Here is a 115,343-nt window from a genome sequence, read left to right as displayed (position 1 = left end):
ACGCGCGCTCGAACGCGAAGGCGGGGCGCGGAATCGCGCCCATCGAGGCCATGCGCGCGGCGGGCATCAAGGTCGGTATTGCCACCGACGGGCCGATGAGCGGCAACACTCTCGACCTGTTCAGCCAATTCGGCCCGGTCTCCATGTTCCAGAAGCTGCTCGGGCATAGCCGCAAGCCCATGCCGGCGGCCCAGGTGATCCGCATGGCGACGCTCGAAGGCGCGCAGGTGCTCGGCCTTGACAGCCGCATCGGCTCGCTGGAGCCCGGCAAGCAGGCGGATCTCATCCGTATCGACGTGTCGGCGCCGCGCATGCAGCCGGTCTACGACATCTACGCCACGCTGGTGTTCTCCGCGATGCCGGTCGACGTGCAGGATGTGATGGTCGGCGGCCGCTGGATCATGCGCGGGCGCAACGTCGAGAGCCTGGAGCGCAAGAAGATCCTGCGCGACGCGGGCCAGATCGCGACTGCGTTCAAGGCCGAGATGGCCCGCATCGACGCCGCCGGCTGATTCCTACCAGACGACCGGGTGAACCTGCCCGGTCGCCACATTGACGAAGCCCTGCGGCGCGGCCTCGCAGGGCGCGACCAGAACCCAGCGCCAGGGCGCGCAGGTCAGCGTCGCGAATTGCAGGCGTTCGGGAAAACCCGGATACCAGCGCGGCGAGAAGGTCGGCTCGTAAAGCCATTCGATTGTTTCCGCCGCCCCGTAAAGCTGCTGCATCTCGGCATCGAGTTCTTCGGCAGGACGCTGCGTCATCAGCCCGCCGATCTCGTAGCGCACTTCCGCCAGAACCTTGCCGCCGCTGACGAGAACCCAGCCGCCGCCGATCTCCGCGACGCGGTTCGCCACCATCGCCATGGCCTCGTCGGAAGAGCCGACGATCCAGAGATTGTGCTTGTCGTGCGCGACCGTGCAGCCAACAGCCGTATCGGGCGTCTTCGGGCCGCATCCGAGCCAGAACATCCGGGAGATTTTGGCCTCGCCGGAGAAGCGGTCGACGATGGCGAATTTCGTCACGTTCCGGTCAGGATCGCGCTGAACCTCGTCGTTCTCGGTCGAGAGCTCCATGGTGATGAACTCGTCGTGCCAGTGGAACGGCCGCAGCAAAGCCGCCTGCATGGTCTCCCGACCTTTCTCGGCAGCGATGGCGAAATCCTCGGGCTCGATTCTGCGCTTGATGTTTACGGTCTGCGAGGCCCATTCGGGCCAGTCGATAGCGGGCAGGGGTCCAAGATATTCCATCCCCTTCGAAATGGGCTCCCCATCGGCCCAGACCTCGGTAATGGAGAGCTTTTCCACATCGTCGAGCAGTACGATATCCGCAAAACGTCCCGGTGCGATGCTGCCGACCCAGGGTGTAAGCCGCATGTGGCGCGCCGGGTTGATCGTGACGCATTGGATCGCGATCTCCGGCGTGAGGCCGGATTGGATCGCAAGACGCACATTGTGATCGGTCGCGCCCCTCTTCAGCGTGTCGGAGGCGCTGCGGTCGTCGGTGGCGAAGGCCACCTGCGACCAGTCGGTGAGGCCGCGCTCGATCAGGCCCGCGATGATCTCCGGCATGGAATGCGGCCTGATCTCGATGAAGATGCCATGGCGCAGCTTGTCCCACACCTCCTCAGCCGTCCAACCCTCGTGGTCGGAGGCTAGGCCAGCCGCGGCGAAGGCGTTGATGGAATTGAGGTCGCGCAGGCCCGCGCCGTGGCCTTCGACCACGCCGCGCTTCTCGAACGTGGCCTGGATCATGCCCCAGAGACGCTTATGGGAGGGGTTCTCCGGGTTCCAGACGGCGGGCCAGTCCATCACCTCGTCGAGGCCGGCGACCATCAGGCTCTGCTTCAGGAAATCCGCCTGCTCGTCGTAGCCGTAATAGCCGCCGCCCCATTCATAGGCGGTGGGTGGTACTGCCGAGCCGGGCAGGGGGAAGATCTTCATCGGCGAGCCGTGCCGCCGGGCGGTGAGCCAGAACTCGAGATTGTGGGCGCCATCGACGTTGGAAAATTCGTGGCTCGCCTCGCAGGTCCAGGTGTTGCCGCGCGGGAGGACGAGGGCCGCTTCGTATTCCGGCGTGATGTGCGAGCTTTCGATGTGCTTGTGCACCTCGCCGAAACCGGGAACGGCGCTTAGACCGGGCCTCTCGGCCTGTGCCGCAGCGGTCCCGGGGAACGTTCCGGCGGGTCCCGTCCAGGCGATACGCCGGCCGCGGATGGCAATCTCCTGATCCTCCAACCAGGTGCGGGTGTGAACGTCGAGCAGGCGGCCGACGCGCAGGAGCATGTTGGCTGGGCGCTTGCCCAGCGCGACCAGAACCAGATCCTGGCGGATCTTCACCTCGTCCGCAGCATTCACGAGCAGGTCGTCGGGAAGCGGGAAGGAATGGGTCAAAGGTCACCTGTGGATATGGTCAAATGTCGCCCGCTGTCGGATAAGGGGCGGCCGATTCAAAGCAAGGTTTCTACCCCCATCATGCCCCATGCAAAACCCCGCCTTGTCGTCATCGATACGGATCCGGGAATCGACGATGCCATCGGCATCCTTCTGGCGCTCGTTTCGCCGGAGTTCTCGATTGCCGGGATCACCACGGTGGCCGGCAACATCGGCATCGAGACGACGACGCGCAATGCAGGCCGGCTGCTGGCCTTCGCGGGCCGGGAGGATATTCCCGTCTTCTCCGGCGCCGCAGCCCCCCTGTCGCGGCCGGGACCGGAGCCGCTCAATCTGCATGGAACGGACGGCATCGGCGGCGTGGCGCTGCCACAACCAGGCCAGGACCCCGAGACCCGACCGGCCGTCGCATGGCTCGCGGACCTCCTGCTCAGGGAGCCGGCCGGAACCGTCGATGTGCTGGCGCTCGGGCCGCTCACCAATCTGGCACGGCTCGTTCTCGAAAAGCCTGATGCGGCAAAGCGCATCGGCCGGATCGTCGCCATGGGAGGCGCGATCCACGAGCGCGGCAATGTCGGGCCGCGTGCCGAGTTCAATCTCTGGGCGGATCCCGAAGCGGCGGCGGCCGTCGTGGCATCGGGGCTGCCGCTCGTGCTTATCCCGCTCGACGTGACCCGCCGCGTGCGGGCTTCGCGCGAGTTTACGGAAGGTCTGTCGAAGAGCGGGAAGCCTGCCGCCGCGATGGTAGCACACCTCATCGAATCCTATTTCGAGGCTGCGACGCATCAGGAAAGCCGCCCTCTGCACGACCCTTGCGTGATGCTGTACGCCCTCGCGCCGGAACTCTTTCGTGTCGAAGAGCTGCGCCTGAGCGTCGATGTCGGGGCGGTCGAGGACGCCGGTGCTCTGACGATCGACGAGGATGGGTCTCCGGTGCAGGTCACCCTTGGGGTCGATGCGCCAGCCGCCCTCGACCTTCTCGCCAAGCAGCTGACCTCCGACTAGCCGATCCAGGAGCGCGCCATGCAGAACGACCCGCCCAAGCCAGCGCCGGAACTGGACGAGGAAACCATCGCCTTCGCGCAACGCGTCTTCCAGCATGCGCGGGCAGGGCAGGCGCAGGAGCTTGGCGAGTTGCTGCGCATGGGCCTGCCGCCGAACCTGCGCAACGAGAAGGGCGACTCGCTCCTGATGCTGGCGAGCTATCACGGCCACGCCGATACGGTGCGGGTTCTCATGGAGCACGGCGCCGATCCGGAACTTGCCAACGATCGCGGCCAGACACCGCTTGCCGGCGCTGCCTTCAAGGGCGACATGGCGACGATCATGGCCCTTCTGGACGGCGGAGCGGATGTCGATGGCCGCAGCGACGGCGGAAAGACGCCGCTGATGATCGCGGCCATGTTCAACCGCAGCGAGATCGTCGACGTGCTGCTTGAACGTGGCGCCGATCCTCAGGCGCGAGACGCCGGCGGACTGAACGCTGGGCAACTCGCCGCCGCCATGGGAGCGGCCGAGACGGCGGAGCGGCTTTCGCAGGCTTAAGCCCTGTCGTCGGCAGGCTTGGAGGCCATGAGCAGACCATAGCGCATCGAGCCCGCCACATAGGCCGCCCAGATGCGCAGCAGGCTCAGGGCAAAGACCCGGTTCTTCGAGCGGGCGTCGAGAAGGTAGCGTCGGTACTGCGGCTGAGTCGCGAGCTTCCTGGCAACGCGCCCCGCACAGAGTGTCCAGGTACGCCGTACCTTCCGGCTCAGATCCTCGAACCCGTCGACCATAAAACCCGCTCTCGCCGCGAAGTCGCGATAATCGGCCTCGCTGCCCATGCCCGGCAGGCGGCCTTCGCGGCAGATGGGCTCGAGCAGATGACGTTCCTCCCAAGGGTGCACGCGGTCGCGGGCAAGCCAGGCATAGATGCCGAGCCGGCCGCCGGGGCGAAGCGTGCGATAGGCCTCGTCGAAGAAACGCTGTTTGTCCGACATGTGCTCGGAGCTTTCGATGGCGACGATGCGGTCGAAGGCGTTGTCCTCGAATTTGTTCTCCAGCCAATCCTGCCGCATGAACCGGAGAAGGGGCGCTCCGGTCTCGCGCTTTTCCGCCTGCCGGAGCTGCGCGGATGAAAGGGTGATACCGGTCACATGCACACCATGATGCGTGGCGAGCCATTCCGCGGTCGCACCATAGCCGCAGCCGACGTCGCAGATGTGCTGTCCCGGTTCCATAGCCAGCCGGTCGGCCAGATGCGCGATCAGCGTCTCGACCGCCTGATCCGGAGTCTCATCCCCTTTCGTCCAGAGGCCGTGATGGACGTGCTCGCCCCAGATCTCGCGATAGAAGGGGTCGAGCTCATCGTAATGCTCGGCAACGTCGGCGGAGGTCTGGATCTGCCGAGGAGCGATCATCGGGCCGCCAGTGCTGCGGTCACGGATGTCTCCTGCACCCGGGTCAGCGATGTCAGGTGGCGCATGGCGGCGGGCCAGGCGCGGCAGAGATGAAACACAGCATGACGGCCCACCCGGTAACGCACGGCTGCGTTCAGGGCTGAGGAGAAGCGGAGCGAGCGTTGAACGTCCGCACGAAGTTGCCGGTGAAAGTTCGCGCCAGCCTGTCCCTGCGCGAGAAAAGTCGTGGCGGCGAGGCGGCCGCTATGAAGCGCGATCGACATGCCGTCGCCGGTAAAGGAGGGAATGACCGAAGCTTGGTCGCCGAGGCGGAACAGGCCGGGCGGCTCTCCCGCATCCGGGGCATGGAGATAGCCGTAAGGGATCTGGAAGATCGAGAGAGGACGCTCGAAGAGCGGCTGCGCGCCTCCCAAGCGCGTGCCCAGGTGAGAGCAATCATCGGCGATGCGGTCGAGCAGTCGGTCCCAGCTCTTGCCGACCTCGTCGAAGCCTTGTCGCGTGACCACGAGGCAGAGATTGGCGATGCCGCCTTCGACGAGCTGCAGTCCCGCATAGCCGCCTGAGAAAAGCATCACCTCGACACAGCCTTCGAGCGCAACCTGCTGCGCATGAGCCAGCCGATAATGTCCCTTGAAGCCGATAAGATCGTTCATCGTCCCGGCTGGCACCCGCTTGGCGCCTCGCACGTCGTGCTTGCCCGATGCCAGGAAGAGAGTTTCCGCCAGGATCGGCGCGCTGGATCCCATAGCGAGGCTGATGCCGGTGCCGTTCGTCGCGATCTCTCTTACCGAGACGCCGCGCAGGATCCTGGCTCCCCGGGATGTCGCCTGCCGCAGCAGAGCTTCGTCCAGGATCCTGCGTGACAGCCCGCGGGCGAGGAAAGGCAGGTCGGCTTCGGTCGTGCTCCGGCCGTGGGCAAGGCGGATGCGCGATATTCGGCTTGCTCCCAGCCTGTCGAGATCGAGACCGAGATCGGCCAGATATGTCTGCGCCTCGATGCTCAGGAACTCGCCGCAGACCTTGTGCCGCGGCTCGGGATCGCGCTCGATCAGCAGGTTCGGGCGTCCCGCATCGGCGAGGATGCAGGCGGCCGAGGCGCCGGCAAGGCCGCCGCCGACGATCACGATCTCCTCCTCGCGCACGTCGTTCATTTCAGGCGGCTCACGCAAAGGCGGAAGGGGATGTGCCAGCGGATTTTTGCTGACCCGGGCGGAATCCCGGCCGCTGCCAGGATGCGCTCCCATTCCTCGCGCCGGAAGCTGCGGGCGATCGAGACCGGCCCGTCGTGGCGGACGAAGCGATGCCAGCGCGCGGCCCATGACAGGGCGCGGAAGAAATGGAAAGGCACGGGATGGCGGTGGAGGTCGGCGATATACCAGCCGCGTGTTGCCACCTGTTCCATCCAGCGGATGAAGACGGCAAGCTCATCGTTCGACATGTGATGCGTCGTCTGCGAGCTGATGATGAAATCGATAGGGCATTCGGGCTTGAAATCGAAGACGTTGCCGGTTCGGTAATCGATGGCCATGTCGGCCGGGGTCGCCGCGCGGGCGATAGGCTCGCTCATGGGGTTGAGATCGACGCCGATCAGCTCGATGTTCCGGTTCCTGCGCCGGCTCCATTCGTGGATCTTTCGCAGCAGGTCGCCATAGCCGTAGCCGACATCGATCACGCTGACGCGCTCGCCCTCCTTGAGGCCGCGCGTGGCACGGTTGAGCCATTGCACTATGGGGCGGTGCGTGAGGGTCAAGGCGTTGACGGTGGAAAGGTCCTTCAGGCAGGCGCGGTAATCGTCGAGGCTGACGGTTTCCGTGTCCATCAGCTCCGTCTCGTGGCTGCGCTCCGCGAAGCTCCGGGCCATGGACGCGCTATCCGGTCAGGGTGAAGCGGAAGGTCTCGGCGACGAGCCCCGGTCCGAAGGCCATCCCGAAACCGTTCGAGGCCGGTGGAGCCTGCTGCATCATGCGGTCGAGCACGAACATCAGGGTCGCGGATGACATATTGCCGAAATCGCGCAGGACGCCGCGTGACCAGCGCAGGGCGTCGGGATCGAGGTCGAGCCCCTGCTCGACGGCATCGAGGATGGTCCGGCCGCCCGCGTGAACGGCCCACAGGTCGAAATCCTCCTTGTGCTGCCCGCGCAGGATGCCGTCGTCGTCGTTGCGGGTCGCCTCGCGCTGGAGCGCCCGCGCGATCTGCTGCGGGACCTCGCCCGAGAGGCTCATCTCGAACCCGGCATCGCCGATCCGCCATGTGATGAGGTCTCGCGTGTCCGGTATGGTCGCGACACGGAAATCCTTCAGCGCAATGCCCTGGGGCTCGGCCGACACGAGGCTCGCGGCGCATCCGTCGCCGAAGAGCAGGGCGCTCAGGATGACTTCGAGGTTGGACGTCTCCTGCAGGTGGAGCGTGCAGAGTTCGAGATTGACCACCAGAACCCTCGCCGCAGGTTCGGAGCGGACGATGTGATGCGCCACCTTCAGGGCGTTCACGGCGGCGGCGCAGCCCATGAAACCCACCATGGTGCGCTCAAGCGAGGGGTTGAGGTTCAGGCGCTCCATGATCTGCTGGTCGAGGCCCGGCGCGGTGAAGCCGGTGCAGGAGGCCACGACCATATGCGTGACGGATGTAAGGCTTTCTCCGAGGTCCAGGGCCTCGATGGCCTCTTCCGCGAGGTCGATCGCATGGGTTTCGAAGCGCTCCATCCGGGTCCCGGTGCCGACGAATTGCCCGGGCTGGAAGAAGCCCTCTCGGTCGGCAGCCAGCTCAAGATTCTCGCTCGGCGTGAGGGTCGAGTAGCGATGCTCGATTCCGGATCGCTGGACCATTCGTCTGAACAGAAGCTTGTCCTTCCGCTCGGATAGGAACTGATCGACGAAGCCGATGAAGGTCTGGTGGACGTCGTTCTGCGGCACCGCCGTGCCGATCCGGTTGATATACGCGCCTGTCACGGAACACCCTGTCAACCTCGGCCCTGCCCGGATATCGAGCGCTCGGGACCCTGGGCCCTGGGAGATAGGGCGGCAGGCATGGCGGGGAAACGAAGGCAGGCGCAGAAGTCGCACCCTGGATGGGTGTCAGTGCAGGCCGGGACTGGCCGCAGTTTCCGCCGGGGCCGGTTCGGCCGCCGCATTCGCCGGAGAATGGCCCCGCTTGAGCGTCTGCTCGCGGGCGAAGATGAACAGGCCGGCGGCCACGACGATGAAGATGCCGAGCAGGGCCAGGGCATCGGGCCATTCGTCGAAAAAGAGCGCACCGATCGCCAGAGCCCAGAGGATCTGGCTGTATTGCGCCGCTCCGAGCCGGTCGGCGGGGGCATACATCGTCGCCACGACGAACAGCGCCTGCGCCACGAAGGCGGTCGCGGCGAAGGCGAAGAGCAGAAGCCATTGATGTCCCGTCGGCCAGGCGAAGCCGGTAATCATCAGGATTCCGGCCAGGAGCGTGGTCGCGAGGAAGACGGTTCCGATCAGGGTGAAGCGCTTCTCGGACTGGCCGATCAGCCGGCCGGTGATCACGCCGCCGGCGGCGCAGAGGGCTGCAGCCAGGGCGGCGATGTGTCCGGGCAATAATTCCTTGAATCCGGGCCGGACGATGATCAGCACGCCGATGAAAGCCGCGCAGACGGCGAGGCCGCGCCGCCAGCGAACGTGCTCCTTCAGGATGAAGATCGAGAGGATCGTCACGAGGCTCGGCATGAGGAAGAGCAGCGCGAAGGCCTCGGCGAAGGGCAGGTTGCGGAATGCGATCACGCTGAGCGGCGTCGTCGCGGCGATCAGGAACACCCTGAGCCCCATGAGCCAGGGCCTGTTCCAGCGCACGATATCGATCAGCCGGTCGCCCGGCTTCATGAAGACGGGCGAGAGCAGGAAGGGGATGAGATAGCCGAAGAACGTCACCTCGAACGGATCGAGGCCATAGCCGATCTCCTTCACCACCGCGTCGCCCCAGGCGAAGACGGCAAAGGCGAGAAAAGCAAGGACGATACCTTTGGCCATCTTCGGGAGATTCCGCGGGAGGGGCGCGCTCACAGCCGAAGGCGCCGGCCGATGCGGCCGGCGCCTTCGGCTGGACAACAGAGTAACAGGCTTAGCGCGGCATGACGAGGCGAGGGCGCCTGCGCTCCACGACCACGACCTTGGGACCTTCGCTGCGCTCATGCATGGAAAAACGCTCGGGCAGACGCACGGGCCGGCGGATCGGCGCCAGGGGCGAGGCCTTCAGGACGACCGGCCGCACGTCGTCTTGCGACATGCCCATGAGCTGCGAGGCAATTTCGATCTGGCTCTCGATGTCGTCCGTCAGACCCTGAGCCGCTGCAACGGCTTCCTCAAGGACGGGCGGTTCGATCCTCGTGACGCGCCGGCCATGGTTCTCAGATGTTTTCTTCTTCGGTAGCATCGGGCTTCTCCTATAAACCCCTTAACCCATTGAACTTCCGAATGCGTAATGCGCGATTGAGACGGCAGGGCTGCGTCCAGTGCAAGCGCGGCAGCCGGCAGTGCCGATGCTCAAGAACGCAGCGGGAGAACGCCGGATCCACGCCCTATGCTAAAAAGGCGGGTGAGCCGATAATCTCTGCATAAAGCGCCCGATTTATGGGCAAATGCATGGGCTCTGTGCACCGTGATGTGCATAAGCCAGCTGCGTTGAAAGCGTGAGGACTCGACCCCGTCATCTCGATTTGCCATGGAGGATCGGCGCAAGCCCCTCCCAGCCGACGAAACAGACGAAAGGCACGCCCGTGTTCACAGCCAGACTCCTCCTCCTCGGCTCCGGCGAACTCGGCAAGGAGTTCGTGATCTCGGCCAAGCGCTACGGCTGCCATGTGGTGGCGTGCGACAGCTATGCGAATGCGCCGGCGATGCAGGTGGCGGACGAGGCCGAAGTCTTCTCCATGCTCGATCCGGACGCGCTCCGGGCAGCGATCGAGAAGCACAAGCCCGATTTCATCGTGCCGGAGATCGAGGCGATCCGCACCGAGGTGCTTCAGGAATTCGAGGACAAGGGCTTTACCGTCGTACCCTCCGCCCGCGCCGCCTCGCTCACCATGAACCGCGACCGGATCCGGGAGCTGGCTGCAACCGAACTCGGCCTGCGCACCTCCAAATATCGCTATGCGGAAAGTCTGGAGGAGGTGAGGGCGGGGGCCGGGCATACGGGTCTGCCCTGCGTCATCAAGCCGGTCATGTCCTCTTCGGGCAAGGGGCAGAGCACCGTTCGCAGGGCCGGTGAGCTGGAGCAGGCCTGGAACGATGCGGTGGCGAACATGCGCGGCGACCGCAAGAAGGTGATCGTCGAGGAGTTCATCGCCTTCGAATACGAGATTACCCTGCTGACGATCCGCTCCCGCGAGGGGGTATCGTTCTGCGAGCCCATCGGGCACCGGCAGGAGCGCGGAGATTACCAGGAATCGTGGCAGCCGACGCCGATGACGGAGAAACTGCTCGACGACGCCAAGGACATGGCCCGGAAGGTGGTCGACGATCTCGGCGGCTACGGGATCTTCGGCGTCGAGTTCTTCGTCACCAAGGACGAGGTGATCTTTTCCGAGCTGTCCCCGCGTCCGCACGATACGGGCCTCGTCACGCTCCTGTCCCAGAACCTCTCCGAGTTCGATCTCCACGCCCGCGCGATCCTCGGACTGCCGATCCCGCAGGTCCGGCTGCATGGCCCGACCGCCTCCGCCGTGATCCTGGCCGACCGGGAGGCCGAGCGCTTCACCATCGACGGCCTGAAGGAGGCGCTTGCCCTGGGTTCCGAGGAGGGCGAAGTCGAGGTGCGTATTTTCGGCAAGCCGACGACCCGCAAGCACCGGCGCATGGGCGTAGCGTTGGCTTCGGGCGACACGGTCGAAGAAGCGCGCGAGCTGGCCCGGCAGGCAGCGTCCAGGATGCGCATCACATACGAGCGATGATCGCCCATTCCTTCTGCGATCCAGCGGCTTTCCAAGCGGCGCCTCGGAACGAAACGTGTCTCTCCGGTCACAGGTCGGGACGTATCGGGTGCATCCTATGGCGCTCGACCGAAAGCTGCCTAAATATCGACACGCTCTGTTCGGCACCAACCTAGGGGGCGGGCTGCTGCCCAGCTTGAACGCTTGAAGACGATCAATTTCGAAGCGCTGTTCAGCGCATCGCCCAACCCCTATGTCCTGCTCGATCTTTCGCTCACCATCGTCGGTATGAACGACGCCTATCTCCAGGTCACGATGCGGGAACGCGAGGACCTGATCGGGCGGAACATATTCGACGCCTTTCCGAGCGATCCGGATTCGACGAGCTACCGTCAGCTGCGCGGCTCCCTTGAGAAGGTCGTCCGCGAGAAGGCGGCGGATCACCTGCCATTGATCGAGTATGCCATTCCTTTGCCGAACGGGCGGGGATTCGAGGAACGCTACTGGAGCGCGACACATACGCCGCTTTTCAACCACGCGGGCGAGCTGACCTTCATCCTGCAGCACACGGTGGACGTGACGGAACTGCACCGATTGCGGAACCTGGCGAAGAGCTCCGCACTGTCCTACGGACGTTCCGCCCTGATCGAGACGGACATGTTTCGCCGGGCGCAGGCCGTGCAGGAGGCCAACGAGGCTCTGAGCGAGGAACGGCAGCATCTGCGGGGATTGTTCGAGCAGGCGCCGGGCTTCATGGCCGCCCTCAGCGGGCCGGACCATGTCTTCACCATGGCGAATGCGGCCTATCTCCAGGTGGTCGGCCGCGAGAACGTCATCGGCAAACCGGTCCGGGAAGCGCTGCCGGAGGTGGTCGAGCAGGGCTTCCTCGATCTGCTCAATCGCGTCTATCGCAGCGGCCAACCCTTCGTCGGGCGAAGCATCCGCGTCGTGCTCGAGCAGGATGCTGGCGGCGGTCAGGATGAGCGCTTCCTGGACTTCGTCTATCAACCGATCTTCGACCCGAGCGGACAGGTGTCCGGCATCTTCGTCCAAGGCCACGACGTCACGGAGCAGAAGCGCACCGAGGAAGCCCTGCGCGAGAGTGAAGAGCGCTTCCGCGTCATCGCCAATTCCATCGACCAGATGATCTGGGCGACGCAGCCGGACGGCTATCACGACTACTACAACCAACGCTGGTACGAATTCACCGGCGTGCCGGATGGGTCCACGGAGGGCGAGGCCTGGAACGGCATGTTCCATCCGGAGGATCAGCCGCGCGCCTGGAAGATCTGGCGCCACAGCCTGGCGACGGGAGAGCCGTATCATATCGAGTACCGGCTGCGTCATCGCTCGGGCGAATATCGCTGGGTGCTCGGGCGGGCGCAGCCGGTTCGCGATGAACAAAGCCGGATCACGCGCTGGTACGGCAGCTGCACCGATATCCACGCGCTGAAACAGGCGCAGGACGAACTTCGCGAGAGCCGCGAGCAGGCGCTTCGGAACGAGGCCGAGACCGGCCGGCTCGCGTCGATCCTGGCGGAGCGGGTCGCGGAGCTCGATGCGGCGAACGACGAGATCCAGCGTTTCGCCTATATCGTGAGCCACGACCTGCGCGCGCCGCTCGTCAACGTCATGGGTTTCACGAGCGAGCTTGAAAGCGCTCAGGCGGTGATCGAGCAGTTCTATCGCAAGGTTCTGGACACGGATTCGAATCTGGTCTCTGCGGAAACCCGCACGGCCGTGGAAGCCGATCTTCCCGAGGCCATCGGGTTCATCCGGTCCTCGACCGTGAAGATGGACAAGCTGATCAACGCGATCCTCAAGCTCTCACGCGAGGGAAGGCGAGTCCTGGCGCCCGAGTTGATCGGGATGAGGCAGCTGCTCGAGGCTCAGCGCCAGAGCGTCGCACATCAGCTCCAGGAGCGGGGCGCGGAGCTGACCATCGAGCCGGTGCCAGACCTGACCGGCGACCGTCTGGCAATCGAGCAGATCTTCGGAAACCTGATCGACAATGCGGTCAAATACGTGGATCCCTCCCGTTCCGGGCGCATCGCGATCCGGGGACGCGATCTCGGAGCCAATGTCGCTTATGAAATCGAGGATAACGGCCGCGGGATCGATCCCAAGGATTTCGAGCGGGTCTTCGATCTTTTCCGACGCTCCGGCGTCCAGGATCAGCAGGGCGAAGGCATCGGGCTTGCACATGTGCGCGCCCTTGTGCGAAGGCTCGGCGGGACGATCTCCGTATCGTCCCGGCTGGGGGAGGGCTCGACCTTCACGGTCGTCCTGCCAAAATATGCCAGCATGAGTTCGGAAGCCGCCTGATGCCCCAGCAGCACCCTGTCACCATCATCATGGTCGAGGACGACGAGGGACACGCGCGCCTGATCGAGAAGAATATCCGTCGCGCGGGCGTCTGCAACGAGATCCGTACTTTCGCCAGCGGCACCGGCGCCATCGAGCACCTGTTCAGCGACGAGGTGCGCAATGCAGGACCTTTCCTGGTTCTGCTTGACCTCAACCTACCGGATATGAACGGCGTCGAGATCCTCGCCAAGTTGAAGGGCGACGAGAAGCTGAAGCGGGCTCCGGTCGTGGTGCTGACAACGACAGACGATCAGCGCGAGGTTCAGCGGTGCTACGATCTGGGCGCCAACGTCTACATCACCAAGCCCGTCGAATATGAATCCTTTTCCCAGGCCATCCGGCAGCTGGGACTGTTCCTCTCTGTCATCCAGGTTCCCGAAACCCTATGAGCCAAGGCGCCGCTGAGAGCCCATCGATCCGACTTCTGTATATCGACGACGATCCCGGCTTGGGCCGCCTCGTCGAACGCACGCTGTCGCGCCACGGCTTTCACGTCAGCCACGCCCTGAGCGGGGACGAAGGACTCAGCCGGCTTGTCGAAGGGCGCTTCGAGATCGTCGCACTCGATCACTTCATGCCTGGCAAGGAGGGCCTGGAGGTTCTTGCCGAAATCAGGACTCTCACCGACCCGCCGCCCGTCATCTACGTCACCGGGGCCGATGAAGGGCGGATCGCCGTCGCGGCTCTCAAGGCGGGAGCCGTCGACTATGTGATCAAGGATGTCGGCGGGGTCTTTCTCGACCTTCTCCGCTCGGCGGCCGAGCAGGCCCTTGCGGCCGAGCGGCTGCGCCGGGAGAAAGAGGCCGCGGAGCGGGAGATGCGCGAGGCGCGCGAGCGGGCGGAGATGCTGCTCCGCGAGGTCAACCACCGCGTCGCCAACAGCCTGCAGCTCGTCGCCTCCCTCGTCGCCATGCAGCAGCGGGCACTCGGCAGCGATACCGTTGCCAGGGATACTTTGACGGAAACACAGAGCCGCATCACGGCGATCTCGCAGATCCATCGCCGCCTCTATACGTCGAACGATGTGCGTTTCGTCGAGATGGACACCTACCTCGAGGGACTCGTCGAGGAACTGGAAGGCGCGATGCGCGCCGCCGGGCGCGAGCACACCATCACGCTCGTGGCGGAACCCATTTCGATCCCGACCGACAGGGCGGTTTCCGTCGGAGTCATCGTGACCGAGCTCGTCACGAACGCGTTCAAGTATGCCTATCCCCCGGGCGCGAGCGGCGAGATTCGCGTTGCGCTGTCGTCAGATGGAACGAAGGCGGCGCTGGTGGTCGAGGATGACGGGATCGGGTGGAACGGCACCGGGGAAGTGCAGGGGAGCGGACTTGGCACGAAGATCGTGAAGGCCATGGCGTCCAATCTGCAGTCCGCCATCGAATTCGACCGGCGCCATTCCGGAACGCGCGCCGTTCTTCCTTTCGCGATCTGACCGCTCGCCGGCCTCCGAACCTATCGCTGACTTCGACTGGAGCCGCCTGAGGTGAATCTCGCCCGGATTTCGCCGACGAGAATGTTCAGCTCGCGCTGCAGGCGGTTCAGTCTCGAGAGCAGTTCTCCATCCGGTATGCCTGTTGCAGGCGATGGCACCTCACCGTCAGGGACGGGAGTGGCCATGCTGCGCAGCTCCTCCAAGGTCGTCGGGCCGATATTGGGAACGGTCAGCCACTGCGCATCGGAAATGCTCGCCACTTCCCGGATGGTCGGGCAGCGCCCATGAAATTCCGTCAAGATTGCCCCCCGGACCCGTCCGGAGCATTTCTCGATTGGAAATGGATCGTCCAAACCCATCTCACGTCCTCGCACACTTACCAGTGAGATATTTTCCATCAACGCAGAACTGCCTTAGAACTTAGCCGGAGACTTCATGGGTACCGGCTCGCCGCGGAAAAGAGCAGACGACCTTATGGGGATGGCGGCATGCGTAAGGAGTAGCCAAATCGCTCCAAGCGAAATCTCTGCGAGCTTTGGAGTTGGCAGTGAATTCCTATGGATTAAGCCAAGCTTGCGAGCGGCGCGTCGAAGATCGCTTTCTACCGCTGCGGAAAGTCCCCTCCGGCGCCTCGATCCATGCATGAATCCGGGCATTTTGCGCAGATTATTCCAGCACATGGCCGTTATTAGCCGGCAACCCTTATTGCCGTCCCGCCCATTGGCCGGTAAGCAAGAGGATTGTGCAATTGTATTGAGTCCCGAGGATTGAATGTCCGCGACCTCCGTCCTGATCCATCTTCTCGGTGAAATCGCCCTGCTTCTGTGGGGAATCACCATGGTCAACAGTGGGGTTCAACGCGCGTTCGGCAGCGATCTGCGCTGGATCCTCGGAACGGCGCTCAGAACGCGCCTTCAGGCCTTCCTCGCCGGCGTCGGCGTTACGACGGTCCTGCAGAGCAGCACCGCCACGGCACTGATGGTGTCATCCTTCACCGCGGGCGGTGCTGTCGACATGGTGCCGGCCCTGGCCGTCATGCTCGGCGCGAATGTGGGTACGACGCTGATCGTGCAGGTCCTGTCCTTCGACGTCTCCCTGATCTTTCCGGCCCTGGTCTTCGGCGGCTTCATCGCCTACCGCAGAGGCAAGACAAGCCGCGTCAAGGACCTCGGGCGCGTGACCATCGGCCTGGGGCTGATGCTGCTCTCGCTGCATCTCCTCGGCGAGACGGTTCGTCCGATCGAATCGTCGAAGGTTCTCAAGGACCTTCTCGCGGTGATCGCTCCGGATCCGCTCATTCTCGTTCTTCTGTCGGCGGCCTTTGCGTGGCTTGCCCATTCGAGCGTCGCCGCGATGCTGTTCATCATGTCCCTGGCGACGGCCGGCGTGATCGACGCCCATTCGGCGATGGTGATGGTGCTCGGCGCCAATCTAGGCAGCTCCCTTAATCCGCTGCTTGAGGGCACCAGCGGCGATCCCGTCAAACTTCGGGTGCCGTTCGGCAATCTCGCCATGCGGGTCCTGGGCTGCCTCGTAGCCCTGCCGCTGATCGACCCGATCCTGTCGGCGATGTCGGTCTTCGATCCGAACCCGGCCCGTCTGGCGGCGAATTTCCATACGCTGTTCAATGTCGCGGTCGCGGCCATCTTCATCCTGCCGCTGCCATGGATCGCGGAGCTGCTGCTCAAGCTCTTCCCCGAGAGACTCCGGGCGTCGGATCCCGGCATGCCGCAATATCTCGACAAGGACGCGCTCGATACACCGTCCGTCGCCCTGTCGAATGCCGCCCGCGAGGTCCTGCGCATGGTCGACACGGTCGATTCCATGCTCCGCAGCTCACAGGATCTCTTCCGGCAGGGCGATATCGGCCGGGTCGATCAGGTCAGCCGCACGGACGACGTGCTGGACCGGCTCTTCAGCGCGATCCGCCGCTATCTGAGCTCCATCAACCATGAGGCCCTGAGCGAGGGCGAGGCCAAGCGCCTGTCGGACATTCTCGCCTTCGCCATCAACCTGGAGCACGTGGGCGACATCATCGACAAGAACCTGATGGAGCTCGCCGCCAAGCGCATCAAGAATCACCTGCGCCTGCCGAAGGACAGTCTGGACGACATCACCGGTATGCACGGGAAGCTCCTGGAGCACCTGCAGCTTGCGGCTTCCGTGCTCATGTTCCAGGACATCGGCTCCGCCCGCAGGCTCGTCTCCGAGAAAGAGCGATTCCGCGATCTCGAACGCGCGGTCACCCAGAAGCATCTCGACCAGTTGCGGTTGGGCCGGGCGGCCGGGGACACCAGCACGCTCCAGCTCGACATCGTGCGCGATCTCAAGCGCATCGAGGCTCACATCGCCTCGACCGGTCATTCGCTGCTCGAACAGAGCGGCGAACTCAAGCCGAGCCGCCTGACGTCCTGACCAACGTGCTTATCGCCGGTCCTTCAGGGTGTGCCAGTCCAGGGAGCGGACCGGCTCGCCATCCATGTAGCGGACCTGCTCGGGGAGGCCGATATCGCGCCTCTCGTGATCCGAGAGGTGGCTCAGGTCCGAAATGACCAGCCCCGCCTGCGGGAAAACGGGCCGGAACCAGAATTTCACGCGCATCCAAGCACTCTCGACGCCGCTAAGGCGGCGGGCATCTTCGTATCTCATGACAGCCTACTTGGTTGTTTGCCGAGGGCGTCCCCGCCCTCTGTGATGTCATGAGGATGCGCCTGCTCGGGGAGCTTGACAAAGCAATTGCCAATGGGCTGGCATAAGGAGCCCTTATGGATCGACGATGCCGAAACTGCCTTCCAAGCTTCCCCCCATGAGCGCCGTCAGAGTCTTCGAAGCGGCGGCGCGCCATCAGAGCTTTACCCGCGCGGCCGAGGAACTCGGGATGACGCAGGCCGCCGTGAGCTATCAGATCAAGATCCTCGAGGATCGGGTCGGCGCACCGCTCTTCATCCGCCTGCCGCGCCAGGTGACGCTAACGGCGAAGGGACGACAGCTTGCGCCGGCCGTGACGGAGGCTCTCGAGGCTTTGCGGAACGCATTCGCCGGCGTCGAGGAAGCGGTTCAGACGGTTTTGTCGATCACCACCCTCTCGACCTTCGCATCCAATTGGCTCGTTCCGCGCCTGGGACACTTCCGGCAGCTTCATCCCAACATTGCGGTTCAGATTTCCGTTTCGACCGAGATGGTCGAATTCGCGCAGAGCGAGTTCGACATCGGAATCAGGAGCGGTACGGGGGAATGGCCGGGGCTCGAGACGCATGTCCTGTTTCCCAATCAGTTCACGCCTGTTTGCAGCCCGGAGCTGCTCCAAGATGTCGAGTTGCGCGAGCCCATCGACCTTCTCAAACTGCCGCTCATCTCGCCGAGCGATCCGTGGTGGCTGGATTGGTTCGCTGCGGCAGGGTTGCACGACGTCGATCTATCCCGTCGCCCGGACAACTCGCTCGGGGTGCAGCAGTTCGAAGGCATGGCGGCCATTGCAGGTCAGGGCGTGGCACTCATCAACCCGTTCTTCTTCCCGGACGATCTGGCGTCAGGGCGGCTCGTCAAGCCCTTCGACCTGCTGGCCACCACGGATCGGAGCTATTGGCTGGTCTATCCGAAAGCGCGCAGGCGATCCGCCAAGATCGAAGCGTTCCGGGATTGGGTGCTGAGCGAGGTGGCGGGCGACAGCGAGAGGGCTGCGCCCGCAGCCAAAATGGGAACCGGGGCCTGAAGCTCCGGTTTCGATGAGATCCTTACTCGGCAGCCTGGGCTTCCGCCGGCTTGGGCTTGAGATTGACCAGCATGTCGAGCAGGGCGCGGTCGTGGAGCACGACCATGCGCTCCTTGTTATGCAACCATTCCACCGCATCCTCGACGGTCTCGGCATCGACGATCTTGGCCTCGGCCAGGGCCCGCTCGGTCTCGATGACGCCGCGCTTGCGCGGAGCGGCCTGAGGAAGCATCTCGACGTGGCGCTCCCGTAGAATCGGATCGGCAAAGATCGCCCGGAGGCTGTCGGCATCGTCGAAGCCGAAACCGGCGTTGCGGGCCTGAAGCTCGTTGGCGCGGGTGGCGATATCCGGCGGCCGATACTCCTCGGGCGTGCGAAGCAGTCCGAGACGCTTTAATGCCAGACCCGCGCCCAGCTGCCCGCTGAGCCAGGAGAGGGGAATCGCGAGCAGCAGGCCGATGATCGTGGGCGACATCCAAAGGAACAGGGACGTGGCGATCATGAAGGCGGAGATGCCTGCGAGCGCTCCAAGGACCGTGTGCGCGCGGTGACGGCGAACAATATCCTTGAAGGGGATCGACCCGTCGTCGCGGCGCTGCGGCTGCCAGCCCGTGTCGCGTCCGAGCAGGATCTGGAACACGGAGCCCGACTGGATCAGCATCAGGATCGGCGCCAGGAGAGCGGACAGGATAATTTCGATCGTCGATGAAACGATCAGCCGGATCGCACCTCCGGAGGCGCGGCGATCGTCGCCACGGATGAGCATCAGCAGGAGCCCGAAGACTTTCGGCGCGAGCAGGATGCCCATGGTGAGCGCGAACAGGGCGAGGGCTCGCTCGGGGTCGAACCGCGGCCAGATCGGATAGAGGCGGAAGTCGCGGGCGAAATATTCCGGCCGGATATAGGTGGTCTGAAGAACCAGCGCGATACCGACGATCAGCTGGAACAGCCAGAACGGCGAGGCCAGATAGGACATGATGCCGGTGGCGAAATGCTGACGCGTCGGAAGCTTGAGGCCCTTGGCGCCGATGACCCGCATGTGCTGGAGATTGCCCTGGCACCAGCGCCGGTCGCGGGCGGAGAGATCGATCAGCGAGGGCGGGCTTTCCTCGTAGGAGCCCTGGAGGTCGGCCAGCATGTAGACCGACCAGCCCGCGCGGCGCAGCAGAGCCGCCTCGACGAAGTCGTGGCTCAGGATATGGCCGCCGAAGGGCGGTTTGCCCTTCAGATCCGGCAGGCCGCCCTGGGCTGCGAAAGCCTTGGTGCGGATGATCGCATTGTGGCCCCAGTAATTGCCGTCGCGCCCCATCCAGACGGCAAGGCCCATGGCGATGACCGGGCCGGTGACCCGGGCGGCATATTGCTGGACACGCGCGAAGAGCGTGTTGCGGTTGATGATGAGCGGCAGCGACTGGATGATGCCGGCGTCGGGATCGGCCTCCATGGCGGCGGCGAGGCGCACGATGCAGTCGCCGGTCATGAGGCTGTCCGCATCGAGCACGAGCGTGTGCTCGTAATGCCCGCCCCAGCGCGACACGAAGTCGGCGATGTTGCCGGCCTTGCGGTGATGGTTCTTCGGCCGATGGCGATAATAGAACCGTGCGCCGGGGCCGAGGCGCTCCCTCAAGGCCAGGAAGGCGCGCTCCTCCGCGATCCAGGCATCCGGATGCGTCGTATCGGAAAGGATGAAATAATCGAAATGCTCGCCGAGCCCGGTCGCCTGGACCGACTCGTAGATCGCCTCGAGGGCTGCGTAGGTGCGGTCAGTCTGCTCGTTGTAGACGGGCATGACGATCGCGGTTCGGTGCTGCAGGGTGGCTGGCAAGGGGCCGCGATGGCCGGGGCGCCTCAGGAGAGCCAGGAACCCGAGCAGCGCGCTGGTGAAGGCAATCGCGATCCAGGAGAAGTTGACCGTGAATAATCCGACCAGCACCCACTGGAGGGCCGTCGTGCGGCTCACCGACACGACCTGGTACATCTCGTAGGTGCCGTAGGCGGTTAGCAGCAATCCACCGCCGAACACGAAGAGCCGGGCGAGCCAGGTGCCGAGCCGCGGATGCTGAAGAACAGGCTTGCGCTCCCCCGCGCTCGACCAGTGCCGGAGTGACTGGGTCGGCATGTCGAGGTGCTTTTCGGGGGGCATAGCGGATGCGGGCCGCTCGAGGGCAGCTACATTCGGGTTCGAGTCGGGGCTTACGGAGTCCAACGATAAAGCCATGTCTCGCTAATCGGTTTCCCGCCTGCTTCAAGGATCAGGCGCATCTCACACGCGTTTTCGTTGCCCGGGTCAAGCTCGAACGCAACACGTACTGTTTTTCGTTCCGGATATGGCAAAAGTTTGAGGTTCTGGAACGTTCCGGGGCCAACGGTTAGAACCGATTTAAGGTCCGCCGGCAAATTGTCACCCAACGTATCCCCGGTAAAGTCAACGGTGAACCGCCGCCGCCGGCCGCCTGTACCGCGGCCGGAGCGGGTGGCGGTTACGATGGCGAGCGGCGGGCGCTCGGGCGAATTCCAGCCCCAGTACTGCCGATAGGCCACCGGGACCTCGGATCCCGCCGCCATCGGAGCCTTCGGACGCCAATAGGTGAGGATGTTGTCGTTGATCTCGGCGTCCGTGGGAATTTCCAGCAGCTGAACGCTGCCCTGGCCCCAATCGCCGAGGGGCTCGATCCAGACGCTCGGGCGGCGCTCGAAGCGCAGGTCGTCGTCCTGGAACGCCTCGTAGGACCGCTCCCGCTGCAGCAGCCCGAAGCCGCGCGGCGAGTTGTCGACGAAAGCCGAGATCTGCAGGGTTTCCGGATTGTGCAGGGGACGCCACAGCCATTCGCCCGAGCCGTTCAGCATCTGCAGTCCGGAGGATTCGTAGACCGCCGGGCGGATGTCGTCGGAGTTGAGGAGGTCGTTCGGCCCGTAAAGATAGGTCGAGGCGATTCCGCCGAGACCCACATGTTCGAGATTGACGCGAGGGAAGAGCGTCGTTTCCACATCGACGATGGTCATGTCGCCGGGCCGGAACGTCATCCGGACGGCACCGGATGTGGATTCCGAATCGAGAACGCCATGCACGGTGATGGCATTGCTGCCCACGGCCGGGCGCTCGAGCCAGAAGGCGCGGAAGATCGGGAATTCCTCGCCTCTCGCTTCCGCGGGTCTGAGCGTCAGTGCGCGCGCGATCGCGCCGTAGGTCTGGCCCCGTGCGATGGCGCGAAAGAAAGTCCCGCCCTGGACGAATGCGAAATCGAATGGCCGGCCGTTTCCGATCTGGGCGATGAGCTTGAAGCCCGAATAGCCGATATCGGCTATGTTGTTCGGTAACGTGATGCGGCCGAAATCGAACTGGGATGGACTATAGGCGATCCGGCGAACGGCTCCGTCCTCGACGACGTATAGGTCGACCGCATCCCGGAACACGAAGCCGCGGTGAAGGGGCTCGACGGAAATGCCGCGGGACTCCGTGCTCCAGATCGGCGGCTGCGTATAGCGGATCGCGGAATATTGTTCCTGATTCAGGTTTCCGAACACGTCCGGCAGGTCGTTGGGGGTGGCCACGTACGGCTTCTTGGAGAGCTGTCGCGCGATGTCGATCACGACCGCCGGGTCGAACCGTTGTTTCTCGCCCATCCTTGCGGCAATCGTGGCCTGCGTCGTTTGAGCTTGGGCAACCGGCGCGTAGGCCAGCCCGGCGACGGAGGCGCCGATATAAGCCAGCATGTCGCGCCGGCGAGGATGAAAGGGGGACTGGCCCTCTGGCGGAACCGGCACGGCGATACTCTTGTGTGAACGAGGCTTTTCAGCCAGACAGTTGGAATGTCTTATACATATCGTCAATCGTGAGCATGAAGTAAACGACGCCCAGGCAGGAAAACCGCCTCATCGCTCACCAAATGTCTGCAGAGATACCTCTTCGGATCTAGCTCGAGCGCACTGCGCTACCGGATTGAAACTTTATGACCTCGACCGATCCCAACATGCCGTCTTCACCTCGCAGCTGCCTCGCCATCGTTCTCGCGGCAGGCGAAGGCACCCGGATGAAATCCAGCAAGCCGAAAGTGCTGCATCAGGTCGCCAACCGCTCCATGCTCGGACATGTGCTCGCGGCCCTGAAAGCGGCCGGCGCCACGGGCACCGCCGTCGTCATCGGACCCGATCACGAGGACGTGGCGAAGGAAACTCAGAAAGCCCTGCCGGAGGCTCGCATCTTCGTGCAGAGGGACCGGCTTGGCACGGCTCATGCGGTTCTGAGCGCGCGGGAGGCTCTGGAGCAACGGACGGACGACGTGATCGTCGCGTATGGCGATACGCCGCTCGTCCTTCCGGAAACCTTCGCCAAGCTGCGCGCGCCGCTTGCGGAGGGGGCCGCCGTCGTCGCGATGGGCTTCGAGGCGAAGGATCCGACGGGGTATGGGCGCTTCATCACGTCCGGCGACCAGCTTCTGGCCATTCGCGAGCACAAGGATGCGACTGAATCGGAGCGGGCGATCACGCTCTGCAACGGAGGCCTGATGGCCATCCGGGGCGATCTGGCGCTGGCCCTTCTCGACCGGGTGAAGAACGACAACGCCAAAGGCGAGTACTACCTGACGGACCTCGTCGAGATCGCCCGCGATCTCGGGCACCGGGCGGCCATCGCCGTCGTCCCGGAAGAGGAGGTCCACGGCATCAACGACCGGGCCCAACTCGCGGCAGCCGAGCGCATGATCCAGGACCGCCTGCGCCACGAGGCAATGGCGGCGGGCGTGACCCTCGTCGCACCCGAGACGGTCTTCTTCAGCCACGACACCCGGCTCGGCCAGGATGTGGTGGTGGAGCCGCATGTGGTCTTTGGTCCCGACGTGGTCGTGGAGGCCGGCGTCGTCATCCACAGCTTCAGCCATCTGGAGGGCGCGCGGATCGCCTCCGGCGCCGGCATCGGCCCCTTCGCCCGCCTTCGCCCGGGCGCCTCCATCGGGCCCAAGGCCAAGGTTGGCAACTTCGTCGAGATCAAGAACACGGAACTCGGCGCCGGCGCTAAGGTCAGCCACCTGACCTATCTCGGCGATGCCAGCATCGGGGCCGAGGCCAATATCGGCGCGGGCACCATCACCTGCAACTACGACGGCTTCGGCAAGCATCGGACGCAGATCGGCGAGGGCGCCTTCATCGGCTCGAATTCCGCCCTCGTGGCCCCCATCAGCATCGGCAAGGGTGCATTCGTGGGATCCGGCTCAGTTATTACGGACGATATACCAGATGACGCCTTGGGCCTGGGGCGCGGACGTCAGATTGTAAAGGAAGGCTGGGCCATAGAATTCCGGGAAAAGGCCCTCGCCGCGAAGAAGAAATAACACCACCTGTCACAATAGGTTACGCAAGTTGATTCCGCCCGGGGGCCGCGTCTCTATATGAGAAGCGATAAGCGTAGCGTTGACTGCATTGCATAAGGAAGTTGCTGGGGATGTGCGGAATCGTTGGAATTGTTGGGAAGACGCCGGTCGCGCCACAGATTGTGGAAGCGCTCAAGCGGCTTGAATATCGCGGCTATGATTCCGCCGGTGTGGCAACGCTTGAGGACGGCCGGCTCGACCGCCGCCGGGCCGAGGGCAAGCTGCGCAACCTGGAAACCAAGCTATCCCAGTCGCCCCTATCCGGCGTGATCGGCATCGGGCATACCCGTTGGGCGACCCACGGCAAGCCGAACGAGACCAATGCCCATCCCCATGCCACCGACAAGCTGGCGGTGGTCCATAACGGCATCATCGAGAACTTCCGCGAGCTGAAGACAGGTCTCGAGGCCAAGGGCATCCGGTTCGAGACCGAGACGGACACGGAAGTTGTGGCCCAGCTCGTCACCTACGAAATCCACCAGGGCCGCCTGCCGATCGAGGCCGTCGCCGTGACCCTACCACGCCTGCGCGGTGCCTTTGCCCTCGGTTTCCTGTTCTCGGGTGAAGAGGACCTTCTGATCGGCGCGCGCCACGGCGCGCCGCTCGCCATCGGCTACGGGGAAGGCGAGATGTATCTCGGCTCCGACGCGCTGGCCTTGGCGCCGTTCACCGACGAGGTCGCCTACCTGGACGATGGCGATTGGGCGATCCTGACACACAGGGGCGCCGATATCCACGACGAGTCGGGCAAGCCGGTGCATCGGACCCGCCACAAGATCCCCGTCGGCTCCTTCTTAGCGGACAAGGGCAATTACCGCCACTTCATGGCGAAGGAGATCCACGAGCAGGCGGAAGTCGTCGGACGCACGCTCGCGCACTATGTCAACTTCACCTCCGAACGAGTTGAACTGCCTATCGAATTGCCGTTCGATTTCAGGGATCTGAAGCGCATCTCGATCTCGGCCTGCGGTACGGCCTATCTCGCCGGATTGATCTCGAAATACTGGTTCGAGCGCCTCGCCCGTATTCCGGTCGAGATCGATGTGGCTTCCGAATTCCGCTATCGCGAGGCTCCGCTCGAGCCGGGCGGCCTTGCGCTGTTCGTCTCCCAATCGGGCGAGACCGCCGACACGCTCGCCTCGCTTCGCTACGCTACCTCTGAAAAGCAGCACACGCTCTCCGTGGTGAACGTGCCGACCTCGACCATGGCGCGCGAGAGCGGCGTCATTGCGCAGACGCTCGCCGGCGTCGAGGTGGGCGTCGCCTCGACCAAGGCTTTCACCTGCCAGCTGACGGTGCTGCTGTCGCTTGCCATTGCGGCAGGCCGGGCGCGGGGCACATTGAGTGTCGAGGATGAGAAGGAGCTGGTGAATGCCCTCATCGCCATTCCCGGTCAGATGACCGAGGCGATGAAGCGGGAACACCAGATCGAGATCCTGGCCCGCGATCTCTCGAAGGCCAAGGACGTTCTCTATCTCGGGCGCGGCACATCCTATCCACTGGCGATGGAAGGGGCCCTGAAGCTCAAGGAAATCTCCTACATCCACGCCGAAGGCTATGCGGCGGGCGAGCTCAAGCACGGCCCCATCGCGCTCATCGACGAGACGATGCCGGTGATCGTCATCGCGCCGTACGACAGCATCTTCGAGAAGACCGTGTCGAACATGCAGGAGGTCGCGGCCCGCGGCGGCCGCATCATCCTCATCACGGACGAGCGCGGCGCGCTGGAAGCCGGTCTCGACACGATGGCCACCATCGTGATGCCGTCGGTCCATCCCATCGTGGCGCCGATCCTCAACGCGGTTCCGATCCAGCTGCTCGCTTATCACACAGCCGTCTTCATGGGTAAGGACGTGGACCAGCCGCGCAATCTCGCGAAATCCGTGACGGTGGAGTGAGTTCGACTGCAACGCCCTGTCATTCCGGGCTCCGCTGCGCGGCCCCGGAATGACAGGGCGTTGCTACCCCGCCCGCAGCAGCCTGATGGCGGAATCCCGCTCGAACAGGTAGAGCAGCACCCTTAGCGCCTGACCACGCTCGCTCACGAGATCCGGGTCGCGATCCACGATCAGGCGGGCGTCGTCCCGAGCAGCGCCGAGCAGGTCGCCATCCGCCTCGAGACGGGCGAGCTTGAAGCCGGGCGTGCCGGATTGGCGGGTGCCCAGCACTTCGCCTTCGCCCCGCAGGCGCAGATCCTCCTCCGCGATGCGAAAGCCGTCCTCGGTCTGGCGCATCATTTCGAGCCGGGCCTGGGCAACCTGTCCGAGCGGCCCCTTGTACACCAGCAGGCAGGTCGAGGATTTCGAGCCGCGCCCGATGCGTCCGCGCAGCTGGTGGAGCTGCGCGAGGCCGAAGCGCTCGGCATGCTCGATCACCATGACGGTGGCGTTCGGCACGTCGACGCCGACCTCGATCACCGTGGTGGAGACCAGAACCTTGGTCTCGCCGCCGGAGAATCGCTCCATGGCGGCGTCCTTGTCCTTGCCGGCCATCTTGCCGTGCACGAGGCCGACCTGATCGCCGAAGAGGCTTTTCAGCATCTCGAACCGCTCCTCGGCGGCGGCGAGATCGATGGATTCCGATTCGCCCACAAGCGGGCAGACCCAGTAGACCTGATCGCCGTTGGCGATGGCCCGTCCTATGCCGCCGACGACCTCGTCGAGACGGTCGATGGAGATGAGCTTGGTTCCGATGGGCTTGCGGCCGGCGGGCTTCTCGCTCAGCACGGAGACGTCCATGTCGCCGAAATAGGTGAGCGCGAGCGTCCGCGGGATTGGGGTTGCGGTCATGACCAGGATGTCGACAGCCTCGCCCTTCGAGCCGAGGGCCAAGCGCTGGTGCACGCCGAAGCGATGCTGCTCGTCCACCACCGCAACACCGAGATCCTGGAACGCGACGCCCTCCTGGAACAGGGCATGGGTGCCGACCGCGATCTGGATGCTGCCGTCGGCGAGCCCGGCGAGAATGGTTCTCCGCGCGACGCCCTTCTCGCGTCCCGTCAATAAGGCGATGGTCAGCCCGGCCTGCCCGGCCATGGGAGCGAGACGCTCGTAATGCTGGCGGGCGAGAATTTCTGTCGGTGCCATCATGGCGGCCTGACGGCCGGCCTCGATGGCGCTCGCCATGGTGAGCAGGCCCACCACCGTCTTGCCCGAGCCCACATCGCCCTGGAGCAGGCGCAGCATCTTCTTGTCGGAGACGAGGTCGCGCCGGATGTCCTCGATGGCCTGCACCTGGGAGGCGGTGAGCCCGAAGGGCAGGGCGCGCTTCAGGCGCTCGACCAGATGCCCGTCGCCGGCATTCACGCGACCCGGCAGCCGCCGCATCCGGCTTCGCACGAGGGCAAGGGCAAGCTGGGAGGCGAGCAGCTCGTCATAGGCGAGACGCCTGCGCGGAGTCGATTTGGCGAAGGCGTCCTCGGAAAGCTGCGCCGCATTGTCCGGTCTATGGAGGCCGAGGAGCGCCTGCCGGAAATCGGGCAGGGCGTTGCGGCCGAGCCAGGCCTGGTCCTGCCATTCGGGCAGGTGGGGGACCTTGTCGAGCGCTGCGCCGATATAGCGGCCGACCATGCGCGATGAGAGACCTTCGGTGAGGCCGTACACGGCTTCCACAGCCGGCAGGTCCGCGATGCTACGCTCGTCGAGAATCCGGTCGGGATGGACCATCTGGCGCCGGCCGTCCCACAATTCGATCTTGCCGGAAACGTAGCGGCGCTCGCCCACGGGCAGGACCTTCTCCAGGCGGGCCTTCTGGCCATTGAAGAAGATCAGGGTCACGTCTCCCGTCTCGTCCTCCACGAGGATCCGATACGGCGCGCGGCGGCCCGGCGGTGGAGCACGGTGGGCGACGACGGTGACGGAGAGCGTCACGGGTTCGCCCACGGGAGCGTCGGCCACCGAGCCCTTCATCTCCCGGGAGATGCCGCTGGTCGGGACGTGGAAGAGCAGATCCGCGACGCGCGCAGGCTTGCCGGGCTCGCCGAGGAGCCGGTCGAGGAGGGGGGCGATCTTCGGCCCCACGCCGGGCAGGGAGGTGGCCGGGGCGAACAATGGATCGAGAATGGAAGGACGCAATGACATTCAATTGGGTAGCAAGTCGAAGGGAGATGGTTATATAGCGGCCAAGCCGCCCTGAGGCGACGCAATCTTATCAGATCGGAGCAACGCCATGAGCGGAACCACACGCAGCAGCGCCGGCCTCGACACCCGCCGCAGGCAGATCCTGTATCGCGCCTGGCACCGGGGCATGCGGGAGATGGACCTGATCATGGGCCGTTTCGCCGATGCGGAGATCGGGGAGCTTTCCGAGGAGGATCTCGCCGAGTTCGAGCGCCTGATCGAGGTGACCGACCGGGATCTGCTCGGCTGGATCACGGGCGAGATTGTAACGCCGCAGAACTACGACACGCCCCTGTTCCGGCGCCTCAAGGTGTTTCATACGCATACCTCGCCGATCCACAGCTGACGCCACCTTGTCATCCCCGGCGGCCGTAGGCCGGGAAGGGGATCCACGATCAGGCACAGCGGTATGGATTCCCTTCCCCTCCGCTGCGCTCCGGCCGGGAATGACAAGCGAAAACCTTTCCCTCATCCAACGAACCGGTCCCGCCAGCCCGCGTTCTTGTTATCTACGATCCGATAATCCGCTATGAAGCCAGCCCTGACCCGTGCCCTCGATGCCCTGAAGAAGGGCCAAAGCCTGACGCTGTCCGGGGTGCCCGACGGCTTCGACGCGCTTGCCGTCGCCGATCTCGCGCGCGGCCTCTCCGGACAGGTGGAGGGCCCTGCCGTTCTGGTTCACGTGGCGCGCGACGGGCAGCGGCAGCAGAACTTCGCCAGCAGCCTCGCCTTCATCGCGCCCGAGATCGAGATCCTGACCTTCCCGGCCTGGGATTGCCAGCCGTACGACCGTGTGTCGCCCAACACCGCGATCACCGCGCAGCGCATGACGACCCTGGCCCGGCTCGCCCGCTCCAAGACCTCCGAGGACAAACCGCGCATCCTCTCGACCACGGTGAACGCACTCGTTCAGCGGGTGCCGCCGAAGGCCCGCATCGCTGCGGAAACCTTTTCGGCCGCGCCCGGCAACGTGGTCGATACGACCCAGCTGATCGGCTGGCTGGAGGCCAACGGCTTCCTGCGCACCGGCACTGTGCGGGACACGGGCGAATATGCGGTGCGCGGCGGCATCATCGATCTCTTCCCCGCAGGCCTGCCCAATCCGGTCCGCCTCGACTTCTTCGGTGACGCGCTCGAATCGATCCGCGCCTTCGATCCGGAGACCCAGCGCACGGTCGGCACCCTGCGCTCCCTCGATCTCGTGCCCATGAGCGAGGTTCAACTCACCACAGAGAGCATCAAGCGCTTTCGGCAGGCCTATGTGGCGGCCTTCGGCGCGCCCACCCGCGACGACCGGCTCTACGAGGCGATCAGCGAGGGCCGGCGCTATCCCGGTCTTGAACACTGGATGCCGCTCTTCCACGACCATCTGGACACGCTGTTCGACTACCTACCCGGCATCCCGGTGGTGTTCGACACGCTGGCCGACGATGCCGTCGCCGAGCGCCTCTCCCAGGTGAAGGATTATTACGACGCCCGCCGCGAGACGATGGGGCAGAACCAGCCAGGCGTCGCGCCCTATCGCCCGCTGCCGCCTGACGCCCTGTATTTCAAGCCGGAGGAATGGTCCGAGCGCACCGCGAAACTCCCGCTCGCACGCCTGACGCCCTTTGCGATCCCCGAATTGCCGGGACGGCTCGTCATCGATTGCGAGGCGCGCCAGGGCCGCAACTTCATCGCCGAAAGGGCGGACGACAACGCCAACGTGTTCGAAGCGGTGATTCGCCATATCCGCGATCTGCAGGCCACCAAGAAGCGCGTGATGCTCGGCGCCTGGACCGAAGGCTCGCGCGAGCGGCTGTCCCATGTGCTGCAGGATCACGACCTGCGCCAGACCAAGCCGATCGCGCGCTTCTCGGATGCGCTGGCCTATCCGCGAAACGAAATCCCGGTCGGCATCTGGCCATTGGAATCGGGTTTCGAGACCGCAGATCTCGCCGTCATCAGCGAGCAGGATATTCTCGGCGACCGCCTCGTGCGCCAGAAGCGCAAGTCCAAGCGGCCGCAGGATTTCCTCACTGAGGTCGCGGCGCTCACGCCAGGCGATCTCGTGGTGCATGTCGACCACGGCATCGGGCGCTTCGAGGGGCTGAAGACCATCGAGGCGGCGGGCGCGCCGCATGACTGCCTCGAACTGCATTATGCCGGCGGCGACCGCCTGTTCCTGCCGGTGGAGAACATCGAGCTTCTGACCCGTTACGGGTCGGAAGAGACGGAGGTCCAGCTCGACAAGCTCGGTGGCGGAGCCTGGCAGGCGCGCAAGGCGCGCATGAAGCAGCGCATCCGCGAGATGGCAGGCGCGCTCATGAAGATCGCGGCTGCGCGCATCCTCAAGGACGCTCCGCGCCTGACGCCGCCGGAGGGGCTCTACGACGAGTTCGCCTCGCGCTTCCCCTATGACGAGACAGAGGACCAGCTCAACGCCATCGAGGCGGTGCTCGACGACATGGCCTCAGGACGTCCGATGGATCGTCTCGTTTGCGGCGATGTCGGCTTCGGCAAGACGGAAGTGGCGCTGCGTGCCGCTTTCGTCGCGGCCATGGGCGGCAAGCAGGTCGCGGTCGTGGTGCCGACGACGCTGCTGTCGCGCCAGCATTACAGGACCTTCTGCGACCGTTTCCGCGGCCTGCCGCTCAACATCGCCCAGGCCTCCCGCTTCGTGCCCGCGGCCGAGATGAAGAAGACCAAGGAGGGCTTGGCGAACGGGTCGGTCGACATCGTCATCGGCACCCATGCCCTGCTCGGCAAGACGATCAAGTTCAAGGATCTCGGCCTCATCATTGTCGATGAGGAACAGCATTTCGGCGTTTCCCACAAGGAGCGGCTGAAGGAGCTGCGCGCCGAGGTTCACGTGCTGACCCTGTCGGCGACGCCGATCCCGCGCACCCTGCAGCTGGCGCTCACAGGCGTGCGCGAGTTGTCGCTGATCACGACGCCACCCGTGGATCGTCTCGCGGTGCGCACCTTCATCACGCCGTTCGACCCGCTGCTCATCCGCGAGGCTCTGCTGCGCGAGCGCTACAGGGGCGGGCAGGCTTTCTACGTGGTGCCGCGCCTCGACGATCTCGGCGACGTGAAGGCCTTCCTCGACAAGGAAGTGCCGGAGGCGAAGGTGGCTGTCGCGCACGGCCAGATGGCGGCGGGCCAGCTCGAGGACGTCATGACGGCCTTCTACGAGGGCAAGTACGACATCCTTCTCTCCACCACCATCGTGGAATCCGGCCTCGATATCCCGACCGCCAACACGCTCATCGTCCATCGCGCCGACATGTTCGGCCTGTCGCAGCTCTATCAGCTGCGCGGCCGCGTCGGGCGTTCCAAGACCCGCGCCTATGCCCTGTTCTCGGTGCCGGCCAACAAGTCGCTGACGGTTCAGGCCGAGCGGCGCCTGAAGGTGCTGCAGACCCTCGACACGCTGGGAGCAGGCTTCCAGCTCGCCTCCCACGATCTCGACATCCGCGGCGCAGGCAACCTCTTGGGCGACGAGCAATCCGGCCACATCAAGGAGGTTGGTTACGAGCTTTATCAGCAGATGCTGGAAGAGGCGGTGGCGCAGCTCAAGGCCGGGATCGAGGAGCCGACGGAGGATCAGTGGTCGCCCACCATCGCGGTCGGCGCTCCGGTCATGATTCCGGAGAGCTACATCGCCGACCTGCAACTGCGGCTCGGCCTCTATCGGCGGCTTTCGACCTTCGAGACGGACCAGGAGATCGATGCCTTCCGGGCGGAGCTCGTCGACCGGTTCGGGCCGGTGCCGTCGGAGGTCGATCAGCTTCTCAAGATCATGGCGATCAAGGTGCTGTGCCGCCGTGCAAATGTGGAGAAGGTGGATGGCGGGCCGAAGGGCATCATCGTCTCCTTCCGCGACAATTCCTTCGCCAATCCGACGGGGCTCATCTCCTACGTCACCGAGCAGGCCTCCTTCGCGAAGGTGCGTCCGGACATGAAGATCGTCTTCGTCCGCGACGTCGAAACGCCGGATGAGCGCCTCAAGGCCTCGGCGACGATTCTGCGCAGTCTCGTGCGAATCGCGGAGAAGAAGGCCGCCTGATGGTCGAAGCCTGGGCCCTGATCGACGAAGGGCGCGTGGTCGATGCGCAGGATTCCCGGAGGATCGTACCCTGGTGGAGCTTTACCAAGACCGTTCTTGCCGCAGCTGCTCTGGCGCTCGTGCGCGGCGAACTGCTCGGTTTGGACAAGCCGCTTCCGGGCAAGCCCTACACCCTGCGCCACCTGCTGCAGCACCGGTCCGGGCTGACGAATTACGGCGGCTTTCGCGCCTACCATGAGGCCGTGGATCGCGGCGATGATCCCTGGCCGGTGCCCGAGCTGCTCGACCGGCTCGATGCCGGCCGCCTTCGCTACCCCGCAGGCGAGGGGTGGGACTATTCCAATATCGGCTATCTGTTTGTCGCTCGGCTGATCGAAGCCACCGCCGATGCCGAGCTTGGCGAGGCCTTGCAGCGCCTCGTGCTGAAACCGCTCGGGATCGCAGGCGCCCGCGTAGCGCGGACAAGAGCGGATCTTGAAACGGTGACCATGGGAAGCGCCGAGGGATATCATCCCGGCTGGGTTTATCACGGGCTGCTGGTGGGTCCTGTCGAGGACGCGGCTCTGCTGCTCGACCGGCTTCTGGGCGGTGACCTGCTGCCGTCCGATCTGAAGCGGGAAATGCTGACGCCGTTCGTGGTTCCGGGCCCTTTGCCCGAGCGACCCTGGGCGATTCCGGGATACGGGCTCGGCGTCATGACGGGAGAGACGACCGGCGGTATCGGGGTCGCGGGACATACGGGAGGCGGGCCGGGGAGTACTATCGCCGCCTATCGGGATATGAAAATGGGAAGCGCGCGCACGGCCGCCTTCTTCAGGACAGATGAAGATCAGGCTCAGACGGAAGAAGGGGCCTTCGCGCTCCTGCGGGGCTAGAATTCGGGCGCTGCGACTGCCCGCACGCTAAGCTCGTTCTGCAGCATGGTGGCAGCTCCGGCGATGCCGCCGGTGATGATGACCGGGGTGTCGCGATCGGCCAAATTCTTGCGCAGACGGCGGGCGAGGTCGAGGAAGCGCCGGCGCTCCGCCCAACCGGCCTGGTGCGGCATGTGCAGCACCACCGCCGCCGGACTCGGAATCAGGGCCAGGACATCATCGGCAGCCTCGAAGGGCGTCGTGACGCTCGCGTACCCCATGCCGGCAAGCTCTGCGGATAGAGCGCTATCGGGAGCACGCTCGCCGTTGTCGACGACGAGGACCTTCGGCATTCCGTTCATGGCGATACCCTGCAGTAAGACGCGACAGTGAGACAGGAGGTGTTCACCAACGTCGAAGCAGAGCATTAGTTTCACGCGCTACATGAACGGAAGCTCAACAATATCAGGTCGGGGCCGGGGGTCCGCCCTTACGGCTGCTGCTTCCACCACGTATCGATGTTCGTGCCCATGAGCGGCGTCTTCTCCGGGCGCCTCAACTCGCTGCTATAGGCAAGCCATTGATCTTTCAGATAAAACAGCGGCACAACATAGAAGCCTGATAACAGCGCGCGATCGAGGGCGCGAACGGAAGAGACGAAATCTTCCCGGCTTCTCGCTTCCAGAAGGGCGTCGATGAGCCGGTCGACAGCGGGTGAGGTAATCCCGGCGTGGTTGAGCGACCCACCCCTTTGCGCCGCAGTCGAGCCCCAACGATTGCGTTGTTCGTTGCCGGGGGACGGCGTCCCCGGCCAGAGCCACTGCACCATGTCGAACTCGAAACGGGCGAGTCGGCGCCAATACTGCACATCGTCGACGAGACGCACCCGTGCCTGGATGCCGATCCGGCTCAGGGATTGGGAAAAATTGAGCGCGAGCCGTTCCTGCTGGCGCGAATTTGCCAGCATCTCGAAAGCGAAGGCGTCACCGGTCCCCTTCTTGCGAAGCACGTCGTTCTCGAGCACCCAGCCGGCCTCAGACAGCAGGGCAAGGGCACGGCGGGCCATCTCCCGGTCCCTGCCTGATCCATCGCCTGCCGGAGGCTCCCAACGGCCGTCGAGGATGTCCGGACGGACGGCATCGGGGAACGGAGCGAGCAGGGCATGCTCCCGTCCGTCCGCGGGCCTGCCGGCGGAAGCGAGGTCCGAGCCGGAGAAGTAGCTGTTCGATCGGGTCAGCTGGCTGAAATAAAGGTTCCGGTTCACCCAATCGAAGTCGAACAGATAGGTCAGGGCTTCGCGCACACGAATGTCCGCAAAGAGGGGCTTTCGCGTGTTGAAGACGAAGCCGTTCATTCCCTTGGGCAGCAGGGTCGTCATGGTCTCCCGGACGATACGGCCGCTCCTGACCGCCGGGATGTCGTAGCCCGTCGCCCATTGTCCGGGATCGCCCTCGATCCTGAAGTCATAAAGCCCTGCCTTAAAGGCCTCGAACAAGCTGTTGGCATCGCGATAGAAATCGTAGCGGATCTCGTCGAAGTTATAGAGGCCGCGGGTGATCGGCAGATCTTCGCCCCAGTAATCCTTGCGGCGCTTCAGCACCACGCGTTCACCCGGCCGCACCTCGGTCAAGGCGTAGGGGCCGGAGCCGATGGGCGGAGCGAGAGACGTCTTGTCGAAGGTCTCAGGATTCGTGGCATGCGCCGGAAAGATCGCCATCGTTCCGATGATCAGCGGCAGTTCCCGGTCATTGGACCCTGTCAGGTCGAACCGGATGCGGTGCGGATCGAGAATCTCGACGGCCTTGACCTGCCCGAAGCTCGAGCGGTGAAACGGCTTGCCGTGCTTCTTCAGCATCTCGAACGAGAAGCGCACGTCCTCGGCGGTCAGCGGGTGCCCATCGGAGAAGCGGGCACGCGGATCGAGATGGAAGGTTATCGAACTCCGATCCTCCGGCATCTCGATCGAGCGGGCCACCAGACCATAGATGGTGAACGGCTCGTCGGTCGAGCGCATCATCAGGCTCTGGAGCACGTAACGCGGCACCACGTCCGGCGCGACGCCTAGCACGATCAGCGGGTTGAGGCTGTCGAAAGTGCCCTGGAGCGCCAGCGTGATTCGCCCGCCCTTCGGGGCCTGCGGATTCGCATAGGGCAGGTGATCGAAATCGGCCGCAAGAGAAGGCTGGCCATGCATCGCGATGCCATGCCGCAGCATCTCCGCTTCCCCGGCGAAAGCGAAGCCGTGGCCGGACAGGACGAGGGCAGCACAAAACAGCAGTTTCCGTATAAGCCAGCGGCCCATGATGCTCCCGATACGAGACTGCATGGATGGGGGCAATGTTGTACAGAAAATTGCCCGAGGTGACTGGAAACCTACCACGCGAAAGGTTAAAGGAGCGCCACACGTCTTGTCTTCGCCACATTCGGCAAGGATTTGACCACGTCATCATAGGTTAAGAACGCGCCGGATAAACGGCCTATTCGAAAGCCGGTCTTTCGACTGAGAGGATCAAACATATGTCTTTCGCGACACGCTTCGCGAGCCTGAGGGGGACCCGTAGCCTGGCGACCGCCCTGGCTCTTCTGGTGAGCGCACCCGTTCTGGCTCAGACCGCTCCGGCCCAGCGCCCGGCGGCCCAGCCGGCCCGTCCTGCCGCTCCGGCCCCGCAGCAGCCTGCTCCGGGCGCTGCTCCGGCGCAGCAGGGTGCCGGCCCCACGGTCGTGCAGGTGAAGGCCGAGCCGTCCCAGCCGGAATGGACGAAGGTCTGCGGCAAGGACCAGAACACCAACACCGAGATCTGCTACACCACCCGCGACTTCGTCTCGGATCAGGGCCAGCCGGTCCTGGCGCTCGCCGTCTATGACGTGAAAGGCCAGCAGCCGCAGAAGGTCGTCCGCTTCGTGATGCCGCTCGGCCTGCTGCTGCAGCCCGGCCTGCGCTTCGCCGTCGACCAGGGTCAGGCGACCCCCGGCCGCTATGTCATGTGCCTGCCCAACGGCTGCTTCGCCGAGGCTCAGGTGAAGGACGACTTCATCGCCGCCGTTAAGAAGGGCGCCAACCTGAACGTCAGCGTCCAGAACCAGATGGGCCGCGAGATCACCTTCGCCGTTCCGGCGGCAGGCTTCGGCAAGGCCTTCGACGGTCCGCCGATCGATCCGAAGGTGCTCGAAGAGCAGCAGAAGAAGCTCCAGGAAGAGCTGCAGAAGAAGAGCGAAGAGATGCGCCAGAAGATGCTGAACAGCGGCGCAGGCGCTGCTCCCCCCGGCGTCGCCGCTCCTGGCGCAGTTCCTGGCGCTGCAGCTCCGGCCGCTCCCAAGCCGTAAGGTGGGATTATCGGACCAACAAAAACGCCGGGCTCGATGCCCGGCGTTTTTCGTTTTCGACAAAGGCAAGGAAATCAGTGCGCCAGGCTCGGCTTGGCGCGATAGACGCCGTTCTTCTCCTGCGTGAACAGTTCCGTGATCATCGGATTGCGAAGGGGCTCGCCGGAATGATCCGGCAGAAGGTTCTGCTCGGAGACGTAGGCGATGTACTCGGTTTCCGCGTTTTCGGCGAAGAGGTGATAGAAGGGCTGATCCTTGCGGGGCCGGACCTCCTCGGGAATCGACAGCCACCATTCCTCGGTGTTGTCGAATTCGGGATCGACATCGAAGATCAGCCCCCTGAACTCGAACACCCGGTGCCGCACCACTTGGCCGATCGCGAATTTGGCTAAACTCGCTTTCATGGTCTTAACTCCTTGATCTTCATATAGAGATCCTGGCGGGAATCTCCAAATCGGCGTTTCTCACGATAAGGAGAGCAGGGCGCTTCCCCCGCCCGAGCCCTGCGTTCCGGGAAAGCTGGCCTTCCGAAAGATGGGATTGTCGCAAGGTTGGAACCTTGCCAGAAGAAACTGTCATTTCAGGCCTGCCAATTCCTTCCATTTGGAGACGCCGATGTCCGATCTGATCGGGCTGTTCAATTTGCTCGTCCCCTTCTTCGGCCTGATCGGGCTCGGCTTCTTCTGCGGCAGGGTGGTGAAGCAGCCCGAGGCTGGGCTTGCCTGGATGCAGTTCTTCCTGATCTACGTGGCGCTGCCGTGCCTGTTCTACCGTCTCATCGCCGACAAACCCCTGGATGAGCTGGCCAACTGGCCCTTCATCGCCGCCACCACCTTCTCGACCTTCTGCGCCTTTACGCTCTCCTTCGTCACCGGCTGGCGCTACACCCGGGACATGGCTCAATCGGTGGTGCAGGGCGTGGCCGGATCCTATTCCAATATCGGCTATATGGGACCGCCGCTCATTCTCGCGGCGATCGGCGCCGCTGCCAGTGCCCCGGTCGTCCTGATCTTCGTCTTCGACAACCTGTTCCTGTTCTCGGTCGTGCCGCTGCTGATGTCGATGGCGGGCCTCGACAAGCTCAGCCTGCCGGCGACGATCCGCCGGATCGTCTGGCGGGTCCTGACGCATCCCTTCAACGTGGCGACGGCCGCAGGCATCGCGGCAAGCTACCTGCATCTCCAGCTGCCGCAATCCATCGATCAGATCGTGACCTGGCTCGCCGGAGCGGCGGCGCCCTGTGCCCTGTTCATCCTCGGCGTGACGGTGGCTCTGCGGCCCATGCGGCAGATGCCCGGCGAAGTGCCGATCCTCGTCTTCATCAAGCTGATCCTGCACCCGCTCCTGGTATGGGTCGTGCTTTCGGCCGTGGGCGATTTCGGACCGGCCTGGACCTATGCCGCCATGATCATGGCGGCGCTGCCGCCGGCCCTGAACATCTTCGTCATCTCGACGCAGTACAATGTGGGCGTGGAGCGCGCCTCCGCCTGCATCCTCATCGGCACGCTGGTCTCGATGTTCACGCTGACGGGAATTCTCTATCTCACCACCAAGACCGGCGCGTTGCCTTACGATCTTTTTCCGTGAGAGCTGAAGCCTGCGCCTGAGAACTTGCTATCCACTGTCATTCCGGGGCGGCCATAGTCGAGCCCGGAATCCATAACCGCTAACTGTGACGAACAAAGCGGGATGCTGCCTGCCCATTCTTGAGACGTCGTGTTTATGGATCCCGGGTTCCGCTTCGCGGCCCCGGGATGACAGTGACGACGTCATTGCCTTTAAACAGGCGAATGACCCCGCATCAGTCGAGGCACGCTGAAGCGCGGGAGGACGCCTTCGCGCATGACGATCCGGCGCAGGGGGCCGATATTGCTGAGCGCCAGAAGGCCCGCTCCGCGCAGGAAGTCCGTGGGGAGCATGCCGGTCAGCAGGGTTCGGTTCAGCCCGTCCACGGCGGCAGTGCGCAGGCGGACATCGAGATCGCGGTTGCGCTGGTAGCGGTCCAGGGTCTCGTCCGATCCCGGATCGTGGCCCTCGTCGCGCCCATCCACCACCGCGTCCCGCAAGGACGCGACATCCCGGAAGCCGAGATTGAGGCCCTGCGCGCCGATGGGCGGGAAAACATGCGCCGCCTCGCCGACGAGGGCGAGATGCTGCGCCCGGTAGCGGTTGACCGATAATCCGCTCATGGGCACGAGCCCGCGCGGTCCGTCGATGCGCATGGCTCCCAGGTGCGATTGCGCCTGCCGCTCGATGGCGAGCGCCAATGCCCCGTCATCGAGCTGCGACAGCCGTTCCGCCTCGCTCTTGCTCGTCACCCAGACGAGGCTCGAGCGGCGGCCGGGCAGGGGTACCAGGGTGAACGGACCGTGGCGGGTGTGGAACTCGGTCGAGGTCTCGCGATGCTCCCGGTCATGGGCCAGGATGACCGTGACCGCAGATTGCGGGTAGGACCACGTCTGGGTTTCGATCCCGGCGATCTGGCGCAGCTTGGAATTGCGTCCGTCCCCGGCGACTACGAGGCTCGCTTTGAGCGTCTTGCCGTCGGCAAGGGTCAGGGTTGCGCCCTTCCCGTCGGTTTCGAAGCCGGTCGCGAAGGCCGGCACGAGTGTCAGTTTCGCGCAAGCCCGCGCCGCCTCGGCGAGGGTTTCGACGAGCGTGACGTTCTCGATGTTCCAGCCGAAGGCGTCGAGGCCGATCTCTCCGGCCCGGAACGCGGCCGGCGGCGGCCGGAACAGGCTGCCCGTATCGTCGACGATGCGCATCGTTTCGAGCGGCGCCGCGTTCCTGACGAGTTCCGGCCAGGCCCCGAGCGCTTCCAGGAAGCGCACCGAACCGTTGAGGAGCGCAACCGTCCGACCGTCGCGGCGTGTATCGAGACCGCCGACGAGCACCGTGTCGAAGCCGTCGCGGGCGAAGGCGAGCGCGGCGCTCAGGCCCACGGCTCCGGCACCGACCACGGCAATGTTATAGGTCCTTTCGCTCACGGGGCTTTCACCATCAGGTTGTGGACGGTTCGCAGACTCACAGTAAAGCACGGATTCGCCATTGCCGACCGGCGCACCGCCTCCCTATGATCGATCCATAGGGGAGGGCGAACCGGGCGGCACTTGCCAAGATTACTTGCCAAGTTCCGTACGGGCCGTCATCCATGTGCATATTCCTACCCGGCTGCAACCCTTAAGTCAGAGACGCTTGTGTGAAGGCAGACCTATCATCCTCGGGGCCGCCCCTCGTCGAGCTTAAAGGGATCAGCAAGCGCTATGGCGACCTTCTCGCCAATGACGGGATCGATCTTTCGATCGAGCCGGGAGAGATCCACGCGCTTCTCGGAGAGAACGGAGCCGGCAAGTCGACGCTGGTGAAGATCCTCTACGGCGTCATTGAGCCGAGCGCCGGCGAGATCCGCTGGGAAGGGCGCCCCGTGTCCATCGCCTCTCCGGTCGAGGCGCGAAATCTCGGCCTCGGGATGGTGTTCCAGCACTTCTCGCTCTTCGACGAGCTGACGGTGGCCGAGAACATCGCGGTCGCGCTCTCCGGCGACTGGAACCTCTCGACCGTCCGCAGCAAGCTTGGTGAGATCAGCCATACCTACGGTCTGGCGCTCGATGCCGACCGGGCGGTCTGGACCCTGTCGGCGGGCGAGCGGCAGCGCATTGAGATCGTCCGCTGCCTTCTCCAGAACCCGCGCCTGCTGATCCTCGACGAGCCGACCTCCGTGCTCACGCCGCAGGAGGCCGAGCATCTGTTCACGACGCTCGACCGGCTCTCGGCCGAGGGCTGCTCGATCCTCTACATCTCCCACAAGCTGGAGGAGGTGCGCCGTCTCTGCCGCCGCGCCACGATCCTGCGCGCCGGGCGCGTGGTCTCCACCATCGACCCCCGCGCCAGCAGCGCCCGCGAGATCGCAGCTCTCATGGTCGGCAGCGAGGTCGGCGAGATCCGCACCGATGCGCCGCACCACCCGGAAGGCGAGATGCTCAGGGTCGCGGCTCTTTCCATGTCGCCCGCCGGGCTGCACGGCCAGGCGCTGCGTGATATCAACCTCACGGCCAGGGCGGGCGAGGTCGTCGGCATCGCGGGCATTGCCGGCAACGGCCAGACCGAGCTTTTCGCTGCGCTCTCCGGCGAGCGCCTGGCGGATCGGCCGGATGCCGTCGTCATCGCGGGACGGCCGTCCGGGACTGCGGGTATCGATGCAAGGCGCCGGCTGGGTGCTGCCTTCGTGCCCGAGGAGCGCCTGGGCCACGCAGCCGCGCCGACCCATCGCTTGAGCGAAAACACCCTGATATCCCACGCGGCCGCGGAAGTGAGCCGCTCGGGCTTCATCCTGCTCAACGCGGCCAAGCGGCTCGCCCGCTCGATCGTCCAGAGTTTCGACGTGCGCACGCCCGAAGGCGACCCACAGGCGCGAAAACTCTCCGGCGGCAACCTGCAGAAATTCGTGATCGGCCGCGAGATCATCCGCAAGCCGAAGCTGATCGTCGTCGACCAGCCGACCTGGGGCGTCGATGCCGGCGCCGCCCGTCTCATCCGTCAGGCTCTCGTCGATCTCGCCCGGCAGGGCAGTGCCGTCGTGGTCGTGAGCCAGGACCTCGACGAGCTGTTCGAGGTGGCGGACCGGATGGCGGTGATCCACCAGGGGCATTTGAGCCCGCTCAGACCCATCGGCGAATGGACCAAGGAGGCCGTGGGCCTTGAAATGCTAGGCGTTGCGCAAGCTTCCGGAGGCGTCCATGCGGTTTGAGCTGACGCCCCGCCCCCATGTCTCGCCCGCGATGCGCGCGCTTGCGCCGGTTACCGCTTTCATCACCGCGTTCCTCATCGCCGGCTTCGTCATCTGGCTGATGGGGCGCTCGCCCATTGCGGCCTTCGACGTCTATGTGCTTCAGCCACTCAGCGATCCCTGGTCGCTGCAGGAGCTCGTCGTCAAGGCAACGCCGCTGGCGCTCATCGCCATCGGTCTCTCCTACTGCTTTCGCGCCAATCTCTGGAACATCGGCGCCGAGGGCCAATACGTCATCGGCGCCGTGCTCGGCAGCTGGCTCGCGCTGAAAACCCACGGCACGGAGGCCGGCTTCTGGGTACTGCCGCTCATGCTGCTCCTCGGCGTCATCGGTGGTGCGCTCTACGGGCTCATCCCTGCCTTCCTGAAGACCCGCTTCGGCGTCAACGAGATCCTGACCAGCCTGATGCTAGTCTATGTCGCGCAGCTCGTGCTCGATTATCTGGTGCGCGGACCCTGGCGCGATCCGAAGGGCTTCAACTTTCCGCAATCCGTGACCTTCGATCCCTCCGCAACGCTGCACCCGATCTTCGAGGGCGGACGCGTTCATTTTGGAGCCGTGTTCGCGCTCATCGCCGTTCTGGCGACGGCCGTGATCCTGGGGCGGACGCTGTTCGGCTATCGCCTGAAGCTGACGGGCGACGCGCCGCGTGCCGCGCGGTTTGCCGGCTTCAGCTCCAAATCGACCACGATGGCGGTGTTCGCGATCTCGGGCGGGCTGGCGGGGCTCGCCGGCATTTCGGAGGTTTCGGGGCAGATCGGCCAGCTGCAGCCGTCGATTTCTCCCGGCTATGGCTTCACGGCCATCACCGTGGCGTTTCTCGGCCGGCTCAACCCCATCGGCATCCTGGTCGCAGCCCTGGTGGTAGCGCTCACCTTCATCGGCGGCGAGAGCGCGCAGATTCTGCTGAAGCTGCCGCTCGATCTCACGCAGGCTTTCCAGGGCATCCTGCTGCTCTGCGTTCTGGCCGCCGATGCGCTCGTCAGCCACCGCATTCGTTTCGTGACACGGGGAGGGGGCAAATGACCACTTTCGAAGCCATCCTGCTCACCATCGTCACGGCGTCTACGCCGCTGCTGATCGCGGCCTTGGGCGAGCTCGTGACCGAGCGCTCGGGCGTGCTGAACCTCGGCGTCGAGGGGATGATGGCGATGGGTGCCGCCTGCAGCTTCGCCGCCGCCGTGACGTTCAACTCCACATTCCTGGGCGTCGCGGCCGGCATGCTGGCAGGCGCGCTGATGGCGTCCCTGTTCGCGCTCGTCGTGCTGGGCTTCGCCGCGAACCAGGTGGGGTCGGGACTGGCCGTGACCATTTTCGGCCTCGGATTGTCGGGCCTGATCGGCGCCCCCTTCGTCGGCGCGCGGCGTGATCCCGTTGCTCATATCGACATCCCCCTCTTGAGCGATATCCCCGTGATCGGACGCCTGTTTTTTGAGCAGGATCTCTTCGTCTACGCCTCGATCGCCCTGACGATCCTGGTTGCGATCTACCTCACTCGGACCCGTTCCGGACTGACCCTGCGCTCCATCGGCGAGAACCATACCTCGGCCAATGCGCTCGGCCTTCCGGTCTGGCGCGTGAGGTTCGCGGCGATCCTGTTCGGCGGGGCCTGCTCGGGTCTGGCCGGTGCTTATCTCGCGCTCGTCTATACACGCTTCTGGTCGCCGGGCATGACGGCGGGACGGGGCTGGATCGCCCTGGCGCTCGTGGTTTTCGCGGCCTGGCGGCCGGGCTGGCTGCTGATCGGCGCCTATATCTTCGGAGCTGCGACCGTGCTGCAGCTTCACGCCCAGGCGGCCCAGTTCGGCGTGCCGTCGCAGCTCCTGTCCGCGGTGCCTTATCTGGCGACCATCCTCGCCCTTCTGCTCCTCTCCCTGCGCCATGGCCGGGCCATCGGAGCGCCGGGATCCCTGGGCGTTCCATTCGTGCCTGACCGGTGAGCAAAGTGATGTTAATCTGATCAAAGCGCAGGCAGAGGAATTCTTGCCAGAAGCCTTAAGACCTGCGACGGAATGGTGGAAATCTAAACTCGAGGGAACGAGCATGTTTTCAGGGAAAATCTTTGGGGCCGTGGCGGGGGCAACGGTTCTGGCTCTGTCCGCGACCGGCGCGCTCGCGCAGGCGAAGGACAAGATCAAGATCGGCTTCATCTATGTCGGCCCGGTCGGCGATCACGGCTGGAGCTACCAGCACGATCAGGGCCGCCAGGCTATCGAGAAGGCCTTTCCGGGCAAGGTGACAACCACCTTCGTCGAGAGCGTGCCGGAAGCCGATTCCGAGCGCGCCATCGAGCAGCTGGCTCGCACTGGCCACGACCTGATCTTCACGACCTCTTTCGGCTTCATGGAGCCGACGCTTAAGGTCGCCAAGAAGTATCCGAACATCAAGTTCGAGCACGCCACCGGCTTCAAGCGGGCTCCGAACCTCTCGACCTATGCGGCAAAGTTCCACGAGGGCCGCTACATCATCGGCCAGATCGCCGGAAAGATGACCAAGTCGAACACCATCGGCTATGTGGGCGCCTTCCCGATTCCGGAAGTGATCTCGGGCATCAACGCGTTCTACCTCGGCGCGCAATCGGTGAACCCGAACGTGAAGATCAAGGTGGTATGGGCCAATTCCTGGTATGACCCCGCGAAGGAGGGTGACGCCGCCAAGGCCCTGCTCGACCAGGGCGTGGACATGCTCGCCCAGCATACCGACAGCCCGGCGCCGATCCAGGCCGCCGAGGCCCGCGGCCGCTTCGGCTTCGGCCAGGCCTCCGACATGGCGCGCTTCGCGCCGAAGGCGCAGCTGACCGCCATCGTCGACAATTGGTCCGACTATTACGTCGCCCGCGCCAAGGCCGTTCTCGACGGCACCTGGAAGTCGGAGGACACCTGGGGCGGTCTCAATGCCCATATGGTCGTGATGTCGCCCTACACGAACATGCCCGACGACGTGAAGAAGCTGGCCGAGGAGACCGAGGCCGCGATCAAGTCCGGCAAGCTCAACCCCTTCAAGTGCCCGGTCATCGGCCAGGACGGCAAGGAGATCGAGTGCAAGGGCAGCGGCGCCCTCTCGGACGAGCAGGTGCTCGGCATGAACTTCTACGTGAAGGGCATCGACGACAAGATCCCGCAATAAGTTTTAAGCGGGCTTGAACAAGGAGGCAGTCGGGCGACCGGCTGCCTTTTTTGTTGGTTGGTAGGTCACATAATTCGTCGAGAGGACGGGCGCAAGTCCATCAGGATCTGGCGCGACTTCACCTCTCCTTGAGGGAGAGGTCGCGCCGGAGGCGCGGGTGAGGGGTTACGCCCTCTCCGGATAACGCTCTCCCCCTCACCCTCGCTCCGCTCGACCTCTCCCCACCGGGGAGAGGTGAAGGCTGCGCCAGTCTCTCGCAACAAAAATGCGGGAAACGGAGGAAGATCAAACCACCGTCCCGTGCAGGTCGTACTCGTCCGAGCTCTCGATCTTCACGTTGACGATCTCGCCCGGCTTCAGGGGCGTCCTTGAGGCTACATAGACGGCACCGTCGATCTCGGGAGCGTCGTATTTCGTGCGGCCGGTAGCCACCGTCGCGCCCTGCTCGTCGATGATGACGGGCAGCGTCCTGCCGACCTTGCTCTTGAGGATCCTGGCGCTGACCTTCTGCTGGGTTTGCATGAAGCGGTGCCAGCGCTCCTCCTTCACCTCCGGCGGAACCGCGCCGTCGATGTCGTTGGCGGGCGCGCCCTGGACTGGCTCGTACTGGAAGCAGCCGGCGCGGTCGATCTTGGCGTCCTTCAGCCATTGCATCAGGAAGTCCACGTCCTCCTCCGTCTCGCCGGGGAAGCCGACGATGAAGGTCGAGCGGATGGCGAGGTCCGGGCAGATCTCGCGCCACTTGTGGATGCGCTCCAGGGTTTTCTCCTGGTTGCCCGGGCGGCGCATGGACTTCAGGACGCGGGGCGAGGCATGCTGGAAGGGGATGTCGAGATAGGGAAGGATCTTGCCCTCGGCCATCAGCGGGATGACCTCGTCCACATGCGGGTAGGGGTAGACGTAGTGCATGCGCACCCACATGCCGAGCTCGCCGAGCTCCCTGGCAAGCTCGAAGAAGCGCGTGCGGACCTCCCGGTCCTTCCACAGGCTCGGCTGGTACTTGATGTCGAGGCCGTAGGCGCTGGTGTCCTGCGAGATCACCAGAAGCTCCTTGACGCCGGCGCGGGCCAGCTTCTCGGCCTCGCGCAGCACGTCGCCGATGGGGCGGCTGACGAGGTCACCGCGCAGCTTCGGGATGATGCAGAAGGAGCAGCGGTTGTTGCAGCCCTCGGAGATCTTCAGATAGGCGTAATGCCGCGGCGTCAGCTTCACGCCCTGCGGCGGCACCAGATCGATGAACGGGTCGTGGGCGGGCGGAACGGCCTGATGAACGGCCGAGACTACGGATTCGTAGGCCTGCGGGCCGGTGATGGCGAGCACGTTCGGGAAATGCTCGCGGATCTGCTCCGGCTCGGCGCCCATGCAGCCGGTCACGATGACCTTGCCGTTCTCGGCCATGGCATCGCCGATGGCCTCCAAGGACTCTGCCTTGGCGCTGTCGAGGAAGCCGCAGGTGTTGACGATCACCACATCCGCCCCGTCATGCTCCTTGGTCAGCTGGTAACCTTGGGCGCGAAGCTGGGTGATGATGCGCTCGGAATCGACCAGGGCCTTGGGGCAGCCCAGGGATACGAACGAGACTTTCGGCGCGGGAGCATTCATCCGCAAAAAATCCAATCTTCCATCGAAACTGACATCCGGGAGGTGCCCGTCTAAGGCCGCGTCTTTAGCGAATTCTGGCCGGGAAACCTGTCGATCGAGGGCAGGGGCACCAGGCCTGTCGCGCGGCAGCGCAGACTTCCCTATGTCGCCTGGATCGATCCAGCGCCTCGCAGGCGCCCCGGAACGACAGGACACGCGACTTAAGGCGCGCGTGTGCCTTTACAGCACCGGGTCCGTCTTTACAACATCCGGCTTTGACGCAGATCTCTTCTCCCGTTCCCCGGACAATCCGATCGGCAAAGGATTGAAGCTCGGCCTTGCCGCAGTCGGGGGAGGGCGCTTGGTCTTCGAGGCCGGGGTTCCTGACGAGTGAGTCAGGCCCTCAATGTCGGCATCCAGCTTCCATCTCCACCCGTGGCCTCGCTGATGACCACCGCGAATTCGCGCTCATAGATGCTTGCCACGGCGCTGCCGCTGTATCGGGCGCCCTGGGAGTGCAGCGAGGTCTTGTCCACCTTTGCGTCCAGCGCCGCCAGCATCTCCTGCGCCAACGCTTCGGGCGACTCCTGCTCTGCAATCCGGCCGTAACGTCCGAAACCGACCAGCTCGAGCGTCCCCATCGATGCCTTTGTGACAACGACCGGGCAACCGACATAAAGGGCTTCGATGACGACCGTCGGCAGCGCCTCCCACCGGGAACTCAGCACCAAGGCAGATGCCGAGGCCAGGAACGGGAAGGGGTTATGGAATCCCGGCATGTCAATATAATCCTGCACCCCGAGCTCATGGGATTCTCGTTCCAACTCCATCCTCAGCGGGCCATCGCCCAGGATGATCAAACGAGCGGGCCGCTTGGCGACGACACGAGCGAAGGCCTGCAGAAGCAGAGAGTGATTCTTCTGATCGACCATCCGTCCGATGTTGAGAAACACCGGTACATCGTCCGCCATCCATCGATGATCGACATCCTGGGCGGTCATGAGGTCGATATCGTCTCCGATAACGGCATTGGGCATTACCGACAGCGGCAGGTCCTGCCGCCTCGTAAATGCAGCAACCGAGAGCAAGCTGCTCTGATCGACACAAAAGATACGGGCAAAACGGCTATAGACCCATGGCGTGATCATATATGCCATTCGAGCCGCGAATTGCTTTTTCTCGAAGTGGTAGACGGCGTTCATATCGCCGTGTTCGATCGCAATCATGGGCAATTGCCGAAGAACCTGACCGGCGAGTGCGGACAGTACATTGGCCGCGGCCATCGCAGAAACCAATATGTCAGGGCGAGAATCGCGCAGCGCGCGAATTAACTTCGGCAGGCTCCAGACGGCGCGCCCGGTTCCCAAATCCGTAATGCGCACAGACGGTGATACAAGGGCCTCATTAGGCCCGGCGCGACTGACAACGATGAGTTCGACATCGTGGCCTCTCGCCGCCAATGCGTTGGCCAGCATCACTTGAGCTCGCTCACCTCCACCGCCAGCGAGGCTGTTTACAAAAAGTGCAATCCGCATACGTCTTTCGATTCCCTGTTTTCTGTATCGTCGCCAAAGAGCCGACGACGGCCCTGACATGCGAACGCTGCTGAAGGCGCTAATCACTGATCGGCAAGCCGCTGACAGTAATCGGTCTCGTTTGGTCGAGTGGCTCTTCGTGATGTTGGCCCCTCTCCGGACATTACTCGTGTGTGTGCGAGTAATTCGACTGGCGCCGCTGCCCATTGCCACCGTTGGGCATTGCGCAGTTTCACCGGCCGAGACTCTGAACGGCCAGATCCGGAAACAACTCAACCATCGAGGGCTAAGACCACGCGTAGAAGCGGAAATTCGCCTCGCAATCTTCCGCCTCGCCAGGTTTTTGAAGTACCCACAGATTGTATGACGCTAGATTGCGCGCCCCTAACGAAAATCTGGCAGAGTCGTAAAGATAAGAAATTAGATAGAAAGGCATAAAAAACTCAAAATAGTAGCTGCTGTAAAACCCGGGTACGTAGTATGCCTCTTTAAATCCTGTATTCGAGATAATCTGCTTTAAGGATGAGTAGTTGGTGCGGTCGTAAATCGCCTTGAAGCCCAATTCTCCTGGTGAATCGGTGAATTTATCCAGGAGTTTTCGAGATAATTTTTGAGGCAGCATCCGATTAATGATTGCGAATGGAGAGAACCGTCCCGGGAACTGAGCCAGCAGGTACCCTCCAGGCCTCAGGATCGAGTAGGCGTTCTGCAAGAACTTTTCGTTGTTCGCGAAATGCTCTATCCCCGAATTGATCATGACTAGGTCGACTGAATTCGGCGGAAGCGGGATCTCTTCGACGGCATCGCATACGATTTTCTGGTCGAGAAGCTGGTTGGGGATCATCTCGTCGGCATCGATATCGACACCGATAAGCTCGATCCCATACCATGCTTTGTAGTGCCCCGGAAAATTCCACTTCTTCCCGGCCCCTACATCGACAACCTTGCGGACATTGGGATGGGAGAGCAGCATTGCTCCGATTTTCCAGTATGTCCCAAAGACATTCGCTTCATGGACATGCGGGGGCGTTATTCGCCTTGCAAGTTTTTGATTAAGCTGAAAAAAACGATGCATTGCCATTGCTTCGCATAAATAGCCCTCCGGGCCGCCACGGAATTTACAACCCTAGTTTACCCTCGCAAGAGGGCTTCGGATTAGTGAAACTTAGTATTAGAGAGTGCGTGGAAGTTGTAATGGCTGCCCATGCGAAGCGTGCCGGGTAACGTTTATACGGAACTCAGGTGGAAATTGCGAAGGTTACACCATGTGCCCAGGATGGGCGCCGGAGCCGCATTTGCTCATGCCCCGGTCGCCTGAGGGATTTCTGCTTTGCCAAGCACGCCCCGACTGCGAGATGAAAAGGCACTCGATCGTTTTTCGATCGCCCGCGCAACATGGAAGCTGACGTCCTGAAGGAGTGTCACCACGCCGGGCAGGGTCGTAGGATAGTATCGGAGAGTTACTCTATTCATTGTTTTTGCTGCCCAGGTTTCGTGCCAAGCTTCGGCCTCGCCGAGAAAATGATGTCCGAGGAGTCCTTCCGCCTGCCCATGCTTGAGTGCTTCATGGCTAAGCAGTAACCCTGGCGAGCAATTGGAGAAACCCTCATCGTAGCCGATCTTGAGCTCCCATGATTTGTTGCCCCATACGACATCGATACGAACGGCCGTCGTCGTGTCACCGATCTTCATGAAGCCGAGGCGCAGGGCGCCTTCGCGAGCCATTCGGTCGCAGTACATCCGAAAAAACGAAGCCCGCTGGATGTCGTACTGCAGACCGGTTGCTGCCCTTCCTTTCCAGCCGGAGGATTCGACCCGAAAGAACTCGTCGAGAAGCGCAGGGAGTTCATCGGAGTGCGGTCTCAGGATGTTAAACCTAACCGAGCCATACTTTTCGGCTGCCTTCCGTTTGCGCCTTAGAGTGCAGCGCCGGCTTGCCGACATGCGGTCTTCAAGGTTACCACCGGGATCGTCGAACGGTACGAAGGAATCCTTGCTGCCGCTTGCTGCCACCATCCTCAGGCCGGAACCGGAAGTCGTTCTGAAGCACTGGTCGTCCTGACATTCGGCGGTAACGCCTTGAAGAATGAAAGGATAGCGCAGCGCCCTCAAGGCCTTGAACAGAAGCTGCAGATGCCGCTCGTCCCGTGCGATAAGTCGCTGAGGCTCAGCCAGCATGTAGTCGAGGCATTCCAGTCGGTGAGTGAGGCCGTAGCGCCGGAGCACAAGAGGCGCGACGGCCTGAAGGACGCCCGCCTCTTGCACGATTACAACGCAAAACTTATCGTCTCGATAGGTCTTTGCCGCCGAAATAATCCATTCAAATTGGGCCATAGGCCATGGAATATCGCGGGCCAGAGCGTGCCACTGCTCTTCGAGTGCTTCAAGCCGTGGCAGCTCACCGATCACCTCGACCTTGGCTGTCTTCGCAGCCAGGGTTATAGAGGAGTTCTCTTCCTGCACCTGACGACTTTCATTTAGACGATGAAGAAGTCCTTGTGCGTGATCTCGAGATGCTTCGACAGCTTCGCGATAGCCTGCTGCTGCGCGCCGCCTGTCCCGTCACGATCGTAATAGAGGTAGCCGGTGTCATCGTTGTAGATGATCCGGTCATTCGCATCATGTGCTTCTGACCCGGTCCAGAAAGCGCCAGACTTGAGCGCCCCCTTCGCCCCCACCTTTGTGAAGATGGATCGAGCGAGGTGGATGCTGTCGTCCCGCACGGAGAAGTCAGTGATCGTGTCCCTGTTCGCACTGATAGGGGAGACATCGAAGACGAACCTGTCGTTGCCTTTTCCGCCAGCGAGGGTGTCTTTCCCAAACTCTCCGTAAAGATAGTCGTGCCCCGAGCCACCATTCAGCTTATCGTTTCCTCGACCACCATACAGACGATCGTTGTTGTCACCGCCACTAAGGGAATCTTTGCCACCGTAGCCTTTCAGATAATCGTTGCCGGCCACTCCAAAAAAGCGGTCGTTGCCGGAATTTCCTAGAAGCCAATCGTTTCCAGTTCCACCGTTGACCAGTGTCGCTCCGTAATTGAAGCGCGCGGAGGTTAGGTCGACTAGATCGTTTCCCGTGCCACTGTAGAATTGTGTGACGTTGATCAGGCGTGGGGTGTCGTAACCTTTGACGTCGAGAAAGATGACGTCGACATCCGCAGTGCCATATATGGAATGGGTTTCGAGACCGTTGCCCCAAATATCATTGTTGGAGATGCCGAATATTTCCCCCCCGGGCGGTCCGCTCCTAGGCGGGTCACCTGGGCTGCCGAGATCCCCCCAGGGATTACCAATAGGTGTGCCGCTCCAACTAAGATTCGTCATGGTGCTAGCCTCGCTAAGAGCTGAGCGCTGAGGAGAGCCGAGCGCTCCGGTTCGGCAAAACAAAAAATCAGCAGCCTTCTCCAGGGTAAAAGCCTCAGCTTGATCCCCGCATATGCAGCATGTGAAAGTATATCGATAATTACGAGTGAGAAAAAATAGCTCTTAATAGGATATAAGCTCTACCTCAACATAGGGTATGACCTAATACCAAGTCCCCTTTGGTAACTCTATTGGTCAGTCACCAAGTCCGTAGGCTGTCGGGCATTACTATTGAGCGGTTAAATCGTTCCACGCAAAATAGTCGGGTCGAGGACGCCGTTGTGGGTATGGAGACCCGGTCGAGCCGCGACGTTGCTTGGGTTATGACGATGATCCGGTGACCTGAGCAAAATTCAAAGCCGGGCTCGTCGATCACTGCCCGCGTCTGCTCATTCGAAACGGGGTGAGTAACATAAGCCGCTTCCGGCTTCTCGGAGCTGCGCTAAGCGCTGCGCTCGGCTCTGGTTCTCACAAAGGCCAGGAAAAGGCCGGCAACGAGACTCACTACGCTTCCGCCAAACGGCGCCCCCGCAAGCGCAGGGAATATCCCGTAAGACAAAAGCGTTGCGAATGTGATAGATCCACCCAGCAGGGCCGCGACCAATAGCAAGGGCATCCCAGTCCTCAACGCAGTTACCTCACTACTATGGGGTAATCCCTTGTCGAGTGTCTAGCCCGGACAGCACGAAACTTTTGCGGACAGGTATCGCGTTGAGCTGCGCAAAAGGGGCAGCGAACCGACGTTGGCGTGTCGGGGTATTCGTTCCTACAACGCGAGATGTCGGCGCGTCTGGCCGCTCTGTAAGCCGGACGGCTTCGGCGCCAGTCAGATAAGCCGCGCTTTGCACCTCAGACCGGTCCAACCCTGCAGATGGGCTCGCCAGTAACAGCTGCATCTAAACTTGATCTGCCGCAGGCCTGATTTCGATGACCCGCACAATTCTATAGAACTGAGATATCTCTATATGGTGCTACCGCTGAAGACCATCTGACATAAGACGGGCTGTTGACTAGGTTGAAGGCGATGCGGGCAAAGTACTGGTGTAGAGGACTCTGCGGAACTTGCCACGAGACAGTATGTTAAATCTGTCCTACCGACCTGACCCGTCCATGGGATCGGTCCAATCGCAGAAAGTCGGTTTAGGGTTTAGGGAGTGACATGCATTCGCGGCTAACTGTCTGGATGCGAGACCTCCTTGGCGCGAGCGACGACCCTGAGGGCTGGCGACAAAGCGTCTGAATCGGGCGGCTTGTAGCGCCGGTTGGCCCGCTTCGGCTCGGCGGCCAAGCGGCTGTGCACCACCTGCTCGGGGGATCGTCCCTTCAACACGCGTTGGCGTCTCTGGTTATAGGCTTGGTTGAAGCCCTTGAGCAGCGTCTCCAGATCCCGGTGGCTGTAGATCGTAATGCCCAGCACCTCGCGCTGCACCCGCCCGTTGAAGCGCTCCACAAGGCCATTGGTTTGCGGCGTGTACGGCTTGGTCCTGCGGTGCTCCACCTTCAGTTTGCGGCAGGCGTCCTCGAAGCCGTCGGCGGTGAAGCAGGAGCCGCGGTCGGTGAGCACGTGCGTGATCTTGAACGGGAAGGCACGCACCGCCTCATTCAGGAAGGCGATCGCGCTGGTGGCCAGTTCGTCGTCCTTGACGGCGAGATGCACCCAGCGTGAGCAACGGTCGATGGCGACATACAGGAAGCGCTTGCGGCGCTCGCCATTTGCGGTCTGCAGCTTGGGCAGGTGCTTGATGTCCATATGCACGAAGCCGAGATCGTAGTCCTTGAAGGTGCCGCTCTTCCGCTTGTGCTGCTGCGCCGGCAGGCGTCCCAAGCCCTCAGCCTTGAGGATGCGGTAGACGGCATCGCGGTTGAGATGTGGCAGGAAGTGCGTGACGATGAAGGTGATGTCGTCGAGCGGAAAGCCGGTGGCCTGGCGCAGGGCGCAGACGATGGCGCGCTCTTCCTCCGTGGCTTTCCAGGGCAGCTTGTGCGGCCGGCTGCTATGGTCCTGGCAGTCCTGCGCCCCACGTTTGCGCCACTTGCGGACGGTCTCGGTGCTGACGCTGAAGCGCTGGGCCAGCACGCCGGTGGGCTCGCGCGAGCGGGCGATCTCCTGGCGAACGGCTGGGGTGGTGCGGGCTTGCGGATGAAGGGAGTGCATCACGTCCTCCTTCGACGAGGGGCTCGGCGTCGCAGGCCATCGAAGCGCCAAGTGTACTCCTCAATTGCGTAACGCACCCGATCCCAACAACGTTCCGCTACCAAACAGCTAACACTACAGTTGCACCTTTCGTTTGCGATGTGAGGCTTGCGCCATGGCCTGATGCGCTCGTCGCCACGCGGACCAGGCGATCACGAAGGCAGGCTCGATCCGGCGCTGCTGGAGACGTGTGGCGACCCGGCGGATTTCCTGGACAGACCAGCATACCAGCGCTGCAGTCGGGCTTCGTCGTTTCGTTTTTGGGGTGAGGTAAGGCGGTTGGCGTGCTCACGCACCACCGTCATCATGGCAAACGCCAGCATCACCAGCGACACATGCCGATGCCAACCGTGCCACGAACGCGTCTCATTGTGCGTCAGCCTCAACTCCGTCTTCGCGGTCTCGAACGCATCCTCAATCGCCCAGCGCTGGCCCTCCACCCGCACCAGGGTCTCCATCGGTGTGCCGGCCGGGCACCAGGTCGAGAAGAACGCCAGATCCTGATCGCTGATGCTGCGCCGGATCAGCAGGCCGCGCATCCACAGGCCGGTCAGCGCCTCGTTGAATTCCTCGGCCTCGAGATCGGCCAACGCGACATAGGCCCAATCATACAGGCGCGGCCCCTTGGTGCCGATCCCGGCCGACAGACGCTGCCAGGTCTTGGGAGCAAGCCCCTGTGCAATCGTCGCGGCCGTGCCGGCCACCGGCGGGCTCTTGTCCCAGGAATTGAAGCGGTCTGTGGCTTGAACGCCCAGCACGTAACCCTTGCCAGCTCGGCGCAGCTGCATGGCCAGGGCCCCATAGATGGTGTCGGTGGCCACCCACTCAAACGGTACGCCGGCCGCCAGGGCCCGCTCGATCATCGCGGCGGCGATCTGCGGCTTGGTGACGAAGCGGATCGCATCGGGCACGTGAGCCGTGGCCAGGCGCTCGGGCTTCGTCGTCCAGTCCTTGGGCAGATAGAGCTGGCGGTCGATCAAGGCGCAGCCCTTGTCCGACGCGTAAGCGGCAAACACGCCGATCTGGCAGCTGGCAATCTTGCCGGCTGACCCAGTGTACTGGCGTCCCACCCCGCACGAGTTCTGCCCCTGCTTGAGAAAGCCGGTCTCATCGATCACCAGTACCGCTCCGGGAGAGGCGAGCGTCTCGAGCGCATAGTCGCGCACCATGTCCCGCAAAGCATCCGCGTCCCAGTGGCTGCGCCCGAGCACCGCCTGCTGGCGCCATGGTCCCGGATCACCGGCGGCTTCCGCCCGCATCCAGCCGGTCTTGCGCCGCTCCGGCCCGAGCAGACCGTCGAGGAAGGCGGCCGCAGAGGCCGCGACACTGGGATGAGCAAACTGGAGTTTGAGATCAGCTTTGACCTGACGCAACTCCACACACCAGAGTTCGAGCATCTGCTCGATGGCCACGCCTGACATGGCAGCCTCCTGTATCAGATCAGGAGGTAATTAGGGCGCCTGTGCAGCGTGCAACTGTAGTGCTAAGGAGAGCGCACGAGCGGTTCCGTCGTTATCTCATGCACAATGGCGTTGTCGATGCTGCCTTCCACATCGCCTATCGTCTGGCCAACAGCGTTGTCACAATGCTGGTTCTCCAGATCCTCATCCTGGAGCAAGGCGACATGGACTGGAGCCTGGTCGCGAGCTGGGACGACCGTTGGAGGTTTTTGTGTCTTGACGAACTGGTGCGCTTTGCCGAGCAGGATCCGTCGCTTGAACTGGACGCCGGCTTCCTCTCTGCAGCCTTCGGCCGAGGAGACCGATGTTACGGGTTCGTCGAGAACGGAATATTGGCAGCCTATGCTTGGTACGCGACGCGTCCAACTCCTGTCTCACCGCGGCTAACGGCGCATTTCCGACGAGACTATATCTATATGTACAAGACCTTCACCGCGATGGCCTTCCGGGGCCAACGGCTCTGCGGCGCGGGTGCAGCCCAAGCTTTTCGGGCCTTGGTGGGCGATGGGAGATATCAAGGACTTGTCAGCTATATTGAGGTGCACAATCAACCGTCGTTGAAATCTCTCAAGCGTATCGGCTTCAAGACGATCGGGAAGGTACTTGTTCTGGGTGGGAAAGATCCGCACTTGTCTTACTCCAGCCCTGGCGGGCGAGCGCTGTTCCGCATCGCCGTCCACTCCTCGATGACAGAGGGCTGAGGGAGCGGAAAGCCCATATCGCGTTATTCCTTTTGCGAGATGAGCACCCCCCTAGAGAGTGTCAGAACTCGTTAGACAAGTCTCTGATTGTCCTCATTAGAGATGTCACCTCCGGGGAGTGACTGCTGAGAGCTCAACCCACCTTGAACAGGCTCTTGCCTTGGCCGCGCCGCCGCGGGGCGCTGTTGCTCCGGCTCATGTCGAGCTCCTTCTGCCGCTCGGCAATGTAGGCCAGAACCGGGCCCAGCCGCTTGTTCTCGACAACTGCCGCCTGATCCACCTGCTGACGGCGGTCAAAGGGCCTGTACGGCAGCTCCAGGCCCTTGTGCTTGATGGCAAAGCGCCCATCCGGATAGTCGTAGACGGTCACCCGCTGGCGGGCGAGGGACAGCGTGATCGCGTTCGGCTCGAGAATGAACAGCACCTGGTCGTACTGCAGGGTCAGACTGCGCGAGACCGTCCGCTCCTCGCGCCAGGCGAACACGTCATCCAGCTCATCGTCTTCGCTGAGCGGGCGATGCAGGTCCTTGTCGCTGTAGGGCGCCTTGGCAAAGCGGCGGTTGAAGTCCGCCATGAATGCCGGCAGGAAGGCATTGCCCGCCTCAAGGGTCGAGATCCCAGCCAGTCGCATCTCCTTGACCAGGCGGTCCTGCAAGGTGCCGTTGGCGCGCTCGACGCGGCCTTTGGCTTGGGGCGAGTTGGCGCAGATGATGTCGATGTTGAGCTGATGCAGCGCCCGCCCGAACTGGGTCATGCCGTCACCGCCCACCGCTCCTTTGCCGTTGACGCGGAAGACGGCATGCTTGTCGGAGTAGAACGCCACCGGCTTGCCGTAGGCCTCCAGGTACTCCCGGGTCGATCGGAAATAATCAAAGGTCGACTCGGTCTCGACGAACTTCAGGTGCATCAGCCGGCTGGTGGCATCGTCAATGTAGACCAGAAGCGTGCAGGGTGGGCCGCGATCCTCGAACCAGTAGTGCTCGGAGCCGTCGATCTGGACGAGTTCGCCGACGCAGTCGCGCCGATAGCGCGGCTGGTGCACCCCTTTGAGCTTCTGCCGGCGCTCCTGCCAGAGACCCGCCGCGATCATCCAGCGCCGGATCGTCTCGACACCCAGATCGATGCCGTGCCGCTCGGCGAGCTTCTCGCAGGCGAGCGTCGGGCCGAAATCGGCATAGTTGGCTGTGATCAGCGCCAGCACCTCGGTCCGCAGCGCCGCCGGGTAGGAGCGGTTGCTGGGCTTGCCGCGCCGGCGCGACACCAAGGCCGTGGGACCACCGGTCTGATAGGCCTTGAGTAATCGGAACACTTGGCGCCGTGTGATCCGCAGCAGTTGGGCAGCTTCGCGCACCGTAATTCGCTCCGCCACGACGTCCCGCAGAATGTGAACCCGATCGATCTCCGGCCGGCTCATCCCGATCACCGTCATCAGACCCAATCTCCCCAGCACCATCACCCAGGGAGAGTGACATTTGTAACGGGGAGAGGAGTGACCTTTCTAACGGGGTTCTACAAGAGAGGCTCCGCATGGTTCCTTTTATGGAACTCGTTTCTGGCGCGCTATGAACATGGCGAAAGCTGCTCCGACCAGAACACCTGACGCTTTCACCAAGCCGTCCGGAAGGCGACCGTGGCGGCCAGGAACATGATTCTGCGCGATTTCCAGGAAGCCGACAATTCCGATCAGCAGAATGAGGACCGAGAGCCGGTGTCTCGGGTAGCCGAGACAGAACGCGGCTCCGATAGTGGCAAAGGCGGCGAGCCTCTCCAGGCCGACCGGCGCCCCGGTGACGGGCCGCAATTCGATCGGCGACAGGGTGAAGATCGCGATGGCGCCGATCAGCAGCCATGCAACCCAACGAAAGAAGACCTTGGATGTCATGTGAGCGGTTTAGCCGATTGCGCCGCACAGGGGCATGGCTCTTTCGGGCTGTTCGATGGCGAGATTAATCCTCATTGACAGCAAGCGAGCAGATCTGACGACCAAGCAGCGCGCCGCAACCAATTGTCATGGTGGCGTCAGCCGACAATGTCGTCTTCAGCCGAATGTATGAACGAGAGAAGCGGAATTCGTGATCTGGAGTAGTTCATTATAGCTAAGATCCCGATCTTGCAATGCGGAACAAACCGATAATAGATTCTTGGCCAAGCGATGGGCTGGAAGCGCACAATACATAGCGAGATGTTCTGTCCCAGTCGAAGGCTCGTCAAAGTCCACCGCGTATGATCCCAGATGGCGAAATTGGAAGACGCAGCGTGCTGTTGACGCGCCGCCGCAAGGCGTGGGGGTTCGAGGCCCTCTCTGGGAGCCACCTTCTTCGTAAGTGTCGTGCAAGTAATTACCCAGGCCCTTGCACAAGTCGGGCTTCGCTGATTCCATGCCTGTATGGGCCGCAGCGATCTTGAGCGTCTGAGCAAGGAAGAGCTGATCGAGCTGGTGCTGCGACTGCAGCGGCCGCAAAAGACCTCACGCACGTCCTCCAAGCCGCCCTCGACCGATCGCAAGGAGCAGCGCGAGCGCTCCAAACCGGGCGGAGCCAAGCCCGGTCATGAAGGCCACAGCCGGATCCTCAGCGCCACGCCTGATGAGGTGGTCGAGCACCGTCCTGACCGGTGCTCGTGCTGTTCGGCTGTCCTGATGGCGGATTGGCCGGCGGAGACGATCAGCCTCCACGAGCAGATTGAGCTGCCGGAGGTGGCGCCCCGCGTCACCCAGCATCGGCGCCTGGCGGTGCGCTGCCGGGCGTGTGGAACGCGGGTCGCCGCGGCCGTGCCGGACGCCGCAAAGGGGACACCGTTCGGGCCCCGCGTCCATGCCATGGCGACTTATCTCAAGACCTTCCAGGCTCTGTCCTACGAGCGGCTGCAAAGCGCATTCGCGGATCTGTTCGGGCTCACCGTCAGCCAGGGCGGCCTGATGACCATGCTGCGCCGGGCGCAGGGCGCCTTCGCGGGCGAGCGCGACAAGGCGGTTGCGGCGTTGCGCCGGGCCCGGGTCATCGCCTCGGATGAGACCGGCGTTCGGATCGAGGGCTGCAACGCCTATCATTGGGTGTTTCGCTGCGCCGAGGCGGTGGTCCATCACGCCTCGCCGACCCGGGGCGCCATCGTGGTCCGGACCGTGATGGCCGTGCACCGGCCCGAGGTCTGGTGTTCCGACCGCTACAGCGCGCAACAGCGCCATGCCGACGCCCACCAGACCTGCCTGGCCCATCTTTCCCGCGACGTCGCCTCTGCCGATGAGGCGAGCGCGGATGTCCTGCCCTCCCGCCTCCAGCTGTGGCTGCACCGGGCCTTTGCCCTGGCGGAGGAGGTCGCAACCCTTGCCGCCTCGACCCTCGCTCGCAAGCGCCGCGCCCTGGAGCGCAGTCTGGACGCGATCCTGGCCGCGCCGACCTCCTGCGATCTGGCCCGTGACATTCAGAACAAGGTCCGGCGCGCCCGCGATCAGCTTCTGACCTTCGCCCACTGGCCTGGACTGGTTGATGCGACCAACAACGCCTGCGAACGCGCGCTCAGACCCGCCGTCATTCAGCGCAAGGTGACCAACGGCTATCGCTCCATGTGGGCCGCCGAGGGCGAAGCGGACATACGCACGGTCGTTGACACGGCTCGTCTCGGTCCGGGAACCAATGCGTTCAAGATAATTCTTCAGACTGTGTCCGCCTGAACCTCAGTGCGAAATAGGGGCGTGGGTAATTACTCGTGCAATTGGGAACAGACTCGACAAATCGTGTCGCCATCAACGAAGACAATTGCGTGATTTTCATGGGTGAGATGAGTGAACGTGACGCCCTTACGCAACATAGTCGCCGATTCAGTCCGAACCGCGTTTCTAAAGACCTCGTGCACCGCAATGTAGTTTTCGGCCCCTTCAGAGACGGGGGGGCATGTTCCCATCTATTCAGGGCTACTCTACTTCATGAGTATTCATCTTAGCCGCTGCTGAGCGCAGCACAGGGCAGGCCCCTTAAGTCGTACTGCCCTTGATAGACTGTTCGGACACTCACAAGACAACTAGATTCCAGCATCAGCGAACCAACGTGCTTAAGAGCCGGTCATACGGCGCTCCCTCCCATCGACCAAAGTACTTTTGACCTTGTACTGGATGTACTCGATGAATGAAGCAACTCAGATTCTTCGTTTAAAGGTGACAGGTGGTGATTCAAAGCGAATCTTCGACTTTATCGTAAGTGCTCTGGCAATCATCATCTTAGCCCCGCTTATGATAGCGGTGTATCTCTTGATCGTGATGACCGGCGGAGGGCCTGCGGTTATCAAACATATGCGCCTTGGCCCGTCAGGCAGCGTGTTTCCGTGCTTGAAATTTCGAACGATGGTCGTCGACGCGACTGATGTGCTGGCGCGCCATCTCGAGAACGATCCCGCCGCTCGAGAGGAATGGCAGCAGAACCACAAGCTGAAAAACGATCCCAGGATCACGCCAATCGGGGCGGTACTGCGTAAAACCAGCCTTGATGAACTGCCCCAACTTTTCAACGTCCTGTGGGGGCATATGAGCCTCGTCGGTCCTCGACCGATCACGTCTGCGGAAGTTCCGCACTACAACAAGGCGATGCATCTCTATTATCAGACTCGGCCCGGAATCACCGGACTTTGGCAGATTAGCGGACGCAACAAGGTCTCCTATTCTCAGCGCGTGAAGCTCGATGAGGAATACGTCACGAAGTGGTCTTTCAAGCGCGACATCATGATCCTTCTTAAAACAGCAGTTTGCGTGATCATGATGGATGGATCCTGCTGAGATATCTCCGATGGTCATTTTCGCATCGGCATCTGAGAGCGGCTTCACACTTTCATGGCGCTGGCTTTGTCGATTGCGATTGGGGCCGTACCTCATGAACCGGCGCGAATGAGGTAGCTTGTAAGAAGCTTGACTAGGTATTTTACGGACTAGGCTCATAGGCTAGAATGCCACTCGATAAGTGATTTTAGAGGAAGACTCGTCGGCAGCAGGCGGACGAAAATAATTTCATATTTGGAGGAGTTGCTCAGGTGGTGCTGGCTATCGATCGGATGAACCTTCATCTCAGGCAATCCGGCGTCGTGCCTGTACCTAGAATATCGAAACGGCAACGGCTCGCCTCAATCATAGCGGCAACCGGTGGAATAAGGGTTCTGGAACGTCTCCCGCAGCAGAACTGCCTGGTTGTCCTCAACTACCATCGGATCGGCTCCGCTAGCGAGACCGTGGGAGACCCGAATTTGTACTCCGCCACTCCAAGCGATCTAGATGATCAAGTCAGGTGGATCAAACGGCATTATCACATCAGCTCGCTAGACGAGGCTATTGCTTTCGTCGAGGGGCAGATAACATTCCGCAAGACGGGGATCTTGTTCACTTTCGATGATGGTTACAAGGATAATTACGATTACGCATTCCCTATTCTTTACAAACACAAGGTTCAGGGGACATTTTTCATCTGCACGTCTTACATTGGAAGCTCGCAATTGCCTTGGTGGGACAGAATTGCCTATATGCTGAAGATGTCGCGAAACTCAAAGATTGTCTTGCATTATCCTGAGTTCATGACTCTCGATCTCGGTGAAGGGAAGCTCGAGGCGTTGAACCGTCTCCTCGGCATCTACAAGGCCGGGCATGATCTCAATAAAGATCAGTTTCTCGAGGAGATCGCCCGGTCGACCGGGACCGGAGACGAACGGCCCGGTGAGCGAATATTCATCAACAAGACAGAGCTCAAGGAAATGTCGGGGAATGGTATGGCGGTTGGCTCCCATACCCACTCACATCCCTTGCTGAGTCATTTAAGCCCTGAGCTTCAATTGGAGGAGGTGAGTGTTTCGAAGGAGATGCTCGAACATGACCTCGGCATCGACATCCAATCGCTCGCCTATCCCGTTGGCGCCCCGGACAGCTTCGACGACAGGACGCAGGAGGCTCTTCGTCGGGCAGGCTATCGGATCGCGTTTTCGTTTTATGGTGGGAAGAACATCGCCGGAAAGACCAGTCCATACAATGTCCGGCGCCATCACGTCGGAGTAGGGGATGGCGAGCCGCTTTTCAGGGTCCGCACATCGACGGCAGCAATCCTGGGAGAGCCACTGTTTTGAATTTTCCGTAGCAGCCGTCCGGGATATTTTGGAACCGGCCCTACCCGTCACGCCGAGGCCGACCGCGCTTCATGCAGCGCCCCAATGTCTGCCCATCAGCGAGCCAAATCGCCGCTCAGAGCGGAATTCTCTCCGACTTGAGACTGTTGGGTAAGGCGCTAGCCCCTTTGCGTTCTGTTTCTTCAACAGGTGTAGGCTTAGAGTTGCACAATCTTTGGCCTTGTCTCACTCGAGATGGATCTGTTGATGAGAGCAGTTGTTGTTCCGGCAAACGAGCTTTCGGAAGATTTGGTCGCTCGCTGGACGGAGATCCGACAGAAAAATCCCGCACTATTCAGTCCGTTTTTTCGGCCTGAATTCACGCGGGCCGTGGCAAAAGTTCGGGATGATGTATTCGTCGCCATTATTGATAATGGAATTGCTTTCTTTCCATTTCAGCGTAGTTCAATAGGACATGGAAAGCCGGTCGGCGGCCCGGTTTCCGATTATCATGGTTTGATCGCAGCATCGGATTTCAGCTGCGACCCCGTGGCCCTTATGCGAGCCTGCGGACTGCGAAGCTGGAATTTCGACCATGTGCCAGCATCGCAGGCGATGTTCGCACCTTGGCGCACGATCGACACAGAGTCCCCCGTTGTCGATCTGGATCAGGAGGAATCTCCCGGCTCTACAGCCCTGTATGCCGATCATCGACGCAAAAGACGCCGGCTCGAGCGCGAGGTCGGTCAAGTCGAGGTCGAATTGGAGACGACCGATCCGTCCATGCTCGAATTTTGCCTCAAGTGGAAGTCGGCGCATTACGATCGCATCGGAACGCCTGACCTCTTTGCAAGGCCCTGGGCGCGGTCGCTGATGGATGTGATTGCTTCACACCAGAAGCCGGAGTTCGCCGGAATGCTTTCGGTGATGCGCGCCGGAGGTCAGCCGATTGCGGCTCATTTCGGACTGCGGTCCGGCAACGTTTGGCATTACTGGTTTCCGACCTACGATCCTCAATTCCATCGCCACTCTCCGGGGATGCTTTTGCTGCTGGAGATGATGGCAGGCGCTCCCAAGCTCGGAATTAACATGATCGATTTCGGAAGGGGCGATAACGACTACAAGTTCCGGATTGCCAACCGAAGGGTCCCGTTAATCGAAGGTGCGGTCGTGACGAATTCCACTATCTGGCGCCTCAAGTCGCAGCTCAGGCAGATTGTACGGGGAAGTCCGATGTTAAAGTCCGCTTTGACGCCTGCACATCGACTCTATCAAGCGTTCAATCAACGCTCCAGGTTGAGGGTTTACTGGCTGGATGCCATTTTAGCTTGCGAAATGATGAGGACGTGCCTGCATTATTTGAACACGACCGGCACATTCATATGAATGCACGTTTATACGGCGTTCTCGGTGATTAAGCAGGTGTTATTGGGCTGTCTCCGCAGCCGCGCTCCTCTCTCACGCGATCGCCTTTTGATCGTGCCCCAGTTGCGGCTCTCACCATGCACAATCGCCTCGAGCGTATTCTCGGAATGCAGGAAAAATGCTATACATTGGAGACGGGAGTAATGGCTATGACGTTCGGCAAAACCCGCATTGCGTTTGCCCTGGCGGCGATAATATTCCAAGCTGTGCCGAGCGTTGCGGCGACTCTATACGTTTCGAGGACAGGTGAAGACTCCAACCCGGGAACGATAAGCCTTCCGTTTCGATCGATTTCCAAAGCTGCTCAAGAAGCGAAGCCGGGGTCAAAGATCATGGTCGCGGGCGGGCTGTACAATGAAGTTGTCGTGATTCCCGTCGGCGGAACCGCCGAGCTTCCGGTAACCTTCGAGCCGGCGCCAGGCGAGCAGGTCATCATCGATGGATCGAGCTCGCCACCCGATACCAACCTGGTGCAGATCAATGCGAGCTATGTGAGTTTCCGAGGGTTTACAATCCGCAACTCCACGCGCGGAGGCATCGCCGCGTGGGGAGTTCACCATGTCGGGATCGCGAATAACAAAATTCACGGGAGCCAGAAGGCCGGGATCTGGGTCGGTCATACTGAGACTGGGCAGTCCTACGCGAATGTTATCGAACGTAATGAGGTGTGGAACAACTGTCTGGAAAACAGCTCGCGTGCGGCCGAAAGCGGTTGGCCGCAAGGCATCAGCCTGCGGGCGTCTGACAGAAGCACTGTAGTCGGCAATCGAGTATATCGCAACTACGGCGAGGGCATTGGGACGCTCTCTACCGAGAGCGTAAGTATCTTGGGTAATGATGTTTTCGATAATTTCAGCGTCAACATCTATCTCGACAATGCACCATCCACTGTCGTCCAAGAGAACAAAGTCTATCATACATATGCGAAGGATTTTTATCGCTATGGCAAACCTGCGCTCGGCATCATGATTGCGAACGAGTACACAGAGTTAGAGTTGCCATCGAGAGATATTAACGTAACTCGGAATACACTGGCAGGCGTCGGCAGAGTGACCTATGGTGACTATCAGCGGGCATCCGGATTGATCAACAGTGAGATCAACCCCAATACGGTTACCGACAATCCCGAGCCGCTTTGGCAGCCGAACAAGCAACACTGATTGCCCAGCTTTCGATCGTTCAGCTTGGCCGATCCTCTCTTCTCTAACGGGCTGTAGACAGTGATCGGTCGCTCCCTTCCGCTGACGGAAGTCCAGGGTGAGCTGCAGGATCGAGGGAGACTGAGATGCCGGCGTCCTTTGTCGTTCACGGAGCCGACGCGGATGGACCTCGCGCATGAGAGAATCCGGTTGGTCTTAGCGAAAGCCTGGGCCGCGGGTCCTATGCATCAGGCAACGGCACAAATCATGCCTTAGATGAATAGGAATTCTGGCTCCCGTCTCCGCCATAAGTGCCAAAATGCCAGCCATCTGGATGCCAATACTGCAACTTTTGGAGGCATTCCAAGCCCAAATGAACGCAGGGGAAATAAGTAGCAGGGAGATAACTCGGAAGATCAATGCGGGCCGAGGTGGGGTCGAGGTAAATTGGGACTGTGTAACTCAAGAGTTGTGACGGCAACCCGCTGCTCAAGAACTACTATATTAGGGCAGGGGACGTTTTCTGAATTCCAAAAGCCATTAGGAGTGACGATGCAAAGAATCTCCATGACTACGTTCCAGATGCCCGAGTTGTGGTAACGCATCGATGTTTTCTCGGCAGGAGTTGAACCGAAAAGTTGCTGCAGGTGCGGTTTGGACGCATCTCGCGTTTGTGAGCACAAGATTAATTACCCTGATCAACATTGCGGTTCTCGCGCGCATCTTGGGGACGGACGACTTCGGCTTGGTAGCCGCGGGCCTTGCTGTTCTCGCCCTTCTCGAGGCGGTCTCGGAGGGCGGTGTGGGGGCTGCGGTCGTGTGGCGCCGCCAAGATCCTGAGAAGACGGCTGCAGTCGCCATGACAATCAGTATCATCGGCGCAGTTCTGATTGGAGGCGCGGCTTTTTTTGCGGCTCCGCTCGTCGCCGAAATGTTCTTCGATCATCGATCGGTCGACATCATACGGGCTTTGTCCGTGTGCCTCATCCTATCGGGACCATCCTCGGTCTTCGTGGGGATCCTGCAGCGAGACCTCGCCTTTCGTAAGAGAGTCATCCCGGAAATCCTCAAAGCCTTCACCAAAACCGTCGTGGGAGTAGCCCTTGCACTGTCGGGCTTCGGCGCCTGGAGCCTGGTCTATGGTCATATTGCCGGAATGGTCATTGGCCTCGTGGCACTCTGGTGGCTGTCGGGATGGTCCCCGCGTCTGTCGCTGGATCGTGAGACCGTCTCGAGCATTCTGCCGTTCGGAATCCAGATGACGCTCGTCACGATTCTCAGCGTGCTGAGCAAAAACGCCGATTACATGCTTGTCGGCCATTTCCTCGATGTGGCTACGCTAGGCATCTATGTCTTGGCGTTTTCCCTGACGGATCAGATCATCTTGGGAATTTCCTGGGCAGCAAGTCAGGCTCTGTTTCCAGCCTACGGCGCCATCCAAGCGGATCTGCCAGCCCTGCGCCGTTCCTATGAGGATAGCTTGACCGCCATCGCTGCCTTGACGCTACCTGCGGCAGCCGGCTTGGCGATCGTCGCCGAGCCTCTTGTGCAGGTTCTCTATGGCGAGAAGTGGAGCCAGGTCATCCCTGTCGTCCAGGTTCTCGCTATCTACGCAATGGTGCATTCGGTGGCTTTCAATCTCGGCGATCTTTTCAAGGCTACCGGGCGGCCATGGGTGCTGACATGGACAAACGTCCTTGCATTGATGTGCGCCCCAGCCGTCGCCGTAGTTTCGACCCGCTGGGGCATCATAGGATTTGCCGTCGGCCAAATCGGGCTCATGGCCGGATTCTCGATCGTGCGCCTCGTGATCGCCGATCGGCTTGTCGGCATCGGCCCAAAGATCTTTCTTCGAGCTCTGCGGTGGCCGCTCCTATCCACCTTGGTTATGGCAGGTGCAACGATTGGGGTCGACAAGTTCGTCCACATTGAGGGGGCCCTTCCTCGATTGATCGCTTTGATCGCTGTTGGGTGCATAAGCTATGTGATTGTGCTCTCGATAACTGCTCCATCTCTCCTGTTCGCAGTGGCTGCATTCACGCGATTGAAGCGGCAGCCGCTGCTGTCACCATAACCGTGACGATAGGGGCGGGCCTTATGAAGCTGACGCTGTCTCATAGGTTGATTGGAACTGTTCTGCTTGCGGCATTCGTCGCAGCCGGCACGCTGGGCCCGGTTGCGATCCTGCTGGCAATGGCCCTTGTCCTCACCGCCTGGGTATTCTTTCGCCGGCCTCAGTATGGCGTCGCCGTGCTCGTAGCAGGGACCGTTACGAACCTGTTTGGTGTTGCATCAAACATGCATGGTCTACCTGGAATCCAGGCCCCTTTAACCCTTGTTCTCGCACTGATCCTATTCGTTCGGTGGGTCGCCGGGAAGGAAGATCTAGCGCCGGCTTGGCTGTTTGCACCTTTGCTGATCTGCGCTTATGGCGTCTCTTTATTGTCCCTCGTTCATGTGGAGAGCATCGAGCCGACGCTCGAGAGACTGATCGAGCAGACAAAGGATCTGGCAACAGCTGCGGTCATCATAGCATCCCTCACATCACGGGAGCGGCTGATTGCGACGGTCCGCGCGACGATATTGTGCATGGGCATCATCGCTCTGCTGAGCGTGAGGCAGTATCTTGCCAGCGATTTCAGCAACGATGTTTTTGGTCTCGCTCAGGCATCGATAAAGCAAATCGCCGGAGAAGTTCAGAGATGGAGGCTTTCCGGACCCTTACCGGATCCGAATTACTACGGCCAGGTTCTGGTCATGACGTTGCCGCTTGCGGTCTGCCTTGCGATCGTCGAACGACGCGTCGTTGCTCGCCTCGCATATGGAGTGTGTGCACTGGCGATCTTGGCCGCATCCCTGTTCACGTTTTCACGCGGCGCTCTGTTCGCGATTGCCGTAATGATCGTGGCGGCGACGCTGACGCTCCGGTCAAGATGGCGGCTGCTCGGCGCAGCATGTGTGCTGGCTGTGGTGGTAATAATCGCGCTTCCCAGCGCGTTCATCGATCGCGTAGCGTTGATAGCTCAGGCGGCCCACATTCTGATCACCGGAGAGCAGGCTGTAAGCGATCCCTCGTTGAACAGTCGCATCGCCGTGATGAACACAGCACTGCGCATGTTTGCCGATCATCCGCTCGTCGGAATTGGATTGGGCCAGTATTCCGGTCACTACAGTCAATATGCACTTGTCTCGGGCATCGACCCTGGGGCTGCACCAAACGCGCATAGTCTCTTTCTCGAGACCTTATCGGAAGAGGGAATTCTTGGGTTCATCAAGTTAGCTACCCTTATCATAGTTTCTATGATGGTAGCGATACGCGGCGCCAAGTTACTTCATGCGAGGGGCGAAAAGCGGGATGCTGCGATCGCCGGGAGTTTGTGTATCGGCTTTATAGGATACCTAGCGACGGCCATATTTCTCCATGGTGCATTCCTGCGCTTCTTCTGGATCGAGGTCGCGCTTCTTCTATCGCTATGGCAAGTAAGTAAAGTTGTAACCCAACGACCAGGCTTGGTGAGTGTTATGGAACGACGGAGTTCGAAGATGATGCAGAGAGCGCTGTTAACCGCCGACGTGCTCGGCATTGTTCGGCGACGCAAGGTTCTAATCATAGGCGTTACGATTGCTTTCATGTTGGTGCCGCTCGTGCAGACTCAGCAATCTACGGCGGAGAGCACTCTTCTCTATCGGTTCGGAAGAGAATACTTCCCGGTGCGGCCGGGCGAGGAGCATCGGAACTGGGGCGAAAACGTCCAGGTATCATTGGACGCCGCCTTATTTACCGAGATGCATCTGCTTCGCAGCCGTGAGGTGATTGAAGCTACGGTCGCTGACGTCGGATTGGATAAGCTTTCGCCCCAGCGCGACACAGTTCTGTCGGATGTCCAATCCCGAGCGTCGGGGTTTGTGAAGGGAGTGTTGTCGCTCGGTGCAATGCTCGATTTTGGATCGAGCCCAGAATCTCCGAAGAGAGCGGTCGACCCAGTTGTTGCCGCAGCCAAGGATCTTGGCGAGAGACTGCGCATACGCCGTGTCGAAGGGGCGGCACTGATCGCTGTCGGAATCCAGGATGCCGACCCGGAGACGGCGGAGCGGATCATAACCGCTCATGTCGAGTCATACTTGCGTAAAAGGCAGCAATTGTTCGAAAGAGATCCGTCGAAGTTTTACAGCAGCGAGATTGAGAAAACGCAATCTGAACTGGCTAGCATCGCCGAAAAGATCACGTCCCTTCGTCTCGAACAAGGGGTGCCCGACGAGTCGATCGAGCATTCGGTTCTCTCGGATCGACTCATCGCCTTGGAGCGGCAGCGGCAAGGGATGAGGCAGCCCGACGTTCCGGTTCTTCAGAAAGACCTCAAGGACACACGTGAAGCATTGTTCGATCTGAACGCTCTAACAGCTGCGACGAAACTTCTCGAGGCGCGCTACAAAAACGTCTCCGAGAATCTTGAAAGGATGCTGCAGGAACAAAATCGTTGGCGGCTTGACAATGCCTATGTTCGGGAACTCGGACCGACGATCGAAATCGTTGAGCCGGCGATGTTCAGCGCTCGCCCCTCCGGATTGTCTCGAACCGTGCGAATGATCCTGGGCGGCGCGATTGGACTTTTCCTCGTGATCGGTTTTCTCGTTGGAGCGGCAACGATTGGTCGCAGGAAGGAGGAGAATGCCCAGCCCGAACAGGTAGAGCAGCCGCGGGTCAAGGTTTACTCCAATCCTTCGAGTATCTCACAGGCGGGTCAGTGAACGTAGGCGAATTGACCTCTTTTCGAAGGTACGGATGCGAGGTCAATTCGCCTTCCCGATCACCCTGCTCGGGTGTGAGAATCTGGTGCGAAGTGTCTGCACCACCAATGGCCCCGCTCGGTATTATCGAGCGGAGCTTGCCTGGCCTCGTGCGGCAGGCCAGGCAGCCTCGGCGAGCCCGTTCCACGGGGTCTATCCTCGCTACAGGCATCACCCGCTCGAGACGAAAGCGTTCATACGCCGTACTTCGATCTGCTTAAGAGAAGAACGCGTTGCGGCTAGACCTGGCGTTACGATCGCACTTTTGCAGCGGGAGCGGAGCCATACCCCTTCAGGCTGATTAGAAGCCCCTTGTATGTGATGCTATGTTAAATGGTCGAGCAATAAGTAATGTGTCACATGTTCGCTTAAGACTGACTTTGGATAACTCAATCGCACAAGATATTTGACCGGTCTAATTTTGAATTGCTCGAGAACAGAGGAAGACGTGCATTGATTAGCCAGCCCATCGAAAAAATGGATGCTTCCCACAGGGTCTCTGAGTGGCAGGATATCGAGCCCGAGACCCGGCGCTTGGCTGTTATCGTCACTGAATTTCCGAAGACCACTGAAACCTTCATTATGAGGGACGTGATTGCGTTCTCGAAAAGAGGTTACAACATCCGGATCTATCATCTTACTCATTATAACCGGCGCGAGGTGGTCCATGATTTCGCGCAGCAAGCCGTCGGCTGGTCGAGAGATTTTGCGTACTTTGCTTCAACGGATGTGATTGCAGCTTGTTTCCGCACCTTGTTGAAGCGACCCAGAGCACTGGGACGGGTGCTGCGCGACATCGTCATGGGATGCTGGCGAGATCCTGTGATGCTGCTGAAGTCGCTGTTCATTCTACCCAAGTCGCTTCGCATTTCAGAGGATATTCTCGAATGGGAAGGCGACCATGTCCATGCGGCCTATGCCGGACACCCTGCGACATGCGCATGGATCGTACGTCGGGTTGCAGACGTTCCATTCAGCGTTAGCTGCCATGCACACGATATTTTTGAGACGCAGGCGCTTCTCAGCACCAAGCTTCCCGAGGCTGATTTCGTGCGCACAATCAGTGAGTACAATCGCAATTACATCCTTCGCCATGTTCCGGACCTTGTCCCGAAGCCGCCAGTCGTCATTCATGTCGGAGCATTTCTCGAAAATTTAGCTCCGCCGGCGCCATTTCAGTCCGAAAGGATGCAAGTGCTTTATGTTGGCTCTCTGGAGGCCCGGAAGGGAATCGATGTTCTGCTTCAAGCGGTGGCGCAGGCCAATCTGGGAGATTGGCACTTGGACATCGTGGGAGGCGGTCCGGAGCGTCAACGGCTGGAGGCGCTTTCGGTAGACTTGGGGCTCTCGGATCGAGTGACGTTTCACGGCGCCCAGCCCAACGAGCGCGTTGCGCAGGCCATGGCGCATGCCAGCGTCATGGTTGTTCCAAGCCGGATCGGGCCGAGAAATCAAACAGAGGGTCTTCCCACGGTCATCGTAGAGGCTCTCGCTCATCAGAGGCCAGTCATCGCAACCCGTTTAACGGGCATACCTGAGATCATCATTCACGGTTTTACTGGCTGGCTCTTCGAGGTTGATGATACGAAAGGCCTGTCTCGAGCACTCGAGGAGGTTCGGAGCGATCCGGAAGAGGCGTTGCGGCGGGCTTCACGAGGAAGAGAGCTTGTCGTGAACGAGTTCGACCAGGACAGAAATGCCGATGCGCTTCTATCCTTGATTGGTTCATCCATCGACGCGAGTCCACGGAAATGAATATGAATGCACTCATACGCTCCGGGGACAAATTCGTCAGCGGCAGGCATGACGCGATTCCGCCGCGGGTCAAGGATGTGGTTCTCATCATCGATGACCTTGGAATCGGTGGAGCTCAGCGTGTGCTTGATGTTCAGCTTCGCGCAATGCGCAGCGGCCCCTACTCAATTCGTGTCATAAACCTCTCTGGACCGACATCCGCTTCTGAGCGGATAAGGGCGCTAGGGTTGGAGTTGATCGATATCCAGCAGAATGGCCTATTCGACCTGGCTTCCTGGAAGGTCTTGTGGAAACAAATTCGTGAGTGGAAGCCGCAGATTATTCACGCTCATCTCACTCACGCGGCGATAGTCGGAACGATCCTTTCAAAGATGATTGGAGCGCGTTTCATCGTGACCCTGCACAGTCAAGGTCCTGAGTGTCAGACCTGGCGTGATCGCGTGAAGAGCTTTTTGGAGAGATTGGCCTTGAGCTATGGCTCGGATCTGGTTGTCGCTTGCGGGCCGCGCGTCGCGAAAATGCAGGCCAATCGCGTAGGTCGCACGCCAATGAGCGTCATTGAAAACCGCGTCGAGAAGTCGCCGCCTTTGAGTCCCGATGAGCGATCTCGGGTGAGATCTTCTTTCGGATACGTTCCTGAAGACATCGTCGTAATATCGGTCGGCCGGCTGACGTTCGGAAAAGGGTTCGATATACTGATAAAGGCATTTCGTGACGTCGTACGGACAACCCCAGACGCCAAGTTGCTCATCGTCGGCGGAGGCGATGATCATGACCGTCTCATTCAGGTCGTAAATGCGTCGGAGGGCGAGCGATATGTACAGCTGATCGGCTCTCGAAGCGACGTTGGCCGGTTGATGGCCGCCGCCGATGTTTTCGTCCTGCCATCCCTGTGGGAGGGCCTTCCAATGGTGTTGCTCGAGGCGATGGGAGCTGGACTCCCCGTCATCGCGACGGATGTTGGAGACGTTTCTACGGTCATACGAGACGGTGCCGGGGTTCTTGTGAAAGCCGGCGACGAAGAGCAGCTTGCGACTGCGCTCGGTGAGGTTGTAGGTAAGCCCGAACTGCGAGCGGCGCTTTCCGATCAGGGAAAGCAAGCGGCACGAAAGTATACCGACCTCGACAGTTATTCAGAGGAACTGCATTCCGCCTACTTTCATAACGCTCAGCGAAAGCAATCATGATGAGCATCGACGATCTCATTGATGGCTCGATCGGGAATGGGCAATTAACCATACTTTTGGTCGCTACTCGCGACTTGCGTGGTCAGTTGACAGGGCGGAAGTCCGTGCTGCGCACGACCGTCGAGAGCCTGGCCAAGCTGGGCCACCGTGTCATTGTTGCGCATTTCGGTGCCGGCAAGGACAGCGATGCCAGCGGGTCGCCGGGCGAGTGCGAGCAGGTGCGATATGTCAGAATCGACGGCCCTCGCCCATGGGAGCTGATGATCCAACTCGGCTCTGGGTTCCTGCCTGGGCGAAAATCTCTGAACGAGTGCCTCTATTTAAGCGGGAGAGCGAAAACGGCACTGCGTGATATCGCACGCGCCGAGAAGGTGGACGTTGTCGTCACGGACATGGTGAGAACCGCGGTCTACGGCGAATTTTTGGGCCTGCCGTGGATATCCGACCTCGATGATCTGCTGTCCCTGCGGTACGGACTTCTTGCGAAGGGGCAGAGAGGATTGGACGGGCTGCTCGGCTACCACAAGGCTCCTGCTCTCCGAGCATTGAGCTGGCTGGTCCGGCCTGTACTCGAGATCATCCTGCGGAGAGAGGCGGCAATTCTCGCACGACGGGAAATAGCTGTGGCCCAGCAAGCGGGTCTGACGTTAGCGGTCAGTCCAACGGAGGCAGCAACCCTCGCATCGGCCTCATCGCGATCGATTTTTACGACTCCGCTATCGGTGAAAGGGCCGACTGGGGTTGCTCCATTTGAGGATCGCCGGTGCGAGCTGGTCTTTCTTGGAGCTTTTTCCTATCAACCCAATCGGGACGCCGTACATAAGTTCGACAACAGAATTCTTGGGGAACTTGGTTCTTGTGGCCTGGAGGACGTTTGTCTTCACGTCGTGGGAGAAAAGGGCATCGGTTACGAGTTCTCCCCCAACATTCGCTTCGAGGGCTATGTAGAGGATCTCGATGACGAGTTGCAGAAGTATAAGGCGATGTTGGTCCCGGAACTGCTGCAGGGCGGCATCAAGACGAAGGTCGTCCATGCCGCGCTTAATAAGGTCGTTGTCCTCGCTCATGACACGGCAATCACGGGAATGGGCTTGGAGCCCGATGTCAATGTTCTCACCTGGAAATCTTCGGAGGACCTTGCCGTGCTGCTGAAGCGGGTTCGAAGCAATGACGATAGCCTTCCCGTGATTGCGGAGAATGCGCGGCTCTGGGCTGAAGCCAACTTCGGCCAGCAAAGGGCTGAGGCAAAGTGGAGAAAGTATCTGGCATCGGTGATGGGAAAGTCTGCGGAGGCTTCGTTAGGCCCGGAAACGATCCCGGGCCGAGAGCGCGCTCAAACCGGTCACAACGGGCTTTCGCAAGTTGCCGAGGCGTTGGGGCGCTAGTTTGACCAAGTGCGATCTGATGTCTGGTCGCAAGGTCACATAGGACGAAGTTATGATTCTCGATGACGCTGGTAGGTAGAAGCTAGTCTGAGGGTCAGTCGGAGAGAAGGTTCTGGATGCTTTCAGGCGCGAACCGAGACTGTAAGGCATCTGCTGGGAAATGAGGGGGTGAAAATGGCTGTGAAACTGATGTCAAACCCAACGAAAAGCCCAATCGTGGCTGTTCTCGCGCTTCTCGGTGGCATTCTCCTTTGCGGGAGCGCCAGCATTGCAGCGGAATACAGACTTGCCTCTGGTGACACGATAGAGATCACCATCACAGGCACGCCGCAGCTGCAGCACAAGGCTGTCCTTGGTTTGGACGGCACCGTTTCGCTTCCCGTTATGGGTGAGATCAAGGCTGCTGGGCTGACGCTCTCGGAGCTTCGGGCAAAAATCAACGCGGAAATCCCGAAGAGAATGATGCGCCAGAGAACGGCTGAAGGCCGAGAGCTTGTCTTCACGTTGATGCCGGAAGAGGTCACGCTCAACATCGTCGATTATCGCCCGATTTATATCAATGGTGATGTATCGAAGCCAGGCGAGCAGCCGTTCCGGCCGGGCATGACGGTTCGGCAATCGCTCGCCGTTGCCGGCGGCTATGACACCATACGGAGCAGGCCCGATAGTCCGCTCACACAGTTGGTGGATTCGAGAAGCGAGTATGAGACCCTTCAGGTTCAGTATGTTCAGGTGATGTTGCAGGTAAAGCGCCTGAAAACTGAGTTGGGCGAGACTTCTGACGCCAATGACAAGGAAATCGACAGCGTGCGGATTCCTGAAACATTGTTGATGCAGATATCTGCGGTCGAGAACGATCGCTATTCCAGCAGAACGGGAAACCTGAAGAAAGAAAAGAGCTATATGGAGCGCAGGATTTCGCAGTCCGACACCCAGATCTCGATCCTGTCCGAGCAGCAGCAGAAAGAAAAGGAGGCGATGCAGACCGATTTGGACGATCTGAAGAATCTGAAGGAGCTTCACGATCGTGGAACTGTTCCGATCACCCGGGTCATGGATGCGAGACGGGCAAGCCTCGTTTCCGCATCGAGGCACCTTCAAACCATGGCGCAACTGGAGCAGGCCCGCAAGGAACGCGAGGAGGTCGTGCGGAACTTAGCCAAGGTGGAGGAATCAAGGCGCGATGAGCTCCTTCAGGAGTTGCAGAGTGCAACGCTTCAGCTTTCGTCGATACGTCCGCGGTTGGCGGGACTTCAGCAAAAGCTTCTCGCGTATACAGGCAGTGTCCGGTCGCAATCGCCTTTGGGTTCTAGTGCCCGGCCCGAGATCTCCATTTCACGAAGGGTGAACGATCGCTACGAGAAGATCGTCTCCGGAGAGAACACGGAACTATTGCCGGGTGATGTCGTCGAGATTGCTCTGCGTATCGACTGACAGGTGCGCATGAATCTGCGCCAGAGGAACGTGCAAGTTTTGAGACTTCGCTTACGTGTAACCACTTGGGCCGGCAAAAACTCGTAACCTTGATTGCGAGGCGCCGAGGGATGGCGCCTGCCTTCACATCCGTCAGCAGACCGACGCTTAGCTTATTCGCTCTGCCGGTCTCAGCCGTCAAATTCAGCAAGCAACGTGTTCGTGATCGGCTCATGGGGGAGGCGGGGATGCTGATCGATATCCTCAGGGTATTGCCGTTGTTATCGCGATTTTTACCGCGATGAGCGATCAGTATAGATAGTACAATTTTCCTTTTCTGGTTCGCGCATTCTTCTAGGAATACAAACTTCATCCTTTCACAGCAAGATGAGTGTGTTGAGATCGACATTCATTCGATCAGTATTGCCTTATTGATGTCATAATTAGACGTATATCTCTTGCATCAATAAATTCATAAGAACATAAATTAACAAACGCTAGGGGTATCCAATGACAATCATATCGCATCTATATGCAGCCAGGAATTTGCTTAATATAACCTATTAAGCGTATCCTCCGCCGTCTTTTGGCGCGTTTTTAACGGCTGTTTTGCTGGGAGCCGATCCAAGGCTTTCGTCTATTTCTCCACGCGGCATAGGAATGTTGTGCTTCTGCTTTGCAGGGCATGAGCGGGCTCGTTTGGGCTTGCGGTCATCGGCCCGTCTTTGCTCTTGAGAATTGATCCTGACAAAGCAACCTTGCGGTCAAAGATAGCTCCGAAGGCAATCCAATAGCGGCGACATTCACGGTGCGCCCTGTGGCGCTCACCAATATTGTCTGCGGTTTGCTAAATTGCTCTAGCGATCAATAAAAATAGAGCTTTGTGACTCTCCCGCCCGATTTCGAAATGAAAGGAGGTCGGCAGTGATCAACAATAAGAAGAATACACTTAGTAGAAATAATAAATGTTGAGTTGTTAATAAAAATAATTACTAACGTATTTTAAAAATAAAGGGGCTTACAATTTCAAATATTTCATCACCAAGACCATTGGTGTGTTGAGGCAGCAAACACTGCACTTCACATAAATCGACATTCTTCCTCGCGGAAGAGGGGCGCTGGCGACCTAGCCTGCGCTTCAAGAAACATTCCCTTTCCATTTTCAGAACGAGAAAAAAGCGAGCAAAGCTATGGCCACTATTTATGTCTCGACGACGGGCAGCGACTCCGGTTCCGGCGCCTCCGGCAGCCCGGTGAAATCGATCACCAAGGCGGCGCAGCTGGCCCAGGCCGGCGACACCGTGCTGGTCGCCGCCGGCACCTATAAGGGCACCGTCAGCATCGCCACGAACGGCACCGCCTCGGGCCAGATCACCTTCAAGCCCGTCGACGGGGCGAAGGTGGTCATCGACGGCGCCGGCACCCCGGCCAACACCGATCTCGTCGTGATCAGCGGCGACTACATCACCTTCCAGGGCTTCGAGGTCGTCAACGCGACCCGCACCGGCATCGGCCTGTGGGGCTCGCACGATTCCAAGGTGCTCGACAACAACGTCCACGACAGCTTCCGCGCCGGCATCTATGCCGGATACTCGAGCCCCGGCGTGTCGTACAACAACGTGATCGACGGCAACGAGGTCTGGCGCAACGTCAAGGAGAACATGAGCCGCACCTGGTCCGGCGGCTGGGCCCAGGGCATCAGCCTCGCCATGTCCGACAACAGCACGATCAGCAACAACAACGTCTACGACAACTGGGGTGAAGGCGTCGGCGCCATGTTCACCAAGGGCGCCAAGATCACCGGCAACACCGTCTACGACAGCTACAGCGTCGGCGTCTATCTCGACAACGCGCAGGATGCGGTGGTGCAGTACAACACCGTGTCGCATTCCTACGACACCGCCTTCTACCGCGGCGGCAAGCCGGCTGCCGGGATCCAGATCTGCAACGAGAACGGCGACCGCATGCTGCCGTCGTCGGGCATCGTGATCACCAACAACGTGCTGGCTGGCGTCGGCGACGTGCACTACAGCACCTACGGCGCCAACACGGGCCTCATCAACTCGACGATTTCGCCCAACACGGTCCAAAGCAGCCCCATCCCGGCTCCGACCCCCGGCCCGACGCCGACCCCGACGCCAACCCCGGGCGACGATCCTGTCGTGGCTGCAGACGACAGCTATGGTGCAACGGAAGACGTGGTTCTCTCGGTCGACGCGACGAAGGGCGTTCTCGCCAATGACTCGGCTCCCGATGGTGGTAAAGCGGCAGTTGCCGGCACCTTCGCGACGGCTCAGGGCGGCAGCGTGAAGCTCAACGCCGACGGTTCCTTCGTCTACACGCCGAAGGCCAACTTCTTCGGCACGGACAGCTTCAGCTACACTGCCAAGGACACGGACGGTGACACCGACACCGGTACCGTCACCTTCAAGGTCGCCGATGTGGTCGACACGACCCCGACGCCCACTCCGACCCCGACTCCCTCGCCGCGGCCGACCACCACTAAGACGATCAACGGCACGACCAGCGCCAACGATCTGATGGGCACGTCAGGCAACGACCTGATCGACGGCAAGTCCGGCAACGACACGCTCTGGGGTATGAACGGCAGCGACGTGCTGATCGGCGGCTCGGGCAAGGACACCTTCGTGTTCGCCTCGGCTGGGAGCAACGCCCTCAAGTTGGGTAGCAACAACGTGGATGTGGTCGTCGACTTCAACCCCGCCGACGACACGATCCAACTCGGCGATGCCGTCTTCACCAAGCTGGCGGCCGGCAGCCTCTCCTCGAGCGCTTTCGTCACCGGCACCAAGGCGTTGGATTCCAGCGATCGGATCATCTACAACAAGCAGACGGGCGATCTTTCCTACGACGCGGACGGCACGGGCTCGACCGCCGCAGTGAAGTTCGCCGTGATCGAGAACAAGGCTGCACTCACCGCTGCCGACTTCTACATCATCTAACATTCGTCTGATCCATCAGCAGCGAGGCGGCCCCGGTCATACCGGGGCCGCTTTGCTTTGCGGCATCGATGCCGGAACGTCTTGCTGGCCTCATCTGATCCGAGCGTGGATGGCGCGTAGAAATCCCGATCTGCCGCATTCCACAGGAAGCGGGGTTCAATGCTCGCGCCCCTTAGAGCCTCGGACCGGAAATGAGACTCCTGGCTTCTGTGCGAGGCCGAGCTGTGATTCACTGCCTGGACTGGGAGGTGGATTATGGGTCATTGCTATTCCCTGGATCTGCGGGTGCGCGTCGCCGACTTTGTCGATGCAGGTCATTCCTGCCGGGCGGCAGCCCAGCACTTTGACGTCAGCGAGAGTTTCGCCATCAAGCTGGTGCAGCGGAAGCGGCGGTTCGGCTCGCCGGCACCGGCCCGGCAAGGCCGTCCGCCCGGACGCGGCAAGCTGGTGCCCTATGAGAGCTTCTTGATCCAGACGGTCGAGGCCGAGCCGGCCATCACCATGCCCGAGCTGGCCGCAAGGCTGCTGACTGAGCATGGGATCGTTGCGGCTCCCGCGATGCTCTCGCGCTTCCTGTGCCGGCACGGCTTCTCATATAAAAAAATGCCTGATGGCGGCGGAGTGCGCACGCGCCGATGTGCGGGATGAGCGCCGGGTCTGGCATGCCCAGCGCCAGCCGCGCATGCGCCAGGAGACGCACCGGCTGGTGTTCCTGGACGAGACGTATGTCAACACCAAGATGACGCGCCTGCGCGGGCGGAGCCGCAGGGGCCAGCGCCTACGCATGAAAGCTCCCTTTGGACACTGGAAAACCCATACCTTTCTGGCTGGGCTACGGTGCAACGAGTTGTGCGCGCCGTGGATCATCGATGGCCCGATCACCCGGTTGGCGTTCGAGGCTTACATTGAGACGCAGCTCGCGCCGACGCTGCGCAAAGGCGATGTGGTGATTCTCGACAACCTGGCTGTCCACAAGAGCGAGAAGGCCGCTCAGTGTCTGAAGCAACGCGGAGCCTGGTTCCTGTTTTTACCTGCTTATTCGCCTGATCTTAATCCAATTGAACAGGCCTTTGCCAAGATCAAAGCGCACTTGCGCAAGGCCGAGGCCCGAACGTTCGACGCGCTCTGGCGAGCGCTCGGTGAGATCTGCAACCTGTTCGAACCACAAGAGTGCTGGAACTACCTTAAGGCTGCCGGATATGCGTCCGTTTAACCGTCCGATGCTCTAGAACCCGGCCATTTTGCTCAACCTCAAAATAGTAATAATGACAAACATGCGGATGTTTTATCATCAGCGCGTATCGAGCTTGAGTTCTTGAGCGCGGTCAGCGTAGTTCGCGTTTCGTTCTATCGACCGTCCTGTTCCAGTGGATATGTCAGAGATGAGCCATATTACTCCGGTTATCCTGTCGGGCGGCACAGGAAGCCGCCTGTGGCCTCTTTCCAGAGAGGCTTATCCGAAGCAGCTTCTCCCGCTTCTCGGACAGAGAAGCCTTTTGCAGGAGACCCTACAGAGGGTATCCGGATCGCCGCTTTTCGGAGCACCTCTCGTTATTGCCAATGCGGAGCACCGATTCCTGATTGCGGAGCAGCTCCGTGAGATGAGATGCGGGGATGCTACCATTGTGCTCGAGCCATTCGGACGCAATACCTGCCCGGCGGCGGCGGCAGCAGCCATATTGGCCACCCGCCGAAATCCGGACAGCCTGATTCTGCTGATGCCGGCCGACCACAGCATCGGTGACGTAGCGGCATTTCAGGCTGCCGTCGAAGTAGGAACGAAAGCCGCCGAGCAGGGCTATTTCGTGCTCTTCGGCATCACGCCCGATGCTCCGGAGACAGGATATGGCTATATTCACTGCGGAGAGAGTCTCGACGATCCACGGATCCGCCGTGTCCAGGGCTTCAAAGAAAAGCCCGATGCAGACACTGCCGCCGGGTATGTGGCGTCCGGAACCTATGCATGGAACAGCGGTATCTTCCTGCTCCCGGCGCGCCGCTTTCTGGAAGAACTAGAGCGTCTGGAGCCGAAAGTTCTACAGGCGTGTGTGCAGGCGGTCGACAAGGCGGCTACCGATCTGGATTTCCTGCGTCTCGATCCAACGTCTTTCCAGAGCGCACCGAACATCTCGATCGACTATGCGGTGATGGAAAAGACACCCCATGCCGCAGTGGTCCCCGTGGATTGCGCATGGTCGGATATCGGCGCGTGGTCGGCTCTATGGTCATTGGCTGCAAAGGATCAGAATGGCACAGCTGCCTTGGGTGACGTAGTCGCTCTTGACAGCAAGGATTGCTATATTCGCTCGGATGGTCCGTTGGTGGCGACCGTCGGCATCGAGGATCTCGTCATCGTGGCAACCCAGGATGCCATTCTGGTGGCGCCGAAGGATCGGGACCAGGATGTCAAGAAGCTCGTCGACGAATTGAAGGCGAGGGGACATGATAGCGCCGTTCAGACACTGCGCGTGCATCGCCCCTGGGGCTTCTATCAGTGCCTTCACGCGGGCGAACGCTTCCAGGTGAAGCGCATTACGGTGTCGCCTGGCGAAAAGCTATCATTGCAGATGCACTACCATCGCGCCGAGCACTGGATCGTGGTCAACGGCACGGCGATGGTGACACGCGACAACGAACAGATTCTTCTGCGCGAGAACGAATCGATCTATCTGCCGCTCGGCTGCGTGCACCGACTCGAAAATCCGGGTCGCGTGCCACTCAACCTCATCGAGGTGCAATCCGGGGCCTATCTCGGCGAAGACGACATCGTGCGGATTGAGGATATCTACGCCAGAGACAGTAACGATGGCTTCGAACGCGGGCTAAAGCGGCTGCCGGCAGAGTAGCCTTGCTTGGGCCTCTCGGGCGTCGCCTCCGACATCGATGTCATGATCTCGATGCAGATCATGACATCGACGCGACTACCTCCAACATCACCTCCGTCGCACCGCCGCCGATCGACAGGACGCGAGCGTCGCGCGCCATGCGCTCGATCGGGCTCTCGCGCATGAAACCCATGGCGCCGTGAAACTGCACGCACGTGTACATGACCTCGTTGACGAGTTCGCCACAGAAGGCCTTCACCATCGAGACCTCGCGGATGCAATCTTCGTCCGCCGACATGCGCCAGGCAGTGGCATAGAGGAACTGACGGCCCGCTTCCACCTTCGTGGCGAGCATCGCGAGGCGCTCCCGGATCGCCTGCATGTCCCACAGGACTCCCCCGAATGCGCGACGGGTTCTCAGCCAGGCGAGCGTCATCTCGATCGCCGCCTCGGCCGCACCTATCGCCATGGCGGCAAGAACGAGACGCTCGTTCTGGAAGTTGCGCATGATCGAGTAGAAGCCCTCCCCCTCCGCGCCGAGGATGTTCTCGGCGGGGATGCGACAGCCGTCGAAGACGAGCTCCGCCGTATCGGAGCAACGCCAGCCGTGCTTCTCGAGCTGCCGGGCGACGCTGAAGCCCGGTGTGCCCTTCTCGACCAGAAACATACTGATCCCGTGGGCTCCGGCCGACGGGTCGGTCTTGGCAGCGACGCAGATGAGATCCGCATGGACACCGTTCGTGATGTAGAGCTTCTCGCCGTCGAGAATGTAAGAATTGCCGTCCCGGCGGGCGCGGGTGCGGATCGCCTTCACGTCCGAGCCCGCATCCGGCTCGGTGATGGCGACAGCGGTAATCACCTCGCCGCTGATGATGCCCGGCATCCAGCGCGCCCGCTGCGCCTTGGTCCCGTCGTGGAAGACATGCACGGAGGCCATGTCGGTGTGCACCAGCGTCGCAATGGCGACGCCCCCGTAGGTGGAGCGCCCGAGCTCCTCGGCAAAGACCGTTGACGCGACCGCATCCATTTCCGAGCCGCCGTATTCGGCCGGATAGCGGATGCCGAAGAAACCGAGTTCGCCCATGCGGCGCAGGATTGGACGGGGGATGAACCCATCGTCCTCCCAGCGGTCCGCATGAGGCTTGATCTCCTCCTTGACGAACCGGCGAACCTGGTCGCGCAGAAGTTCGTATTCCCCGGCCGCCCAGGGCAATCCCGTCCTGCGTGCCTCCGCCCAAGCTCTGTCCATGATTCCCACTCGCTTTACTGTCCGACTCGGGCAAAGCCCGCCATACGAACTGATTTTCAAGAGGTCGTTCTGAGACCTCGCCGCAGGCTAGATTTCGATGTCCTCCCTCGGCCCCTCGGAGGTTGAAGGTGCCTGCGAATCTGCCATCCACAGCATCCCGTCGATCACCTCCGCCAGTCCGGCCACCGTGGGACGTTCGAAGAGGTTGCGGAGCTGCACATCCACGCCGAAGGTTTCCCGCATGCGCGACACGGCCCGCATCACCAGGAGCGAATGCCCCCCGAGACCGAAGAAGTTGTCATCGCGGCCGATGGAATCGACCTTCAGCAGATCGCACCACAACGCGGCTAGCGTCTTTTCCGTCGCCGTCGAGGGGGCCACGAACTCCTGCGCCGGCTGGATGTTCTCCGCCGTGGGCTCGGGAAGGGCGGCGCGGTCGATCTTGCCGTTGGTCGTGAGCGGCATGCGCTCCAGGCGAACAAAGTGCGTCGGCATCATGGACTCCAGCAGTTCTTCGGCGAGGTGGGCGCGCAGGTCCGCCACGGTGATGGGTTTCGAGGAGACGTAGTAGGCGACGAGGCGCGCGATGCCGTCTTCGGCCGCAGCCGGCTCGACATAGCCGATCTTGGCCATGATCTCCTTGATGCGGGGTACGTTCAGCTCGTCGATGGCCTCGTCGCGCGTTTTCTGGCCGAGCCGCACGTCCCAGCTGTAGGGCAGGGCATAGTTGTGATGTCCGCGCTGCTTCTTGTGGATATAGATGCCCACGTCGTTGATGAGGCAATTCGTGGAGCGCCCCGTATCCGCCGGCCGGTCCCATCCTGCCTGCGTCTTCAGGAAATCGAGCATGTCCTCCAGGGGAACGCTCCAGTACCGGTAGAAGTCGATGAATTTCACTTCCTCGAAGACGGAGTCGTTCCGGAATGCATCCACATCGAGGTAGCGCGATACGGCGTCTTCGCGGCGGTGATATTCCTTGCGTGCCTCGGCGACGAGCGCGTCAAGACGGGCCGGATCGTAATCGTCCCGCTTGAAGACCTCCTCGGTCAGCCGCGTCTCGAAGAATTGGCCGCGCGACAAACCGGTCACGATGTCTCCGATCCCCCTCTCGCGGGCGACGTTCGTGGCCAGGGTGTAGATCGTCTTGAAGCAGCCGTTGCAGACGTTCGCGAACCGTTTCAGGCTGTCGACGAAGATCTCGTTCATATGGGGCGTGCTTCCCCAGTGGTGATCCACGCCGAGGGACGTCACAAGCCGCCTGATGTTGGCTTTGGCTCCTTCCGAGATGAAGCCATTGTCCAGGGTGAAGGTGAGCGGCTTCACACCCATCGCGACGAGGTAATTACCCACGCCCCTATTTCGCACTGAGGTTCAGACGGACACGGTCTGAAGGATTGTGTTGAACGCATTGGTTCCCGGACCGAGACGAGCCGTGTCAACGACCGTGCGTATGTCCGCTTCGCCCTCGGCGGCCCACATGGAGCGATAGCCGTTGGTCACCTTGCGCTGAATGACGGCGGGTCTGAGCGCGCGTTCGCAGGCGTTGTTGGTCGCATCAACCAGTCCAGGCCAGTGGGCGAAGGTCAGAAGCTGATCGCGGGCGCGCCGGACCTTGTTCTGAATGTCACGGGCCAGATCGCAGGAGGTCGGCGCGGCCAGGATCGCGTCCAGACTGCGCTCCAGGGCGCGGCGCTTGCGAGCGAGGGTCGAGGCGGCAAGGGTTGCGACCTCCTCCGCCAGGGCAAAGGCCCGGTGCAGCCACAGCTGGAGGCGGGAGGGCAGGACATCCGCGCTCGCCTCATCGGCAGAGGCGACGTCGCGGGAAAGATGGGCCAGGCAGGTCTGGTGGGCGTCGGCATGGCGCTGTTGCGCGCTGTAGCGGTCGGAACACCAGACCTCGGGCCGGTGCACGGCCATCACGGTCCGGACCACGATGGCGCCCCGGGTCGGCGAGGCGTGATGGACCACCGCCTCGGCGCAGCGAAACACCCAATGATAGGCGTTGCAGCCCTCGATCCGAACGCCGGTCTCATCCGAGGCGATGACCCGGGCCCGGCGCAACGCCGCAACCGCCTTGTCGCGCTCGCCCGCGAAGGCGCCCTGCGCCCGGCGCAGCATGGTCATCAGGCCGCCCTGGCTGACGGTGAGCCCGAACAGATCCGCGAATGCGCTTTGCAGCCGCTCGTAGGACAGAGCCTGGAAGGTCTTGAGATAAGTCGCCATGGCATGGACGCGGGGCCCGAACGGTGTCCCCTTTGCGGCGTCCGGCACGGCCGCGGCGACCCGCGTTCCACACGCCCGGCAGCGCACCGCCAGGCGCCGATGCTGGGTGACGCGGGGCGCCACCTCCGGCAGCTCAATCTGCTCGTGGAGGCTGATCGTCTCCGCCGGCCAATCCGCCATCAGGACAGCCGAACAGCACGAGCACCGGTCAGGACGGTGCTCGACCACCTCATCCGGCGTGGCGCTGAGGATCCGGCTGTGGCCTTCGTGACCGGGCTTGGCTCCGCCCGGTTTGGAGCGCTCGCGCTGCTCTTTGCGATCGGTCGAGGGCGGCTTGGAGGATGTGCGTGAGGTCTTTGCGGCCGCTGCAGTCGCAGCACCAGCTCGATCAGCTCTTCCTTGCTCAGACGCTCAAGATCGCTGCGGCCCATACAGGCATGGAATCAGCGAAGCCCGACTTGTGCAAGGGCCTGGGTAATTACGCGACGAGCTTGCACAGCATGAAGCTGCTGTCCTTGCCGCCGCTCAGCAGCAGGATGCAATCGTAGGGACTATTCCGGTTTGCCTGCATCTCCGCGATGAGAACCTGGAGATCTTCCGGTGACTTGAAATAGGTCTGCGCCTTTTCGACATAGGTGTCGAACGCCCGGCACAGATTGCAGACACCGGCTGAGTCGAATGTCGTGCCGGGCAGATCGGACGAGACACCGCAGCGCTCGCAATAGCGCAGTTGTGTCGCAGGCTTTCCGACCGAGACGGCGACGGCGGCAACGGCGCAGTCGTGGATGTCAGGGTGTTTCAGAAGCCGGGCTTCGATCTCGCCCAGCTCCACGCGGGCGCCGCCGACCTTCACCTGATGGTCGGCGCGGCCAAGGAAGTCCAGGCGCCCTTCCGAATTCCAGCGGGCAAGGTCTCCGGTCTTGTACAGCCGCAGCCGCGAAACGCCATCGCGGGGATCGGTGGCCGTGAGGAACCGCTCATCGGTCAGGTCGGGGCGATTGAAATAGCCCTTCGCGAGGCCGTCTCCGGCAATGAACATCTCGCCAAGGATCCCGGACGGGGTCGGTTGAAGCGCCTCGTTGAGGACATAGATCCCAGCATTGGCGCCCGGAACGCCGATCGGTACGGAGGGTGATCGATCCCGGTCGATGTCGAACCGATGGATCATGCAGCCCACCGTCGCTTCGGTGGGGCCGTACTCGTTGTAGATCTCGACCGGATGGGAAATGGCGTTCGTGATGTCGCGGGCCAATTCGGTCTTGAAATCCTCGCCACCCACGATGAACTTGCGCAGACGCGTTGCGCGCAAGTCGCGGTCGCGGATCATCGCGAGATGGGCCGGCGTCAGCTTTATGATATCGACGGCGTTGTCGTCGACAACCTTGAGCGCGACCATGCTCTGCACGCCGGGATCGCCGCGATAAACAACGATGCGGCCGCCGGTGATGAGAGGCGTGAAGAGCGTCGTGACAGTCAGGTCGAAGGCGAGCGAGGAGAAGAGGGGCCACGCGAGGCGTTCGCCCGAGCTGTACATCCGGGCGGCCCACCAGATGTAGTTCACCAGGCTCCGGTGCTCGATCATGACGCCTTTGGGCGTGCCGGTCGAGCCGGATGTGAAGATGATGTAGGCGACATCGTCCGGAGTGGCGGCGAAGGGCCGGTCCGGTTCCGGCTGGGTCGAAATTGACCGGAAATCGGCATCGAGGACAAAGATGTCGGCGAGATTAGGGGAGATCACAGACTGCAGCCCCGTCTGTGTGACCGCCACCGGAGCCTGGCCGTCACGTCCCTTGGCGATGTCCTTCAGGATCGTCGCGAGGCGCCCCTTCGGCGTCGCCGCATCCACCGGCACATAGGCTGCACCGGACTTCAGGATCCCTAGGATTGCGACGACGACCTCAATGGAATGCTCCATGAACACGACGACGATCTGGCTCGGGCCCACGCCGATCGAGGTCAGATGTGCGGCCATCTGATTGGAGCGTTCGTTGAGCTGCTGGTAGGTCAGCGTCTCGTCACCGAACCTGATTGCTTCAGCGTCGGGAATGCGCGCCACCTGCGCGCGAAAGAGATCGACGATCGTTTTGTCCGACGGATAGGGCGCTGCCGTGGCGTTATACTCAATGACCAGCGCCCGATGATCGTCATCGTTCAGCAGGGGAAGCGACACATTCTCGGCCGCGATGGGCAGGACTTCGTTCATGCGATACGCTCCCCGTTGCGTAAACTGAAAATCAGATCATGGAAATCACTCAAACTTTCCGAGCCGATTGGCGATACAAGTCGGCGAAGGCAGGTGCGTCCGGTTCCTCGAGCATAAGGGGACCGTTGCAGTCCTCGGGGCCGTAATAAAATTCGGCCTGAGGTGCGACCCGAAGCCATCGATACGGCGCTGCCCCCGAACGCAGCCAGGCCTTGTTCGGAAGGAAGATGCACACGCGGCCTGCATACGGGGCAGGCTTATATCGCTTCAAAGCCGTGATGGCCGTGGCTTTGAGCCGAGCCCTGCTCGCCAGCACCGGATCCGCCTGGACCGCTTCCTTGTTTTCGCGAAGGTGAATCAGAAGCGCTCGGATCCGTTCAACCGGATTCAGGAGGCGAGTGCCGAAGTACTTAAGCTGCGCGCCGAACGTCGGCTGCTTTGCCAGCGCTCGTAGGAAGGGGTCGGCGCGGCGCTTGGCAAAGAAGTACAGAAGGCGCGGGAGATCTCGGTACGTGCTGGGGTCAAGGGGGCCGAAGAGGGCCAGACAGGGAACACTCGCCCCGCGTTGACTCAAGATTCTTGCCAGTTCGAATGCCGTGGCGCCCCCCGAGCAATAACCGGCGATAATGTACGGGCCCGTGGGCTGGAATTCGACGATCTGGTTGGCGAAGTACTCGGCGATGTCTTCGACCCGGTCCATGGGCTCGGTCTGACCGTCGAAGCCCGATGGCTGGAGCGCGAAGAAAGGTTGATCGTCTCCGAGGTGCCTCGAGAGCGCGGAGAATGAGAAGGGAACTCCGATGTGTCCGGGTACGGCATAAATGGGCGTACGCGTCCCATGAGGCTGGAGCGGCACGATGGCGGGCTGCTGGCGAACTGAGGCCGTGGCCAAGTTCAGAAACCCGATGATCTCGCTCTTACGATCCCGCAACTGGTCACGGAATTCCGGCGTCAATGCTCCCGTGGGCGCATTGCACCGCAGCCTGTCGCCTTCCACCCAGACCTTGATGTCCCTGCCTGCGAGGCCAGCGAGAAGGTCGGGAATTTGCATCACGTCTGTACTCATAGCGCCCTCCGAACCTTTTCTTGATGGTTGACGGCAGAGGCGGAGCACTTCCCGTGCCCCATGGTCTCGTCCGCGATCCGCCGCATTTCGTGCGAGAAAATCTTCGCTCGGGCGACATTGCGGGCAGTCCAATGGCAGAGGCTTGGCTGCTCGTTTCTCTGCATGCATGGTAAGGGAAGGATGGCGTCACGGGCATATCAATTCCGGACTACCACGGTCCCGATATACGCTGGTTTGGGTACAAAGGTAATGACGGTGAAATCCCTTTCATTCGAAGGAAATGGACCTCCCAAGCCGCACCCAAATGCTTTCGAGATGGCCTCCAGCCGGGTCCAACTCCGCAGGAAACCTTCAAGCCTCTCCTCCGGGCGGAGGTTGCGATAGGACTCATACTCGGGAGCGGAAAAGCAAAGCGCCGCGATGTCGTCCGTTTCGGGCACAGGCCGGACCGCCTCGATGTCGACTCCGACCTCGCGCGCTTTCGAGAGGGCGATGACGGCGACGTCTTCGGATCGAGACACGCTAAAGCGCAACGATTGGTCGGGCATTCGGCGCGAGAGACACGGTTTGCCCACCCGCCCATACTCCAGTTCGACGTCGGACGGCAGGACGCCCAGTCTAGAAGCGAGGAGATGGCGCAACTGGCCTCGGGTGGCGACAAACCGGCGGCGGTCACGCTCCAATCTCAGCACCTCGGCGCGCCGAAATTCGTCCTCGCTCAGGCAGTCGCCGATCGCGCGGATGGCCTCCGGCTCGGCATCGAGCCGGAATGCCAGAACTTCTAAACTATCACTATCGAGAACCGGCATCATCATGATCCCGGACCTCAGGTCGGCCGCCAAAGCCATACGTGGATCCCGATCGCTGGAGGCGCTAATGCGCACAAGTGCCAATCGTCCCATCGAACGGCGAAGCCATTCAGATGGAGTGCTCTGATGAGACAATTAAGATTTGGCCGACACAAGTAGCGCCTGCTGGATATTTTGAAGTAGGGAGTCCCTACATCGGAAGGTCCAGCCGCAGCATTGTTCGTAAGACGTCCGACCTCGGTGCGGAGGCTGCAAAATTCAGCGCGCTGAATTCTTTAAAAAATCTAGAGAACCTTACGATTTTCATCGTAATCAGGCTCCAGTCATCTCTTAACGCGATGATGTCTGCCAGAAAATCGCTATGGAAGGTCAAATCTGCTGATGATCATTCAGTTGCCGGCCAAACGATAAAAGCCTCGCTGGCTAAACTGCAGGGTTTTTTGGCTTGGAATGGCTTTGGCATTGCGAGGCGGGGCTTCACAATGCCAAAGCGCGACTGAATCTGGACGACCCCAAATTGGACATCAGGGGCGCTCGGAAGCCGGAGAGCTCAGGCGCTGAAGCGTTGGTCGTATTCCAGGACGGCGTTCAGAAGGACTTGGGCTCCTGCCGAGCACTCTTCGAACGTGGTGCTCTCAGCCTCATTGTGGCTGAGTCCGCCGGCGCAGGGGACGAAGATCATCGTCGTGGGAGCGACACGCGCGATATAGGCGGCGTCGTGACCGGCGCCGGAAACCATCTCGCGGGCGGGAAGGCCGACCTTCTCGATGCCGGTTCGGACGGCGGCGATGCAATCCGGATCGAAACGGACGGCAGGCGAGTCCCAAACCTTCTTCACGTCATGGTCGAGGCCGATCTCCGCGGCGACGGCCGGCACGGCCTCAAAAAGCTCGCGTTCCATCACGTCGAGCACGGCATCGTCCGGGTGGCGGAAATCGACCGTGAAGAAGACGTGGCCGGGGATCACGTTGCGGGAATTGGGTGTGACCTCGACGAGGCCGACCGTGCCGACGGCGGAGGGGCTATGCTCGAGGGCGATCCGATCCACCTGCTCGACGATCCGCGCTGCCCCGAGCAAAGCATTCTTGCGAAGGTTCATCGGTGTCGAGCCGGTATGGGCCTCGCGCCCGGTCAGCTCGATCTCATACCAGCGCATCCCCTGCACGCCGGTAACGATGCCCACGACCTTCTGCTCGGCCTCGAGGATCGGTCCCTGCTCGATATGGAGTTCGAACATGGCGCCGAACTTGACCGAGCCGGGAGGGGCCTCTCCGCGATAGCCGATGCTCTCGATGGCCCCTGCGAAGGTCGCACCCTGGCGATCCTGGCGGCTGTCGGCGAAGGCCCTGTCGAAGACCCCGGCATAGACGCCCGATCCGAGCATCGCTGGTGCGAAGCGCGAGCCCTCCTCGTTGGTCCAGTTGACGAGCATCAGGGGGGCGTTTGTCTCGTAGCCAAGGTCGTGAAGGGTGCGCATGACCTCAAGGCCGCCGAGCACGCCGAGAACTCCGTCGAACTTGCCGCCGGTCGGCTGGGTGTCGAGATGGCTGCCGATGGCGATGGGGGCGACGTCGCTTTTCTTCCCAGGCTTGAGCGCGAACATGTTGCCGACCTGGTCGACCGTCACGGTGCAGCCCAGCGCCTCGCATTGGCTTCGGAACCAGTCGCGAACCTCACGGTCGAGATCGGTCAGCGTAAGACGGCGGATCCCGCCTTTCTCGGTGCCGCCGATCTGCGCGGTATCCATGAGGCTGTCCCAGAGGCGCTGCGGATTGATCGTCAGGTTCTGCATGCTCATTTCAATGTCCAGGAAAGCGAAGGACCTCTCTGATGACAGGTCACCAGAGAGGCGAAATATGTGCGGGACTGAGCTCGGTCAGCGCGCGACGGCCTTGGGCGCGGTGTTCGTCTTCCAGAGCCGCTGGGCTTCGGCAAAAGCCGGGAGCGGGCGACGGGGGACGAAGCGGCCTTCGCCCCGTTCGGCGCGAACCTGGCCGTTCTCGGCCGCAAGCCGGCCACGGAGATAGACCTTGGCCGGCAGACCGGTGAGCTCGTAGCCCTCGAACACGTTGTACTCGATCCGGCTGACCTGGTTTTTCGCCGAGATGGTCTTGGTCGCCTTAGGATCCCAGATCACGATATCCGCATCGGCCCCGGGCATGATGACGCCCTTCTGGGGATATATGTTAAGGATGCGCGCCGAATTCGCGGAGGTTACGGCCACGAATTCGTTCGGCGTCAGCCGCCCGGAATTCACGCCGGTGGTCCACAGCACGGGCATGCGGTCCTCGAGCCCTCCGGTGCCGTTCGGGATATTGCGGAAATCGTTCAAACCGATCCGCTTCTGCTCCATGGTGAAGGAGCAGTGGTCGGTCGCGACGACCTGAAGCGATCCAGCCTGCAGACCGGTCCACAGGCTGTCCTGATGGTGCTTCGGCCGGAAGGGCGGCGACATGACCCGCTGGGCGGCGTGATCCCAGCTCCGGTTGAGATAATCGGTCTCGTCGAGCACCAGATGCTGGATCAGCGGCTCGCCGAAGACCCGCTTGCCTTCGGCTCTTGCCCGCGCGATCGCCTCGTGGGCCGGCTTGCAGGAGGTGTGAACGATGTAGAGCGGGCAACCTGCCATGTCGGCGATCATGATGGCCCGGTTCGCAGCCTCGCCTTCAACCTCGGGCGGCCGCGAATAGGCATGGAACTCGGGGCCGGTCTTGCCCTGCGAGATGTACATGTTCTGCATCTGCGCCACGACGTCGCCGTTCTCGGCATGGACGAGGGCGGTGGCTCCCAGCTCGGCGCAGCGCTTGAAGGAACGGAACAGGACATCGTCGTCCACCATCAGTGCGCCCTTGTAGGCCATGAAGTGCTTGAACGTGTTCACGCCGTGGGTGTTCACGATCTCGCCCATCTCGCGCGAGATCTCGTCAGACCAGGACGTGATCGCCAGGTGGTAGGAATAGTCTCCGGCAGCCTTTTCGGATTTGTGCCGCCAGTCGTGATAGGCCTCAACGAGGGATTGGCCGGCTCCCGGAATGCAGAAATCCACGATCATGGTGGTTCCGCCGGAAAGCGCCGCCTTGGTGCCCCACTCGAAATCGTCTGCCGACACGGTGCCCATGAACATGAGTTCCATGTGGGTGTGCGGATCGATCCCGCCCGGCATGACATAGGCGCCGCCTGCGTCGACGATTTCCGCTCCGGCCGGTGCCTCGAGGTTCTCGCCGACGGCGACAATCCGCTCGCCCTCCACGAGCACATCGGCGCGTCGGCTGAAGTCGGCATTCACAACGGTTCCGCCGCGGATGAGAAGGGCCATGATGGATCTCCCTTGATTGTTCTTGATTGCTGAACGGTTGGACGCTCCTCTCCCGTTATCGGGAGAGGAGCGTCGGTATTGCTTACATCTTGGCGTCGACGACCGTGTGAGACCAGGCGCCTTCCGGCTTCTTGGTGATCACGGGCGCATCGCCGCCCGAGGACAACAGGGTCGCGACCGTGCGGTCGAAATCGGCCGGGTCGAGCTTGCCCTTGGCGGTGTCGAGGAGCTTGGCGATCTCGCCCGCCATGCGCTTCTGGTGCTTCTCGGTCTGGGCGCCGGAGGCGTCGTTGTCGAGGACGATCTTGGCTGCGTCATCGGGGTTCTGGCGCATGTAGTCCCAGCCTTTCTGCGAGGCAGCGACGAACTTCGCCATCTTGGCGACGAAGGCCGGGTCCTTCAGCTTGTCCTGCATCACGTAGAGGCCGTCCTCGAGCGTCGCGACGCCCTGGTCCTCGTATTTGAAGACCACGAGTTGCTCAGGCTTGAAGCCCGCATCGATGACCTGCCAGTACTCGTTGTAGGTCATGGTCGAGATGCAATCGGCCTGCTTCTGGATCAGAGGATCGACGTTGAAGCCCTGCTTCAGCACCTTCACGCCGCCGGCAGAGCCATCGGTCTTGTAACCGAGCTTCGCCATCCAGGCGAGGAACGGATACTCGTTCCCGGAGAACCATACGCCGAGAGTTCGGCCCTTGAGGTCCTGAGGTGTCTTGATGCCGGTTTCCGCGCGGCAGGTGAGCATCATGCCGGATTTCTTGAACGGCTGCGCGATGTTGACGAGCGGAACGCCTTTTTCCCGGGCGGCGAGGGCGGAGGGCATCCAGTCGACGATCACGTCGGCCCCACCGCCGGCGATGACCTGCGGCGGCGCGATGTCGGGTCCTCCCGGCTTGATCGTCACATCGAGGCCGGCCTCCTTGTAGAAGCCTTTGTCCTTGGCGACGTAGTAGCCTGCGAACTGCGCCTGGGTGACCCATTTGAGCTGGATGGTCACCTTGTCCGCCTGCGCGAAGGCGGCGCTCGAAAAGCCCAGAGCGACGGCGCCCGCGAGTAGTGTGGTCCTGATCATTCTTCACTCCTCCTAAACGCCGCCCGCGATCCCCTTATGTGCGGTACGACGGATGCCAAAAGGTTGCGCCGCGCTCGATGAGCGCGATCGTGCCGTAAAAGGCCGATCCGGCAATAGCTGCCAGCGCGATTTCCGCCCACACCATGTCGAGGGCCATGCGCGCGACCTCGATCGAGATGCGGAATCCCATGCCGACGATCGGCGTGCCGAAGAACTCCGCGACGATCGCGCCGATGAGAGCCAGAGTCGAGTTGATCTTCAGGGCATTGAAGATGAAAGGCAGCGCGACGGGCAGCCGGAGCTTCACCAGGGTGGTCCAGTATCCGGCGGCATAGGAATGCATGAGGTCGCGCTCCTGCCTTCCGGCCGCAGCAAGCCCGGCAACCGTGTTCACGAGCATGGGGAAGAAGGTCATCACCACGACAACGGCGGCTTTAGAGGGCCAGTCGAAACCGAACCACATCACCATGATCGGCGCGATCCCAATCACGGGAAGCGCGGACACGAAATTGCCGAGCGGCAGAAGGCCTCGGCGCAGGAACGGTATCCGATCCGCGACGATCGCAACCACGAAGCCCGAAAGGCAGCCCATGATGTAGCCGGACAGAACCGACTTCACGAAGGTCTGGATGAAATCGTCCCTGAGGGTCGGGAGAGAGGCCATGAAGCGACCCGCGATCGCGGACGGTGCGGGCATGAGCACCGAAGGCACGCCGGCCCCGACGACGATGACCTCCCAGAGGAAGAACAGGAAGGCCCCGAACAGGATCGGGACCGCGAGACCGACGACGCGGCGTGCGCCCGGGTTCTTGGGTCGAAGATGCGACAAGGCCCCCAGGGCAAAGCCCGCCGCGAGCCATAGGACCGCGATCAGGATCCAGAAGCCGAGGCCGGCCTGGCCCGCGAATGCAGGGCGATGGACCGTGATCAGGGCCGCGAGACAGCCGAGGACGACCGGGGGAATAAGGATCGTGGCGCGAAGGGCGGTGTTCATGCGGACCGCACCCCCATACGCCGGTTCACGACGCGCTCGGACAATCCGACTATGGCGACGAGGATGGATGCAAGAGCCGCCGCAGCGAAAAGCGCCGCCCAGATCTGGATCGTCTGGCCGTAATAGGACCCGGCCAGGAGCCGTGCGCCGAGACCGGCCTGGGCACCTGTCGGCAGCTCGCCGACGATGGCTCCGACGAGGCTGATGGCGATGGCTACCTTCAGGCCCGCGAAGAGATAACTCAACGACGCGGGGAGGCGGAGCTTCCAGAAGACCTGCGCCGACGAGGCCGAATAGGTTCGCATGAGGTCGCGCTGCAGAAGGTCGGGAGACGTGAGCCCCTTCACCATGCTGATCGTGATCGGAAAGAAGCAGAGATAGGCGGAGATGATGGCTTTCGGGAAAAGGCCGGTAATGCCGATGGAGCCGAGCACGACGATGATGATCGGAGCGATGGCGAGGATCGGGATCGTCTGCGAGGAGATGATCCAGGGCATGAGGCTGCGCTCGAGCGTCTTCACGTGGACGATCAATACCGCGAGGACGATGCCGAGGAGGGAGCCTAAGCCGAACCCCAGCAATGTGGAGGACAAGGTCACCCAGGCGTGAAAAAGCAGGCTGCGCCGGGACGTGACCGGCGTGTCGATGACGGTCTTCTTCAATTCGACCAGGATCTGGTGTGGCGCCGGCAGCATGGGCCGCTCTTGCTCCAGCGTCCCAAGGAAAATCTCGCTCGTGCTGCGCTGCTCACCGGCGCGCTCGAAGGCATCAGCCACGCCCTGCCAGTTCATCGCGATGGCTGCCGCATACCAGAGCGACACGATAGCCAGAACCACTACGAGGACAGGAACCGCGCTGCCCTGCCACGCGCGAGCGGCTTTGCGGGGCCTCGAGCGCACGCCCAGAGAGAGCGTGTCAGTCGTCATAGGAATGCCCCGCTCTCAGGCCTTCGCGGACCCGGTGGGCGATCTTCAGAAATTCCGGCGTCTCGCGAATTTCCAGCTTGCGCTCCCGACCCAGCACGCCGGCATCGATGATGTCGATGATGCGTCCCGGACGCGGCGACATCACCACGATCTTCGTCGAAAGAAACACGGCCTCCGGAATCGAATGGGTGACGAAGAGAACGGTCTTGCCGGTCTTTCTCCACAGCTGAAGAAGCTGCTCGTTCAGATGGTCGCGTACGATCTCGTCGAGGGCGCCGAAGGGCTCGTCCATCAGCAGCAGCTTCGGATCGAAGGAGAGGGCGCGGGCAATGGAGGCCCGTTGCTGCATTCCGCCGGAGAGCTGCCAGGGAAATTTGTTCTCGAAACCCGTCAGGTTCACGAGGTCCAACTGCTTATCGGAGCGCTCGCGCCGCTCCGTCTTCGAGAGACCGAAGATTTCGAGCGGCAGCTCCACATTCTTGCGGATCGTTCGCCAGGGATAGAGGGCAGGGGCCTGGAACACGAAGCCGTATTCGCGCCTGAGCCTTGCCTCGCCAGGGCTCACGCCGTTCACATGGATATGGCCGGAATTCGGCTGCTCGAGATCCGCAATGACGCGCAGAAGCGTGGTCTTACCGCAACCCGACGGGCCGATGAAGGAAACGAATTCGCCTTCGTCGACCTGCAGGTCCACCTCGGACAGAGCATAAACCGGACCATCCGCAGCCTCATAGGTCAACGACAATCCGCGAATGTCGACGACGGAGATTCCCGCATGGCCTGCGACCGACCGTCTGTCGGAGGCAACAGGCGTGGAGCTGTCCCCCTTTTCCCCGAATTCGCTTGTCACGCGCTTTAGCACTGCTTGTTATTCTCCTCGTGCCCGGTTGCAACAAAGCAAGAACCGTGCCGTTTCAGGGAGGGCGGAATATCAATTGCCGGAACTCTCTCACATGCATAGTTCCTGAGCATCCCGCTGTCGGTTTCAGCACATTGTCGATGGCGCCGACCGACGCATGCATCGGTTTTGCCTCGGTCGATTGTCGGAGCGACGCCCTTGCCGGAACCCGTCGTTGAGACATAAGGTCCCCTGCGGGAGCAACGCGAAAGGGCGATGTGGTGGTTGACGAGCTCGGGGTGGGCGTTCGCGCATCTCCACGAAAGACCAGAACGGGAGAGGCGAACGCGCAGCGCATCCTGGATGCCGCCCTCGATGTTTTCGCAGCCTACGGTTTCCAAGGGGCGCGCATCGACCAGATCGCCGCTGCGGCGGGCTTGTCGAAGCCTAACCTGCTTTACTATTTCCGGACCAAGGAAGATCTCTACACGGCGGTGCTTAGACGCACGTTGGACATGTGGCTCGAACCGCTGCGCGAACTCGATTCTTCGAGCGATCCGAGAGTGGCGTTGGGCGCCTATATCGCCCGCAAGCTCGACTACTCGCGCAGCCACCCGACGGCCTCGCGCCTGTTTGCCATGGAGATGTTGCAGGGCGCCCCGCACCTGGGTGCGGCGCTGGCGGGCAACCTGCATGATATGGTCGAAGCGAAGTCCCGCATCATTGAGAGTTGGATCCGGGAAGGCCGGTTGCGGCCGGTCGATCCCAAGCATCTCATCTTCGCGATCTGGTCCACGACGCAGCATTATGCGGATTTCGGTATCCAGATCCGCTCGCTGACCGGCAAAGGCATCGAGGATGCGGATTTCTACGAAACCACCCGTCTCACGCTGACGAGCATTCTTCTCGACGGCGTGTTGCCGTCGCGAGGAGAGTGCCGTGACGTGTGAGGTGGCCATGCAGGCAATGGTCTCCTTGAATGCTCCAATAAAACGGCACTTGCCATCAGGTGCCGTTGCATCCGTCATTCTGCGGGTTCGATCGGTTCGAGAGGCTTCTTCGCCGTTGATTGAGGATTGTTCGGGTGCTGCGTCCAGTTGAGGTAGGAGCCATCCACCAATCGGCCGGTTCGACGGTCCACCTCGTTCACCAAAGGCTCCATGGTGATGCAGTTCTCGATGGGGCAGACGCTGGCGCATAGATTGCAGCCGACGCATTCCTCGTCGATGACCTCGAAGTGCCGCACCCCATCGATGAGATGCGTGATGGCCTGATGCGAGGTGTCCTCGCAGGCCACATGGCAGCGACCGCATTTGATGCAGAGATTCTGGTCGATCTTCGCCTTCACGGCATAGTTGAGGTTCAGATACTGCCAGTCGGTCACGTTCGGCACTGCAGCCCCGACGAAATCGGAGACGGTCGCGTAACCGCGCTCGTCCATGAAGGTTTCGAGGCCGGTGATCATTTCCTGGACGATCTTGAAACCGTAGACCATCACTGCCGTGCAAACCTGTACGGTGCCGCAACCGAGCGCGATAAACTCCGCCGCATCCCGCCAGGTCTCGATGCCGCCGATGCCTGACATCGGAAGCCCACGCGTCGCAGGCGAGCGTGCGATCTCCGCCACCATGTTGAGCGCGATCGGCTTCACCGCTGGCCCGCACATGCCGCCATGGGTGGCTTTCCCATCCGTGTGCGGATTCGGGACCATCCGATCGAGATCGACACCGACTATGGAGTTGATCGTATTGATGAGGGAAACCGCGTCCGCTCCGCCGCGCTTGGCCGCCTCGGCCGGCTTGCGGATATCGGAGATGTTCGGAGTGAGCTTGACGATGACCGGCATGCTGGAATGCGTCTTGCACCATCGGGTGACCATCTCGACATATTCCGGCACCTGGCCGACAGCTGCGCCCATGCCGCGCTCGGACATTCCGTGCGGGCAGCCGAAATTGAGCTCTATCCCGTCCGCGCCTGTGGCTTCTACCCGCGGGAGGATCTGCTTCCAGGCTTCCTCCTCGCAGGGCACCATGAGGGATACAACGATGGCCCGGTCAGGCCAACGCCGCTTCATCTCGGCGATCTCCTGCAGGTTGATCTCGAGAGACCTGTCCGTGATGAGCTCGATGTTGTTGAACGCGGTGACACGCCGGTCCGGTCCGTGAACGACGCCGTAGCGCGGACCTGAGACGTTGACGATCGGTGGTCCTTCCTCCCCGAGCGTCTTCCAGACGGCGCCACCCCAGCCGGCGCGGAAGGCGCGTTCGATGTTGTAGGCTTTGTCCGTCGGGGGAGCGGAGGCGAGCCAGAAGGGATTCGGCGATTTGATGCCGCAGAAATCGACGCTGAGATCGGCCATGTCCTTCCCCTCACTCCGCCGCCAAGGGCACGAAGCCCTGGAGCATCCGGTTGATCGACAAAGCAGCCTGTTTGCCGTCCTCGACGGCGACCACCGTCAGGTCCCGGCCGCCGGCGGCGCAGTCGCCACCCGCCCAGACGCCGGGAAGAGTGGTGCGGCGTTCGAAATCGACCGCGATGCGGCCGCCCTCGAGCTCGAGGACATCGTGCGAGCCTGCGAGAACCTGCGGAATGAAAACCTGTCCGATCGCCCGGAACAGCTGATCCGCCGGCAGTTCGAAGGTTTCCCCCGTATCGACGAGCCTGCCGTCCTCGACTCTCGTCGCGGCGAAGCTGACGGCCCGGAGAGCGCCGTCCGCGGCACGGACCGCGACAGGGCGCGCCCAATGGCGGATGACGACGCCGTTGATCAGCGCGAGTTCGTGCTCGTAGCGGCTCGCACCCATCTGCTCGCCGCCGCGACGGTAGACGATGGTCACTTCCTCGGCGCCGAGCTTTTTCGCCTGCACTGCCGCGTCGATGGCCGTCATACCGCCGCCGATCACGACGACGCGGCGGCCGATGGGGAGGGTCGAGAGATCCCTCGACTGCCGCAGCGCCTCGATGAACGCAACGGCATCCTCAACGCCATCCAGGTGATCGCCTTCTGCACCGAGAGCATTCACCGCCTGGAGTCCGAGCCCGAGAAACACCGCATCGAAATCCCGGCGAAGATCGGCCAGCGTAAAATCGCGTCCGAGCACCTGCCCGCAGCGCAGCTCGATTCCTCCGACGCTGAGGATCCAGTCCACCTCGGCCTGGGCGAAGTCGTTCGTCGACTTGTAGGAAGCGATCCCGTGCTCGTTGAGGCCTCCCGGCTTCGCCCGCCCGTCGAACACCACGACGTCATACCCGAGCGTCGCCAGCCTGTGAGCGCAGGAGAGCCCGGCAGGCCCCGCGCCGACCACCGCGACGCGCTTCCCGGTGCGCACGCCCTGCCGATAGAGCTGCCGTCCCGAGGCCATGACGGCGTCGGTCGCGTGGCGCTGCAACTCTCCGATGATCACCGGCTTGCCTTCCGCAGCGTTGCGGACGCAGGCCTCCTCGCAGAGGGTCTCCGTGGGACAGACCCGGGCGCACATGCCGCCGAAGATATTCGAGTCCAGGATCGTCTTGCCGGCTCCTTGGGGATTTCCGGTGGCGATCTGTCGAATGAAGAGGGGGATGTCGATGCCCGTCGGGCAGGCATTGACGCAGGGCGCATCGTAGCAGAACAGGCAGCGCTCAGCTGCGACCCGAGCTTCATGCGTGTCCAAGGCCGCATGAAGGTCGGAAAAAGCTTCGTGATACGCGCCGGGTGCAAGCCGTCCGGCGCAAATATCGGATGCTGAAGTCATAGGTCCTCCTGCCCGCTCAAGGCGAGTTTTCAGGCCATCGATCCGTTCACCTCGGCCCGCTTCTCAAGGAGCGGGCTCTTGATTTGACCATCTGATCAAAGCTTTTCTAAACTGTCAAACGGGTCGCTGCAGGCCTGGAGGGTCTGCGACACCTTGGAAGTAAGGGCCATTTCTACGGTCGGTTGCAGGAAGTGGACCGGCCTCATATGGCTTGGCCTAGGGCATCGGACCCAGAGGGCCGTACGATGCGCTCGTTGCCGATCGGAACAGGCAGACCGCACGCTCGCGGTCGTTTCAAATGACGGAGAAGTCGATCTTGAGCGTCGTATCCTGCTCGATCGTTGCGGTCTGTATCGCATCGAGATCGACGCCGAAGGCTCCGTTGGCGTAGGTCAGATCGATGTCGGCGTCCTGGTCCGTGTGGATGGCCTGCTTTATGCCGACCGCAACCTTGATCTTGAACTGCTCTTCCAGGTCATCATCGATATCGATGTCGACATCGGTATGCTGCCTGACATCGAGATCGTTGTTGGCATAGACGAGGCTGCCCCCATTCCAACCGCCCATCATCAGGTCGAGTTCGGTGTCCTGCTCGACATCGACCTCGTTCCGAAGATGAAGATCCACATAGAGAACGCCTTTTACCTCGTAGATGTCGAGGTCGATTTCTGTCTCCTGATCGATCATCATAAATTGGTTGAGGCGGAGGAACATGCGCCCGCTGCTGTCATACTCGAGGTCGATGTCGACATCCTGATCGATATCCGCGTCGTTCTCCATGAAGACGCGGATCTTGCTGTCACCTATCCAGCCATTCAGCAGCACGTCCGCGTCCTGATCGACAAAGGCGGTCTGGACGATGTGAAGATCGTCTCCGTCAGGGACAGCGATCGGAATCGGCATTTGCCCGGACATTCCCGAAGGCATTCCCGCGCCGGGCGGGAGCCCGCTTGCCAATGTCGGGCCGGGTTCCGGACCATCTCGGTCGTTTGCCTCGATGCTAGAATGCTCACGCGGGAAAGAAGCGTCCGGCCTGTCGTCGATTGGTCCACCGACGCCCATTGGACGCGAAACCGTGCCGTTCGACAGGGAGGAGGGCGCGTGCGTGGAGGGCGAGCCCGAAAAGCTTTGATCGCCGCTCTCGTGGGCATCGATCGGGCCAGGGCTTTTCATCGACTCGAGGGGCTCTCTCGCTTTGGCCGAAAGACCGGACCCCGTGGGGTTGTGGGTTGCCGAAGTGTCTGACGGACCTGCAGCATCCATCGCTTGAAGCGCTGAACCGAGACCTGGCATTGCCGGGTCGATGCCGTGGTGGAGCGCTTGCGAGGTCGACGTCTCTGCACCTACGGTCGAACGCACCCGTATCCCGTCACTGTCGGCTATCAATACGACCTCGTCCGGTTCCTCGTCGAGGATCGGAAGCAGGTTACGAAATCCCCTGTCAGGCGACAGCATCGTCATCTACCTTGCAGGATATCCATGCGCGAGACGAGTTTGAGCCGACAGGGTCTCATGCGCCAGTCACCCATTCGGGCGGTATCGCGGTGGCTTCCTTGAGCATTCCGTCCGTTGGACGCGGTGGCAAGAAGGCACTGGCCCGATGCCCGCCTACGGAAATGCGAAGCATAATGCGGACGGGCGATACCTGAAATGACTGCATCAGGCGGAAGGATTATGCTTTGGGCGCCTCGATGAGTTGGCGATGGCGAACGACTGCTTCGGTCCGGTTCGTGGCGTGCAGCTTTCGCATGATGCGCTGAATATGAACCTTGATGGTATTTTCTGAGATATGAAGGGAATGGGCAATCCACTTGTTGGACCATCCCTTCTGAAGGGCGTTCAGGACTTCCAGCTCCCGAGCGGTGAAGATGACGTTTGCGTCGCATGCGCTCCCATCGAGCATGCCGTCGCTCTGATCCATCAGAGCCAGAAGGGGCCCGGGGCCTGTGTCGATCGAGCCGTGCGACTCTAGTGCGCTTATCATTGAATGGCCGATGCCGTCGCCTTCGGTGATCGAGTGCACGTCATTTGCGAGCGTACAGGGATAATAGGTTCCTCCAACCATCACCAGTCGCAGGGCGGCGACTGCGACTTTGAACGAGGTCGTGACGGGAATGATGCCACGCACGCCGATCGCGATCGCTTCGCCGACGGTTTGAGCGTTCGGGCACAGGGAAAGGACGGCGACGGGAACATTAGGGCATAGCTGAACGAGGGTCTTGGTGTCGCTCGCCAGATGGCGGCCGGATATCGGATAGATACTGTCGGCGAATTCAGAGGGCAGGCGCCAACGCAGCAAAGCGGGTCACGCGCGTCTTGGTGCGCGGCCATCCGTCCAACCAGTGTACGACCCGCAAGACGTTCATCGCAGCCGCCGAACACACTTCCTGGAGGCCGGTCTTCAGGAGCCCGATATACCAGCTCCGGCGCATTCCGAATCCCCGCACACCCTGTGAGAGCGTGCCCTCGACGCCAGCCCGGATATGATACCGCTCCTTCCATGTTGGATCGTGCATCCGGGATCGGGCTGCATTCAATGCCTCGTACTCCTGGCGCGTGTGGAAGTAGACGGCGCGGCGGGCTTCCTTCGCGGGCGTGCACAGCGCTCTGACGGCGCAGGCTCCACAATCAGAGCGGCTGAACACGGCATTGATGCGCGGGCTTCCATCCTCTCTGCGCGCGACGCGCCACGTCACGGAGACCTTACCCTGTGGGCAGGTTACTTGTTCGCGCTCCCAGTCGATCACGAAGTTGGGCAGATCATATCCCTGTCCCGTGCGGGCCTGCCAGGACGATACGCCCCGCACCGGCCCCTCGAGCGAGATCCCGTGGTCCCGCCGGCTGCTGACCAACAAGGCCGCATCAATGTAGGCCGAGTCCACGTAATGCTCAGAAGGGAGGAGGCCTTTGGCGGCCAGGCACGCATGGATCTCGGCCGTGCTCGTCATGTCCTGCTCCATGGCCGGGCAGGTCTTGACGTGCGTGATCAGGTGCGCGGCATCGTCATCGCAGGTCTCGGTGACGTGGACCTTGTAGCCGGACCACTCCATCTGACGCTTTGTGCAGTAATGCATCTCGGGATCATAGGGCGACTGCAGCCGTTCGCCGACCGGTGGCAGTTCCGCTCCCGCCCGCCAGCGCGGCCGCCCATCGTCCCGTGCGTAATGCACCCGCCACACGTCGCGCAGCGTCTGCACCATCGGCACCGCTCGAGCCGCAGCCGGTGCGCTCGCATCGTCCAAGGCGTCGAGCAGGAAGAACCCGTCCGTGCCAATCTCCAGCGAGAGAGCTTCACGCTTCTCCCGGCTCTTGGGCAGACGATAGTCCTCAATGCGATGTGCATAGCGCTCGAACCACGCCGGCTGAGCGATCACGCGAATCCAGTCCGGAACAACGGCGGCCAGATCATCGAGAGTGGCGCGCAGCGTCTCAGCGACAAGTTCGAGAAGATGGAGGTCATGCACGGCCCCCAACACATGCGTGCTGTCGGTGCGTTGCTTGCCGCGCGCTTTGATCAGACCGCGGGCCTTGAACCGCTCGAGCATGGTGTCCAACAGCAGATGCTCCGCTTGGCCGGCGACAAGGCGGGCCCGAAATTCGGTGAGCACGCTGAAGTGGAACCCGGGATCAGTCAGCTCGAGCCCCAGGGCGTACTTCCAGTCGATCCGGGCCCGGACAGCGTCAGCGGCTTGTCGATCGCTGAGGTGCTCGAGGAACTGGAAGATCGTGATCAAAGCCAGCCGCCACGGCGCAAGGGCGGGTTGCCCCCGGCTCGGGTAGAACCGTCGGAAGTCCTCATCCTGGTAGAGGATGCTAAATTCATCCCGGAGCCGGGCCACAATGTTGCCCTTAGGGAAAGCTGCCCGGGCAACTCGCACGGTCTCGGCCGGGATCTCACCAATCGGCTCGGGATGAAGGCTCATGGATTCCTCCTCTTGCTGAATAGCCAACAGGGAATTCGCCGACAGTATCTCGGATATGTGCGAACCCTCAGAAGCACGAGCGCGAAGCTGGTCCTGTCGATCTGTTGCACTTCATCGACCGACGATAATCCAATGATGGGTGTCTCAAGAAACGCGCCATGCATCGCCTCAATAAGACATTCTCGAGAGAACGGCTCGTCATCGATGACCGCGAGCACACCTTTGCTGATGCTTTCCTGACCACAGGCCGAAGGCGCGTTCGGAAATTGCATCATGTCCTCCCTAGCGTTTAGGGAATCTCGCTGGATGGTTCTCAGGCGTTTCGTCTTTCAGAGGACACCCGAGATCGGCGTTACGAAATTAATGAGCATCAAACTCAACTGGCCGGAACCGCTTCGTCAGATCGATATCAATAATCGGTCCGTGCCTCAACGCTTAGGTACGCGCGAAATAATCCAATCATTATAGTACAAATTTGTACTCAACATAACTGCCATCATGGGTCATCTAGATAAATGATCGAATGGTCAAGTTTGCCGTTTCATCGTGCATCATGCAACAATGGGTCGTGACTATTGCCCATGGAGGGGCATTACCGAAGTCAGGTCCGGTTTGGCTTTCGCAATCTTTCATGTTTGCTTCACATATTGATTCTCAAGCAGAATTCGCGTCGAATTGGCCCCAACTAGACCAAGAAAGAACGGAGGCACCGGCGGCTCCTTCGCGATAATCGATCGACCTCTTTGTTAGGAAGCTTCCGCCAGCGACGGAGAATCCGGCTCACAGCATCCAAGCGCGGCTGGGTAGCGATTATGGAGTACCACTTACTGACTCGCCTCGAGGCAGTCTTGTCGAGACTTGCCTTCTCCTGCAGTCGCCGCCATCGCCTGAACGGGCGATCTCGAAGAGCTCCCCACCCATTCTGAGGCATGCAAATCGGCAACTTTCGCTTCTGGATTGCATGCGGGAAAGTCTTCTCAACCGCCTGACGACTTTCTGCTGGGCGGCAGCAACAACTGCGGAGGTTCCAGAATGGGAGATCTATAAGAACTTCTCAGCAAATTCGGGTTTGATTTCGACCTCGATGTCGAGCTGAAGAACAGCCTTGATCAATGGCAGGATCAGGACATCGATACCAAAGCCAAGCAAAGTTCCGACATCGATCAGGATAACGACAACATCGGTAAAGTCGACTACAGCCCGACCCAGCTCGCCCACAACGACGCCAGCGCCAACAACAAAGCTTGGACCGACGTCGATACGGACAACGATTCAACCGTAAGCTCCAACACGACGTCGAACGGCGATTCGAGCGCTTCCACCGACAACGACGCCAATGGCGGGATTGCCAATGCCGGCAGCCCGGTCGGCGGAGCTGCGACGGGCGGCGACACGACTGGCGGTGACACGGAGAGTGGTTATTCCACCTCCGGCCCGACGAATGGTGGACCAGCGACGGCGACTGGCGGCTATGGCGGTGATGGCACCGGCGGATCCGGCAGCAGCGGACCGACATATTCCGGCTATGCCGCGACCGGCTCTGGCGAAGGCGGCGACGCATGGACCGGCGACGGCACCGGAGGCTTCGGCTCCGGCGGTCCTGGCTACTCCGGCGACGTCACTACCGGCGACTCGACGGGCAATGGCGGGGGTGGTGGTGGCGGTGGCGGCGGCTCGGGCGGTTCCGGCTCTGGCGGGTCCGGTTCGGGCGGTGGCGCGACGGCAACTGACGGAAGCGCCTACGGCGGCAATGGCAAAGGTGGCTACGGTTCCGGCGGCGATGGCACCGGCGGTGATGGTGGCGATGGCGGCGCCGGCACTGGCGGGGCGACCGGCGATGGCACCTCTGGCGACGGCACTGGCGGCACCGGCACCGGCGGTTCTGGCTGGAGCGGCGATGCCGCAGGCGGCGATGGCACCAGCGGCGCAGCAACTTCCGGCTATGCCCAGGGCGGCGACGGCACCGGCGGCGACGGCACCGGTGGCGATGGCGGCGACGCTACGGCTACCTCCGGTGACACCACGGGCGGCAGCTCCACCTCCGGTGCGGCCACGGGCGGCGAGACCTCGGGTGGCAACACGGTTGGCGGTTATGCCTCCGGCGGCAACGCCGGTGCGAATGGAGGTACGGCCAGCGGTAACGCCGGATCGCAGACCGACAACGACGCCGTGTCCGACATCAGCTCCACAGCCGGCGGCAATGCCATGGCCGGGGTCGAGCAGGGCGGAGGCGGAACGGCCGCCTCAAGCCAGGATATCGGCGACTTCGACTTCGCGCAGGACAACGACTCCGACGCCACGTCCAAACAGGACCAGGACGTCACGGTCGACGTCGACCAGATGATGGATGCCATGCAGGACGCCAGCGTGTCGTTCACCTTCGACTTCGGCGACTTCGACTGGAGCTTCGGCGCCTGACGCTACAAAGGCAGTCTGAGACCGCAGAACCGAAAGCGGCCCCGGATCGGCGCTCACGCAGGCCACTCCGGCAGCGTGAGCGCCGGCCATCCAATCGACCGACGCGCCCGGAGTTCGCCGCATGGCCATGAACTGGATGAAGGCTCGCCACCAGACCGAGGTGGAGCACGCCTTCCGGCTCTGCCGTTATTCGCTCGTTCTCGTCGCGGGCCTGAGCTTCTTCGTCAACCTGCTCGCCCTGACCATGCCGCTCTATCTGCTGCAGGTCTACGACCACGTGCTGTCGAGCCAAAGCCTCGACACCCTCTACATGCTGACCCTCATCGTCGTTTTCGCTCTCGCCCTCCATGCGGTCATCGAGGCCCTGCGGCGCGAGATGCTGGCGCGTGTCGGGGGCTGGCTCGAGGAGCGCCTGCAGGCACCCGTGCTTACTGCGGCCGTACAGGCGGCGCTGCGCGCCGATCCCGCCGGTGCAGCCCAGGCGTGGCGCGACCTCGGCACCCTGCGCCAGTTCTTCGGCGGTTCCGCCTGCACGGCGCTGTTCGACCTGCCATGGACGCCCATCTTTCTCCTCGCCATGGCCCTGGTTCATCCGATGCTCGGCTTCATCGGCATCGTCGCCTCCTGCATCCTGTTCAGCCTCGCCTGGGTCAACGAGACGGTGACACGTACTCCCTACGCACGGGCCGCGGCGGCCTCGTCGGAGAGCCAGCATCGGTTCGAGTCGCTCATGCGCAACGTCGAGGCGATCACCGCCATGGGCATGCTGCCCGGCGTCGCGCGCCTGTTGTCCGATGAGCAGTCCCACGCAAAGACGGCTCAGCTGTCGGCCGGCGCACGAGCCTCGGCGATCCAGGCGCTCGCCCGCTTCATCCGCTTTCTCGCGCAGGTACTCGTGATGGCGGTCGCGTCCTATCTGGTGATCCGGCATGATGTCAGTCCGGCTGCGATCTTTGCGGCTTCGATCCTGCTCGGGCGCTCGCTCGGACCGGTCGAGGGTGCTATCGGCACGTGGAAGGCCGTCACCAACGTGCGGCTCGCCTATGACCGCATCCGGCGTGTGATGCAGGCCGCGCCTCCGCCGGTAAAGGGCATGGAGCTGCCGACGCCGAGCGGCCTTCTCGAGGTCGAGCAGCTCACCTATGTGCCGCCTGGCTCGACCGAGCCCATCGTGCGGCGACTGTCGATGATGGTCTGTGCCGGGAAGGTGCTCGGCGTCGTCGGGCCTTCGGGCGCAGGAAAATCGACGCTCGGCCGCCTGATTGCGGGAACCGTTCCTCCGACGACCGGGCATGTGCGGCTTGACGGAGCCGATATCGGCGTGTGGATGGCCTCCGGCGGCCATCGCTATTTCGGCTACCTGCCGCAGGATGTCGAACTCTTCGCCGGCACCGTCGCCGAGAACATTTCCCGCCTCTCGGAAGCGAAATCCGCGGATGTGATCGCCGCCGCCCGCCTTATCGATCTCCATGAGACCGTTATGAGGCTGCCGCGGGGCTACGACACCAATATCGGCGAGGGCGGAGCGCGCCTCTCCGGCGGTCAGCGCCAGAAGCTCGGGCTCGCGCGCGCCTTCTTCGGCGATCCGCGCCTCATCGTCCTCGATGAGCCCAATGCCAGCCTCGACCCGGAAGGCGAGGAATCTTTGCGCCAAGCGATCACCGAGATGAAGGCACGAGGCGCGACCATCATCGTGATCGCCCAGCGGCTCGGGATCCTGTCCATCGCCGACAGCGTGCTCGTGCTCGATAACGGCATGGTCAATGCCTATGGCGAGCGCCGCGAGATCGCCGAAAGGATCGCCCAGGGAAATACCGCGATCAAGGTCGTGCCGCAGGCCAAGTCCAAGCCGGAGCCGCGCATGCCGAAGGTCAAGGAAGGACCGATGATCGCGGCTCCGAGCGCCCAGGCCGGCAGGGGAGTCGCGTGATGGCCAAGACATCTCCCGTCATCGACCTGTCCGATGTGCTGCCGCCCCCGCCGGCGACACCGTTCCGGAGGATCGTCTGGCTTGCCGGCGCGGCTTTCGGACTTGTGGCCGTGTTCATCGGGGGATTTGGCGCGTGGTCGGTCACGGCACCTTTGGAAAGCGCTGCCATCGCCGCCGGATCGGTCGAGGCTGAGACCAGCCGCAAGACGGTGCAGCACCTCGAAGGCGGCATCGTCGCCAAGATCCTCGTGAAGGACGGCGATGCCGTCACGGTGGGCCAGCCCCTGGTCCGGCTCGACGACACCAGGGCACGGGCCACGGCGCAGGCGCTCCAGGGGCAGCTCCGCGAGGCCCAGGCCCGCGAGGCGCGGCTCCTGGCCGAGCGCGACGGGCGCGACGGTATCCAGTTCCCGCTGCCGCTCAGGCAGATGGTAGAGAAAAGTCCGGCACTGGCCGATGTGCTGGCCGGGCAACAACGCATCTTCATCAGCAGGCGCCAGCTCTACCAATCTCAGCTTGCCGTGCTGGCACAGCGTCAGCAGCAGATTTCGCGACAGATGCTGGGCCTGCGCTTCCAGGTCACGGCAGCCGAGAAGCGGTCGGAGATCATCAAGAGGGAAATGGAATCCATCGCTCCGCTCGTCGCCAAAGGCATCATTGCCCAACCGCGGAAGTTGTCGCTCGAACGAGAGCAGGCCGAGATCGAGGGACGGCGGGGGCAGGCGCAGGAGGAGATGGCCCGGGCGGAGCAGGGCGTCGGAGAGGCCCATGCCCAGATCCTAAAACTGCGCAGCGATCGCGAGACCGAGATCGCCCAGAGCCTGCGTGACGTCCAGGCGCTCGTCTTCCAGCTCGCAGAGCGCTCGGAAGCGGCCGAGGACGTTCTTGCCCGCACCGACGTGCGCGCGCCGGAGGACGGCGTCGTCACCGATCTCCGCATCCGCACGCCTGGCGGCGTCGTGGCGGAGGGCCAGCCGCTCCTGGACCTCGTGCCGAAGCATGACCGCCTCATCGTCACCGCGCAGGTGCGGCCCGACGACATCGACGTGGTTCATCCGGGATTGCCTGCGCAGGTCCGGCTGATGCCCTACAAGCATCGCCGGGTGCCGCCCGTGCAGGGAACGCTGACCTATGTCTCGGCCGACCGGCTGGTCGACAAAGCCACGGAGCGATCCTATTACACGGCGCGCATCCGGCTGGATGAGAACTCGCTGTCCTCTCTCCCGGGAGTCGAAGTGATGGCGGGCATGCCGGTCGAGGTGCTGATCAAGACGGGCAAGTTCACCGCTGCCGGCTACATGCTGCGGCCGGTGATGGACAGCTTCAACCGCGCCTTCCGCGAGGATTAGGCATCAGCTTGTACGGAACCGGCACATGGATTGCGCCGGTTCCGTATTGTCAAAACGATTGACTAGTTCACCTTTCTCAAGACGGCATTGCCGTCCTCGATCATGCGCTTGCCGGCCTCGTCGATCGAGATCTGCCCGAAGGCGACCTGATCGGCGACTTTGCGCATGACGTTGTTGTCGAACTCGACGGCTCCGACGGGCACGGGCGGCGGATAGTCGCTGACCTTGTCCGCAAGGAGGTTGACGTAGTCGACGGTCGCACGCTCGACCTCGTTCAGGTTGGGCAGGATGGCTTCGCGGACCTTGGGCGACATCGGCACGCCGCGCTCGACGCCGAGAATCTTGCCTGCCTCCACGTCGTTGACGAAGAAGCTGATGAAGGCTGCCGCCTTGTCTGCATTCTTGGTCGTCGAGCCGATGCTCCAGATGAGCGCCGGACGATAATAGTGACCGGATTTCGTGCCGGGGCCGGATGAAGGCACCATCGTGATCCCGAGCTTGTTCTTGGTGAGAAGCTGGTAGCCGATGAGCTGGTTCGAATAGGTGAGACCCATGGCCGATTTGCCGAGGGCGAGCGAATTCCTCTCGATCTGGTTCTGGTCCAACGTTTGCACGTCGGCCGGCACGCAGCCATTGCGCTTGCGCAGATCTTCCCAGTAGCTGAACCACTCCTTTGCATCGTCCGCGGTGAAACCGAGCTTCGCATCCTCCGTGTACAGGCGCTTGCCGCGCTGGCGCAGCCAGACGTCGAAGACATAGTGATACCGGGCCCCGTAGGGGGCACCCCAGTAATCGGGACGTCCTACCGCCTTCGTGAGATCGACCGCCATGTCGGCGAACTGCTTCCAGGTGGTTTCATGGGTCGGCGGCTTGATGCCGGCCTTCTCGAAGACCGTCTGGTCGTAGAAGAGGGAGAACGAGTTCAGGCCCAGCGCAACGCCCCAGATCTTGCCGCCAGCCCGGCAAAGATCGACCATCTTGTCGCCGAAGGTGGAGATGTCGAGCTGCTTGCCGACGAATTCGTCCATGGCCTTCGCGGCACCGCGCCCGGCATAGTCGGCGAGGCTGCTCGGCTCCAGCTGGAACACGTCGGCAATATTACGTCCGGCCATCTGCGTGCCGATTTTCGCCCAGTAATCGGCGCCGACCGGCTCGCCGGCTATCTCAATGCCGGAGCGCTCGGTGAACAGCTTCCCCACGTCGGTGGTGCGTCTTGCTCGGTCTGGAGATCCCCACCAGGTCGCGCGCAGCCGGGCAGCTTCTCCTTGGGCCCAACTCATGCTCGGGCTGCCGACGGCCGCAGCGCCGCCGAGAGCCAGGGCAGATTTCAATAAGGTACGACGATCAACATAGGTTTTCATAACTTCCTCCCTTGGGCTTCCCAGATTTACCTGCGGCGAGGGTGTGAGAAGCATCCCCCTCGGCGGGCGTTGTTATAGAAGTCAGGTCGTTCCAGCCGGTCGGTCCTGTGCCTCTTCCAACAATTGACGAAACGTGGCGGCATCATCCCTGAACTGATCGGGACTGTCGCCCTTGACGAACTCGATCATGGCGAAGCGTTCGCCTCGCCACCGTGTTTCCGGCATCGCCTTCAGAACCGTGTTCCAGTAATTCCTCCGGTCGGCCAGCGGGTACCGATTCTTCTCGCGATCCCAGGCGAAAACATGGACATGCGACGTTTCCGGACCGACCGCGCGGATCTCCTCGAGCGCGGTTTCGAGATGTAGCCCGGGCCACGGCTGCCAGTAGAGAAAGACGTTGGGATCGTCGATCTCAGCCATGAGCCGCTGCGCCGAACCGAGATCATCGGTCAGGGAGCCGGGATGATATTCGAGGGAGAGGGTAACGGAGGCATCGTCGGCCATCCTGGCCATATGCCGGATTGCCTGGGCGACCTGACGCCGCTCGGCGGAGGAGTAAGTCGCCGAGTCCCGATTGCGAGTCCCTGGCCAGATACGGATGTTGGGAGCGCCCAGGGCCTGAGCGGTTTCCAAAACGGTTGCGAAGGCACGCTCGTCGTCACTCGGTGGGGCGATATAGGATCCATAGGAAACGACGGAGAGGCCGGCCTCCTCGGTCAGGCTCCGAACGTGGCGCGCAACGTCGATTTGCCCCGCAGGGACATGTACGTCACCCGCCCATTCGATGCCTACGATCCCGCATTCCGCAGCAAGCGCAACGATGTCTTCCGGGCTCAGCTGTCGGAAGGTGACGGTGCACAGGCCGGGCCGGAAGACCGTCATGCCATTGTCTCCAGCGCAGAGGGCGTGATCGCAGACAGTAATGGCCTGCCGCCGACATAGCGCTCGATCTCCTCGACGATGAATTCGCCAAGTCTCTCGCGCTCGTTGCCGATGGCTCCGGCGATATGAGGCGTGAGGAAAACGTTCGGCAGATCGTAGAGAGCGGAAGCGGGGCCGGGAACCTCCGGATGCGTGACGTCAATGATCGCGTCGATGCGGCCGGTCCGCAGCTCGTCGATCAGATCGTCCTGATCGACGATAATCCCCCTCGCCGTGTTGATGAGCGTCGCCCCATCCCGCATGAGAGCAAGCCGCCGGCGATCGATCATCCCCTGCGTCGATGGCAGGGCAGGAGCATGAATGGAGATCACATCGGAGAGACGCATCAGCTCGTCCAGAGAAACGCTCTCCACGCCAAGAGCCGCAGCCTCCTGCTCGCCGATATAGGGATCGTGCAGAAGCACCTTGAAGTCGAAAGGCTCCAACAATTCGATCACCCGACGCCCGATCCTCGAGGCTCCGACGATCCCGATCGTCCGCCTGTAGTTCCCGACGGGGTGACCGGTGAGGGGAAATGTCCTCTGGCGGCTTCGGTCGGCACGGTAGAGGTCACGGAAGCGGAAAACCTGCTTGTTGGCGAAGATGATGGCGGCGAGCGTGAACTCGGCAACCGGCACCGCATTCGCCTCCGCCGCGTGAGTGACCGCGACGCCGGCATCGAGAACGTCCGGAGAGAGGAAACCCTTCACGGTGCCCGCGGCATGGGCGATCAGCTTCAGCTGTGGCGCCAGAGACAGGACTTCACGGTTGATGGGAGGACACCCCCAGCCGGTGAGCAGGATGTCGGTCTGCCGGAGCACGTCCCTGGCGCGTTCATCATGGAATGACTGAAGCGGTTGGGGATTCAGGATTGTGAAGGATGTCGCAAGCCGATCCAGCAAGTGCGGCGTGAGAACTCCGTCCGTTCGGGCCGGATCCATGGCTAAGGCGACGCGGTATGTGCGGGTCACGGGCCCATCCTCCAGGAGAGAGCACCCACGCGCTGGCTGCCACGCGCGAAGACATCTTCGATCTCGGCAAGGCGCGGGAAGGCAGGGGGCGTATTCCAGATCCTGGCTGCTTCGGCAGGGGCGGGAAGGGCGATCGCCGCCGTCATCAGGATTGTCTCACCGCTGCCGATCTCGGCGCGAAGCTGAGGCACGAATGTCTTGGGATAGAGCAGGTTGGTGTTGGGCGGCGCTTTCTGGGCGATGCCCTGGCGTTTCACCGATGATCCGCCATCGAGAATGGCACTGAAATCGCTCGCTCCGATTATCAAGGCAGCGCCTTCGCGCTCCTCGATCCGTTCCAGCTTCCTATAGGCATCGGCCCGCGGGATCGCGAAGCCGCCTTCGGCCGTATGCAGGGGACGCGGCGTCCTGATGCGATGAATACGGATGTGCCATGGGCTCGCCGGCGTGAGCCATGTCTCGACCTCCACATCGTTCCAGGGGCGCCAGCGCGCATAGAGGATGTTGCCGGCGATCCGCGCGTCCTCGTTCGTCTCGCGCACCCGGAAATGCCGGTTATCATCGCTGAAGGCGAGCATGCCATCCAAAGCGGCGCCTTCGTAGATGCGCTCGTCGCTCTCCACGCTGAAGGCGTAGCGGGAGGAATAGACGAACTTGGCATATTTCTCGCTGCCGAATCGCATCTGGAGATTTTCCTGACCCGACGAGAGCGCGACGACATTCCCGGGCGTGTGCATCATCACCATGCCCGGCTGCGGCTGGGGGCTCGGCTCGGGGAAGTCGGGGCTCGGCGCTTCTTCAGTCGTCCAGAACGGATGCGATGCGTCGAGCGCCAGCGGCAGAAAGGCCTTGAAGGCCCAATAGGGCGACCCCGGAGAGTTGTAGTTTTCCGACATGAGCAGGTTGGCGTAGCCGAACCCGATGCTGAGCACGCCGTCGCGTTCGGTGATGGGATGGCGAGCCCACCAGCGCAGGTGGCGGAGATAGTACCCCTTCACCTCGCCCCAGGGCAAAGCCTCCTCGTCGGCGAAGGCAAGGGCCGCCCAGAAGCCGGCGCAGGCAAAGCGGTAGGTCATGCTGCGGCCGAAGACCAGAGTCCCGCCGTCGTTCGCAAACCAGTGCCGGATATTCGGTGCGAACAGGCGTGCCCATTCCCGGAACCGCTGCTTCCGATCACCATCGCTCTGCGCCAGGGCTGCGTAGATCAGCCCATAGAAATGCATGGCGAAGGGAATGTAGTGATCGACACGCGGGACATTGCCGTCGCGATACCAGCCGTCGCCGAGGTAGAACGCCTCCAACTCCCGGAGATACGTTTCCGTGAGGCTCCGGTCGAAGTCGACGCCGATCCGCTCGAGACCGAGATCGATCATCACGCGGAAGAATTTCCAGTTGTTGTCGGCGAACTGATGTGGGCGGGCCTCCAGCAGATAACTGGCGACGTTCCTTCGCGCCCGTTCGTCGAGCGGGTCCCAGAGGTGCTGGGGCACGAGGCGAAGGGCAAAGCCGATCGCGGCCAGTTCGACCATTCTCTGATCCCGGTCGGTAACCTTGCCCCAATATTCCGGGTGCTCGGGATCCGTTCCGTTCGCGAGTCCTTTCGCGTAGAGCGGCCAATGGGGGAAGTCTCCGCCGCCCGCGGCATAGGGGGCCAGGCCCCAGAGCGGGCGGGCAAATCCCTCCAGATCTGCCGCCGCAAAATCGAAATGCGCCGCGGTCGCGCCAAGGCTGACGCGGGCTCCGCCCTCCGAGAAGGCGGGCAGGAGCGGATTGAAAAGGTCCAGCAATGCCTTTTCCACGTCCTCTCTGGTCTTGAGGGGATTGCCGGCAAGCGGATTGGAGTGTCGAAGAGCATAGGTCATGCGGAAGGCTCAGCGTCGTTGGGCTTCCTGGTCGCTTGCACCGTTGCGCCTTCCACGAGCCGCACGGCCAGCTCGACCTTCCGTGGCTCGGCGCCGGGATCGGCCCTGCGCCGCTGCATGAGGTGATAAGCCTCCTGTCCGATCGCCTCCCGATCGACCCGCATGGTCGTCAGTCGCGGCATCGTCATTGCGGCGCATGGCAGGTCGTCGAATCCCATCAGCGCGAAATCCTGCGGGATCGACAGACGGCGATTGGCCAGCGCCTCCATGACACCGACCGCCATCATGTCGTTCATGCAGAAGGCGGCCGTAAAGCCCTGGTTCTCGGCCAGGATCGCCTCCATCGCCTCGCATGCCGCTTCGTTGGACCGGGATGTGGAAGGCAGTCTAACGATGCGGGTCGTCACACCATGGCTTGCCGTTGCCGCCTCGAACCCGCGCACGCGCTCCCGGATCGTGTGGCGATGGGACATGGTGAAGTGAAGGATGCGTCGATGGCCTGCATCGATGAGATATTGAGTCGCAAGCTGCGCGCCGTAAAAATTGGCGGGCGACACGCAGTCGAAGCGCAGGCCGGGATCGTTGCCATTGACCCAGACCGTCGGGATCTTCGCCTCCGTCAGCCACAGGCAGAGATCTTCCGGCGGATCGATGCCGACCAGGAACACGTCCGTTGCATCGGTTTCCAGCAGGGTCTGTTCCACATCCGCAGCGGTCAGCGACGCGGAGCGGACGAGCCGCGGCATCAGCGTTCCGCCGAGGCGTGAAGCCGCGCCCCGCAATCCGTTCAGGATTCCTTCGTAGAAAACCCCGAGCCCCTCCGTTGCCTGATCGACGGGAATGAGAGCGATGGAGCGCTGCGCCTGGGGCTGAGCCGCGGGCACCGGGCGCACATTGTATCCGAGCTCGGAGGCGATGCGGATAACCTGGTCCCGGACGCTCGTGCTGATCCCCGGCTCATTGGCAAGAACGCGCGATACGGTGCTCACCGAAACTCCGGCGAACCGGGCGATATCCGTTTGGCGCGGTCGGCGGCTGAGACTCGCTCTGGTCATATCCTCCCGACCTTTTCATTTGCGTAATTTTTTGCGCGAGCCGGCATTTATTGCAATACTTTGGCTTACGCAAAAATTTGCATGATCGCAGATGCTGGCGGAATGCTCGATCTCCATCGGCAGACGGTCTTGCTAGCGCCGCCCTCGCCAGCCGCCGCCCCGGGTTCCGAGAAGAACCGCTGCGACGATCGCAAGGCTGCCGCTGATCAGGGAGAGCGTTGGGACAATGCCGAAATAGAGATAATCGGCGATGGAGGAGAAAATGATCACGACATAGCTGAGGGGCGCCAGAATGCTCGCCTCCGCGAGCTGATGCGACCGCAGGAAACAGAATTGGCCGACCTGGGCGAGGAGGCCGATGATCAGGAAGCTCGGAATGTCGCTCGGCGTCGGTGACGCCCACACCAGGGATGCCGGAACGGCTGTCAGAACCGCAAGACCGAGCGTGTAGAAGACCATCAGGACAACGGCGTGCTCGCCGGTGAGCCGGCGGATCTGGATGACGCTCAACGAACCGAACACGACCGTGCCCAAGGCTGCCAGGAGACCCCAGTCCCAACTCATGGAGCTCGGGCTGACCATGAAGATCACGCTCGCGAAGCAGATGCCGGAGGAGATCCAGTGCCGGGGCAGAATGCGCTCGCCCAGCAGCATGGCGGCCAGCCCGAGAATTACGAAGGGTCGTGTGAACCCGATCACGGTGACGAGGGTGAGGGGCAGGGCGGCGATGGCGGCGTAGTTGCAGCTCAAGGACAGCGTGCTGCAGAGCACGCGGCCGAGATGGCCTCTCATCTGCCGGCTGTTGAACACCTCGGACCGATATCGCCAGATGAGCGGCGCAACCAAAAGCAGGCCGACAATAGCGCGGAAGAATACGAGCTGTACGGGAGGGATCGTCGCGCCGGCCTGCTTGATGACGCCCATCGATGTGACGACGAGCACCATGTCCGCCAGGGCGTAGATCGCCCCCTGCCGATTGGCGACATGCCGGCCTTTGAGATCGTCCTGGGGCCTCATGGCATGGAACGACCCCGCCCGCTCCTATGGGCATGCGCATGAGGTCTGTCGGATGCCGGCAACATCAGCTCTTCGATGGCAAGGAAGGCGGGAAGGGGCCTCAGGATGGGAAAACCATTCGCCCCGCAGTGCCAAGCATGACTTTGGCGGCCGAGAAGTCAACCGTTTGCCGTTAGAGTATCGGACCTGAAAGTGGAATCCACTTTTAGGGTCAATCCGATGCTCCACTCTATACTCTATGAAGGGCGCTTCGCGCGGATCTAGCCGTTCTTATGCATCGGAAGAGTGATGAGGGCTGGCGGATGTAGCTTAAGCACTTGAAGCAGCGTAGGATTTGGTTGCTGAAGCCGATCCTGCTCTCCGTTCGAGGCTGCCACACCCGCCATGCCGGACGATACAACCGCAACGTTCCCGTTTCCAGCCGTGGGCCGCAAGAAGATCACCGCCGCTTTCGATGGCGGGCGCTTGTCGTCCGACGGCGGTGTCA

88 protein-coding genes, 1 tRNA gene and 2 pseudogenes (2 of these 91 running past the window's edge) are annotated in these 115,343 nt (G+C 61.9%); 42 read left to right on the top strand and 49 right to left on the bottom strand.

The window, feature by feature from the left end:
* Positions 1-512: the 3' portion of an amidohydrolase family protein gene (locus BB934_RS00930; protein WP_099507963.1), read on the top strand. 814 nt of this gene lie to the left of the window's left edge; 512 of the gene's 1,326 nt are visible here — the last part of the coding sequence; its start codon lies beyond the left edge, outside the window; the stop codon is at positions 510-512.
* Between the two features lie 3 nt (positions 513-515).
* Here the strand turns inward: BB934_RS00930 and BB934_RS00925 are convergent, their stop codons facing one another.
* On the bottom strand, positions 516-2,390 hold the full coding sequence (locus BB934_RS00925; protein ID WP_099507962.1) for an adenine deaminase: 1,875 nt from the start codon (positions 2,388-2,390) through the stop codon (positions 516-518).
* Between the two features lie 81 nt (positions 2,391-2,471).
* Here BB934_RS00925 and BB934_RS00920 point away from each other — a divergent pair, with 81 nt between their 5' ends.
* Together BB934_RS00920 and BB934_RS00915 are read left to right on the top strand one after the other, a co-directional pair.
* A complete protein-coding gene (locus BB934_RS00920) occupies positions 2,472-3,395 on the top strand; it encodes a nucleoside hydrolase (protein ID WP_099512565.1) in 924 nt (307 codons plus the stop codon).
* 18 nt (positions 3,396-3,413) lie between these two features.
* On the top strand, positions 3,414-3,935 hold the full coding sequence (locus tag BB934_RS00915) for an ankyrin repeat domain-containing protein (protein ID WP_099507961.1): 522 nt from the start codon (positions 3,414-3,416) through the stop codon (positions 3,933-3,935).
* Here the strand turns inward: BB934_RS00915 and BB934_RS00910 are convergent.
* The 6 genes from BB934_RS00910 to BB934_RS00885 form a co-directional block, all read right to left on the bottom strand.
* Entirely contained in the window at positions 3,932-4,792 is an 861-nt protein-coding gene (locus tag BB934_RS00910; RefSeq protein WP_099507960.1) for an SAM-dependent methyltransferase, read from the bottom strand. The genes BB934_RS00915 and BB934_RS00910 overlap by 4 nt on opposite strands.
* Positions 4,789-5,943, bottom strand: a complete 1,155-nt coding sequence (locus BB934_RS00905) for an NAD(P)/FAD-dependent oxidoreductase (RefSeq protein ID WP_099507959.1) — start codon at positions 5,941-5,943, stop codon at positions 4,789-4,791. Before BB934_RS00905 ends, BB934_RS00910 begins: the two co-directional genes overlap by 4 nt.
* Entirely contained in the window at positions 5,940-6,653 is a 714-nt protein-coding gene (locus BB934_RS00900) for a methyltransferase domain-containing protein (protein WP_099507958.1), read from the bottom strand. The genes BB934_RS00905 and BB934_RS00900 overlap by 4 nt, the downstream gene beginning before the upstream one ends.
* A gap of 7 nt (positions 6,654-6,660) precedes the next feature.
* Entirely contained in the window at positions 6,661-7,743 is a 1,083-nt protein-coding gene (locus BB934_RS00895) for a type III polyketide synthase (RefSeq protein WP_099507957.1), read from the bottom strand.
* A 126-nt stretch (positions 7,744-7,869) separates the two neighbouring features.
* Positions 7,870-8,790 (bottom strand): DMT family transporter, encoded by a 921-nt coding sequence (locus tag BB934_RS00890; protein WP_099507956.1) that lies wholly within the window; start codon positions 8,788-8,790, stop codon positions 7,870-7,872.
* A 91-nt stretch (positions 8,791-8,881) separates the two neighbouring features.
* Entirely contained in the window at positions 8,882-9,193 is a 312-nt protein-coding gene (locus tag BB934_RS00885; protein ID WP_099507955.1) for a hypothetical protein, read from the bottom strand.
* Positions 9,194-9,536: 343 nt separating this feature from the next.
* Here BB934_RS00885 and purT point away from each other — a divergent pair, with 343 nt between their 5' ends.
* The 4 genes from purT to BB934_RS00865 all read left to right on the top strand — a co-directional run bounded on the left by purT (position 9,537) and on the right by BB934_RS00865 (position 14,493).
* On the top strand, positions 9,537-10,709 hold the full coding sequence (gene purT / locus BB934_RS00880; RefSeq protein WP_099507954.1) for a formate-dependent phosphoribosylglycinamide formyltransferase: 1,173 nt from the start codon (positions 9,537-9,539) through the stop codon (positions 10,707-10,709).
* Between the two features lie 183 nt (positions 10,710-10,892).
* Positions 10,893-13,013 carry a PAS domain-containing sensor histidine kinase gene (locus BB934_RS00875; protein WP_099507953.1) on the top strand — a complete coding sequence of 707 codons (2,121 nt, stop codon included), beginning with the start codon at positions 10,893-10,895 and terminating at the stop codon, positions 13,011-13,013.
* Complete coding sequence (locus BB934_RS00870) at positions 13,013-13,444, top strand: response regulator (protein ID WP_099507952.1); 432 nt, start codon at positions 13,013-13,015, stop codon at positions 13,442-13,444. The genes BB934_RS00875 and BB934_RS00870 overlap by 1 nt, the downstream gene beginning before the upstream one ends.
* Positions 13,441-14,493, top strand: a complete 1,053-nt coding sequence (locus BB934_RS00865) for a sensor histidine kinase (RefSeq protein ID WP_099507951.1) — start codon at positions 13,441-13,443, stop codon at positions 14,491-14,493. Before BB934_RS00870 ends, BB934_RS00865 begins: the two co-directional genes overlap by 4 nt.
* Before the next feature lie 20 nt (positions 14,494-14,513).
* Here BB934_RS00865 and BB934_RS00860 read toward each other — a convergent pair whose 3' ends face one another.
* Complete coding sequence (locus BB934_RS00860; protein WP_157933951.1) at positions 14,514-14,792, bottom strand: hypothetical protein; 279 nt, start codon at positions 14,790-14,792, stop codon at positions 14,514-14,516.
* 472 nt (positions 14,793-15,264) lie between these two features.
* On the opposite strand from BB934_RS00860, the gene BB934_RS00855 reads away from it, so the two are divergent.
* Positions 15,265-16,908, top strand: a complete 1,644-nt coding sequence (locus tag BB934_RS00855; protein ID WP_099507949.1) for a Na/Pi cotransporter family protein — start codon at positions 15,265-15,267, stop codon at positions 16,906-16,908.
* Between the two features lie 9 nt (positions 16,909-16,917).
* Here BB934_RS00855 and BB934_RS46695 read toward each other — a convergent pair whose 3' ends face one another.
* Positions 16,918-17,142 carry a hypothetical protein gene (locus BB934_RS46695; RefSeq protein WP_157933950.1) on the bottom strand — a complete coding sequence of 75 codons (225 nt, stop codon included), beginning with the start codon at positions 17,140-17,142 and terminating at the stop codon, positions 16,918-16,920.
* 127 nt (positions 17,143-17,269) lie between these two features.
* On the opposite strand from BB934_RS46695, the gene gcvA reads away from it, so the two are divergent.
* Positions 17,270-18,205, top strand: a complete 936-nt coding sequence (gene gcvA, locus BB934_RS00850; RefSeq protein ID WP_099507948.1) for a transcriptional regulator GcvA — start codon at positions 17,270-17,272, stop codon at positions 18,203-18,205.
* Between the two features lie 22 nt (positions 18,206-18,227).
* Here gcvA and mdoH read toward each other — a convergent pair whose 3' ends face one another.
* Positions 18,228-20,423 (bottom strand): glucans biosynthesis glucosyltransferase MdoH, encoded by a 2,196-nt coding sequence (gene mdoH / locus BB934_RS00845; RefSeq protein WP_099507947.1) that lies wholly within the window; start codon positions 20,421-20,423, stop codon positions 18,228-18,230.
* On the bottom strand, positions 20,399-21,970 hold the full coding sequence (locus BB934_RS00840) for an OpgD/OpgG family glucan biosynthesis protein (protein WP_237050132.1): 1,572 nt from the start codon (positions 21,968-21,970) through the stop codon (positions 20,399-20,401). The genes mdoH and BB934_RS00840 overlap by 25 nt, the downstream gene beginning before the upstream one ends.
* Positions 21,971-22,155: 185 nt before the next feature.
* Between BB934_RS00840 and glmU the strand changes: the two genes are divergently transcribed.
* Positions 22,156-23,532 carry a bifunctional UDP-N-acetylglucosamine diphosphorylase/glucosamine-1-phosphate N-acetyltransferase GlmU gene (gene glmU / locus BB934_RS00835; protein WP_099507946.1) on the top strand — a complete coding sequence of 459 codons (1,377 nt, stop codon included), beginning with the start codon at positions 22,156-22,158 and terminating at the stop codon, positions 23,530-23,532.
* Positions 23,533-23,642: 110 nt separating this feature from the next.
* Entirely contained in the window at positions 23,643-25,469 is a 1,827-nt protein-coding gene (gene glmS, locus BB934_RS00830; RefSeq protein ID WP_099507945.1) for a glutamine--fructose-6-phosphate transaminase (isomerizing), read from the top strand.
* A gap of 63 nt (positions 25,470-25,532) precedes the next feature.
* On the opposite strand, the gene recG is transcribed toward glmS, so the two are convergent.
* A complete protein-coding gene (recG, locus tag BB934_RS00825; protein WP_099507944.1) occupies positions 25,533-27,650 on the bottom strand; it encodes an ATP-dependent DNA helicase RecG in 2,118 nt (705 codons plus the stop codon).
* A gap of 88 nt (positions 27,651-27,738) precedes the next feature.
* On the opposite strand from recG, the gene BB934_RS00820 reads away from it, so the two are divergent.
* From BB934_RS00820 to BB934_RS00810, 3 genes are all read left to right on the top strand, one after another.
* Positions 27,739-28,035, top strand: a complete 297-nt coding sequence (locus tag BB934_RS00820; RefSeq protein ID WP_099507943.1) for an FAD assembly factor SdhE — start codon at positions 27,739-27,741, stop codon at positions 28,033-28,035.
* A 183-nt stretch (positions 28,036-28,218) separates the two neighbouring features.
* Complete coding sequence (gene mfd, locus BB934_RS00815) at positions 28,219-31,740, top strand: transcription-repair coupling factor (RefSeq protein WP_099507942.1); 3,522 nt, start codon at positions 28,219-28,221, stop codon at positions 31,738-31,740.
* Entirely contained in the window at positions 31,740-32,615 is an 876-nt protein-coding gene (locus tag BB934_RS00810; protein ID WP_099507941.1) for a serine hydrolase domain-containing protein, read from the top strand. The genes mfd and BB934_RS00810 overlap by 1 nt, the downstream gene beginning before the upstream one ends.
* On the opposite strand, the gene BB934_RS00805 is transcribed toward BB934_RS00810, so the two are convergent.
* Both BB934_RS00805 and BB934_RS00800 read right to left on the bottom strand, forming a co-directional pair.
* Positions 32,612-32,956: a response regulator gene (locus tag BB934_RS00805; protein ID WP_099507940.1), complete on the bottom strand. Its 345-nt coding sequence runs from the start codon at positions 32,954-32,956 to the stop codon at positions 32,612-32,614. The genes BB934_RS00810 and BB934_RS00805 overlap by 4 nt on opposite strands.
* A 128-nt stretch (positions 32,957-33,084) precedes the next feature.
* Positions 33,085-34,896: an extracellular solute-binding protein gene (locus BB934_RS00800; protein ID WP_099507939.1), complete on the bottom strand. Its 1,812-nt coding sequence runs from the start codon at positions 34,894-34,896 to the stop codon at positions 33,085-33,087.
* Between the two features lie 215 nt (positions 34,897-35,111).
* On the opposite strand from BB934_RS00800, the gene BB934_RS00795 reads away from it, so the two are divergent.
* Positions 35,112-35,918: an invasion associated locus B family protein gene (locus tag BB934_RS00795; RefSeq protein ID WP_099507938.1), complete on the top strand. Its 807-nt coding sequence runs from the start codon at positions 35,112-35,114 to the stop codon at positions 35,916-35,918.
* A gap of 74 nt (positions 35,919-35,992) precedes the next feature.
* Here the strand turns inward: BB934_RS00795 and hspQ are convergent, their stop codons facing one another.
* A complete protein-coding gene (gene hspQ / locus BB934_RS00790; protein ID WP_099507937.1) occupies positions 35,993-36,322 on the bottom strand; it encodes a heat shock protein HspQ in 330 nt (109 codons plus the stop codon).
* A 211-nt stretch (positions 36,323-36,533) separates the two neighbouring features.
* Here hspQ and BB934_RS00785 point away from each other — a divergent pair, with 211 nt between their 5' ends.
* The gene (locus BB934_RS00785; protein ID WP_099507936.1) at positions 36,534-37,505 is read left to right on the top strand and encodes an AEC family transporter; all 972 of its coding nucleotides are present in this window, start codon (positions 36,534-36,536) and stop codon (positions 37,503-37,505) included.
* A 191-nt stretch (positions 37,506-37,696) separates the two neighbouring features.
* Here BB934_RS00785 and BB934_RS00780 read toward each other — a convergent pair whose 3' ends face one another.
* Positions 37,697-38,905 carry a UbiH/UbiF family hydroxylase gene (locus BB934_RS00780; RefSeq protein WP_099507935.1) on the bottom strand — a complete coding sequence of 403 codons (1,209 nt, stop codon included), beginning with the start codon at positions 38,903-38,905 and terminating at the stop codon, positions 37,697-37,699.
* Between the two features lie 212 nt (positions 38,906-39,117).
* Here BB934_RS00780 and BB934_RS00775 point away from each other — a divergent pair, with 212 nt between their 5' ends.
* From BB934_RS00775 to BB934_RS00760, 4 genes are all read left to right on the top strand, one after another.
* Complete coding sequence (locus BB934_RS00775) at positions 39,118-40,665, top strand: ABC transporter ATP-binding protein (protein WP_099507934.1); 1,548 nt, start codon at positions 39,118-39,120, stop codon at positions 40,663-40,665.
* On the top strand, positions 40,655-41,731 hold the full coding sequence (locus tag BB934_RS00770) for an ABC transporter permease (RefSeq protein WP_099512563.1): 1,077 nt from the start codon (positions 40,655-40,657) through the stop codon (positions 41,729-41,731). The genes BB934_RS00775 and BB934_RS00770 overlap by 11 nt, the downstream gene beginning before the upstream one ends.
* Positions 41,728-42,645 carry an ABC transporter permease gene (locus BB934_RS00765; RefSeq protein ID WP_099507933.1) on the top strand — a complete coding sequence of 306 codons (918 nt, stop codon included), beginning with the start codon at positions 41,728-41,730 and terminating at the stop codon, positions 42,643-42,645. The genes BB934_RS00770 and BB934_RS00765 overlap by 4 nt, the downstream gene beginning before the upstream one ends.
* A 103-nt stretch (positions 42,646-42,748) precedes the next feature.
* Complete coding sequence (locus BB934_RS00760; protein ID WP_099507932.1) at positions 42,749-43,831, top strand: BMP family ABC transporter substrate-binding protein; 1,083 nt, start codon at positions 42,749-42,751, stop codon at positions 43,829-43,831.
* A 285-nt stretch (positions 43,832-44,116) separates the two neighbouring features.
* Here BB934_RS00760 and rimO read toward each other — a convergent pair whose 3' ends face one another.
* The 7 genes from rimO to BB934_RS00720 form a co-directional block, all read right to left on the bottom strand.
* Positions 44,117-45,433 (bottom strand): 30S ribosomal protein S12 methylthiotransferase RimO, encoded by a 1,317-nt coding sequence (gene rimO, locus BB934_RS00755; RefSeq protein ID WP_099507931.1) that lies wholly within the window; start codon positions 45,431-45,433, stop codon positions 44,117-44,119.
* Between the two features lie 374 nt (positions 45,434-45,807).
* Positions 45,808-46,887 (bottom strand): glycosyltransferase, encoded by a 1,080-nt coding sequence (locus BB934_RS00745; protein WP_162299132.1) that lies wholly within the window; start codon positions 46,885-46,887, stop codon positions 45,808-45,810.
* A 346-nt stretch (positions 46,888-47,233) separates the two neighbouring features.
* Positions 47,234-48,022, bottom strand: a complete 789-nt coding sequence (locus BB934_RS00740) for a class I SAM-dependent methyltransferase (RefSeq protein ID WP_237050131.1) — start codon at positions 48,020-48,022, stop codon at positions 47,234-47,236.
* A gap of 224 nt (positions 48,023-48,246) precedes the next feature.
* Positions 48,247-49,410 (bottom strand): GNAT family N-acetyltransferase, encoded by a 1,164-nt coding sequence (locus BB934_RS00735; protein ID WP_099507927.1) that lies wholly within the window; start codon positions 49,408-49,410, stop codon positions 48,247-48,249.
* 14 nt (positions 49,411-49,424) lie between these two features.
* Positions 49,425-50,273 carry a calcium-binding protein gene (locus BB934_RS00730; RefSeq protein WP_099507926.1) on the bottom strand — a complete coding sequence of 283 codons (849 nt, stop codon included), beginning with the start codon at positions 50,271-50,273 and terminating at the stop codon, positions 49,425-49,427.
* Positions 50,274-51,483: 1,210 nt separating this feature from the next.
* Positions 51,484-52,467, bottom strand: a complete 984-nt coding sequence (locus BB934_RS00725) for an IS481 family transposase (RefSeq protein ID WP_099507925.1) — start codon at positions 52,465-52,467, stop codon at positions 51,484-51,486.
* A 191-nt stretch (positions 52,468-52,658) separates the two neighbouring features.
* Positions 52,659-53,927: an IS701 family transposase gene (locus tag BB934_RS00720; protein WP_237050130.1), complete on the bottom strand. Its 1,269-nt coding sequence runs from the start codon at positions 53,925-53,927 to the stop codon at positions 52,659-52,661.
* 41 nt (positions 53,928-53,968) lie between these two features.
* Here BB934_RS00720 and BB934_RS00715 point away from each other — a divergent pair, with 41 nt between their 5' ends.
* Positions 53,969-54,667, top strand: coding sequence for a GNAT family N-acetyltransferase (locus tag BB934_RS00715; protein WP_157933949.1), 699 nt, complete (start codon positions 53,969-53,971; stop codon positions 54,665-54,667).
* Positions 54,668-54,800: 133 nt separating this feature from the next.
* On the opposite strand, the gene BB934_RS00710 is transcribed toward BB934_RS00715, so the two are convergent.
* Both BB934_RS00710 and BB934_RS00705 read right to left on the bottom strand, forming a co-directional pair.
* On the bottom strand, positions 54,801-56,096 hold the full coding sequence (locus BB934_RS00710) for an ISNCY family transposase (RefSeq protein WP_099507922.1): 1,296 nt from the start codon (positions 56,094-56,096) through the stop codon (positions 54,801-54,803).
* 108 nt (positions 56,097-56,204) lie between these two features.
* The gene (locus BB934_RS00705) at positions 56,205-56,549 is read right to left on the bottom strand and encodes a VanZ family protein (protein ID WP_099507921.1); all 345 of its coding nucleotides are present in this window, start codon (positions 56,547-56,549) and stop codon (positions 56,205-56,207) included.
* Between the two features lie 345 nt (positions 56,550-56,894).
* Here BB934_RS00705 and BB934_RS00700 point away from each other — a divergent pair.
* The 15 genes and pseudogenes from BB934_RS00700 (at position 56,895) to BB934_RS00630 (ending at position 79,640) form a co-directional block, all read left to right on the top strand.
* Positions 56,895-56,979 (top strand) — tRNA-Asn (locus BB934_RS00700).
* 74 nt (positions 56,980-57,053) lie between these two features.
* Positions 57,054-58,337 (top strand): IS66 family transposase, encoded by a 1,284-nt coding sequence (gene tnpC, locus BB934_RS00695; RefSeq protein WP_099507920.1) that lies wholly within the window; start codon positions 57,054-57,056, stop codon positions 58,335-58,337.
* 447 nt (positions 58,338-58,784) lie between these two features.
* Positions 58,785-59,432, top strand: a complete 648-nt coding sequence (locus tag BB934_RS00690; RefSeq protein WP_099507919.1) for a sugar transferase — start codon at positions 58,785-58,787, stop codon at positions 59,430-59,432.
* Positions 59,433-59,683: 251 nt separating this feature from the next.
* The gene (locus BB934_RS00685; RefSeq protein ID WP_099507918.1) at positions 59,684-60,760 is read left to right on the top strand and encodes a polysaccharide deacetylase family protein; all 1,077 of its coding nucleotides are present in this window, start codon (positions 59,684-59,686) and stop codon (positions 60,758-60,760) included.
* Positions 60,761-61,006: 246 nt separating this feature from the next.
* Positions 61,007-62,125, top strand: coding sequence for a GNAT family N-acetyltransferase (locus BB934_RS00680; RefSeq protein WP_157933948.1), 1,119 nt, complete (start codon positions 61,007-61,009; stop codon positions 62,123-62,125).
* A 182-nt stretch (positions 62,126-62,307) separates the two neighbouring features.
* Positions 62,308-63,324 (top strand): right-handed parallel beta-helix repeat-containing protein, encoded by a 1,017-nt coding sequence (locus BB934_RS00675; protein ID WP_162299131.1) that lies wholly within the window; start codon positions 62,308-62,310, stop codon positions 63,322-63,324.
* A 652-nt stretch (positions 63,325-63,976) separates the two neighbouring features.
* On the top strand, positions 63,977-65,377 hold the full coding sequence (locus tag BB934_RS00670; protein ID WP_157933947.1) for a lipopolysaccharide biosynthesis protein: 1,401 nt from the start codon (positions 63,977-63,979) through the stop codon (positions 65,375-65,377).
* Positions 65,378-65,400: 23 nt separating this feature from the next.
* Positions 65,401-68,052, top strand: a complete 2,652-nt coding sequence (locus tag BB934_RS00665) for an O-antigen ligase family protein (RefSeq protein ID WP_157933946.1) — start codon at positions 65,401-65,403, stop codon at positions 68,050-68,052.
* Between the two features lie 492 nt (positions 68,053-68,544).
* Positions 68,545-69,846: a glycosyltransferase family 4 protein gene (locus tag BB934_RS00660; protein ID WP_099507913.1), complete on the top strand. Its 1,302-nt coding sequence runs from the start codon at positions 68,545-68,547 to the stop codon at positions 69,844-69,846.
* Between the two features lie 2 nt (positions 69,847-69,848).
* Positions 69,849-71,033: a glycosyltransferase gene (locus BB934_RS00655; RefSeq protein ID WP_162299130.1), complete on the top strand. Its 1,185-nt coding sequence runs from the start codon at positions 69,849-69,851 to the stop codon at positions 71,031-71,033.
* Positions 71,030-72,418, top strand: coding sequence for a glycosyltransferase (locus tag BB934_RS00650; protein ID WP_099507911.1), 1,389 nt, complete (start codon positions 71,030-71,032; stop codon positions 72,416-72,418). Before BB934_RS00655 ends, BB934_RS00650 begins: the two co-directional genes overlap by 4 nt.
* A gap of 174 nt (positions 72,419-72,592) precedes the next feature.
* On the top strand, positions 72,593-73,852 hold the full coding sequence (locus tag BB934_RS00645) for a polysaccharide biosynthesis/export family protein (protein ID WP_099507910.1): 1,260 nt from the start codon (positions 72,593-72,595) through the stop codon (positions 73,850-73,852).
* A 1,169-nt stretch (positions 73,853-75,021) separates the two neighbouring features.
* Positions 75,022-76,794, top strand: coding sequence for an Ig-like domain-containing protein (locus BB934_RS00640; RefSeq protein ID WP_099507909.1), 1,773 nt, complete (start codon positions 75,022-75,024; stop codon positions 76,792-76,794).
* A gap of 255 nt (positions 76,795-77,049) precedes the next feature.
* Positions 77,050-78,007, top strand: a pseudogene (locus BB934_RS00635) (IS630 family transposase).
* Between the two features lie 160 nt (positions 78,008-78,167).
* A complete protein-coding gene (locus BB934_RS00630; protein WP_099507908.1) occupies positions 78,168-79,640 on the top strand; it encodes a mannose-1-phosphate guanylyltransferase/mannose-6-phosphate isomerase in 1,473 nt (490 codons plus the stop codon).
* Positions 79,641-79,698: 58 nt separating this feature from the next.
* On the opposite strand, the gene BB934_RS00625 is transcribed toward BB934_RS00630, so the two are convergent.
* From BB934_RS00625 to BB934_RS00600, 6 genes and pseudogenes are all read right to left on the bottom strand, one after another.
* The gene (locus tag BB934_RS00625; protein ID WP_162299129.1) at positions 79,699-80,868 is read right to left on the bottom strand and encodes an acyl-CoA dehydrogenase family protein; all 1,170 of its coding nucleotides are present in this window, start codon (positions 80,866-80,868) and stop codon (positions 79,699-79,701) included.
* Between the two features lie 87 nt (positions 80,869-80,955).
* Positions 80,956-82,218 carry a phosphopantetheine-binding protein gene (locus BB934_RS00620; protein ID WP_237050129.1) on the bottom strand — a complete coding sequence of 421 codons (1,263 nt, stop codon included), beginning with the start codon at positions 82,216-82,218 and terminating at the stop codon, positions 80,956-80,958.
* A 21-nt stretch (positions 82,219-82,239) separates the two neighbouring features.
* Positions 82,240-83,522: pseudogene (tnpC, locus tag BB934_RS00615) on the bottom strand (IS66 family transposase).
* Between the two features lie 47 nt (positions 83,523-83,569).
* Complete coding sequence (locus BB934_RS00610; protein ID WP_237050128.1) at positions 83,570-85,294, bottom strand: amino acid adenylation domain-containing protein; 1,725 nt, start codon at positions 85,292-85,294, stop codon at positions 83,570-83,572.
* 49 nt (positions 85,295-85,343) lie between these two features.
* On the bottom strand, positions 85,344-86,345 hold the full coding sequence (locus BB934_RS00605; RefSeq protein WP_237050276.1) for a TubC N-terminal docking domain-related protein: 1,002 nt from the start codon (positions 86,343-86,345) through the stop codon (positions 85,344-85,346).
* A gap of 212 nt (positions 86,346-86,557) precedes the next feature.
* A complete protein-coding gene (locus BB934_RS00600; protein WP_237050127.1) occupies positions 86,558-87,208 on the bottom strand; it encodes a 4'-phosphopantetheinyl transferase family protein in 651 nt (216 codons plus the stop codon).
* A gap of 74 nt (positions 87,209-87,282) precedes the next feature.
* On the opposite strand from BB934_RS00600, the gene BB934_RS46690 reads away from it, so the two are divergent.
* Positions 87,283-87,669: a hypothetical protein gene (locus BB934_RS46690; RefSeq protein ID WP_157933945.1), complete on the top strand. Its 387-nt coding sequence runs from the start codon at positions 87,283-87,285 to the stop codon at positions 87,667-87,669.
* 50 nt (positions 87,670-87,719) lie between these two features.
* Here the strand turns inward: BB934_RS46690 and BB934_RS00590 are convergent, their stop codons facing one another.
* From BB934_RS00590 to BB934_RS00565, 6 genes are all read right to left on the bottom strand, one after another.
* Entirely contained in the window at positions 87,720-88,961 is a 1,242-nt protein-coding gene (locus tag BB934_RS00590) for a Zn-dependent hydrolase (protein WP_099507900.1), read from the bottom strand.
* Positions 88,962-89,045: 84 nt separating this feature from the next.
* Complete coding sequence (gene hydA / locus BB934_RS00585) at positions 89,046-90,485, bottom strand: dihydropyrimidinase (RefSeq protein ID WP_099507898.1); 1,440 nt, start codon at positions 90,483-90,485, stop codon at positions 89,046-89,048.
* 82 nt (positions 90,486-90,567) lie between these two features.
* On the bottom strand, positions 90,568-91,557 hold the full coding sequence (locus BB934_RS00580) for an ABC transporter substrate-binding protein (RefSeq protein WP_099507896.1): 990 nt from the start codon (positions 91,555-91,557) through the stop codon (positions 90,568-90,570).
* A 34-nt stretch (positions 91,558-91,591) separates the two neighbouring features.
* Positions 91,592-92,551, bottom strand: a complete 960-nt coding sequence (locus BB934_RS00575; RefSeq protein WP_099507894.1) for an ABC transporter permease — start codon at positions 92,549-92,551, stop codon at positions 91,592-91,594.
* Positions 92,548-93,477 (bottom strand): ABC transporter permease, encoded by a 930-nt coding sequence (locus tag BB934_RS00570; RefSeq protein ID WP_099507892.1) that lies wholly within the window; start codon positions 93,475-93,477, stop codon positions 92,548-92,550. Before BB934_RS00570 ends, BB934_RS00575 begins: the two co-directional genes overlap by 4 nt.
* Entirely contained in the window at positions 93,467-94,246 is a 780-nt protein-coding gene (locus BB934_RS00565; protein WP_099512561.1) for an ABC transporter ATP-binding protein, read from the bottom strand. The genes BB934_RS00570 and BB934_RS00565 overlap by 11 nt, the downstream gene beginning before the upstream one ends.
* Positions 94,247-94,614: 368 nt before the next feature.
* On the opposite strand from BB934_RS00565, the gene BB934_RS00560 reads away from it, so the two are divergent.
* Positions 94,615-95,265: a TetR family transcriptional regulator C-terminal domain-containing protein gene (locus BB934_RS00560; RefSeq protein WP_237050126.1), complete on the top strand. Its 651-nt coding sequence runs from the start codon at positions 94,615-94,617 to the stop codon at positions 95,263-95,265.
* A gap of 74 nt (positions 95,266-95,339) precedes the next feature.
* On the opposite strand, the gene preA is transcribed toward BB934_RS00560, so the two are convergent.
* From preA to BB934_RS46685, 6 genes are all read right to left on the bottom strand, one after another.
* Entirely contained in the window at positions 95,340-96,674 is a 1,335-nt protein-coding gene (gene preA, locus BB934_RS00555; RefSeq protein ID WP_099507888.1) for an NAD-dependent dihydropyrimidine dehydrogenase subunit PreA, read from the bottom strand.
* 10 nt (positions 96,675-96,684) lie between these two features.
* Complete coding sequence (locus BB934_RS00550; protein WP_099507886.1) at positions 96,685-98,049, bottom strand: NAD(P)-dependent oxidoreductase; 1,365 nt, start codon at positions 98,047-98,049, stop codon at positions 96,685-96,687.
* A 294-nt stretch (positions 98,050-98,343) separates the two neighbouring features.
* Complete coding sequence (locus BB934_RS00545) at positions 98,344-98,952, bottom strand: hypothetical protein (protein WP_099507884.1); 609 nt, start codon at positions 98,950-98,952, stop codon at positions 98,344-98,346.
* Positions 98,953-99,721: 769 nt separating this feature from the next.
* Positions 99,722-100,348, bottom strand: a complete 627-nt coding sequence (locus BB934_RS00540) for a response regulator transcription factor (protein WP_099507882.1) — start codon at positions 100,346-100,348, stop codon at positions 99,722-99,724.
* Positions 100,323-101,972, bottom strand: coding sequence for an IS1182 family transposase (locus BB934_RS00535; RefSeq protein WP_099507880.1), 1,650 nt, complete (start codon positions 101,970-101,972; stop codon positions 100,323-100,325). The genes BB934_RS00540 and BB934_RS00535 overlap by 26 nt, the downstream gene beginning before the upstream one ends.
* 1,041 nt (positions 101,973-103,013) lie before the next feature.
* Positions 103,014-103,190, bottom strand: coding sequence for a hypothetical protein (locus BB934_RS46685; RefSeq protein WP_157933943.1), 177 nt, complete (start codon positions 103,188-103,190; stop codon positions 103,014-103,016).
* A 951-nt stretch (positions 103,191-104,141) separates the two neighbouring features.
* Here BB934_RS46685 and BB934_RS00520 point away from each other — a divergent pair.
* The 3 genes from BB934_RS00520 to BB934_RS00510 all read left to right on the top strand — a co-directional run bounded on the left by BB934_RS00520 (position 104,142) and on the right by BB934_RS00510 (position 107,669).
* Complete coding sequence (locus BB934_RS00520; RefSeq protein ID WP_099507877.1) at positions 104,142-104,390, top strand: hypothetical protein; 249 nt, start codon at positions 104,142-104,144, stop codon at positions 104,388-104,390.
* 121 nt (positions 104,391-104,511) lie between these two features.
* Positions 104,512-106,320, top strand: coding sequence for a type I secretion system permease/ATPase (locus BB934_RS00515; protein WP_237050125.1), 1,809 nt, complete (start codon positions 104,512-104,514; stop codon positions 106,318-106,320).
* Entirely contained in the window at positions 106,320-107,669 is a 1,350-nt protein-coding gene (locus BB934_RS00510; protein WP_099507875.1) for an HlyD family type I secretion periplasmic adaptor subunit, read from the top strand. Before BB934_RS00515 ends, BB934_RS00510 begins: the two co-directional genes overlap by 1 nt.
* A gap of 62 nt (positions 107,670-107,731) precedes the next feature.
* Here the strand turns inward: BB934_RS00510 and BB934_RS00505 are convergent, their stop codons facing one another.
* The 6 genes from BB934_RS00505 to BB934_RS00480 all read right to left on the bottom strand — a co-directional run bounded on the left by BB934_RS00505 (position 107,732) and on the right by BB934_RS00480 (position 114,856).
* The gene (locus BB934_RS00505; protein WP_099507873.1) at positions 107,732-109,030 is read right to left on the bottom strand and encodes an ABC transporter substrate-binding protein; all 1,299 of its coding nucleotides are present in this window, start codon (positions 109,028-109,030) and stop codon (positions 107,732-107,734) included.
* An 81-nt stretch (positions 109,031-109,111) separates the two neighbouring features.
* On the bottom strand, positions 109,112-109,912 hold the full coding sequence (locus BB934_RS00500; RefSeq protein WP_099507872.1) for a sugar phosphate isomerase/epimerase family protein: 801 nt from the start codon (positions 109,910-109,912) through the stop codon (positions 109,112-109,114).
* On the bottom strand, positions 109,909-110,892 hold the full coding sequence (locus BB934_RS00495; protein ID WP_162299201.1) for a hydroxyacid dehydrogenase: 984 nt from the start codon (positions 110,890-110,892) through the stop codon (positions 109,909-109,911). Before BB934_RS00495 ends, BB934_RS00500 begins: the two co-directional genes overlap by 4 nt.
* Before the next feature lie 26 nt (positions 110,893-110,918).
* Positions 110,919-112,784 (bottom strand): DUF2264 domain-containing protein, encoded by a 1,866-nt coding sequence (locus tag BB934_RS00490; RefSeq protein ID WP_099507867.1) that lies wholly within the window; start codon positions 112,782-112,784, stop codon positions 110,919-110,921.
* Positions 112,781-113,839, bottom strand: coding sequence for a LacI family DNA-binding transcriptional regulator (locus BB934_RS00485; protein WP_099507865.1), 1,059 nt, complete (start codon positions 113,837-113,839; stop codon positions 112,781-112,783). The genes BB934_RS00490 and BB934_RS00485 overlap by 4 nt, the downstream gene beginning before the upstream one ends.
* Positions 113,840-113,971: 132 nt before the next feature.
* Positions 113,972-114,856: a DMT family transporter gene (locus tag BB934_RS00480; protein WP_099507863.1), complete on the bottom strand. Its 885-nt coding sequence runs from the start codon at positions 114,854-114,856 to the stop codon at positions 113,972-113,974.
* A 384-nt stretch (positions 114,857-115,240) separates the two neighbouring features.
* Between BB934_RS00480 and BB934_RS00475 the strand changes: the two genes are divergently transcribed.
* Positions 115,241-115,343 carry the 5' portion of an IS1380 family transposase gene (locus tag BB934_RS00475; RefSeq protein WP_099507862.1) on the top strand. The gene runs 1,253 nt beyond the window's last position, so only the first 103 of its 1,356 coding nucleotides appear in the window; it begins with the start codon at positions 115,241-115,243; its stop codon lies beyond the right edge, outside the window.

The organism is Microvirga ossetica (assembly GCF_002741015.1).
Lineage (GTDB): Bacteria > Pseudomonadota > Alphaproteobacteria > Rhizobiales > Beijerinckiaceae > Microvirga > Microvirga ossetica.
This window is presented reverse-complemented; position numbering and strand designations above follow the sequence as displayed.

Coding starts and splice junctions, on each gene's coding strand:
- BB934_RS00920 (WP_099512565.1), top strand. CDS start 2,472: ATGCCCCATGCAAAACCCCGCCTTGTCGTCATCGATACGGATCCGGGA.
- BB934_RS00915 (WP_099507961.1), top strand. CDS start 3,414: ATGCAGAACGACCCGCCCAAGCCAGCGCCGGAACTGGACGAGGAAACC.
- BB934_RS00910 (WP_099507960.1), bottom strand. CDS start 4,792: ATGATCGCTCCTCGGCAGATCCAGACCTCCGCCGACGTTGCCGAGCAT.
- BB934_RS00905 (WP_099507959.1), bottom strand. CDS start 5,943: ATGAACGACGTGCGCGAGGAGGAGATCGTGATCGTCGGCGGCGGCCTT.
- BB934_RS00900 (WP_099507958.1), bottom strand. CDS start 6,653: ATGGCCCGGAGCTTCGCGGAGCGCAGCCACGAGACGGAGCTGATGGAC.
- BB934_RS00890 (WP_099507956.1), bottom strand. CDS start 8,790: ATGGCCAAAGGTATCGTCCTTGCTTTTCTCGCCTTTGCCGTCTTCGCC.
- BB934_RS00885 (WP_099507955.1), bottom strand. CDS start 9,193: ATGCTACCGAAGAAGAAAACATCTGAGAACCATGGCCGGCGCGTCACG.
- BB934_RS00870 (WP_099507952.1), top strand. CDS start 13,013: ATGCCCCAGCAGCACCCTGTCACCATCATCATGGTCGAGGACGACGAG.
- BB934_RS00865 (WP_099507951.1), top strand. CDS start 13,441: ATGAGCCAAGGCGCCGCTGAGAGCCCATCGATCCGACTTCTGTATATC.
- BB934_RS00855 (WP_099507949.1), top strand. CDS start 15,265: ATGTCCGCGACCTCCGTCCTGATCCATCTTCTCGGTGAAATCGCCCTG.
- BB934_RS46695 (WP_157933950.1), bottom strand. CDS start 17,142: ATGAGATACGAAGATGCCCGCCGCCTTAGCGGCGTCGAGAGTGCTTGG.
- gcvA (WP_099507948.1), top strand. CDS start 17,270: ATGCCGAAACTGCCTTCCAAGCTTCCCCCCATGAGCGCCGTCAGAGTC.
- mdoH (WP_099507947.1), bottom strand. CDS start 20,423: ATGGCTTTATCGTTGGACTCCGTAAGCCCCGACTCGAACCCGAATGTA.
- glmU (WP_099507946.1), top strand. CDS start 22,156: ATGACCTCGACCGATCCCAACATGCCGTCTTCACCTCGCAGCTGCCTC.
- glmS (WP_099507945.1), top strand. CDS start 23,643: ATGTGCGGAATCGTTGGAATTGTTGGGAAGACGCCGGTCGCGCCACAG.
- recG (WP_099507944.1), bottom strand. CDS start 27,650: ATGTCATTGCGTCCTTCCATTCTCGATCCATTGTTCGCCCCGGCCACC.
- BB934_RS00820 (WP_099507943.1), top strand. CDS start 27,739: ATGAGCGGAACCACACGCAGCAGCGCCGGCCTCGACACCCGCCGCAGG.
- mfd (WP_099507942.1), top strand. CDS start 28,219: ATGAAGCCAGCCCTGACCCGTGCCCTCGATGCCCTGAAGAAGGGCCAA.
- BB934_RS00810 (WP_099507941.1), top strand. CDS start 31,740: ATGGTCGAAGCCTGGGCCCTGATCGACGAAGGGCGCGTGGTCGATGCG.
- BB934_RS00805 (WP_099507940.1), bottom strand. CDS start 32,956: ATGAACGGAATGCCGAAGGTCCTCGTCGTCGACAACGGCGAGCGTGCT.
- BB934_RS00800 (WP_099507939.1), bottom strand. CDS start 34,896: ATGGGCCGCTGGCTTATACGGAAACTGCTGTTTTGTGCTGCCCTCGTC.
- BB934_RS00795 (WP_099507938.1), top strand. CDS start 35,112: ATGTCTTTCGCGACACGCTTCGCGAGCCTGAGGGGGACCCGTAGCCTG.
- hspQ (WP_099507937.1), bottom strand. CDS start 36,322: ATGAAAGCGAGTTTAGCCAAATTCGCGATCGGCCAAGTGGTGCGGCAC.
- BB934_RS00785 (WP_099507936.1), top strand. CDS start 36,534: ATGTCCGATCTGATCGGGCTGTTCAATTTGCTCGTCCCCTTCTTCGGC.
- BB934_RS00770 (WP_099512563.1), top strand. CDS start 40,655: ATGCGGTTTGAGCTGACGCCCCGCCCCCATGTCTCGCCCGCGATGCGC.
- BB934_RS00765 (WP_099507933.1), top strand. CDS start 41,728: ATGACCACTTTCGAAGCCATCCTGCTCACCATCGTCACGGCGTCTACG.
- BB934_RS00760 (WP_099507932.1), top strand. CDS start 42,749: ATGTTTTCAGGGAAAATCTTTGGGGCCGTGGCGGGGGCAACGGTTCTG.
- rimO (WP_099507931.1), bottom strand. CDS start 45,433: ATGAATGCTCCCGCGCCGAAAGTCTCGTTCGTATCCCTGGGCTGCCCC.
- BB934_RS00745 (WP_162299132.1), bottom strand. CDS start 46,887: ATGCTGGCCAACGCATTGGCGGCGAGAGGCCACGATGTCGAACTCATC.
- BB934_RS00740 (WP_237050131.1), bottom strand. CDS start 48,022: ATGCATCGTTTTTTTCAGCTTAATCAAAAACTTGCAAGGCGAATAACG.
- BB934_RS00730 (WP_099507926.1), bottom strand. CDS start 50,273: ATGACGAATCTTAGTTGGAGCGGCACACCTATTGGTAATCCCTGGGGG.
- BB934_RS00725 (WP_099507925.1), bottom strand. CDS start 52,467: ATGCACTCCCTTCATCCGCAAGCCCGCACCACCCCAGCCGTTCGCCAG.
- BB934_RS00720 (WP_237050130.1), bottom strand. CDS start 53,927: ATGTCAGGCGTGGCCATCGAGCAGATGCTCGAACTCTGGTGTGTGGAG.
- BB934_RS00710 (WP_099507922.1), bottom strand. CDS start 56,096: ATGACGGTGATCGGGATGAGCCGGCCGGAGATCGATCGGGTTCACATT.
- BB934_RS00705 (WP_099507921.1), bottom strand. CDS start 56,549: ATGACATCCAAGGTCTTCTTTCGTTGGGTTGCATGGCTGCTGATCGGC.
- tnpC (WP_099507920.1), top strand. CDS start 57,054: ATGGGCCGCAGCGATCTTGAGCGTCTGAGCAAGGAAGAGCTGATCGAG.
- BB934_RS00690 (WP_099507919.1), top strand. CDS start 58,785: ATGAATGAAGCAACTCAGATTCTTCGTTTAAAGGTGACAGGTGGTGAT.
- BB934_RS00680 (WP_157933948.1), top strand. CDS start 61,007: ATGAGAGCAGTTGTTGTTCCGGCAAACGAGCTTTCGGAAGATTTGGTC.
- BB934_RS00675 (WP_162299131.1), top strand. CDS start 62,308: ATGGCTATGACGTTCGGCAAAACCCGCATTGCGTTTGCCCTGGCGGCG.
- BB934_RS00665 (WP_157933946.1), top strand. CDS start 65,401: ATGAAGCTGACGCTGTCTCATAGGTTGATTGGAACTGTTCTGCTTGCG.
- BB934_RS00655 (WP_162299130.1), top strand. CDS start 69,849: ATGAATGCACTCATACGCTCCGGGGACAAATTCGTCAGCGGCAGGCAT.
- BB934_RS00650 (WP_099507911.1), top strand. CDS start 71,030: ATGATGAGCATCGACGATCTCATTGATGGCTCGATCGGGAATGGGCAA.
- BB934_RS00645 (WP_099507910.1), top strand. CDS start 72,593: ATGGCTGTGAAACTGATGTCAAACCCAACGAAAAGCCCAATCGTGGCT.
- BB934_RS00640 (WP_099507909.1), top strand. CDS start 75,022: ATGGCCACTATTTATGTCTCGACGACGGGCAGCGACTCCGGTTCCGGC.
- BB934_RS00630 (WP_099507908.1), top strand. CDS start 78,168: ATGTCAGAGATGAGCCATATTACTCCGGTTATCCTGTCGGGCGGCACA.
- BB934_RS00625 (WP_162299129.1), bottom strand. CDS start 80,868: ATGGACAGAGCTTGGGCGGAGGCACGCAGGACGGGATTGCCCTGGGCG.
- BB934_RS00610 (WP_237050128.1), bottom strand. CDS start 85,294: ATGAACGAAGTCCTGCCCATCGCGGCCGAGAATGTGTCGCTTCCCCTG.
- BB934_RS00605 (WP_237050276.1), bottom strand. CDS start 86,345: ATGCAAATTCCCGACCTTCTCGCTGGCCTCGCAGGCAGGGACATCAAG.
- BB934_RS00600 (WP_237050127.1), bottom strand. CDS start 87,208: ATGGCTTTGGCGGCCGACCTGAGGTCCGGGATCATGATGATGCCGGTT.
- BB934_RS46690 (WP_157933945.1), top strand. CDS start 87,283: ATGGAGTGCTCTGATGAGACAATTAAGATTTGGCCGACACAAGTAGCG.
- BB934_RS00590 (WP_099507900.1), bottom strand. CDS start 88,961: ATGCAGAACCTGACGATCAATCCGCAGCGCCTCTGGGACAGCCTCATG.
- hydA (WP_099507898.1), bottom strand. CDS start 90,485: ATGGCCCTTCTCATCCGCGGCGGAACCGTTGTGAATGCCGACTTCAGC.
- BB934_RS00580 (WP_099507896.1), bottom strand. CDS start 91,557: ATGATCAGGACCACACTACTCGCGGGCGCCGTCGCTCTGGGCTTTTCG.
- BB934_RS00575 (WP_099507894.1), bottom strand. CDS start 92,551: ATGAACACCGCCCTTCGCGCCACGATCCTTATTCCCCCGGTCGTCCTC.
- BB934_RS00570 (WP_099507892.1), bottom strand. CDS start 93,477: ATGACGACTGACACGCTCTCTCTGGGCGTGCGCTCGAGGCCCCGCAAA.
- preA (WP_099507888.1), bottom strand. CDS start 96,674: ATGGCCGATCTCAGCGTCGATTTCTGCGGCATCAAATCGCCGAATCCC.
- BB934_RS00550 (WP_099507886.1), bottom strand. CDS start 98,049: ATGACTTCAGCATCCGATATTTGCGCCGGACGGCTTGCACCCGGCGCG.
- BB934_RS00545 (WP_099507884.1), bottom strand. CDS start 98,952: ATGCCGATTCCGATCGCTGTCCCTGACGGAGACGATCTTCACATCGTC.
- BB934_RS00535 (WP_099507880.1), bottom strand. CDS start 101,972: ATGAGCCTTCATCCCGAGCCGATTGGTGAGATCCCGGCCGAGACCGTG.
- BB934_RS00515 (WP_237050125.1), top strand. CDS start 104,512: ATGGCCATGAACTGGATGAAGGCTCGCCACCAGACCGAGGTGGAGCAC.
- BB934_RS00510 (WP_099507875.1), top strand. CDS start 106,320: ATGGCCAAGACATCTCCCGTCATCGACCTGTCCGATGTGCTGCCGCCC.
- BB934_RS00505 (WP_099507873.1), bottom strand. CDS start 109,030: ATGAAAACCTATGTTGATCGTCGTACCTTATTGAAATCTGCCCTGGCT.
- BB934_RS00500 (WP_099507872.1), bottom strand. CDS start 109,912: ATGACGGTCTTCCGGCCCGGCCTGTGCACCGTCACCTTCCGACAGCTG.
- BB934_RS00495 (WP_162299201.1), bottom strand. CDS start 110,892: ATGGATCCGGCCCGAACGGACGGAGTTCTCACGCCGCACTTGCTGGAT.
- BB934_RS00490 (WP_099507867.1), bottom strand. CDS start 112,784: ATGACCTATGCTCTTCGACACTCCAATCCGCTTGCCGGCAATCCCCTC.
- BB934_RS00485 (WP_099507865.1), bottom strand. CDS start 113,839: ATGACCAGAGCGAGTCTCAGCCGCCGACCGCGCCAAACGGATATCGCC.
- BB934_RS00480 (WP_099507863.1), bottom strand. CDS start 114,856: ATGAGGCCCCAGGACGATCTCAAAGGCCGGCATGTCGCCAATCGGCAG.